Source organism: Chryseobacterium sp. SC28, from assembly GCF_003932955.1.
In the GTDB taxonomy this organism is placed as follows: domain Bacteria; phylum Bacteroidota; class Bacteroidia; order Flavobacteriales; family Weeksellaceae; genus Epilithonimonas.
Genome location: NZ_QOVY01000003.1, coordinates 1 through 115,343, shown reverse-complemented (window position 1 = coordinate 115,343; position 115,343 = coordinate 1). Strand labels below are relative to the sequence as shown.

The following is a 115,343-nucleotide window of genomic DNA, read 5'->3' as shown; positions in this document are numbered from 1 at the left end:
TTAATTTTAGAGAGTATGGGATGGAGGGTTTCCTTGCCGTACTTGCATTTGTTGCCATTTTCTTTGTTGCTTTTTTCTACGTTTGGAAGAGAGGCGCATTAGATTGGGACAAGTAAGATTATTTTAAATTATAACTATTATAAATTTTGGATGGCTGATTGCAGGTTTAAAATTCAATAAGATTTTTAATCTCAAAATCAAAAATTCAAAATCAAAATCTAAAAAAAATGTCAAACAATAAACCAGAAATCATAACAGATGCAGCCGCTCCTCCGGGATTTGAAGGAGAAGGCTTCTTTGCCACACAGCTGAGCAGTGTGGTAGGCTTAGCAAGAAAATATTCACTTTGGCCCTTGCCGTTTGCAACATCCTGCTGCGGTATCGAATATATGGCCACACTGAACCCTACTTTCGACGCCTCGAGATTCGGAATGGAAAGAAACTCTTTCTCGCCACGGCAGGCCGATATGCTGATGGTCTGCGGAACGATTGCCAAGAAATTGGCTCCTGTCTTAAAAGACGTCTATACCCAAATGGCCGAGCCAAAATGGGTAGTTGCCGTTGGGGCGTGCGCTTCCAGTGGCGGTATTTTCGACACCTATTCTGTTCTTCAGGGAATCGACAAAATTATTCCCGTAGATGTATATGTTCCGGGTTGTCCTCCAAGACCGGAGCAGATCATAGAAGGCGTAATGCAGGTGCAAGCACTGGCCGAAAGCGAAAGCGTCAGAAGAAGAGATATGCCGGAATATCAGCATTTGTTGGATTCTTACAATATCAATAATTAAGAGGAGATGACGAACGAATTTGTATTAGAAGCCATCACGAGAGAATTTCCCGATTCCGTAATTTCCAGTTCAGAACCCTACGGAATGCTGACGATAGAAGTCAAAAAAGAAGACATCAAGAAAATCATTCACTATCTTAAGGATTCGACATTAGAAATCAATTTTTTGACCGACATCTGTGGCATTCATTATCCTGAAACACCTGCAAAAGAATTAGGCGTCATCTATCACCTTCATAATATGATGACCAATTTCAGACTTCGTCTTAAAGTTTTTATGACCAGAGAAGACATCGAAGTCGATTCTCTTACAGACTTATATTCCGGTGCCAACTGGATGGAAAGAGAAACTTACGATTTTTACGGAATCAAATTCAGAGGGCATCCCGACCTGAGGGTCATCCTTAATATGGAAGACCTGGGCTACCACCCAATGCTGAAAGAATATCGTCTCGAGGACGGAACACGAACAGATAAGGACGACAGCATGTTTGGAAGATAGATTACAAATCAATGATAAATGATGACAAGTAAATGATTATCAATCATCGGCGATCAATTATCAATTTTAAAAATTATGAAAGATAACTCATTATCCAATATACTCAGCCAACACGAAAGCAAAGAACAGATCGATGGGCAACTATACACCCTCAATCTGGGACCTACACATCCTGCTACGCACGGCATTTTCCAAAATGTCCTAACGATGGACGGCGAAAGAATTTTGCACGCTGAGCAAACGGTGGGCTATATCCACAGAGCCTTTGAAAAAATCTCCGAAAGAAGAAATTTTGCTCAGATCACGACACTTACCGACAGAATGAATTACTGTTCTTCGCCTATCAACAATCTTGGTTGGCATATGACCGTTGAAAAATTGATCGGAGTCAAAGTTCCAAAACGTGTCGATTACATGCGGGTGATTATGATGGAACTGGCAAGAATAGCGGACCACCTGATTTGCAACGGGGTCACCGGAATGGATACCGGCGCCATTACGGGATTGACTTATATGTTCATAGAAAGAGAACGCATCTATAATTTGTATGAGGAAATATGCGGGGCGAGGATGACGACCAATATGGGAAGAATCGGCGGATTTGAAAGAGACTTCAGTCCTAAGTTCCACGAATTGATTCAGGATTTCCTCAAAACTTTCCCCGATAGGTTTGCAGAATTCGGTCAATTATTAGAACGAAACCGAATCTTTATGGACAGAACCATCGGTGCTGGCGCAATCTCCGCAGAACGTGCCTTGAATTACAGCTTCACGGGTCCCAACCTTCGCGCCACAGGCGTAGATTACGATGTGCGGGTCGCGCAGCCTTATTCTTCTTATGACGATTTCGATTTCAACATTCCCGTAGGAACAGCCGGCGACACCTACGATCGTTTTATGGTGCGTCAGCACGAGGTTTGGGAATCGGTCAAAATCATCAAACAAGCTTATGAAAATCTGCCGGAAGGACCATTCCATGCCGATGTACCGGATTTCTATCTTCCGGAAAAAGCCGATGTTTATCAAAAAATGGAAGCCTTGATCTACCATTTCAAAATCGTTATGGGTGAAACGGATGTTCCGAAAGGCGAAGTCTATCACGCTGTCGAAGGCGGGAACGGAGAATTAGGGTTTTACTTGGTAAGCGATGGCGGAAGAACGCCGTACAGACTTCACTTCAGGAGACCGTGCTTTATTTACTACCAAGCTTATCCGGAGATGATCACTGGATCCGTCATATCGGATGCCATCGTGACGATGTCTAGTATCAACATTATTGCCGGCGAATTAGATGCATAATTTTTACGGCGTACAAAGTGAAATGGATGAAGATTAAAAATAGAAGTACACTGTACACTGTACATTTTACAACAAAATAAAGATGAACGAAACAATTGCTTTTAAACCTGAAAGCTTAGCACAGGTTCATAAAATAATCGCAAGATATCCGGAAGGAAGGCAAAAATCTGCTTTGATTCCTGTCCTGCATCTTGCCCAGAAAGAATTTGGCGGTTGGCTGGACGTGCCGGTCATGGATTATGTTGCAGAGCTACTCGGCATCGTGCCGATTGAGGTATACGAAGTCGCAACATTCTACACGATGTTCAATATGAAGCCGGTGGGAAAATACGTTTTGGAAGTATGCAGAACCGGACCCTGCACGCTGAACGGAAGTGACAAAATTCTCGATCATATCAGAACAAAACTGAACATCAAAGATGGCGAAACTTCCGAAGATGGATTGTTCACGCTGAAGCCAGCAGAGTGTCTTGGCGCTTGCGGCTATGCACCAATGATGCAGTTGGGTAAATTCTTCCACGAACATCTGACCATCGAAAAAGTAGATGAAATCCTTGATCTTTGCAGACAAGGCGCGATTGATTTGGATTAAGATTAATTGAAAAAAAATAATTAAGCAAAAGCTGTCACACCGAGACCGTCGAAGTGTGCAAGCCCATTGCTATAAGCTTAAAAAAATGAGTAAAAAACTTTTACTTAAAAACGCACACATCGAAGGCATCCGCTACTTCGAAACCTATCGCCAAAACGGCGGCTACCAAGTAGCAGAAAAAGCTTTTAAAATGAAGCCGGAAGAAATCTTGGAAGAAGTAAAAGCATCCGGACTAAGAGGAAGAGGCGGCGCAGGTTTCCCGACGGGCTTGAAATGGAGCTTCCTCGCAAAACCAGAAGGCGTGCCAAGACATTTAGTCGTCAATGCCGACGAATCCGAACCGGGAACCTTCAAAGACCGATATCTGATGGAGTTTCTTCCTCACCTTCTGATTGAGGGGATGCTGATTTCTTCGTACGCGCTGGGTTCCAATGTTTCCTACATCTACATCCGCGGAGAATACGCATGGATTCCCGATATTTTGGAACAAGCCATCGAAGAAGCCAAAGCTGCCGGATTTCTGGGAAAAAACATTTTAGGATCTGGTTTCGATTGCGAAATCTACGTTCACAGAGGTGCCGGAGCCTACATCTGTGGCGAAGAAACGGCTCTACTGGAATCTTTGGAAGGAAAAAGAGGAAACCCGAGACTGAAACCGCCTTTTCCGGCCGTAAAAGGGCTTTGGGAACGGCCAACCGTGGTAAACAACGTAGAGTCCATCGCTGCTATCGTCCCGATTATTGATATTTCGGGCGCAGAATATGCTAAGATAGGCGTCGGCAAATCGACGGGTACCAAATTAATTTCTGCCTGTGGCAACATCAACAAACCCGGCGTTTACGAAATTGATATGACCATCACCGTAGAAGAATTTATATATTCCGACGAATATTGTGGCGGCATCCCCAACGGGAAAAGGCTGAAAGCATGTATTCCCGGAGGCAGCTCTGTCCCGATTGTCCCGGCCAATTTATTATTGAAAACCATCAATGGCGAACCACGATATATGAACTACGAGTCGCTTGCCGACGGCGGCTTCTCGACCGGAACGATGATGGGTTCCGGTGGTTTCATCGTCTTGGACGAAGATCAATGCATCGTCAATCATACGATGACCATCGCAAGATTCTACAACCACGAAAGTTGCGGACAATGCACGCCTTGCCGAGAAGGCACCGGCTGGATGTACAAAATATTGAAAAAAATAGATAACGGCGAAGGCAAAATGGAAGACATCGATTTGCTTTGGGACATCCAAAGAAAAATCGAAGGCAATACGATTTGTCCTTTGGGAGATGCTGCGGCGTGGCCGGTTGCCGCCGCTATCAGACATTTCAGAGATGAGTTTGAGTGGCACATTAACAATCCGGAACTTTGTAAAATTCAAAATTATGGTTTAGGAAATTATGCCGACCCAATCCCGGCAGCAGCCAATTAGCATCATGAGTGAAGGTAAAAGCAGAAGAAAGAAAAATATAATGAAGAAAATCTTATTGTTATTATTAGCAATCACAAGTGTAGAAGGTATGAGAGCGCAAAGCGAAGCATTCAAAAAAGGATCAGTAATGATTTTTTGGGGTTGGAACAGAGCTTGGTATTCAAATTCGGACATCCATTTTTATGGGAAGGATTATAATTTCACTTTGCATAATGTATCGGCGCACGACCGACCGACGCCTGTCAGCGAGTTTGACCATTATATCGATCCTACCAAAATGTCTATCCCCCAAGTTAATTATAACGTCACTTATTTTATTAATGATAACTTGGGAATTACTTTTGGAATAGATCATATGAAATATGTGATGGATCAGGATCAAACTGTGAAGATAACAGGCTACATTGCTGATCCGCATTATGCCGCGATGATTCAAAATGGACAAGTGGATCTTACCAATGGAGAATTTCTGCAGTACGAGCATACCAATGGTTTGAATTATCTTAATCTGGGAATTCAGAAATTTAGGCAACTATTGAACAAAAAGAATTTTGATATCTTTTGGGGTGCCGGCTTTGGAGCCGGTGTGCTAGTTCCAAAAACTGATGTAATCCTCATGGAAAAAGAGGAAAGTGATCATTTTCACTTAGCAGGATTTGGACTGGATGCCAGAACCAGCGTAAACTTGGTCTTATGGAATCATTTTGTTGCCAAAGCAGAATTCAAATATGCCTATATCAATTTGCCAAGCGTAAGAACTACACAGGAAAATGTAAAAGTAGATAAAGCCATACAGGATTTCAATACTTATGAACTGGTATTCGGTATTGGATATACTTTTAATACAGGAAAGAAACATAATTACAATTAAGACTATTGCTGACGCATATAGCCAAAAGCATACAATATGAGCGAAGAAGTCAAAAAATTTAAAGTTACCATAGACGGACAGACAACGGAAGTCTTGCCAGGCACTTCTATTTTGGAAGCGGCAAGACAGATCGGAGGCAAATCTGTACCACCGGCAATGTGCTATTACAGCAAGTTGGAAAGCAGCGGAGGAAGATGCAGAACGTGTCTTGTGGAAGTATCCAAAGGTTCCGAAGCAGACCCAAGACCGATGCCCAAATTAGTCGCGAGTTGCAGAACAAGCGTGATGGACGGCATGGAAGTCAAAAACTTAACATCCGAAAAAGCACAGGAAGGCAGAAAAGCCGTTACCGAATTTCTTCTGATCAATCACCCTCTGGACTGCCCTATTTGCGATCAGGCGGGGGAATGTCACCTTCAGGATCTGGGTTATGAGCATGGAAATCCGGAAACCCGATATGAGTTCGATAGACGCACTTTCGATGCAGATGACATCGGACCTTATATCAAATTGAATATGAACCGCTGCATCCTGTGTGCAAGGTGCGTCTTGCTAGCCAATCAGCTGACCGAAAAAAGAGAACACGGCATCTTGTACAGAGGAGATCACGCCGAAATCTCTACGATGCTGAACAAAGCCTTGGACAACGATTTCATCGGAAACGTTATCGATGTTTGCCCGGTTGGCGCTCTTACAGACAGAACCGCCCGATTTGCCAGCCGTGTGTGGTTCACCAAACCGTACAATGCCACTTGTTCTTGTACCAAATGCAGCGGAAAAGCCGTCCTCTGGATGAAAGGCGACGAAGTAATTAGAGTTACAGCAAGAAAAAATCAATACGACGAGGTCGAAGACTGGATCTGTAACGAATGCCGGTTCGAGAAAAAAAACCCGGCACTATGGAATATCGAAGGACCAAGACATATCGATAGACATTCGGTCATTTCTCTCAACCATTACGAGAAAAATACCGACAGCTATAATGTGCTGGATAACCCCGACGCCAAAGAGATTGGCGTGGCAGACGAACAACAAATCAAAAAATTAGACAATGAAATCATTTGATATTGTGGAATGCTTCAACATCAAATCCAATAAATCGATATGGAATTACTGACTTTTAAAATCATACTGGTAGTTGCTTTGTTTCTTTTGTCCCTTACCATCGCTGCCTATTCTACGTGGGCAGAGAGAAAAGTAGCAGCTGTGATGCAAGACAGAATCGGCCCCAATAGATCCGGACCTTTTGGATTGCTGCAACCTTTGGCAGATGGCGGCAAATTTTTCTTCAAAGAAGATTTTACTCCGGCCAACGCAGAGAAATTTCTTTTTATCGTGGGACCCTCCTTGGTAATGTTTATTTCCCTGATTACCGGAGCCGTTATTCCGTGGGGTAAATCACTGAATATTGGGGGCGTTTCCTACGATCTGCAGGTGGCCAATATTGATGTTGGCGTTTTGTTCATCATCGGAATGGCCTCCATCGGCGTGTACGGGATTATGATCGGCGGCTGGGCCTCCAACAATAAATATTCCTTAATAGGCGCAATCCGAGCTTCTTCGCAGATGATTTCCTATGAATTGGCAATGGGATTGGCGCTGCTTTCCATCATTATGATGTCGGGAAGTCTTGATCTCAAAGTTATTTCCGAAGCACAAACCCACGGGAAGATCTGGGGATTCATTCCTGCTATTTCCGGAATCAACTGGAATATCCTTTACCAGCCCTTGGCCTTTTTAATATTTTTTATTGCAGCTTTGGCAGAGACCAATCGCAGCCCATTCGACCTGCCGGAATGCGAATCAGAACTGGTCACCGGCTATTCTACCGAATATTCTTCTATGAAATTGGGAATGTATATGTTTGGAGAATATGTCAATGTCTTCATTTCCAATGCCTTTATGGTCGTGCTGTTCTTCGGAGGATACAACTATCCGGGAATCGACTGGGTCACTCAAAACTGGGGAGAAAACGCTGCCGGAATATTAAGCATTCTCGCATTTTTATTAAAAACAATCATCGGAATCTTGATCTTTATGTGGATCCGGTGGACGCTTCCGAGATTCAGATATGACCAATTGATGCACTTGGGATGGAAGACTCTGATTCCGCTGGCACTCATCAATTTAGTTGTGACAGGTGTCGTCATCTTAGCATCAGGAAATTAAAATTGAATAATAAAAAGATATAAGACAAGAATGGTCTGAGATCTAATGTCTAACATCTAACATCTTTAATTAAATGAAACTCACTAACAGATCAAAAGTTGTTTCGAACAAAGAAATGACCTTGGCAGAAAAGATCTACCTTCCTGCGATTTTCAAAGGGATGGGAATCACTTTCAAGCACGCTGTACGAACGGTGATGAAAGGTGCGCCTGCGGTATATTCCTATCCCGAGGTTCAAAAACCGAGAGCTAAAGTATGGCGCGGCTTGCACGTTCTGAAACTTGACGAAGAAGGCCGAGAACGATGTACGGCTTGCGGCCTTTGTGCCGTGGCCTGCCCTGCAGAAGCCATCACAATGACGGCAGGGGAACGCACCAAAGAAGAAACACATCTTTACCGAGAAGAAAAATATGCAATAACCTACGAGATCAATATGCTGAGATGCATCTTCTGCGGAATGTGTGAGGAAGCCTGTCCCAAGTCGGCGATTTATCTTACAGATCGGCTCGTAGATGTGGAACAGAACAGAAATTCCTTCATCTACGGCAAAGACAAATTGGTAGAGAAAATCGATGCACGGATCGATATCACCGAAAGGCAGTCCGAGAAACAAAAAAAAGCTGTAAAATAATGGATCAGATTTTATTTTTTATCGTTGCGTTTTTGGCCATTGCAAGTGCAGTTTACTTCGTTTTTGCCAGGAATCCTCTGCATGCAATCCTTTCCCTCATCGTCACGATGTTCTCCATTGCGGGAATGTACATTCTGCTCAACGCACAATTTCTAGGAATCGTTCAGATTATCGTTTATACCGGTGCCATTATGGTTTTGTTCCTTTACATTTTGATGATGCTCAACCTCAACAAAGAAGACGAAAGCAAAAAGGAGAATCTGCCGAAGTTTATCGGGATTTTCTCAGTTTGTATACTTTTTGTCGGAATGTTGGGCGCCTACAAAGGTCTTAGCGGCAAAACAATGGCAGCGGACAACATCGATTATTCTATCGGTCTGACGAAAAATCTCGGACGCTTATTATTTAACGAATACGTGCTGCCCTTTGAATTGGCTTCAATCCTTATCTTAGCAGGAATCGTGGGCGCTGTTTTGATTGGTAAAAAAGATTTATAAAATTATGGAAGACGTTAATACATTTATACAGCAAGTACCTTTGGAATATTTCATCATTCTCAGCACCGTTTTGTTCTGCCTCGGCGTATTGGGCGTTTTGCTTCGCAAAAATGCCATTGTGATATTGGGTTGTGTAGAATTGATGCTCAATTCCGTCAATCTTCTTTTGGCGGCATTTTCTGCTTACAGTGGCGATGGCAACGGCCAGCTTTTGGTGTTCTTCATTATGGTGGTTGCAGCAGCCGAAGTAGCGGTGGGACTGGCAATTATCGCAATGATGTACAGAAACAGCAAATCGGTGGACGTCAGTATTTTTAATAAATTAAGAGGATAATAAAAGGAATGGAAAATTTAGTTTACGCAATCGTACTTTTACCTTTAGCCGGATTTCTGATCAACGGTCTTTTTGGGAAAAGACTTCCTAAGATGCTTGTGGGCAGTTTGGCAACATTGGTAGTTTTCGCATCGTTTGTTATCACGACCACGATATTTTTAAATTTTAATGAAGACAGTGCGCCTGTTATCATCAAAGCTTTTGAATGGTTCACAGTGAATGGCATTCAGGTTAATTTCGGCTTTCAGATCGATCACTTGTCCTTAATGATGGTGATGATCGTCACCGGCGTTGGGTCGCTCATTCATCTCTACTCTATCGGCTATATGAGCCACGACAAAGGATTTTACAAATTCTTCTCCTACCTCAATCTCTTCATTTTTTCGATGTTGATTTTGGTTTTAGGAAGCAATTATCTCATTTTGTTTATCGGTTGGGAAGGCGTCGGACTTTGTTCTTATCTGTTAATCGGATTTTGGTACACCAATGAAGAATACGGAAAAGCCGCAAGAAAAGCCTTCATAATGAACCGTATCGGCGACCTCGGATTGCTAATCGGAATTTTCGCCATTGCAGCACAGATCAACGCAGTAGATTACCTTTCCGTCGCACAAAACGCTTCAATTTTCGAATTGGACGGAACGCCTATCATATTTATCACAGCCAGTTTGTTGATCGGAGCAACGGGTAAATCTGCCCAGTTTCCGCTCTACACTTGGTTACCGGATGCGATGGCAGGCCCCACGCCGGTCTCTGCATTGATCCACGCCGCTACGATGGTTACTGCCGGTGTCTATCTCGTGGTACGATCCAATTTCTTATTCGTTCTGGCGCCAACGGTGCAAGATGGCATTCTCTTTATTGGATTTTTAACCGCGGCATTGGCGGGCTTCTATGCGCTTCGTCAAAACGATATCAAAAAAGTGCTGGCCTACTCCACAGTTTCTCAACTTGGATTTATGTTCATTGCTTTAGGCTTAGGCGCTTATTCAACAGCGATGTTTCATGTGATGACGCACGCTTTCTTCAAAGCTTTGCTTTTCTTAGGCGCCGGTTCGGTGATCCATGCGATGAGCAACGAGCAGGATATGCGTTTTATGGGCGGTCTGAAAAAATACATCCCGATTACCCACATCACTTTCCTGATAGGGACCTTGGCCATCTCAGGATTTCCATTGTTTTCCGGGATGATTTCCAAAGACGAAATTCTAGTCGCGGCTTATGCCAAAAGTCCCATTTATTGGGTGATGCTTTTCGTTTTGGCAGCCATCACGGCAACATATATGTTCCGGCTCTACTATCTGACTTTCCACGGCGAGTTCCGGGGGAGCGAAGATCAGAAACAGCATCTGCACGAGAGCCCTGCAAATATGACTTTCCCACTAATTGTTTTGGCTATCCTTTCTGTAGTCGGAGGTTTTATTAATCTTCCGCATTATGTCGGCGAAGGTCAGTACGCCAAACTAATGCAATGGCTAAAACCGGTGCTGACGGAAGAAAGTTTCAAACAGATGGAAAATACGCTTTCCGGCGTCAGTTTCAATACAGAAATGATGCTTGCCGGCGCCACCGTTTTGATGTTCTTCGCCGTCTGGATTTTTGTCCGAAATACCTATGTGAAAAAGCAGAAAAGAGCACTTCCCGAAGAGCAATATAGGGGCTGGGAAAAACTATCGGCTAGAAAATTATTCGTAGATGAAATCTATAACGCATGCATCGTGAAGCCTTTCGAGGAAGCCGGCAAGGCTGCGTTGATGTTCGATAAGGCCGTTCTCGATCCTATTGTTAATTTCATCGGATTGGGCGCCCAAGATTCTGGCAGAGCAGCAAAACGACTGCAAAACGGGAATGTGGAAAACTATGTGCTGATTATGTCATTGGCTGTAGGTATTGTACTGATTGTTAACTTTTTTTTGAAATAAAATAAATAATGTCTTATTTACTTTTAACATTATTACTCTTACCGCTCGTAGGTTCGGTTTTGCTCTTTTTCTGGAACAATGCTTCCGGCAAACATGTCGCTTTGGTTTTTGCAATCGCGGAGATGATCTTAGCCTTGTATATGCTTGGGAATTTCGATTTTAATCCAACCGTTGATGCGCCTTTGCAGTACGAAATCACCTATCCCTGGTCCAGCTACATCAAGAGCAACTTCAATTTTGGGATCGATGGGATGAGCATGCTAATGGTGCTGCTGACCAATATTTTGGTTCCCCTGATTGTTTTGTCATCTTACAACGAAACCAAAGGCTATCCCGCTTCTTTCTACGCCCTTATTTTGTTGATGCAGTTCGGATTGTTGGGGGTTTTCACGTCTTTAGACGGCTTGTTGTTTTACATCTTCTGGGAAGTTTCTTTGATCCCAATCTGGTTGATCGCCGGGATCTGGGGTCAAGAAGACAAGCGCATCAAAGTCACGACCAAGTTCTTCGTTTACACTTTCGTGGGATCGCTGTTTATGCTCATCGGACTCATTTATGTTTACAACCAATCGGCCTCTTTTGCTTTGACAGATCTCTATAACGCCGACCTCAATATCAATCAGCAGACGGTAATTTTCTGGTTCATCTTCTTTGCATTTGCCGTCAAATTACCAATTTTCCCGTTCCACACTTGGCAGCCCGATACTTATACTTACGCGCCTACACAAGGCTCGATGCTACTGTCCGGTATTATGTTGAAGATGGCCGTTTATGGCGTATTAAGATATTTGTTACCAATCACACCATTAGCAATTGGCGGAATTTCCGGCGAGATTGTCATTATCCTTGCCGTCATTGGCGTTATTTATGGCGCATTGATCGCTATGATTTCCACAGACAGCAAGCGGCTGATAGCCTTCTCATCGCTTTCCCACGTGGGACTGATTGTCGCTGGGATTTTTTCCAGTGCGGTTGTCACGATGCGAACAGGATTGACTTTCGAAGGCGGACAAGGTGCGATGATTCAGAGTTTTGCTCACGGTATCAACGTCGTAGGATTGTTCTACTGCGCCGATATTCTTTATAAAAAATTCAAAACAAGAGACATCAGAAAAATGGGCGGTTTGGCAAAAGTGGCACCTAAATTTGCCGTTTTGTTTATGATTATTCTGCTGGGCGCCACCGCAGTGCCATTGACAAATGGCTTCATTGGAGAATTCATCTTGCTAAAGTCGGTTTATGATTATAATTTGATAATGTCTGTAATGGCTGGTTTGACGATCATCCTCGGCGCTGCCTATATGCTTCGATTTTACGGAAAAACAATGTTCGGGCAGGGCGACGATGCAGTTCTGGCAACCACAAAAGACATCAGCAGTGTCGAGTTTACGGTATTGGCCAGTTTATCCGTTTTTGTAATTGTTTTGGGCATTTATCCACAACCTGTTATAGAAATGGTGACGAGCTCAGTGAGCTTCATTTATTCATCAATGATCAATTAATCGACGGGCTTTTAAATAAATTAAGAAAATCTAAATTATAGGCTTCAGACTTCCCACCTCGGGCTTCTGATTTATAAGAAACAAATAAAGAAATGGGTGTTTTAATAGTTTTATTCCTTACGGCAGTTCTTGCATTATTTTCAGGCGTTTTCGAAAAGGGAAAGTACGCCAGATATATTGGCATCGCAGGATTGATTATCGGTTTATATGTCAGTTTTCTTCCCGAATGCGAATTTTTTGCACAATACAGATCGATGTATGAGTATGGAAGCAATGCGGCGCTCTTCACCAAGATCTCGGTGCTGGTGACTTTGCTTTTGTTCTTTTTGGGCGGCTTCGCATTCAGCAACCATAGGAGCCACCAGTCGGAACTCTACGCCTTGATGCTGTTCGCGCTATGCGGAGGAATCGTCTTATTTGGCTTCCAAAATCTTGTGACCTTGTTCTTGGGAATAGAAATTCTCTCCATTCCACTGTACGTAATGGCCGGAGCCAATAAAACCGATCTTCGTTCTACGGAAGCCTCTATGAAATACTTTTTGATGGGTGCCTTTGCCACAGGCTTCCTTTTGTTTGGGGTCGCGTTGGTTTATGGCAGCTCAGGCAGTTTTGATCTTTACACAATTCACGATTTTGCCATCAATAATTCCAAAAATTTGATGTTGATAATGGGCGCTATTTTGATGCTTTGTGCTTTGGCGTTTAAAGTTTCTTTAGCACCTTTTCATATGTGGAGCCCCGATGTTTACCAAGGTTCACCCTCTTTGATTACTGCTTTTATGGCGTCGGTGGTCAAGGTTTCTGGTTTCTTTGCACTATTCAAATTGATGACCATCGCTTTCGGCGGACTTGCCGGCGACTGGCTCAATATCTTGGGAGTCTTCATTATCATCACCTTGCTCTTGGCCAACGTGATGGGGCTGGTTCAGACCAATGCGAAAAGAATGCTCGCGTATTCGTCCGTTTCGCACGCGGGCTATATTGCTTTGATATTTTTCGGAATCAATAACTTGTCAACTTACATTTTAGGATATTATCTGTTTGCCTATTCGTTAGCCACAGTGGGCGTTTTCATCAGTTTGCTATGGGTAGAGAAGGTGAAAAAAGAGACCTCTTTTGCGGCATTTAACGGGCTTGGAAAGAGAGAACCATTTTTGGCCGTCGTTTCCACAGTTTCTATGTTATCGATGGCTGGTATTCCTTTGACGGCCGGTTTCATCGGGAAATTAGGCATCTTCAATCAGGCTATTGGCGGCCATTACGAGTTTTTGGTGTTGATTGCCATCTTGGGTTCAGCGCTCAGCATTGCATACTATTTGAGATTGATTATCGCGATGTTTTTCTACAAAGAAGACAACTTCCAAAATACCGAAAGAGCCACTGCCACGTACAATATAATTTCTGTCCTCATCGTCTTGGCATTGGTTTCGATGGGCATTGTACCGGATCTTTTTGCGAAGCTTTTCGGACTTTAAGGAATTGATATTACAAAAAATATCAAGCTCCGGGTTTTTGACTCGGAGCTTTTTTTGATGACAATTTTTCTGCAGATTATGACGTAATGCCAATTTTTCTATATTTTATAGTCAAATAAATTAACTTAAAATTCAACTTCTAACCAACACATAAATTTTTCCCCTTTCAATTCCATCAAAAATCCCTATTTTTATTGCCAAATATTTTACCAATGAAGCGATTATTATTATTTTTCTGTTTGATTACCGTAACTTTCGGGGTTTCGCAGACCAATGCCGTTCAAGATAACTACACCAAAAAAGAGGTCTATATCCCAATGCGAGACGGCACCAAACTGTTTACCATCATCTATACTCCAAAGGATATTTCGAAAACCAATAAATATCCCATCATCCTGAACAGAACCTGCTACAGCATTGCACCGTACGGCGAAACGAATTTCAAAAAAAGACTGAACCCCAACAAATTCATTGAAAAAGAAAAATATATCTTCGTCTTCCAAGACGTGCGCGGCAGATATATGAGCGAAGGCACTTTCACGAATATGACACCGCAAGTGGATCACAAAACCAAAAAAGATGTCGATGAAAGTACAGATACGTACGACACCGTGGATTGGCTGGTGAAAAATATAACATTCAACAACGGAAAAGTAGGGCAATACGGAACTTCATATCCCGGATTTTACACCGCAGTCGGCACTTTGTCCACTCATCCTGCTTTGGTGGCTTCATCGCCGCAAGCCCCAATTTCTGACTTTTGGTATGATGATTTCCACCACAATGGCGCTTTTTTGATGAGCTATTTCAAAACTTTTCCGGTCTTTGGCGTTGCTAAAACTAAGCCCGAAAAAAACGCTTGGTTTGCCGACAAAATGATAAAACCCGCTTCAGAAGATGGCTATCTTTTTTATAAAAATATGGGAACTTTGAAAGACGGGGTCGATCAATATTACAAAGACAATTTCTTTATGCAGGAAGTAGTAAATCACCCCAATTACGACGACTACTGGCAAAAAAGAAACCTCATTCCGCATCTTAAAAACATCAATCAAGCCGTGATGACGGTTGGCGGTTGGTTTGATGCTGAGGATCTGAGAGGTCCTTTGGAAATCTATAAAACCATCGAAAAGACTAGTCCGAAAGCGAAAAACACGATTGTAATGGGGCCATTTTCTCACGGCGGCTGGAACTACGACTCCGGAAAGCATTATCACAACGATATCTACTTCGGAGACAGCATTGCCACATTTTATCAGAAAAATATAGAGCAACCGTTCTTTCATCATTATTTGAAAGAAGATTCCAAAATCGCTGCTAAACTGCCGGAAGCCTATATGTTCGATACCGGAAAAAAAGAATGGGCAACTTTCGAAAATTGGCCTCCAAAACAAGCTCAAAAACAAACTTTCTATCTCAACAGTTCGGGAACGCTTGCTGCAACGCGGGAAAACCCAAAAACTTTTTCGTTTTATATTTCCGATCCTGCAAAGCCTGTTCTTAGCAGCGAAAATTACCGAGATATGAACGGCTTTACACCGAGAAATTATATGAGTGAAGATCAGCGTTTTGCAAGCTACAGACCCGATGTTGCCACCTTCACCACCGAGGTTTTGGAAAATGATTTGACTTTGGCTGGAGAGATTTTAACCAAATTGATGGTCACTTCTTCCTCCACCGATGCAGATTTCATCGTGAAATTAATCGATGTCTATCCCGCCGATGAAAAATCAAATCCCGACAAACCGAACGTGGTCTTTGCCAATTATCACCAAATGGTACGGAGCGAAATAATGCCCGCGAGATTCCGCAATAGTTTTGAAAAACCAGAACCTCTCATTCCCAACAAAAACACTGCGGTGAACGTGAAATTGCAAGACGTTTTCCACACTTTTAAAAAGGGACACAAAATCCAAATTCAGGTGCAGAGCACTTGGTTTCCACTGATGGCGCTCAATCCGCAGAAGTTTTTAGAAAATCCTTATTTAGCGACCAAAGCTGATTACGAAAAAGCCGAAATCCGAATTTTCAGCGCAAGCACCATAGAATTTGATGTTTTGAAATAAAGATAATTGAAATAAAAACAGAAAGCACAAACCTACAATTTGTGCTTTTGTCTTATAAGGATTTGATGATGTCTGCCGTGATTTCGTATGATTTTTGTTTGGCATCGAAATCATAAATATTTCCGGAAACTATGATTTCATCGGGTTTGTAATCTTTTGCAAACCTTGTCAATTTTTCCGTCAAAGTTTCTCGGTCTCCTACGAAAGTTTTGGCCGCCATTCTGTTGAGATGAAGTGCCACCTCATCGGAAATATGTTCCAAATCTGTTTCTTCCGGAGGCAAAAGCGGTTGACGCTGATCGGTCAAAATACTTACAAACGCCTGAAAATGAGAGGTTGACAGATACTGTGCTTCCTCTACCGAATCGCCAGCAATAATATTAACACAAACCAACACATAAGGCTCGTCCAAAAACTCGGAAGGCTGGAAGCGCGATCTGTAAATCTCCAAAGCTACGTCCAACTGCGATGGTGCAAAATGTGCGGCAAATGCATAAGGCAGACCCAATTTAGCTGCCAAAAAAGCCGAATCTGTGGAACTTCCCAAGATAAAAAGTGGCACATCTGCCCCTTCTCCGGGAATGGCTCTCACTTTGGAATCTGCATTCTTCGCCGACATATATTTTTGCAGTTCTTTGATGTGAAATTCAAAATTATAGTTGGGTGTGAAATTGTTACCTCGCAAGGCACTCGCCGTGAGCATATCGGTTCCGGGTGCTCTTCCTAATCCGAGATCTATTCTGCCGGGAAATAGTGCGTCCAGTGTCCCAAATTGTTCTGCAACAGACAGCGTAGAATGATTCGGAAGCATAATGCCGCCCGAACCTACTCGTATAGTTTCTGTTTTGCCGGCAACGTGCGCAATCAAAATGGCGGTTGCGGCGCTGGCAACGTTCGGAAAATTGTGATGTTCGGAAAACCAATATCTTGTAAACCCCAGTTTTTCTGCATTTTGCGCAGATTTTACGGATTTCTGAAAGGTGGTGTGGATGTCGTCACCTTTAATGATGGTCGCTAAATCCAGAATTGAATATTTGATTGCCATAATGAATCGTCTTTGTACAACTCTTTGATTCAAAAAGCAAACCATCAACGAAAAGAATTAAATATCAGAAATTTTGTCAGTGTTTCCGCGATTTAATTTTACTTTCAAAAGGCTTTTTGAAGATGAATTCTTCGTGTTTTCCTTTAAGTTCAAATTTTTTGATGAGGAGATTTCGAGCCATATTCCGAATAAAATAATCTTTGTCGCACAGCTTCCAGTAAGAATCCTCGTGAATTTTTTTCGGATGACGGATTTTGTAGAAAGTAGTTTCCCAATAATCCTCGTTGTGATAAAACTCGATGATGCCACAATGCTCCGGAATCGTCTGATGATCTATCATCCCCATCGGCAGGAGAAAGCTGAAGGCATTGCAGAGATAATCGCCGCAAGCAATCTTGTCGTGCTTCAGAAACTTCTCGCCGGTTTTCTGATTGGTATATTGTTTTTTAAAATCATTTTTGAAATCGGCTTTTGATAATTTAATTTCTATTTCGTGACTGAAACCTTCGCCGTTGATGGTGAGAATATCCGCTTCCCAATCGGAATGGAAAAAATTGGTCAAAACGATTTCTTTGTCAAAATCGCATTGGGTATTGACAAAACTGTGGACGAGTTCTTCTATTTTGAGCATCATCATTTCAATTAATATCGGCGAACGGTCACGTGATAGCAACTTTGCTGTTTTTCCTTGATGTAAAAAATGCGACCCATATTTTTGTATTCTTCCAGCAATTTTTCCAACTTATTTTCCAGCTTGGGATCGACTTTTAAAAGATGATTAAACCGAACATACGAAATATCGAAAGCGGCGCCGTAGTTATGCGAACTAATTCCCAACGATGCATTGCTATTGACTTTTCGCAGGTTGCATTGGTCTTCCATAGTTCTGGTGACCGATGATACCACGAAAAAGCTCTTGGTTTCTGTTGCAAATTTATTAGCCATATTTTCCAGAGTGGCTCTTGCTTTTTTCACCAAATAAGGCCGGCTGTACTCTAAAGTCTGCAAGCGATAACCACGCGATTTCTTTTTCACTTTCACAAATTTTCCTTTGGCAATATAACGATCCACAGATTTGGAATCTTCGAGAATCTTGATGCCAAAATTTTGAGCAGCCAATAAATGAGGCTTGTAAAGATTGGTAGGTTGTACTTTCAGAACTTCTTTGAGGTCATAGCATTTTTGAGATTTGAAAAAACTGAAACTCAAAAGAAAAATTAAAAGTAAAGATCTCATTAACAACTAATTAATATAAAAAATTCACGAAACCAAAAGACTGCAACCGCGGATATCCGAATGATCTATCCTTCCCAAAACCTGAAAACTCCCATTTTCTTGACGGCCCAAATCCTGCGTTGCGATGAACGAGCAAGAATGCCGGTTGGCCAAATCTATGATATTGATGGCGCCTGTTTTCCCATCTTCAACGTAAGAGAAAGGATCTTCGGTATTTCTGATGAGAATGCGCATCCAGTCGGGATTTCTGTACCAATTTCCTCCCAAAGAATAAGCCTGCGAGAGCAATTCGGTCATCGAATATTCGGAAAAAATCCTCTCGGTCTGGAAGCCGTTTTTAAAAATGTTTAGAAGCTCATCTTTGGTCATTTCCTCTTTTCTACCCTTCATTCCACCGGTTTCGATTATGGTTAGCATATCCGTGTTGTTTAGCTTCAAAGAATTGGCGTTGCAAAAATCCAAAAAATCCAGCAACGCAAAAGAAACGCCGAAAAGAATGACTTTTTTGTCTTTCAAAGTTTTAATTAAATCGAACAATTGCTGATGGTTGTAGAGGAAATAGCCATTTTCGGATTTTCCTGATTTTTTCATCAGAAAATCAATCATATAAATCAAAGAAGAGTGCGGATTTTCTGAATAATTAGGAAGCAAACCGAGGAAAATATAGTCTTCAGGCTTCCCAATAAATGCTGCGAAACTTTTATAAATGCTTGCTTCGTAAAGCGAAAAATCGGCAATATAATGTTTGGAACGGTTCATCTGAGTGGTTCCCGAGCTTTCAAAATAATGTTCTGCCGTGCAATTTTTGTCCAAAACCAAGTGGTTTTTGAACATTTCGATGGGCAAAAACGGAATATCGAGGACTTGCTTTATTTGGCTGGAATCTATCTTTAGATAATCAACAAACTTTTGATAGACTGCTACATTTTCATATTGATAACGGAAAGTTTCGAGACAAGCCTCCTGAAAATCGGATTCTGTTTTTATGTCGAAAATAGACTGCTTCATTATGTTCCAATCAAATTTTGAATATTGTCATTCGAATGTTTTCAATTCAAAAGATACTCCGTCGAAAACGCCGTAGGTAAAATAGACGATCCAATCGCCAAGATTGATATATTTTGCGCCTTTTTCCAAGTCAACAACCAGCGGCAAATGGCGATGTCCAAAGACGAAAAAATCGATATTCTCGGTTTTGAGTTTCTCTTTGGAATACTGGATCAGAAATTCTTTGTCTTCGCCCAGAAAAGCCTTGTCTTCCTCTCCCGAGATCAGTTTATTTTTCTGAGACATATAGTTGGCAATCCTCATCGCGATATCGGGATGAAGCCATCGGAAAAGCCATTGCGCAACGGGATTGGTGAAAATTCTCTTCATCCTTTTGTAGCCTTTGTCGCCGGGTCCGAGGCCGTCGCCGTGAGCCAGCAAAAAGTTTTTGCCACAAATCTCATAGTATCTTTTGTCGAAATAAACAGGAATACCCAATTCTTCTTCAAAGTAATTTTTCATCCACAAATCGTGATTTCCCACGAAAAAAAAGATCGCGATCCCGGAATCTTTTAACTCGGCAATCTTGCCCAAAACGCGGATGTAGCCTTTGGGTACCACATATTTCCACTCGTGCCAAAAATCGAAAAGATCGCCCATCAAAAAGAGAACCTGAGCATCGTTCTTGATGCTATCCAGCCAACGGATAAACTTCTCCTCCCTAATTTTGCTCTCTTTCGCATTGGGGACGCCGAAATGCTGATCGGAAGCGAAGTATATCTTTTTTTTGGGGTCGAGATCAATCGTCATATCTGAAAATAAGAGAAAAATTAATCAAAATTATTTCGGTCGTCTTCCCGATCTCTTCTGCTGTAAATCCACAATCCTATTCCAAGGCCAACTACTGCGGCGAAACCTGTGAGCAACGCTCTTGATAATCTGTCCCGAGCATCGTTCCCGATGTAATTCATCAGAAAAACAAGGACAAAAGTGAGGAGGAGAATCAGTGCATATTTTGAAAGATTCTTGTTCATACTTTATAGTTTATAGGATATCATAACACCTGCTTTGAAAGGAATGATCTCGCCGCTTTTGTCCCAGTGTTCCACATCGTCATATCGGTTTTCCGGGGTTTCGGGCAAGCCTTCTACATAACCTTTGTAAAAGCCCTGCTGATTGCCCACGCCCAGGAATATGTCCATATTCCATCGGTCGGCAAGCCGGAACTGATAGCCGCCCGTGACACCCATCATATAAGAAAAACCCTTCTGATAAAGTTGATTTTTTCGGTAGGGTGTCAGATTTCCTTCTTTATCCGTGTAAAGTTCATTGCCCCAATAATTCCATTTTTGAACATTGAAAACGCCAAAACCGATGCTGGCGCCAACATACCAATGTTTGAAGGCCTCATCGAAATAATATCTACCTTCCACAGTTCCAATCGCAAACAGAGCCCGACGCCCATCAAAGGATTTCCAAGGCGAAACGAAGATGTCGGCCTGGCCGGTAAAATGCTCTGAAAAGCGGCGTTCTACACCCACATTCAGCATCCCGATCGTCAGAAACAATGCATTTCCTTTGACATAGGTTTCGTTTTTTTGAGAAAAGCCAAGCGTTGAAACAGCGATTAAAATAAGGGTTACCGGTTTTTTCATCGTCATTTTTTATTCAGGATTTCGTTCATTTTGGTGGCCTCTCTGTTTTCTTCTTTAGCGAAGTTAGCTGCCATTCCCGCGAACATTTTGGCTTCGTCTTTTTTTCCCAATTTATCATACAAAATCGCGAGCACACTTACCGAATCATAATTTTCCTGAGTCATCACCACTTTCTCCGCCCATCTTGCAGCGCTTTGGAGCGATTGCGGATTGGAAACATGTTCCGCAAATACGCTTGCAGCAGCCAATAATTCTGAGTTGTTGAAATCGTCCGGATTTTTGTAATATTCCAAAGCGGTTTTTTCGTAAGCAGGATAATTCTCGTGCGCGATGTAATAATTGAGTTTGTAAATATTCAGGCTTTTGACAAGATCGTCTTTTGGGAGCAGGCCTTCGCCTTCTTTCAGAACTTTGGCATCGTCGATGGTTTTCGTTTTATCGTCTGTGGCAGCGGTTACGAGTTTCATCAACTTGAGATAATTATCGAACTGGGTATAATTTTTCTCGGTCAATAACTCTACGATTGCGGCCTTATTGTCCACAAAAACTTTGTAATTGGCATCATCCACAGATTGAGTAAAATTCAGGAGCGCATTGATTTCTTCTCCGGAAAAAGATTTGTCCTTCTTGTTCGCAAAATATTTTTCGGAGGCTTGCTTTGCCAAAAAGGGGTCTTTGCCCGCATAAAGATTGATAAAGCTAAGCAAAGTCTTCTGATCCAAATGCCCTTTCAGAAAGGCTTCTTTCAAATTGGTATTCACGAGGTTCGGGTTGTTATTCTTCTTCCCCAAAGCCAAAAAATCTTCGGCATTCAAATAGCCCAATTCTTTGCCAACCACTTCGCCTTCTGCATTTAGGAATAATAAAGTTGGATAACTTCTGATGCCATATTTCGCGGCAAGATTTGGACCCTCGCCTTTTTCCATATCAAAATGGGCATTGATGAAATTTTTGTTGTAATAATCTGCTACATTTGCATCGGTGAAAACGTTGCGTTCCATCAGCTTACAAGGGCCACACCACGCAGCATAAGCATCGAGGAAAATAAGTTTTTTTTCGCTTTTGGCTTTGGCAAGAATCGCGTTGAAATCGGTATCTTCGAACTTGATATTCGTCTGCGCAAAACCAAGCTGAATGGCGAATATTAAAAAGAAAAGTGATAATCTTAGCATCGGAAATTAAATCAAATTATCTTGCGAAGATAACCAATTCTGCAAGAATTGACCGCGTTTGGAAACCTAAAGTTTTAATTTTTTAACTTTGCAAAGCATATCCGGTGCGGGCAGACTCATCAAAATCTCTGAGTGAAGAATTCAAAACGGAAGACGAAAAAGCGGTGCAAAAAATTAATTTTATTGATATTAAGATATGAGGAAATTGTCCTTACTTTTTACGAAAGATGGCTTGCAATGGCAGATTTCTAAGTCCAGAAAGGTTTTGGAAGAAAAAATCTGGTTGCAGGATGAGGAAACGCCGGCGAATCTGGTGGCGGAAAAACTGCACGAGGTTTTGGCTTCCGAAAAGTTTGCCGAAATTGCCGTCATCTCGGCTATAAACCATTTTTCTTTGGTAGAAGAAGGTTTTGACCGGCACGATTTGGGTTACGATCTGATTGCCTACAATGCCGATGTGAACAAAGATTCGGAGGAGTTGATGCTGGCTGTCAATAAGAAATTTGGAGTTCAGTTCTACTACAGTTTTCCGAAAGATTATTATCAGAAAATCAAGGCGTTGGATGTTCCGGTTCTTTTTAATTTTTCCGGTGAGAAATTTCTAAATTCTATAAACGTCAAAAACAGAAAGGAAATCCACGTCAATCTCTATCATCAGCAAGCGGAATTTTTTGCAATTGAAGACAAAAAAGTCATTCTTTATAACAATCTCGATGCGACTTCGGAGGTTGATTTCCTTTATTTCATTATGTTTAGCTTGAGCAAAATCGATTTTGGACTCTCCGAAACTTACTTTTACATTTATGGTGAAACTTCGGAAAACGAAACCTTCATCTCGGAAATGCAGAAATTTGTCCCCAATCTGAAAATCGTTTTCGACAACTTGCACAAGAAGAATTTTGTGCTTGCTTAATTTTTTTAAACTACAAAAGTCACAAAAGAAGATTTAAAAATCAAAAACCGGAAAGTTCAAAAAAGGAATAATTTAAACCACGCTTTTTTGGACTTTAGAAAAACCTAAAATCCCGAAAAACTTTTGTGCCTTTTGTGGTTAAGCACATCATTTTGAATTATCAATCATCAACTATCAATTATCAACTATCAATCATCAACTAGTCAATTATGTACAGAATAATCTCCGGAAAATGGAAGGCCAAGAAAATTGCAGCCCCAAAAAACTCCGACGTGCGCCCAACGACAGACTTTGCAAAGGAAGCGCTGTTCAGCATTATCGAGCATCGGTTCGACTTGGAATTCTGCTCGGTTTTGGATCTTTTTGCAGGCATCGGTTCCATCACTTTAGAATTTGCTTCCCGAGATTGCCAAGACATCACGGCTGTCGAATTGAATCCCAAACACGCCGGTTTCATCAATGCGACGGCTCAGGAATTGGGAATGGGATTGCAGGTGAACACGCAGCGTTTTGATGTTTTCGATTGGCTGAAAAGAAAGAAAAATCATGAGAAAAAATACGATATTATCTTTGCTGATGCACCTTTCGAAACCGACGAAAATAAATATAACGAGCTGATTGATTTGGTTTTATCTAATGATTTACTGAAACCAAACGGACTGTTTATTTTGGAGCATCAAAGCCGGCAAAAATATGCACATCCGAACTTGAAAGACAGCAGAAAGTATGGCAACATTAATTTTTCGTTTTTCGAAGCCAAAGCCATTTATGAATAGGAATTTACAGCACTTTTAGCTCCAAATCGATCGCTTTTCCGAAGAATTTTTTCGAAGTTTTTTCGAAGTTTTTGGTAATGTCCGAAAGATAAAAATGATAAGTTGGCTGGTGCGGTTCTTCGTTCAGCAAATGATGCTTGTCCAAAATCATTTTCAATTGATGGGCAACGATATTTGGAGAATCGATCACGCGCACGCGATTTCCGTAATATTGCTTGATCTCATCTATCAAAAGCGGATAATGGGTGCAACCGAGAATCAAGGTTTCGATATTTTTTAATTTATTGTTGCTCAGATAATTATAAATTATAGAATGCGTAATCGGATGGTTTTTGAAACCTTCTTCGATGGCCGGAACCAGCAGCGGTGTTGCCAGCTCATCCACTTTGATGAATTTGTTATGCTTTCGGATGGACTTTTTGTAAAGTCCCGAATTGACCGTTGCTTTGGTCGCAATTACACCCACATTGTTGTGGATTTCGTAAGCCACTTTTTCGGCAACCGGATTGATGACATCGATCACGGGAACGCGTTCTGCAACCAAATCCTGAACTTCGTGCAACGCGTTGGCTGTTGCAGAATTGCAAGCTACGACGATCGCTTTACAGTTTTTGTCCAGCAAAAATTGCGTGATTTTAGTCGAATAACCCACGATGGCTTCTCTGGATTTTTCGCCATAAGGCAAGTGTTTGGTGTCGCCAAAATAAATGAGATCTTCGTTTGGCAAAAGTCTTTTGATTTCTTTGGCCACCGTCAAACCACCAACTCCGGAGTCAAAAATCCCGATGGGCTGGCTGGCGGAAAGATGAGAATAGTCGGCTTTTTTCTTTTTCAAGATTTATTATTTATGAAATTTTGAACGCAAATTTCGCAAAGTTTTTTATCTTATTGACGATATTTTACTTTCGCAAAGGCGTAAAACTCAGCAAAGATTTGTCTTCACAAAAATAGAAATTTTATTAGAAGTTTTGCCATTGACTTTGTGGAATACTACATTTCGAAGAATCTCGGCGTTTATCCTCTTCAGCAATGACAAAATTGTTTTTACTTGAAAGTAAAAATTTCAAACCATAAATAAGTCACTTGCAATTCCGTCTGCCAAAAACCAATGTTTTTCGGGAATTAAAAGACGATTATTTTCAATTTTCAAAATTCCGGACTCAATCTTATTTTTTATTTCTTTATTAAGATAGTCGATGATTTCCGAAGAGAAATTTTGCCTGATTTTATCCAGATCAACGCCCCAACTGGTTCGGAGTCCGATCATCAACATTTCGTTGAAACGGTCTTTTTCCGAGAGGATTTCGGTTTCTTTCGGAAGAATATTTTGATTGATATTTTGGATGTAAATTGAATTATTGGTGACATTCCAGCTTCTCTCGGAGTTCCCGTCGTAAGAATGCGCAGACGGACCGATTCCCAAATACGCTTCGGATTTCCAATAGGCCGAATTATGTTTGGAGTGAAAACCAGGCTTCCCGAAATTTGAAATCTCATAGTGATCGTAGCCGTTATCTTTCAGAAAATCAGACATATAATAAAATTCCCGATTTTGCTCGGCTTCTGCGGGAGCAGTTACTTTTCCGTTCTCAATCCAATTTTTCAGAGCCGTTTTTGGTTCGACCGTCAAAGCGTAAGACGAAACGTGAGGCACTTGTAACTCAATTGTTTTGTTAAGATTTTCTTTCCAGATTTCGAAGTTGGAAGTGGGCGAGCCGTAAATCAAATCGATGCTGATATTTTCCAATCCAAAATCCTGAGCTCGCTTGATGGAACTTTCTGCTTCGGAAGCGTTGTGCGCGCGATTCATTAATTTCAGATCTTCATCAAAAAAACTTTGGGTTCCGATGGATAATCGGTTGACGTCGGTTTGGGATAATTCTTTGAGGAAATTTTTGCTTAAATCGTCCGGATTGGATTCTAATGTGATTTCAATAGCCTCATCAAAACTAAAATATTTTTGAATTTCGTCCATTACCGACTTTATTTCATCAACAGTGAGAATCGAAGGCGTTCCTCCGCCGAAATAAAGCGATCGGATGGTTTTATGATTAAGTTCATTTTTCCGCAACTTAATTTCGTTTTTAATCGCCAACATCATCTCATCCTTCAGACTAAAAGAAGTTGAAAAATGAAAATTGCAATAGCTGCATTTCTGTTTGCAAAAGGGGATGTGGATGTAGATCAATTTTTTTTAATGATTAATTGTTAATTGTTAAATGTTAAATCGCGCCAAGAATCATTAACAATTAAACATTGATAATTGTAAATTATCGATATCGGAAACCTCTTGAGTTGATAAAATTGTCTATATTAAATCCAAGCGACAGCATAAAACTGTTCCCAAAATTATCCGTCAGCTCCGAAACGCCAAAGTTGTAAACTGCACCAAATGTGATGCCTCCTACCCGACCTTTGATGATGGGCGACATTCCCAAATTCTGGCTTCCCACGGCAGTCTTGGCACTTCGGAAACTGATGCCCGCCGAAATATCGTTTTTCTCTCCAAAGACGGTGGCCATCAAATTATAATCAAAAATTCTTGCAGAATTGGTATTGAGATTCATCATCAAAGAAGGCGTGACGAAAACACCGTCGGTAAAATGCCAGTCGTAGCCGGCGTTCAGATAAAATTTGGTAGGCGAAGGCTCTATTCCGTTTACGATCGGGACATCATTGCTCACCGGAATATCAACCACCGAAGCACCTGCGAAAAAATGGTGATACTTGACGGCAGCGCCCAAATTGACATAAGCCAAAAAAATATCATTGGTATTTTCTCCCAAAAGCTGATCTCCCGATTGCTCGGGGAAGACTTTGGAATAGTCGATATTCATATTGTACAAATTTGTCCCAATCCCAAATGAGAACTGATCTTGGCGGTCTTCCTCGTCACTGAGAGGCACAAAATAAGAAGCTCCGATCATCAAACCATTGGAAGAGATAGGACCATTCTCGTCTCGGAAAAATGAAACCCCTGCACCCACACGGTCGAAGACATTGGCGTGAAGACCGATAGACTGCACATTTGGAGATTCACTCAGTTGCGAAAATTGCTTTTGATAATTGAGATTCAGCACCACGTCGTCCGTCTTACCCAGTAATGCCGGATTGAACAGAAAGTCGCCGTCAACCAAATACTGCTGGTAGAATGGCAAGGTTTCCTGAGCTTTTGATTCGCTAAAAAAAACCGCGACAAAGAGGACAAAAAACTTATAGAAAATACAATTTCTCTTCACGCTGCAAATATATAAAACACTAATTACTATCGAGATATTTCCTCCACCTGTCTGCAGCTTCCTGCATATCTTTTGGCATCGGGCTTTCGAAATACATTTCTTTTTTCGTTGTTGGGTGGATAAAACCCAATGTGTGTGCGTGCAAAGCGTGTCGGGGCAAAATTTCAAACACATTTTGAACAAATTTCCGGTACTTTGGCAATTCCACACCTCTCATGACGATATTTCCTTCATAACGGGCATCGTTGAACAAGGTGTGACCAATATGCTTGAGGTGAGCGCGGATCTGGTGCGTGCGTCCCGTTTCTAATTTGCATTCGATCCAGGTCATGTAGCGGAAGCGTTCCAAAACCTTGTAATGCGTCACGGCGTGTTTGCCGTGGCTTCCGTCTTCGTAGGTGTACATCTGCATTCTGTTTTTCGGATGTCTGCCGATGTGTCCGGTCACCGTGCCTTCATCATCTTTGACATTACCCCAGACGAATGCCCAGTAGAGCCGCTTGGTGGTCCGTTCAAAAAATTGTTTTGCCAGATAGCTCAATGCGTATTCATTCTTGGCGATCACGAGCAATCCCGAAGTATCTTTATCGATTCGGTGTACCAATCCTACTCTATCCAGATCTGAATTGTAATTTGGATCTTTTGCGAAATGGTAAGCAAGCGCATTGACCAAGGTGCCGTCCCAGTTTCCGAAACCGGGATGAACCACCATCCCCGGATCCTTATCTACGACCACAAGATCATCATCTTCGTAAACGATATTGATAGGAATATCTTGTGGGACAATGACATTTTCTCTGGGCGGATGGGCTAGGAGAACGCTAATCTCATCGCCGGGTTTTACTCTGTAATTCTGTTTCACGGGTTTCCCGTTTACGATCACGTTGCCCGCTTTGCAGGTTTGAGCAATTTTGTTCCGCGACGAATTCTGACGAAAAATCAATAAAAATTTGTCTATCCGGAGTGGTTCCTGTTTTTTATCGACGGTGATACTGACGTGCTCGTACAAGCCGCTGTTTTCTTCATCCGCAGCATGATCCTCATTGATAAGTTCATCTTCTAAGAAATCCTCCGTCTCGTCTAGCATAATTATAATTCTAAGAAGGGCTTCAACAGATGTGGAAGCCTCGATTTGGTAATTTATTCGACCACTACCTTCTTCGCCTTTGGCTTATCCATTGGTTTTGCAGATGGTGCCGCTGTGGTTTTGGGTTTTGCAGTGCTATTGCCCGCAGTAGTCGCTGGTGCGGATGTTTTGGCTTTAGCGGCAGAAGGCTGTGTGGCCGTTGCGCCGGCCGGGTTAGCAAGCGTAGGCTTGGGCGTTTCGGGGATTTGATCTACCGGTGGTAATGGTACTTCATTATACTGTATTGGCGCCAAGGTCGTGTCAATTTTTGGGCGATATATCTCATCCAGTTCTTGAATTTTATTTTGCATTTCTGCAGGCGTTTTTTTGCTGGCCCAGAGATCGATCTGCATGCCTTGATCTCTTAATGCGCCCGCTTCCGGATCTTGATAATAAACAATATCAGAATCATCTCTACCGCCATCTTCATAATCTACGATTCCGACTTCAAATAAGGCTTGAGCGACAATTTGTTTTGCCTCCTGCACGGTTCTTCCCACCAGATTGGGAACAGAAACGTTCCTTAAAGGTCCTGACCCGATTACCAAATCGACGCTGGAAAATTTGGGCAACAAAGTACCCGGCTTGATGCTGGATCCGTTGTACAAAATCCGGAGAACGGCATCCCGCTGAATGCTCGGCTCGTACAAGGTGTCGCCCACCTTGAGACCCACCAAATTTAATTGATTAAAAGCCAAGCCTTTGTATCGGTCTATGATGTCGGGTACAGCCACTTTGGCCCAAGTTCTCGGATTCACTTTCAGAACAATAGATCTTCCGCTTTTCACGCTGGATCCGGGCGCCGGAAAAACTGCCAAAACCTGAAAAGGTCGAAACTTGGGATCGTATTTGAAGCTGTCTACTTCGTATTCCAGCCCGGAATCATCCAGAATTTTGATGGCATCGTGTACTTTCATGTTCATGACATTCGGAACCGGAATTTCATCGCCGTGATGCGTATGGAACTCCAGCCAACGGAAAGTGAGCCACACCAAACCGACGAATACCGCCATCGCCAAAACGAGATTAAGTAGTACTTTCCAATGGAAAAGCGATTTGAGCATAATAATTTATTTCAAAAAGGTAACGCAAATATAGATAATTAAATTGTATTCCAATTGGCGGCCTATGCTAAAAACCTGTAAAAAAGAAAATGGGACATTGGTTTAAAAAACCTTAATTTTGCACTTTGAAAACATTTTTATGGAAAGCATCAAAGTCCACGACAAAACCTTTGTCCCCTACCTGAAACACGAAGAGATTTTGGAAATAACCCGGCGGGTTGCACTGGAAGTTTATGACGAATATAAGGACGAAGTTCCTGTTTTCATAGGTGTTCTCAGCGGCGTTATCATGTTTTTTTCGGATTTCCTGAAGGCCTATCCCGGCACCTGCGAAATCGGCTTCATCAAAATGAGTTCTTATGTGGGGACACAATCTACAGGAATCGTTTATAAAGAAATGGAACTGACGAAGGACATCAAGGATCGCCACATTGTTCTTTTGGAAGACATTGTGGATACAGGAAATACGATCGAAAATCTCTGCACATTTTTCAAGGAAACGCAAGGTCCAAAATCTCTGAAAATAGCCTCGCTTCTTCTGAAACCGGATGTTTACAAAAAAGAATTTGAGATCAACTTCGTCGGTAAAGAGATTCCGAATAAATTTGTTTTGGGTTATGGATTGGATTATGATGAATTGGGCAGAAACCTCAAAGATCTGTACCAACTGCAAGAAGGATCCATCAACGAGTAAAATTTTTATATAATTTAGACTTTCATCCGTTTTAAAAAATCTAATAAAAAATGATCAATATTGTCTTATTTGGCCCTCCGGGAAGTGGAAAAGGAACGCAAGCTCAGCATCTGAGCGAGAAATTTAATCTAAAACAGATTTCCACAGGAGATCTTTTTCGGTACAACATCAAAAATGAAACAGAATTGGGAAAACTGGCGAAATCGTTTATCGACAAAGGAGAATTGGTTCCCGACCAAGTAACCATCGATATGCTGACCGACGAGCTGAGAAAACCAAGCAATACCAACGGATTTATCTTCGACGGATTCCCCCGAACAGTCGCTCAAACCGAGGCTTTGGAAAAAATCGTGCGGCAAGAATTAAATTCTGAAATCAGCATTTGTCTTTCATTAGTCGTAGACGACGAGATACTGGTACAGAGACTAATAAAAAGAGGCGAAACCAGCGGCCGGACAGACGATTCTGATGTAGAAATCATCCGAAACAGAATCAAAGAATATTATGCAAAAACCGCAGAAGTGGCAGAATTGTACAAAAAACAGGGTAAATATGTAGAAGTAAACGGCGTTGGCGACATCTCCGAAATCTCAGAAAAACTATTTGCTGAAGTAGAAAAAATTAAATAGAAGCAGGATGCCACAAGAGCGATGCGCTACGTCAATTTTAACATCTATCCTCCAGCATCCAGCATCCAACAAAAACTTATGTCGAACTTTGTAGATTACGTCAAAATCCATTGCAAAAGCGGTCACGGCGGTGCCGGCTCTGCCCATCTTCGGCGGGAAAAATATATCCCAAAAGGAGGCCCGGATGGTGGCGACGGCGGTCGCGGTGGTCACGTCATTATGCGCGGCAATGCGCACGAATGGACACTTTTGCCCTTGAGATACACGCGCCACATCAAAGCGGAGCGGGGTCACAACGGTCAAAAAAACCAGTTGACGGGCGCCTTTGGCGAGGATGCTTATATCGACGTACCGCTCGGAACCATTGCCAGAAATGAAGCAGGAGAAATCATCGGAGAAATTTTAGAAGACGGGCAAGAAATCATCTTGATGGAGGGCGGAAAAGGCGGAAAAGGGAATGAACATTTCAAATCCTCTACCAACCAGACCCCGAGATTTGCGCAACCCGGAATGGAGGGACAGGAAGGTTACATCACTTTTGAACTCAAACTTCTGGCGGATGTAGGCTTGGTAGGATTTCCGAATGCCGGCAAATCGACGCTGTTGTCGTCCGTCTCAGCCGCAAGACCAAAGATTGCGGACTATGCTTTCACGACTTTGCAACCCAATCTCGGCATCGTAGAATGGCGGAATTACAAATCCTTTGTGATGGCCGATATTCCGGGCATCATCGAAGGTGCAGCGGAAGGCAAAGGTCTGGGACACAGATTCTTACGACATATCGAAAGAAACTCGATCTTGCTATTCTTGATTCCTGCAGATTCGGAAGACCATTATCAGGAATTCAAAATTCTGGAAAATGAACTTAGAGAATATAATCCGGAGCTTCTGGACAAAGATTTCCTCTTATCCATTTCAAAATCAGACCTTTTGGATGATGAACTGAGAAAAGAAATCGCTTTAGAATTCCCGGAAAACAGGCAACCTTTATTCTTCTCGGGCGTTACCGGCGAAGGACTCGTTGAACTGAAAGATGCCATCTGGAAGAAGCTCCACGGATAATTTTTTAAAACTACTATAACCATGAAAAAAATCTGTCAATTATTATTCAGCGTTGCTTCTATTCTATCTTTTGCACAAACTCATTTCGGGGTAAGAACAGGATATAGTCTTTCCAATATGACTTTCGATTGGCAACAATATGGAAAGGAAAAACTTGATGCTAAGTCCTATTTTTACGTTGGCGCATTTGTAGAGCATAACATCTCGGAAAAATTTGCTTTACAAGGCGAACTGAACTATACCGAGTTGGGCGGGAAAACCTACGTTGAAATGACAGATATCGTTGGAAATCAAATCGTTACGCAGGGAATGAACGAAGTTAATTTTCACTATCCCCAACTTCAGATTCCTCTTTCCGCAAAATATTATCCTATTAAAAAGTTAGCTTTTTTAGGAGGCCTTAATTTCGGAATTAACCTTGATCCTAATGTGAAATTCAAATACTATGATTTTTTCAATCCGGCTGATGTCGATCAGAACAACATAAAAACCGTCAATATTTTCCCTTTTTTAGGAACAGAATTTCATTTTACAAAAAAATTCTTTGTTGATGCTCGATATAATTTCAATTTCTTTGATATTAATCAAGAAGGTCTTTCTACAAAAATTGGAATTTTCCAGATTGGTTTAGGTTATCGTATTAAATAATTTATGTTGCGAAGTACTTATTGACCGCTTAAAACTAAAAATTATGATGAAGTATTTATTCAGCCTTATGGCTGTTTTAGGATTAATATCCTGCACCACTTCACAAGTTTCAAAATATTCCAAAATTGAATACGAAGTGGGTCCTTGCTTCGGATTTTGTCCAACTTATAAAATTACTATTGATTCTCAACGAAATGCCATTCTGGAAGCGGAACATTTTAATTTCACCAATGGCGGATCAAAAGATGATATGAGCAAACCGAGAGAAGGCACTTTCAAAGCGACAGTAAGTGTAGAAGATTACAAGCAACTCGTTGCAATCACCGACGCTGCAGCAATAAAAGAGCTGAATGACAGCTATATAGACAAAAGAATAATGGATGCCTCCAAAACGACGCTCCGCATCACATTCCCCGACGGCAGCAAAAAAGAAATCAAAATGTCGGCTGGCGAAAAACCCACACCACTTGCCGAACTCACCAATTACATCGATGAAGTGAAGCAGAAAATACAGTGGGAAAAAGTAAAATAAACTTAATACCAACTTTATTTTAAATAGATTACCTTTGCACCATATAAATTCCTTCTGATGTACGGAGGAATTTTTAGTTTTTTAAATTAAAAAAATATTTCATTTGAATTTTGACGACTTAGGCTTAATCAAGCCCATATTAGATGCCCTGAAAGCACAAGGCTACGAACAACCGACACCAATACAAGACAAAGCCATCCCATCTATCCTGCAAGGCAGAGATCTTTTGGGAAGTGCACAGACAGGAACAGGAAAAACAGCGGCATTTGCCATCCCTATTTTACAAAATCTATCGACGGCCAAAGAACCACACCGGAATCAAATCAAAGCCTTGATCCTGACGCCCACGCGCGAACTGGCTATCCAAATCGAAGAGAATTTCCAAGATTACGGAAAGAATCTCAAACTGAAATCCTTGGTGGTTTTCGGTGGCGTAAAACAGCACGCGCAGGAGCAACAACTCAGGCGAGGCGTGGATATTTTGATCGCGACACCGGGAAGATTATTGGATTTCATTTCCCAAGGCATTATAAAACTGCATCATCTCGAAATCTTCGTGCTGGATGAAGCCGATAGAATGTTGGATATGGGATTCGTCCACGATGTGAAAAAAATCGTGAAACTAATTCCTGTCAAAAGGCAAAACCTCTTCTTCTCTGCCACGATGCCCAAAGAAATTGCAAATCTGGCATCGGAAATATTGGTAAATCCAGTAAAAGTAGAAGTGGCGCCCGTTTCTTCCACCGCAGAGACCATCCAACAAAGCATCTTTTTTGTGGAGAACAACAACAAGACCGACCTTTTGATTCATCTTTTGAAAGATCCCAAATTGGATCAGGTTTTGGTGTTCTCGAGAACCAAACACGGTGCCGACAAAATCGTAAAAAAACTGCACCAGTCGCACATTTCTGCCGAGGCCATCCACGGCAACAAATCTCAGAACGCAAGGCAGAATGCACTTTCCAACTTCAAATCAAAAAGAACAAGAATCCTGGTGGCGACCGATATCGCTGCGCGAGGAATTGATATTGACGAATTGAAATACGTTGTGAATTACGAACTTTCCGACGTTTCCGAAACCTACGTTCACAGAATCGGAAGAACTGGAAGAGCAGGATCAGAAGGCACTTCTTTCTCATTCGTAGATGCGTTGGATCTTGCGAATCTTAGAAATACAGAAAAATTGATCGGGAAGAAAATCCCGGTTGTGACGGATCATCCATTTCACACGGATAACTTGGTGGAACAAAAAAGAGACAGCAACAACAAGCCTTTCAATCCAAGGCCAAGAACCGGAGGAACTGACCAACGCACAGAAAAACCCAAGAATAAAGGTAATTTTTTTAGAAAAAAATAAATCTGCAGTATGAATATTGCGAAAAAAAAGCCCCTTCAGAGTTTTGAACTTTGAAGGGGTTTGTTTTTATTGGCTTTTTTTAGATTTTAAAGATCTTCAAAGCATTTTCAGTCGTAGTTCTATCAATTTCAGAAAAGTCTTTTCCGTAAATATCCACCAACTTTCCGGCAATCAATTCTAAATAGGAACTTTCATTTCGTTTTCCTCTATAAGGAACCGGAGCGAGATAAGGAGAATCTGTTTCCAAAACGATTTTGTCAAGCGGAATTTGATTCAAAAGCTGATCAATTTTTCCATTTTTGAACGTCACGATACCGCCGATTCCCAACATAAAATTAAGATCAATCGCGTGCTGCGCCTGTTCCAGATTTCCTGAGAAACAATGGAAAATTCCGCGCAATTTCGGATGCTTTTTTCTTTCCAAAACTTCAAAAGTTTCGTCAAAACTCTCTCTGGAATGAATGACAATGGGCCAATCTTTTTCAATCGCCCAATCGATCTGCTGTTCAAAAGCTTTAATTTGAATATCTAAAGTTGATTTGTCCCAATATAAATCAATCCCGATTTCGCCAATCGCTACAAAATCTCTCTGATTTAGATAATTCTGAACGAGATTCAACTCGTTTTCCCAACTTTCCGGCTGCACAGAGCAAGGATGCAATCCCATCATTGAGAATATTTTCCCGGGATATTCGGTTTCCAAAAGGAGCATTTTCTGATGCGTTTCGGAATCGATGGCGGGCAGGAAGAATTTCTCCACGCCTTTTTCCAAAGCCCGTTGGATCATCTCTGTACGGTCTTCATCGAATTGATCGGAATATAAATGGGTATGTGTGTCTATCATATTAATGACGAATGATTCGTTACAAATGAAAAATTAAATGTGCAAAAATTTATAATTCATCATTCATAATTGCTAAATTATTAAAATATTTTGTGCTTCACTTTCTTTTGCTGCTCCCGAATTTTTTGATTGATTTTTTCCAAAAACTCCTGATATTTTGGATTTTTGGCATCATTGGGTCTATGGCTCAGCGCCGATAGGATTTTATTATTTTCATTAATAAAAATCTTGGTTTCGTCGGCAAAATAAGCGTTGCCAAACTTTTCCCAAATGTACTGAATCGCTTGGGAATTCGGGTGAATCATATCTTCTTTGTAAAATCTGTAATCCCGAAGATCGTCCATCATCAATTCGTAAATCGGAAGATAATGGCAGTTTTCTTTTCCGGAAATCGCCTCGTGGAGGGCATTAATCAATTTAGATTTGCTCAATTGGTTTTGAACCATTCCGTCTTTGGTGTGGCGAACGGGCGAGACGGTGAACAGAATTTGAACATCGGTTTTGCAGATGTCTTTCAGAATTTCTATGCTTTTATCGATAGATTCGGTTAATTCCTGATGGGATAAAAATCTTTTTTTGAAGAACTTCTGCGGGATCTTGTGACAGTTGGCCACCAATTTTTTCTTTGGCAAAAATTCGTAAACGTAAGATGTTCCGAATGTGATAATTACAAAACTTGTGTTCTGCAAAAACTGATTGGCGTCTTCTATATTTTGATTGATTTTTTCCAAAGATTGATGCGCAAATCTGGAATCGAAAGCCGAATGATGATCCAAACTGATGTAGTTTTCATTGACCAAAATCAAGTCGCGTTCGTGATATTCCTTCGCGTCATAAATTTGTTGAATGGCATTATAAATGGAATATGGATTGAAAATTGTCCCAAAAGGATTGTTGAGAGATTGCAGTTGACCTTGCGAAAATTTGTCGTGCATTTCCGTCGCAAAGCAAGATCCGATGGTAAAGATGCAGTCTTGCAGTCCAATTTTTCTCTCGCTCGCATTAAGATCTACTTCTGTCCTGAATTTCATTTTTGCGCTTATGTTTTAATTATGGGTAATGAAAAAGCATTGTTCTTATCGACTACCCCGTCAAAATTTTCCGAGGAAAATTTTGCCACCCCTTCAGAGAAGGGGGATTTTAACTTGTTTCTTTTGTACTTGACTCTTTTTTTCTTAGCTCTCTCTTCTCAAAAGATAGTTGGCCAGTTCTCGGAAAGGCAGTTTTTTCTCATCCGGAAGGTTGATTTTGTCGAGATAAGATTGTCCTATTTCATTATGTTTTTGGATCAGTCGCAGAACTTTGTCGTCCACTTTGGTTTTGCGAAATATTTTTTCAACGCTATAAACTTTATCGATATTATCCGTCTTTTTGGAATACCAATAATTGAGTTCATAGACTTCTTCCGGATTGGCGTATTGCAAGGCCAAAAGATAAAGAATGGTTTTTTTGTTTTCGTAGATATCGCCGGCGTGTTTTTTTCCGAATTGTTCCTGATTTCCAAAAACATCCAAGTAGTCATCCATAATCTGGAAGGCGATCCCGATGTGCTTTCCGAAGTTGTACATCGCTTCGGCATCTTCTTCGGAAGCGCCTGCGATCAAGGCTCCGATTTGGAAAGACGATGCGCTCAGCGAACCGGTTTTGAAGGTAATCATCTGGATATAATCGTCGTAACTCACGTTTGTCATATTCTCGAAATTAATGTCCCATTGCTGACCTTCGCAAAGGAGGGCTCCCGTTTCTGAGAATATGTGGATACATTTCTTAAACAAGACGGGTTCCAGATCTTCGAAGAATTGATAAGCTTTGATCAAAAGCGCATCGCCGGAAAGAATCCCCACGTTGATGCCGTGCAGCGTGTGAATCGTGGGTTTATTTCTCCTAATTGGTGCTTCGTCCATTATATCGTCGTGGATCAGAGTAAAATTGTGGAAGAATTCTATTGCCAAAGCGGGTTTTAATGCTTTATCCAAATCCCCGTTGAAAAGATCACACGCCATCAGCACCATAATTGGGCGGAGCCTCTTGCCGCCGTGAGAGATTATGTAATTCATCGGTTGGTACAGCTCGTCGGGCTTATTGGTAAACGTATATTTTTCGATAGCGTCTGCGACAATTTTTTGATACTGATCTAAGAATTCCATTTAAAATTTGTTTGAGGCAAAATTACGATTTTTAAAAATGTTTTTCAAAGATTTCGGGTCTTGTTTTTGGTTGCGGTGGCAGATTTGTAAAGTAAAAAAGCTTCCCTAAACCGGAAAGCTGTCATTTATTTCTTGAATTAAATTTTAGAAAATCAAAGCGACAAGCAGATAAGTTATTCCTGCAACGATGGCGCTGATGGGGATCGTAAGAATCCAAGCCCAGAGCAGGCTGACGGTAATGCCCCACCGCACGGCTGATACTCTTTTCGTAAGCCCCACGCCGATGATGGATCCTGTGATGGTATGCGTTGTGGAAACCGGAATTCTCAATTGCTCGGTAATGAAAAGCGTGATTGCCCCCGCCGTTTCTGCCGCTACTCCTTCGAGTGGCGTCACTTTGGTGATTTTGGTTCCCATTGTTTTGATAATCTTCCAGCCGCCACTCATCGTTCCCAATGCGATGGCTAAGAACGAAATCAGCGGCACCCACAGGTAATGCTCGGCAAAAAAGTTGAACCGTCCTGCCTCAGGAATATTTAAGTATAATGGATCTTGCATCATATTGACGTGAAAATAGATCATTGCAGCGCCAATAATCCCCATCACTTTCTGCGCGTCATTGGTTCCGTGGCCGAGGCTGAACAAGGCAGAAGAAACCAACTGCAATCTTTTGAAAACACGTTCTGCCTTATGCGGTTTTGATTTTTTGCAAATATTGACGATGATCAGCGTAATAATAACGGAAATGAACATCCCAATCAATGGAGCCATAAAAATAAACAGGAAAATAGGAATGACGACTTTATATTTCACCACATTCTGCGTGAAAAGCTGTTTAAACGCCAAATAAACATTTTCGAAAAAAGAATATTCCGGATGTGCAACGGCTAGCAAATGATAGTCTCCCAACAAAGCGTGCATCAATGCTGCGCCGATAAAGCCACCGATCAAAGTGTGGGACGATGAGGACGGAATACCGAACCACCAAGTCAAAAGATTCCAAGCGATGGCGGCGATAAGTCCGGAAAAGATGACTTCTAAGGTAATGAAATTTTCGTCTACCGTTTTGGCAATCGTATTTCCGATTTTGAATTCGCCAACGATATATGCGGCGATGAAAAACGCGGCAAAATTCCAAAATGCTGCCCAAAGAACAGCTTGGAAAGGCGTGAGTACTTTTGTAGAAACGATGGTTGCGATGGAGTTGGCCGCATCGTGAAAACCATTGATATAATCGAATATGAGCGCGAGAGCGATGATGACAATTAGTAGAATCGGAAAGTCCATTCGTTTATTTTTAGATGCAGCCTTTTAAGCGTATTTGATCACTATGCTCTCCATTGTGTTGGCAACATCTTCCGCTTTATCGGTAACGATTTCCAAATAGTCCAGAATAGATTTTTGCTTAATGATCAAGACGGCATCATTGGTTTCAAACAATTTTTCGATAGCTTGGCTGAGGACGTCATCCGCAATATTCTCATAAGAATTAATCTTGATGCAAGATTCTCTTACTTCGCCGGGATTTTTGAAGTCTTTCAGATTTTCCAAAGCCTTTTTGATTTCGAAGCAACATTTATGAATCAAAAGAGAAAACTCCGAGTAATATTTGTTTTCGGGGCTTTTGTAAAGGTAAATATATTTTGCGGAGGCGTAGATATAATCTGCAATATCGTCTAATCCGGAGGCCAGATAATTGATGTCTTCTCTGTCAAATGGGGTGATGAAGTTTTCTCCCAATTGTACAAATATCTCGTGGGTGAGATCATCCAGCTTGTGTTCGTAATCGCTCATTTGATTCAGCAAGGTTTCATCATTGATGTCAAACTCCAGCAAGCCATCGTGAAATGTTTTGGACATCTCTACCAAGTTGTCTGCCACCTGAAGAAACAGATCGAAAAAGATTTTATCTTTTGGCTGAAATGCTCGGAAAATATTGCCTATCCCCATTATTTGCTTAATTTGTGCAAATATGATACAAAAAAAACGGATGCAAAAACTTTAATGTTAATTTTTCATTAATATTGAAAAGCATAAAAACCTGCTGATTGGCAGGTTTTTACATATAATATTGTAGTCTATTTTCGCAATTTTGTGATTAATTGGCCACTTCTGCTCTCATTTCTTTCCCCCGAAATTTCATAGTGGTCAAGCCATCTATCACTTCATTTTTGTAAGACTTTTCGATTTCGAAAAAACTAAATTTGTCGAGGATTTCTATCTCGCCAATATCTGCTCTTTTCTTGGATTTGGAAGTTGCTTTGTTGATAATTTCCAACATATCGACTTTTTTCAGCTGGTCTCTTTTCCCAAGATTGAAGAAGAACCGTACCATATCCTCGTTGCTTCGTTTTGGCTTTCGGTCTCTGCCGCCATTTCTCTCGCCGCCGCGGTCTCCTCTGCTATCTCTGTCTCGGAAAGAGCCGCCATCTCGCGATCCTCTGCTATCTCGGTCTCTGCCGTCCCGCTCTCTTCTTCCAAATTTGTCATCTCGGCTCGCACCAAATTTCTGATCTACAAGATCATCGCTATTTTGGTAATAAGTAGCCATTTCTTTTAATTGGAATTGCAACAGCTGGCTTACCAATTGCTCTTTGGTGAAGGCAGAAAGATCGGGAATTAGGCTTTCGTCAAAATCGAATACATCCACGTGTTCTGTCAATAATTTTTCGAAAACACCGGCCACCTGAGCTTTGATAATTTCCTTTCCTGTTGGGATTTTTTTCTCGACGATTTCGATTTTGGTTTCTGCCTTTATCTGCTTCATTTTCCTGCTTTCTTCCGGTTTTGCCAGCGTCATCGAGATTCCGTTTTTGCCGGCGCGCCCCGTTCTTCCGCTTCGGTGAACAAAAACTTCCGGATCATCGGGCAAAGAGAAATGGATCACGTGCGTGAGAGAATCTACATCCAATCCTCGGGCGGCCACGTCTGTTGCTACCAGAATGTCGATATTTTTCAGTCTGAATTTCTTCATCACTGTGTCTCTTTGAGCCTGCGAAAGATCGCCGTGCAGCGCATCTGCGGCATAGCCATTTTGCATCAAGAAGTCTGCAACCTCCTGAGTTTCCATTCTTGTTCTGCAGAAAATGATAGAATACTGGTTTGGGTTGGCATCTATCAGTCGTCTTAGGGCTTCTTTTTTTTGTCTGTATCCTACGACATAAAATTCGTGCAAGATGTTTTTCTTCACCTCGTTTACAGAACCGATCGTGATCCTGTGAGGCGTGGTGAGATAATTTTTCGAGATGCGTTCTACTTCTTTGCTCATTGTGGCAGAGAATAGAAAGGTCTGTTTTGTATCGGGCGTTTCTCTCAATATGGTTTCCAAATCATCTTTGAAACCCATAGAAAGCATTTCGTCCGCCTCGTCTAATACCAACCATTGTACTTCGGAAAAGTCTAAGGCTTTCCGGTTGATCATATCGATCACGCGCCCCGGCGTTCCCACGATGATTTGTGGTTTTTCTCGGAGAGATTTGATCTGGTCCGTAATACTGCTACCACCATAAACGGCTACCGTTTTGATGTTTTTCAGGTATTTAGAATAGTTTTTGATGTCTTTGGTAATCTGGAGGCAAAGTTCTCTAGTGGGGCAAAGGACCAAAAATTGGATTTTACGACTATTGTCGTCTATCATATCCAAAATCGGAAGCGAAAATGCTGCTGTTTTGCCTGTTCCTGTTGCCGCAAGTGCGATAAGATCGCGAGTATCTGTAGAGATAAAAGGAATAGTCTGTTTTTGGATATCTGTCGGCTCTACGAAGCCGAGGTCGCCAACCGCCTGAAGAACTTCAGCGCTAAGATTGGATTCCGTGAATAAATTCATTTAAAGATCGTCTAATAATTTGTGCAAAGATACGATTTTATTTTTGATAACAAACAGACTGTATTTTTAAGGAATTAATTATTAAGGATAATTTAATATTGGCCGTTAAATGCCGTAGACCAAAAGGATAAGAACTTAACATTCCGCCACATTTACGGCAATAGCCAGCCCGCCTTCGGAGGTTTCTTTGTATTTGGAATTCATATCCAGTGCCGTTTCCCACATCGATTTAATAACACTGTCCAATGACACTTTTGCTTTCGCAGGATCGCCATCCAAAGCCAAAGAAGAAGCGGTTATCGCCTTCATCGCACCCATAGAATTGCGCTCGATGCACGGGATCTGGACAAGGCCGCCAATCGGGTCGCAAGTCAAACCGAGGTGATGTTCCATCGCAATTTCTGCGGCCATCAAAACCTGAGCAGGCGTTCCCCCGGAAATCTCGGTAAGTCCCGCAGCGGCCATTGCAGAGGAGACACCCACTTCTGCCTGGCAACCGCCCATTGCGGCTGAGATAGTTGCATTTTTTTTGAACAATGTTCCTATTTCGCCAGCAACGAGCAGGAATCTGACAATATCTTCTTCTGAATTAAATTCTGTGAAAACCTGGGCGTACATCAATACTGCCGGGATCACGCCGCTTGCGCCATTGGTGGGAGCGGTAATGATTCTCCCAAAGGATGCATTTTCTTCATTGACGGCCAAAGCGAAGCAGGAAACCCATTTGGTAACAGAGCTGAAGGTTTTCGGATCATTTTTTACCATCTCGAACCACTCGTTTTTATTTTTGTAAATCTGCGTTCCGAGCAGTTTTTCGTTCATTTCCGAAGCGCGTCTTGTTACGTGGAGTCCGCCGGGCAGAACGCCTTTTTTGTTGATACTTTTGTACACGCAATCTTTGATGTTGTCCCAAATCTCCAGCGCTTTTCTGCGGGTTTCCTCCTCCGTTCGCCAAGATTCTTCGTTGAGGTAAACCAGGTCCGAGATTCTGTCGAGATGAAGTTGCTCGCAATATTTGAGGATGTCGCTGCCGTGGTGGCAAGGATACAAGGTTCTCACACAGCGGTCTTCCATCGAGTTGTCTTCTCGGGTGGCAACAAAACCGCCACCCACCGAGTAATAATCTTGACTAAATTCTTCTCCATTCTTGAAAACCATTCTGAAAATCATCCCGTTCGGATGAAAGTCGAGGGATTTTTCCTTGTTCAGAATCAAATGATGACCGTAAATAAACGGCACCCAGATCTCTCCGCCTAAATGAATCTTTTGTTCCGATTTTATTTTATCGATTTTTTCTTCAATCTTATTCGTATCAATAGTCCGGAAGTTTTCTCCGCTCAGTCCAAGCATGGCTGCGATATCGGTTCCGTGGCCGATGCCTGTTTTTGCGAGCGAGCCGAAGAATTCTACAAAAACTTCCGCCACATCTTGCAAAGAATGCGTTCGCTTTACCAAATCCAGAAACATTTGAGCGGCATTCCAAGGTCCCATCGTATGCGAAGAGGAGGGGCCGATGCCGATCTTGATAATGTCGAAAACGCTGATCGATTCCATTTTGAAAAATTGATGATGGTAAATGTAATGGATTTATAGATTCCTTTCAAATACTAAGTTCAATTTTAATTGCAAAAACGCCAAAATGTTGATTTGAAAATGCCAAAATTTTTGTTTAAAAAAAGGTTGCATATTTTGAAGCTCGTTAATAGAGTTTCGGCTGCACAATTTATCGAATGCAAACTTCTCAAAGAAAAATATCGATCCAAAAGATGGGTTACGTTGAATATTTTTCTGACAAGAAAAATTTAAAGTCAAAAAGCTGCCGAAATAATATGATATATTAAGTTATGAACGTTTTTTAGAGAGCAGATAAATGCTATTTTTATTTCTCTAAAATTTTTGAATTTCCATAGACCTTTTGATTTGCAAATAAAAAATTAATTTATATATTGCGCCACAATTAGAATTTCAATATGACGAAAACGAAAGTCCAGTACGAATACAATATGCATTGTCTTTCCGAGATTTTGTATGAGTATTTGGCAACTGCAGAAGGGTTATCAGAGTGGTTTGCAGACGATGTGGTAGAGCGGGGCGATGATTTTTTCTTCAGTTGGGGAGGCGGTCCCGCCGAGAAGGCGACGTTGATCCGTTACAAGCCGGAGAGTTTCGTCCGTTTCCGTTGGGAAGAAGACGAAGGCACCAAATATTACTTCGAACTTTCTATTGTGATAGACGAGATTACTGAAGACCTTTCGCTCAACATTACCGATTTTTGCGAACCTGGCGATGAAGAAGAAAATAAGCTCTATTGGGACAATCTGATAGAAAATCTTCAATTAAAATTAGGCGCTTCTTAAAAATAATGGATGGATGATTTATCGTTCGTTATTTTTTTTCAAATCCTACAATGCAGAAGATAATTTATACCTTGGATCACTTGCAGTTACTCAATCGTTCCTTTCTTTATGGAGATGCGGTGTGGGTTTCTTTTTTTATCAGAAATGGCCAGATCATAATGGGAGAAGAATCTTATTTCTTCCTGATGGCCTCGATGCGGAAAATGAGGCTCACAATCCCTTTGACTTACACATTAGAATTTTTTCAGGCACTTTTTCAGAACGAAGTTTTATCCAAGGGAATCCAAAACGCCATCATTCAGCTGATGGTTTATAGAAAACAAGACGGCAAGCCCTTGCCCAGATCAGAAACCTCCTTTTTCTTTGAAGTGGATGAAAAGCAAGATATTTTGAAGATCCAAGGAAATATAGAACTGGATTTGATTAAGGAAATCAATGTCAATGCTAATCTGCTAAGCAATATCCGGGTGCATTCTCCGGAAAACATCTTCGCCCAGATCTATGCGGAGGAAAATGATTTGGACGATGTGATTCTCCTCAATCCAAATAAAAAAATCGCCCGAAGCATCTTTGGAAATCTCTTGTTTTTGCAGGGCAACGTCGTCAAAATTCCGAAGCAAACGGACGGCGCATACATCTCGCCACTGATGGAAAACTTCGTCACTTTCGTTCACAAAAACAAACTGGCAGAGATAGAAGAAGCCGAAATCATCGCTTTCGAATCTCAAAAAGCTGATGAAATCCTACGAATATCCGACGAAAAAGGCATCCATTCGGTTTCTAAAATCCGAAACAAGACCTTTGAAAATACCGGTTTTTCCGAGATGCTGGTGCGGTGGCGCCAAGCTTTTGATCTTCCCGTATAAATCAAGAACGAGCAGACATTTCTGCTCGTTCTCTTCTGAAAAGATCTATTAACTAACTACTAACTAATTTTTTGTTTTGAAAAGCCTTCGGCGTCTCTCCTTGGATATGTTTGAACACACGAATGAAATAATTCGTATCGGAAAAGCCCGTATTATAAGCCACTTCGCTCACCGAGCTGTGCTGATTCAGTAATTCCTTCGCTTTCTTGATGCGCTCGCGGATAATAAATTCGTTGGGCGAAATTCCCAATTCCTCTTTGAACATTTTGAAGAAATTCGACTTGCTTACACAAGCCATTTTTGCCATCGCATCGATGGATAATTTCTGATGCAGATTTTTCTTGATATAATCTGCAACAAAACCAATCCTCGATTGATTTTTCAACGTATTTTTTTCGATGAGATTTCTGGCTTGCGTCTGCATCAGCCTTATCAATAATTCTTTCACAGCAAAATCTGCCATCACATCTTTATACGAGTTTTCTTCCAACGCAATTCTCATAATATTATTGGTTGCAGAGGCCAAAGATGTGCTGTTGAGCATATAGAATTCGTCCAAAGAAATATTCCATTGCGAAGAATCATCTACTTTGGCGGCACTGAGGTTGAGATCATCCAGAGATTCCTGCACGAACTCGGGCTTCAAACTCAGAGAAATACATTGAGCGGGCTGCTCATCTGCCTCCGGAAAATCGATGACCATCGTCTCGCCCGGTGCCACCAAAACGCTTTCTCCGGGCAGATATTCGAAGTAGTTGCTCTTGTCCTCCAGCTTCATCCATTTTTTTCCACGCAACATTCCCGTAAATGTCAAATATTCAAAATGCAATTTCACATTATAAGCCGCCTGATGCGTTTCGTAGATACTTAGTTCACAATTATTTAAACTGAACTTGGTCTGATTTTCCACCAAGGTGTCCAGTCTGTTTTCTTGTGTCAGTCGCGGTTTATGGAGTTGAAAGTGGTTGATATTCATAGCTTCAAGATTGATAACATCCTGTTTATCAAATATAATAATTTCGGATTAACGAACATCATAATTTTTGTTAATGAATGATAAAAAATGCTAAAAATAGAATTTTACTATTTTTTTAGACGATTGTGCTATGATTATAACTGAATCCTTACTACCTTAGAACAAACGAAATATTAATTTAATTTAAATAAAAAAACAACATCTTATTATGAGCACAACAGCAGAACCAAAACAAAACTCCACGACTGTGGCTTGGCCGGAATTCAAATCAAAATATGACAACTACATCGGAGGAAAGTTCGTTCCTTCAGCCGGAGGACAGTATTTTGATGTTATTTCACCGATAAATGGGCAAGTATTCACGCAAGCGGCCCATTCCAACAAACAAGATTTGGAAAACGCCGTAAATGCGGCAGAAGAAGCATTCAAAACCTGGAAAGACACTTCCGCCACAGAGCGAAGCATCATCCTCAACAAGATTGCTGACAGAATGGAACAGAACTTGGAATACATCGCAACCGTCGAAACCATCGACAATGGTAAAGCCATCAGAGAAACCTTGGCCGCAGATATTCCTTTGGCGATCGACCATTTCCGATATTTTGCGGCAGTCATCCGCGCAGAAGAAGGCTCTCACAATGAGCTGGACAAAGACACTGTTTCCCTCATCGTACACGAGCCACTTGGCGTGATTGCGCAGATTATTCCTTGGAATTTCCCAATTCTAATGGCTGTTTGGAAACTCGCTCCGGCTTTGGCAGCAGGCAACTGCGTCGTTCTGAAACCGGCAGAAAGCACACCTGTTTCCATTATGGTTTTGATGGAATTGATTGGCGACTTGATTCCGGCCGGCGTTGTCAACATCGTCAATGGTTTCGGAGCGGAACTGGGTAGAGCCCTCGTGACCAACCCGAAAGTGAAAAAAGCAGCATTCACCGGTTCTACCGTTACCGGACGGCTGGTAATGCAATATGCAACAGAAAACATCATCCCCGTAACTTTGGAATTGGGAGGCAAATCACCAAACATTTTCTTTAATTCTGTGATGGACGCCGATGACGAATTTCTGGACAAAGCGGTGGAAGGTGCCGTGATGTTTGCCCTCAACCAAGGCGAGGTTTGCACTTGCCCGTCAAGATTGCTGGTTCAGGAAGATATCGCGGATGCTTTTATGGAGAGAGTGATCGCTAGAACAGAAGCTATCAAAGTGGGAAATCCATTGGACAAAACAGTTATGATGGGAGCGCAAGCTTCGAAAATCCAGCAAGATAAGATTTTAGGATACTTGAAACTGGGTAAAGAAGAAGGCGCTGAAGTGCTTACAGGAGGCGAAGCCAATAGCATCGAAGGATTGGAAGGTGGCTACTACATCAAACCAACCATCTTCAAAGGAAACAACAGAATGAGAATCTTCCAAGAAGAAATCTTCGGTCCTGTCTTGTCTTTTACTACTTTCAAAGACGAAGCAGAAGCATTGGCCATTGCAAATGATACCATCTATGGTCTGGGCGCAGGCGTCTGGACACGCGATGCACATCAGCTGTACACCATTCCGAGACATATAGAAGCGGGCAGAGTCTGGGTCAACCAATACCACGCTTATCCTGCAGGAGCACCTTTCGGAGGCTACAAACAATCGGGAGTCGGTCGCGAGAACCACAAAATGATGTTGGATCACTACCGTCAAACCAAGAATATGCTGATCTCTTACAACAAAAACAGACTGGGATTCTTCTAATCTTTTTATTAAAAATAGAGAACCATAAATATTCAGAACCCGGCAGAAGTTTTCGCCGGGTTTTGTTTAACTTTAAAATAAAAAATCAGATGGAAACAAAAGATAAAATCTCGAGACTCTCCGTGACCGATGCCGCGATGGATGTCATCTGGGAACTCGAGAAGAAACACGGCGACTTGATGTTCTACCAAGCGGGTGGCTGTTGCGAAGGCACGCAGCCGCAGTGTTTCGAAAAAGGCGGATATTTTCCGAGAATGAACGACGCTATGATTGGCACCATCAACGGTTTCGAATTCTGGATCGACCGCGACCTGTTTGAATACTGGAAATATTCGCACTTTACATTAGACGTTCTGGACGGTTGGGGACCAGGCGGCTTTTCTCTGGAAACGCCATTAGGAAAAACCTTCAAAGTTCATTACAGACTTTTCACACCAGAAGAACTGGAAAATCTGGAACCTGTGAAGCGGAGTGAATAGAATGCAGAATTGCAAAATAGCCCCCCCGATTTTCGGGTTTAGATTCCAGAACTTCATTGACGTTTAAGAAGGATTTGGGGAATTTGTTTCCGGAAATTTTTGGTCTTGTCTTTTGACGAAAATCCGGGCGTCGAAATAGTTTGATCGATGATCAGGATTTCATATTCCAAGATTTGGGGTCGCTTCGAAATTGCTGATTTTGATTGAGAATTTGATTGTCATATTGACCACCCCGTCTTCCAAATTTTAAATTTGGAATCCACCCCTCCAAAGGAGGGGAATTTTGCATTTTTTTTAAATGTTAAATTATCTAAAAACGTGATTGGGATGACCAAACCCATAGCCCCGATAGTAGTGGAAATCCTTTTTTGCGTGGACTTACCGATCTTTTTGATGACAAAACGGGATGCAAAAAAGATTGCAACGGATAGCGGGATTAAGCTCCTAAAAAATTAGGCGTTTTCTATTTTTACAAATTTGGAAACCACCATACTGGCGAGGATGTTCCCGACGGAATTGAGAACCGTGGCCAAAGGATCCACCAAAGTTCCAATGATAATGACCGCCGGAACCACATCGGGCGGGATTTTGTAAATCGAAATCATCAGCATTTCGCCGATGTAACCGCCATTTGGGATTCCGCCGGCTACTGCGCTTACGAAAATCGTGATTCCCAGTGCCATTATGAGATTCAGAGGCTCGAAGAAATCCCAGCCAAGTAGCTGGAATGCAACATAGATTTTGATGATGGAGGATATGGATGAGCCGTTTTTGTGAATGGTGGTACCAATGGGAATGACGAGGTTGGCGATAGAGGCCGGCACGCCCATTTTCTTGGCAGCCTCGATGGCAACGGGCATTGTCGCCAAGCTGCTGCAAGTACTTATTGCAGTTGCAGTCGGCAAAAGACTGTATTTCCAGAATACTTTTACGCCTTTTCTGCCTTTCCAGACGAAGGCGTATAAACTGAAAAATAGGATAAAATAAATGATTCCGGCAAAGTAATAAAGTCCCAATGGCTTGGCATAAAACCCGAAAAGTTGCGGACCGATGGTGCCAACTTGATACGCAAAATAAGCGCCCAACCCGATTGGCGCCGCTTTCATGATTAGTAATAAAAGTTGCTTCATAACCTCGTTGCCGGCCAGCACAAAATTTTGAAATGCAGCTCCCTTTTCGCCGGATTTTCTGATGGAAATTCCCATTAAAAAAGAAAAGAGCAAAAGGGCGAGCATATTTTGCCGAGAAAACAGATGGTAAAATTCGCTGACGGTGAAGAATCCAACGATTTGATCATTGAGATTGCTGTCCGAATGCAAATGTTCCGAAATGGCTTGGTGGATGTTGGCGGGCGGTTCCGTTGGGAAAATGTAGACCATTGCGATGGAGAATGTGGCCGAAATCAGGATAAAACTTAAGAAAGTCAAGCCCATAATTCCGATCATCTTTCCCAGTTGGTTCTGCTGCTCGATGCCGGAAATGGCCGAAACTATGGCAAAAAAAACGAGCGGAATGACCGTCACGAAAAGCAAATTGAGAAAAATATCGCCAATGGGTTTCAAATAGATCACAAAATCCGGTGCAAAAATCCCAACGATACTTCCCGCGAAAATCCCCGCGAGAAGCAAAATAATGTTGTGGTAATTCTTCCAAAAAGACGGATTCATTGCTCAATTTTGGTCAAAGATAAATAATTCTTAACCATAAAAACCTTATGATTTTTAAATTTAGAAGATAATTATTCCCGAAATTTGTCTTATGAAAACAGCTGTTCTGATTACCATCGGCGACGAGATTCTCTCTGGAAATACCGTGGATACCAATTCCAATTTCATTGCCACGCAGTTTAAAGAAATTGGCATCAAAGTTCTGAGGATTTTTACAATTCCTGATGAAGAAAAAGCCATTGTTGCGACTTTGACAAAAGCTTTCGAAATGGCAGATGTCGTCGTCACGACGGGCGGACTAGGTCCCACGAAAGATGATATTACCAAAAAAGCTTATGCTAAATTTTTTGGGGATGAATTGGTTTTGTCAGAAAAAGTGTACGATCATCTTCGGACTTATCTCGAAAAACAAAAACGCCTTTGGCTCTTGGAACATAACCGAGATCAGGCTCTGGTCTTATCCAAATCTGAGGTTTTTCTGAATTATTTTGGGACGGCACCTTGCATGGTGTTGGAAAAAAATAGCACATTTTGTTTCAGCCTCCCGGGCGTGCCTTACGAGGTGAAGCCCTTGGTGAAAGACCAAATTATCCCGTTCTTGCAGGAAAAACTGTCTCTGTCTCACATCGTGACGAGAATTGTGTCTGTGGTGGACGTTCCGGAGAGCGTTCTGTCTGAAACCATCGAAGATTGGGAGTTGGCATTGCCAAAGCACATCAGGCTTTCCTACCTGCCAATCGGCAACAGGGTAAAATTGAGATTGACCGCTTCGGGAAGTTCTCGGGAAATTTTAGAGCAGGAATTGGAAACGGAAATCCAAAAATTAATTCCAATCATTAGCGAAAATATCATTGCAACGCACGAAGACCGAATCGAAAAAATATTGGCAGAATTATTAATGGAAAGAAAATTGACGCTCTCTGTGGCTGAAAGTTGTACAGGTGGCGAATTGGCACATCTGATCACGTCGGTGGCCGGCAGTTCACATTATTTTTTGGGCGGCATCGTAACGTATGCTTCCGAAAAAAAAGTAGAAATCTTGAACGTCGATTCCGAGACCATCGAAACATTCACGGTGGTAAGCGAGCAAGTGGCCTCCGAGATGGCGAAAGGCTGTCAGGAATTATTTAAAACTGATATTTCCGTTGCTACCACGGGCGTAGCCGGACCCGAAAAAGGAGAAGATGGCAAAGACGTTGGAACGGTTTTTTATACGATCAGGATTGGAAATGAAGAAACGACTTCCAAACTTTTTCTTCCGCATCTGGAAAGGATAGATTTTATGAATTTCGTTTCTCAGAAGGTCTTGCAAGACATCGTTTCGCTGATGGTCAAAAAATAAATGAGACGGTGTGAATAATCAGTTAAACGGCTGAAAATTAAAAAAGTTGATCCAGTTTTTACAAAAAAATAGATTTTAATTAAAATAAGTTTTATACATTTGCTAAACCAAAATATGAAAATGACCACACAATTTATGCATCATCATCACCATTTCCTCGCGCAGACGGGAAGGTCGTGATAGGTCATAACTTCTAAAAATATAAACCGTCTGAGTAATCAGTCGGTTTTTTTTATTCCAAAAATTCTCCTGTCGTTTACTCAGACTAATTTAAAATATAAAATGAGTAAACTAAAATTAGCCCTACAAAAAAGCGGACGACTGAGCGAAAAGTCGCTGCAACTCTTGGAAGAATCGGGCATCAAAATTTCCAACGGCACCAGAAAACTGAAAGCCGTTTCCTCCAATTTTCCGCTGGAAATCCTTTTTCTTCGCGACGATGATATTCCGCAATACGTGGAGCAAGGCGTTGCCGATATTGGAATCCTCGGTCTAAACGAAGTGCTGGAGCAGAAAAAACAAATCGACACCATTCAGAAATTAGGATTTGCGCAATGCCGATTGTCTTTGGCTATCCCGAAGGAAGAAAGTTACCGCGGAGTTCACTACTTCGAAGGTAAAAAGATTGCGACGTCTTATCCCGAAATTCTTTCAAATTATTTTAAAGAAAAGAACATCAATGCCCAAATCGAAAAAATCGGTGGAAGCGTAGAGATTGCACCTGGAATTGGGCTTTCGGATGCGATTTTCGATATCATCAGTACAGGTTCTACCCTGCTTACCAACGGGTTGAAAGAAGTAGAAACAGTTTTGGACAGCGAAGCCGTTTTGGTTTCAAACAATGACTTGCCACCTGAAAAAAGGGACATTCTCGAAAAATTACTCTTCCGGATCAACGCTGTAAAAGAAGCTTCCGAAAGCAAATATATTCTCCTGAACGCGCCTAATGAAAACTTAGAAAAAATCATCAACATTCTACCCGGAATGAAATCTCCAACCGTGATTCCACTTGCAGAAAGTGGCTGGTCGTCAATTCATTCGGTTATCAAAGAAGATCAGTTTTGGGAAGTAATAGAAAAATTGAAGAATGAAGGTGCGCAGGGAATTTTAGTCTTAGAAATCGAAAAAATGATATTATGATGAAGCAGTATAAATATCCAAATTTTGCAGAATGGAAAGCACTTTCCGAGAGGCCTTTGCAAAATCAAGAAAACCTTTCGGAGCAAGTGAAATTGGTTTTCGGTGAAGTTAAAAAGAACGGAGACAGAGCTTTGAAAATCTTTACAGAAAAGTTTGATGGGGTAGCTCTAAATTACTTTAAAGTTTCTGAAAATGAAATCGATGAAGCAAAAAATTTGGTTTCTGAAAAATTAAAATCAGCCATAAAAACAGCCTTGGAAAATATTAGAAAATTCCACAGTTCTCAAAAAGAAGACAGAAAAATCATTGAAACCTCCGATGGTGTTTTTTGTTGGAGAGAAAGTCGGGCGATTGAAAATATTGGAATCTACATTCCTGGAGGTACAGCGCCTTTGTTTTCCACAGTTTTGATGCTGGGAATTCCGGCAAACATTGCTGGTTGCAAGAACATTGCGCTTTGTTCGCCGCCCGACCATAACGGAAAAATAAATCCTGCAATTTTGTTTACTGCAGATTTGGTTGGCATCAAAAATATTTTCAAAGTAGGTGGTAGCCAAGCCATTGCGGCTTTAACTTTTGGAACAGAAACCATTCCGAAAGTGGATAAAATCTTCGGACCCGGCAATCAATATGTGACCTTTGCGAAACAGTGGGCGCTTAATTTTAACGTCGCCATCGATATTCCGGCGGGTCCAAGTGAAGTTTTGGTGATTGCAGATGAAACCTCGATTCCTGCATTCGTAGCGTCGGATCTATTGTCGCAAGCGGAACACGGAACGGATTCTCAAGTGATTTTATTAACTGATTCTCAAATAGTTATCAATGAAATTATAACCGAAATCGAAAAGCAAATGGAGGAATTACCACGAAAAGAAATTGCAAAAATCGCACTCCGAAACAGCAAATCAATTTTGTTCGATTCGATAAATGAAGCGATCGACTTTTCCAATTTTTATGCGCCCGAACACTTGATTTTGGCCACAGAAAACGCTGAGAATTTCGCTGATAAAATCACCAATGCAGGCTCGGTTTTCTTAGGAAATTACAGCCCCGAAAGTGCCGGCGATTATGCTTCGGGAACCAATCACACTTTGCCAACCAACGGTTTTGCGAAAAATTACAGCGGCGTTTCTTTGGATAGTTTTGTGAAGAAAATCACTTTTCAAAATGTCACGAAGAATGGTATTAAAAATATCGGAAAATCCATCGAATTGATGGCGGAAGCCGAAGAATTGATGGCTCATAAAAATGCGGTTTCCGTCAGATTAAAATATTTGGAAAATGAAAATTAACATTCAAAATTTGGTCAGAAAAAACATTTTAAATCTCAAGCCGTATTCTTCCGCAAGAGACGAGTTTGAAGGTGGGAACGGCATTTTTTTGGACGCCAACGAAAATCCTTTTGGAGAATTGAATCGCTATCCAGACCCTCATCAAAAAAAAATTAAGGAAAAATTGAGCATCATTAATCGGATTTCTACAGAAAATATTTTCCTCGGAAACGGCAGCGATGAAGTGATTGATTTGGCTTTCCGAATCTTTTGCGAGCCGGGAATAGATAAGGTTTTGACATTCTCACCAACTTACGGAATGTATGAAGTTTCGGCTAATATCAACAATATAGAACTTATCAATTTGGATTTGAATGCAGATTTTCAAATCGATTTGAAGACTTTAAAACCATATTTAAACGACGAAAATCTGAAAATCATTTTCATTTGCTCGCCAAACAACCCGACTGGAAATTCAATTAAAAATATAGAATACATTCTTGAAAATTTCCGCGGAATTGTCTTTATTGATGAAGCTTATATCGATTTTAGTCCGGAAGAAAGTTACAGAAATCAAATTAAAAAATATCCGAATCTTATCGTGAGCCAGACTTTCAGTAAAGCTTGGGGAATGGCTTGCGTGAGAGTCGGGATAGCGTATGCATCGGAAGAAATCATCAATTTTTACAACAAAGTAAAACCGCCTTACAACATCAGTCAGCTTAATCAAAATGCAGTTCTCGAAGTTTTGAATGATGAAAATATCAAGATAGTTTCCGAAAACATTAAACTGATTTTAAAAGAAAAAAAACTTCTGATTCAAAATTTAAAACAACTGAAATTGGTTCAGAAAATTTATCCTACTGATGCCAATTTTATTTTAATCGAAGTTGAAAACGCAGATGAAATCTACCAAAAATTAGTCGAGGAAAATGTGATTGTAAGAAACCGAAATAATGTCATCAAAAATTGCTTGAGAATAACGGTTGGTTCTCCGGAAGAAAATTTGAAATTAATAAAAACCTTAAAATCAATTAGTTAAAATGAAAAAAATACTATTCATAGACCGCGACGGCACTTTGGTTCTGGAGCCCGACGATTATCAGGTCGATTCTTTTCAAAAACTGAAATTCTATCCGCAGGTTTTCATTTACCTTTCAAAAATCGCAAAAGAACTGGATTACGGTCTGGTAATGGTGACTAATCAAGATGGCTTGGGGACAAAGTCTCATCCCGAAGAAAATTTTTGGCCCATTCAAAATTTCATCATTGAAACATTTGAAAGTCAAGGTATTAGATTCCAAGATATTTTCATTGACAAAACCTTCGCCAAAGACAATGCACCAACGAGGAAACCGAACACCGGACTTTTGACAAAATATTTTAATAAAGATATTTACGATTTAGAAAATTCCTTCGTGATCGGCGACCGAATGACCGATGTCAAATTGGCAAAAAATCTTAATTCAAAAGCAATTTTCATTAATACTGATGAAAATCTTGGCGCAAATGAAATCTTAGAAAATGAAGATTTTGAAAACGTGATGGCTCTCAAAACCACTTCCTGGCAAGAAATCTACGAATTCCTCAGACTCGAAAACCGAACCGCAAAAATCATCAGAAACACCAACGAGACTAAAATAAAAATCCTCCTGAACCTAGACGGAACCGGAAAATCCAACATAGAAACCGGAATTCCGTTTTTCAATCATATGCTCGATCAGATTGCAAAACACGGCCAAATGGATTTGGAAATCAAAGTCGATGGTGACCTGGAAGTGGACGAGCATCACACGATTGAAGACACAGCGATTGCCCTCGGAGAAGCGTTTTACAAAGCTTTGGGAAACAAATTAGGAATCGAGCGTTACGCTTTCGTATTGCCGATGGACGATTGTCTGGCGCAGGTTGCGCTGGATTTTGGCGGAAGAAATTGGATTGTTTGGGAAGCCGATTTCAATCGGGAAATGATTGGAAAAATGCCCACCGAAATGTTCTTCCATTTCTTCAAATCTTTTTCTGACTCGGCCAAAGCAAATCTCAACATCAAAGCAGCAGGCGACAACGAACACCACAAAATAGAATCCATTTTCAAAGCCTTCGCCAAATGTCTCAAATCTGCCGCAAAGCGGGATCCAGACAAAATGATTCTCCCATCTACAAAAGGAATGTTGTAGTAGAAATAGAGAAAAGACGAATAGATTATAAACTTTACATCTTGCATCTGTAAAAATTAAAAATAATGCAAACAGTTATCATAGATTACAAAGCCGGAAACGTCCAAAGTCTGCTATTTGCGATTGAAAGGCTGGGCTTTTCGGCGAAGATTACAAGCAATGCAGACGAGATTTCCAACGCAGACAAAGTCATTTTCCCGGGCGTTGGCGAAGCGGCTTTTGCGATGAACTCCTTGTGCGAAACCCAGCTGGATTCGCTGATTCCCGAGCTCAAACAACCTCTTTTGGGGATTTGTCTCGGGATGCAATTGCTTTGCAAAAACTCGGAGGAAGGCGACACAAAAGCCTTAGGTATCTTCGATGTTTCGGTCAAAAAATTTCCAGATTCGGTTCTGGTTCCGCAGATCGGCTGGAATCAGATTTATGATTTGAAGTCGGATTTATTCAAAGGAATTCCGGAGCAGACATACACGTATCTCGTTCACAGTTATTACGTTGCAAAGAATGAAAACACGATTGCAACCACCGATTATTCCGAAGCTTACAGCACGGCTTTGCAAAAAAACAACTTTTTCGGCGTGCAATTTCATCCGGAGAAAAGCGGCATTCTGGGAAGCAGAATATTAGAGAACTTTTTAAAATTATAATAATTTCAACCACAAAAGACACAAGAGGAAAGATTGAGAATAGAGATTTTCAAAAGAAAACAAAATTTTACATAAACCCTTTTTGGAACTTTTGAGTAACTAAAACGTAAAATCTTTTGTGACTTTTGTGGTTAGAGTATCATTAAAAATCAAAACAGAAAATGAGAATTATCCCGGCAATAGACATCATCAACGGTGAATGCGTGCGGCTTTCAAAAGGCGACTACAGTCAGAAAACGATTTACAATTCCAATGTTATAGACGTTGCCAAAAACTTCGAGGCCAACGGAATCCGCTTTCTGCATCTGGTAGATTTGGACGGCGCAAAACAGAACCAAATCATCAATTATAAAATATTAGAACAGATTTGTAAACAAACCAATTTAATCATCGATTTTGGCGGCGGTTTGAAATCGGAAAAAGATATTGAAATCGCTTTTGAAAGTGGCGCCAATCAAGTGACAATGGGAAGTGTGGCGATCAAAAACCCGGAATTATTTCAAATAAGTTTGGAAAAATATGGTTCCGAAAAAATCATTTTGGGTGCTGATGCACGGCAAGAAAAAATCGCAGTTTCCGGCTGGCTTGAGGAAAGTGAAAAGAATATTTATGATTTCATCAAAGAAAAAACAGAATCGGGAATCGAGTACGTTATCTCAACAGACATCGACAAAGACGGAATGTTGGAAGGCCCTTCTTTTGAGTTATACAAAAATATAATTTCGCAAAATCCGGATATAAAACTCATCGCGTCGGGCGGAATTACTTCCGTTGAAGATTTAGAAAAGTTAATATCCATCGGTTGTGAAGGCGCAATCATCGGGAAAGCTTTGTATGAAAACAGAATCACGTTCAACGATTTAAAACCATTTCTCTAATGCTCGCAAAAAGAATTATTCCTTGTCTCGACATCAAAAATGGCGAAACCGTAAAAGGTATCAATTTTTTGGATTTGAAAGAAGTCGGAAATCCGGTAGAAATGGCAATTAAATACTCAGAACAAGGCGCTGATGAATTGGTTTTCCTCGATATTTCTGCAACCGAAGAACGGCGGAAAACTTTGATTCCATTAGTCAAAGAAATCGCGAAAAATATCAATATTCCGTTCACGGTTGGTGGTGGAATCAATGCTTTGGAAAATGTAGAAGAACTTTTGAAAAACGGGGCCGACAAAATCACGATTAATTCAGCGGCTTTATCGAATCCAAATTTAATTACCCAAGTTGCCAAACGATTTGGTTCGCAATGTATGGTTTTGGCGATCGACACCAAATTCGTTGGAAATCAACACAAAGTTTTCAGCAATGGCGGAAAGATCGAAACTGACAAAGAACTGTTTTCTTGGGCAAAAGAAGTCGAGAATCTGGGTGCGGGCGAAATACTCTTAACCTCGATGAATACGGACGGAACCAAAGCCGGATTCGCGATCGACATTACCAAAAAACTTTCGGAATTGGTCAATATTCCGGTAATCGCTTCCGGAGGTGCAGGTACGATGCAACATTTTGAAGAGGTTTTCAGGGAAACCAAAGCAACAGGAGCGTTGGCGGCGAGCATCTTTCACTTCAACGAAATCGGAATTCCGGAACTTAAAAATTATTTAAAATCTAAAAACTTACCCATACGATGACTATAAAATTTGACAACAATACAGGCTTGGTTCCAGCAATTATTCAGGATTATCTTAATATGAAAGTTCTGATGCTGGGTTATATGAATCAGGAAGCATTTGACCAGACTTTGCAAGAAAAGAAAGTCACTTTTTTCTCCCGTTCCAAAGATCGACTTTGGACCAAAGGTGAAACCTCAGGAAATTTTCTGGAATTAATAGATTGGAAAATCGATTGCGACCAAGACACGATACTCATTAAAGCAAAACCGTTGGGACCAACTTGTCATAGCGGATCGACGACTTGTTTTGCAGAGGAAAACGATAAAGGATTTTTGTACGAATTGCAACAAACGATTTCTGATAAAATTGATAATGATGACGACTTGAAATCCTACACCAACGAACTATACAAAAAAGGCATCAACAAAATCGCTCAAAAAGTGGGTGAAGAAGCTGTGGAACTCGTCATTGAAGCGAAAGATAATAATGACGAATTATTTCTGAATGAAGCTGCAGATTTGATGTACCATTATTTGATTTTGCTGAAAGCCAAAGGTTTTACAATGGAAAATGTCGAGACGGTTTTAAAATCGAGAAGCAAATAATTACGGCGCCAATCTTGAGATTTTCCAATCGATGTTATCTTCCAAAGAGTAAAGAATTCTGTCGTGGAGGCGGTTCGGTCGGCCTTGCCAGAATTCTATTTCATAGGGTTTTGCGATGTAGCCGCCCCAATTTTCCGGTCTTGGAACTTCTTGGTTTTCAAATTCTTTTTCGAGGTGTTTCAGTTTATTTTCGAGGAAATCTCGGTCGGGGATTTCTTGACTTTGAGGCGATACAACCGCGCCCAACTGGCTGCCCTTCGGCCTCGAATGGAAATAGCCATCGCTGAGATTCTCGGCGACTCTTTCGACATTGGCTTTGATGATGATTTGCCTTTCGAGGCTTGGCCAGAAGAAATGAAGACAGGCTTTGTGCGTATTTTCGATTGATCTTCCTTTTCGGCTGTCGTAATTGGTGTAAAAAGTAAAGCCATCGGCGCTGTATGCCTTCAGCAAAACCATCCGGGTGCGTGGGCAGCCGTCATCTTCTACGGTGGAGATGGCCATTGCGTTGGCTTCGGCGACTTCCGGCGCATTTTCTGCGTCCAGAAACCAGTCTCGGAACTGCTCGATGGGATTTTGCTTGATCTCGGATTCGATCAATTGGGATTTTTCGTAGGTTTTTCTTTTATCGTACAGGTTCTGTGAGTCGTTCATTTTGATTGAGATATAGACAATTTGGAAATTTATTCCAACGCAAAGTTCGCAAAGATTTTTTAGATAGCAACAGCTTTCCTGGCTGAAAGGCGTAAAATGCAGCGATGAAAACTAAAGATGAAAAACGGATATCTCAAAAGAGAAATCTACAACTTTGCGAAGCTGCAGCCCGACTTGAGCGGAGCTCTTTTTCTTTTTTTGGAAAAAAAAGAAAAAAGCGGGAGCGGAAGGCGGATAAAGCTGCCCAAAACAGTTTAAATCCTTGTAAAATTTAACGTAAATTTCAATTGAAATTCTTTCCAAAAAAAATATTTTTTTATAGATTTGAAATATGAATTACTCTTATAAAGGTAAAATTTTAATATCTACGCCGGACATTTCGGGCGATATATTTTCCCGTTCGGTTGTTTTGATAATCAATCACAACGAGAATGGGGCGTTTGGCCTGATCCTAAATAAGAAGAATCAGAACAAGAGTTCGCAGCTGCTGAATATTCTTGGCTTCCCTGTGGATCTATATGAAGGCGGCCCTGTGGAGCAAGAAAGGATTTACTTCATCATAAAAGGGGAAAAAAAGATTACGGCAGAATATGTTGAAATCAACAAGCAGTTTTATCTCACAGAAGATATTGACGCGGTGATTTCTGCGATCATCAACGGGGAGATTAGTACGAGCGAAATGAAGGTTTTCTCGGGATATTCCGGCTGGGCGAGTATGCAGCTGGAGGGCGAATTGCAACGAAAAATGTGGACAGTGGTGGATGTTTACAATTTGGATTACACCTCGCCTAATGATCAGGGGCTTTGGAAAAATATTATGCAGAACTTGGGTGGCGAGTTTTTGCTTTGGGCCAATGCGCCGGAAGATGTTTCGATGAATTAGATGGATGAGAACATCATAAAAATAGCAAATTCTACAAAACGTAAAAAGGTTCAGTAATTTCGAACCTTTTTGTTTTTTTAAGGATTACTAACAAAAAAGTTTCCGAAAGCGGGCTTTTCTATTTTTCTTGACGGATGCTTTGCTGATCTGTTATCAATTGTTAAGAAACAATCAAACCGGCGTTTTAAAATCTTTTCTGAAATTTTAAATCATTAATTTTGCATCGCTTTTCTAAAACCGAAGCCATAGAATGAAAGCGTTAAAATCACTTAATCCGTATTTCTGGAAACACCGCGTCTTGCTACTTTGGGGATTTTTATTCATTATTTTGAGTAATTTCTTCGCGATATACAAGATTCAATACATCGGGCAAACGGTGAATATCATTGCGGAAAATTATTCCACGCTCCACTTATCCGATTCAGCCGGACTAATAGCCAATGTCCAAAATAATTGGAGCTATTTCCGGATCATCTTTATCAACTCGGGTATTCTGATTGTCTGTTCTCTGCTATCGGGATTTTTCACTTTTATGATGCGGCAAACCATCATCGTGGCTTCCAGAAGAATAGAGTATGAACTGAAAAATAAAATCTATGCCCATTATCAAGAATTATCGGTTACGGATTACAAAAAGACGACCATCGGGGATCTGATGAACCGGCTGAGCGAGGACGTGGTCGCTATTAGGATGTATCTGGGTCCCGGCGTGATGTACCTCTTCAATCTTGTAATTCTGCTGATTATCACGAGCACTTATATGTTTATGACCGATGTTCGGATGACACTTTGGACCTTGTTGCCTCTGCCAATTCTTTCTTTTGTAATCTACAAAGTCAGTGATATTATCAATAGAAAATCGAAGGTAATGCAGAAAAGCCAGTCCGGGATATCGACCTTTGTTCAGGATAGTTTTTCGGGAATCAGAGTGGTCAAATTCTTCAGTAAAGAAAAATATATTGAAAAGAACTACGGCATAAAAATTAGAGATTATCAAGACAAAGCCTTGGATCTGGCGAAAACCGAAGCATATTTTTTCACGATTATCCTCTTCGTGGTCGGGCTTCTGAATGTAGCGGTTCTGTACATCGGCGGTCAAAAATATATAGCCGGCGAAACGAGTGTGGGAACGATTGCAGATTTCTTTATGTACATCAATATGCTCATCTTCCCATTCTCGATGCTGGGTTGGGTAACGTCTATCAACCAAAGAGCGGAGGCCAGTATGCAGCGCGTGAATGAGTTTCTGGATATGCAATCGGAGATCGTCAATACAAATAATGAAACCTACCCGATCTTCGGAGAAATAGAATTCCGAAACGTGAGCTACACCTATCCGAATACGGGCATCAAAGCGGTGGATAATCTCAGCTTCAAAATAAATCCCGGAAAATCCTTAGCAATAATGGGAAAGACTGGAAGCGGAAAATCTACCATTGCACAATTGCTGTGCCGATTAATCGATCCGGATGAAGGCGAGATACTCATCGACGGGAAAAATCTCAAAAACCACAATCTAAAACTTTACCGTGACCAGCTGGGCTACACGCCGCAGGAAAGTTATCTTTTTTCCGACACGATCGAGAATAATATCGGATTTGCGATAGACCATCCAAATCACGACTTGGTGGTGGAAATGGCGAAAAAAGCTGATGTCCACAAAAACATCGAAGAGTTCAAAGAAAAATACGATACTATGGTGGGCGAGCGCGGCGTAATGCTCTCTGGTGGTCAGAAACAGCGGATTTGCATAGCCCGGGCGATGATAAAATATCCGAATATCTTGATCTTCGACGACTGCCTCTCTGCCTTGGATACGGAGACGGAGGAACATATATTGCACAACATCGAAAATGATTTGAAGACAACGACCTCTATCATCATAACTCACAGAGAATCAAGCGCTAAAATGGCGGACGAGATATTATATTTGAATTAAATGCTCAATAAACTGTTAATAATCTTGCCAAATTTTTAAGAAATTTAACCAATTTCAGGATTTTTTTAACAAAAAATTTTGAATTTCCAAGAATTCTGTTATATTTGTTTAAACAGATTTTAAAAATATATAACGATGAGTGAATTTAAGGAACGACATGAGAATGAGATTTTCACCAAGGTGCTGAAAGCGGGCAGAAGAACGTACTTTTTTGATGTGCGGGAAACCAAAGCGGGTGACTATTATCTCACCATTACCGAAAGCAAAAAGAATTTTGGGGACAATGGCGAAGCTACTTTTGAAAAACACAAGATTTATCTTTATAAAGAGGATTTTAAAAGTTTCCAAGAATTATTTAACGAAGCCACAGACTTCATCATCCAACAGAAGGGCGAAGACGTGATCTCGGAACGGCACGAAAAAGATTTCAAATCAAAATCGTTTACGATAGAATCGGACGACGAAGTTTAATGAATAAAGGCGACACTCTTACGCGGTGTCGCTTTTCTTTGATAGAAAATGCGCAAGGATTTCCATTAAAAGAAATGAAACCAAAACGAGTTGGTACCATTCGAAGTCTAATTTGAACCGCATATTGGCGGCGTGACCAATCATATACGGTAAAGAAAAGTTGGAGAAAAACAGCACTGAAAACCAAAAAACCATTTTGGATTTTTTGTATAAAAAAAAGAGCGAAATCAATGTCAGCAAATCCAAAATCACCACATAGATTTTGCGACCTGCGATTACCGGCCAACTTTGATCATCGACATATTTGGGCGGCATATACCAAAGACAAAGCAGATTGCTGAGTGCTTTTTTGATGAAATATTGGGGTTTGCCTTGTGTTGCTTTTAGCGTTTCTTCTTTATAAATCTTTTCCATCGCCAGCTCATCATTTTCATCGCTCATTTGGTACAAGTTATGATCCCGCTCCGCTGTAATCAATTGGAGATCTTTCCGCAGCTGGCCCTTCGGCGTAAACCCAAAATATATATTCTGCCAAACGGGCGTTTTGGAAGGAATAATCTTATCGAAAACGTAATAATTTCGGATCACCCAAGGCGAATAAAACAGGATTGCTGTACAAGCCATAAGCGCAAAATTTTTGAAACTTACTCTTTCGTAGATTAATAAAGCGAGAATCATCAAGCAAGCCAACGGAACTATAACAACCTGCGTAAGGAACAAAATTGCCGTCACAAAACCAAAGATAATGAAGGAAATCATCCGCTTTTCTTTGGAGCACCAAATTTTAAAATAGAAATACAACCAGAGCAAAAGCAGCGGCACAAAAACGTTGGTTGCCTCGATGATACCGCTGTAAAGGAAATAGGCCGGCGACAAGATATACAAAAAACCGGCGAGCACACCTACTTTTTCCAATCCAAATAATCTTAAAATCCTGAAAAGTAGCAGTGGAATGAAGAAACTTATTAGTGCCTGCACTATGGCGACGCCTAAAAGTGCATTATTGCCCAAAGACCAGATGAAAAAACTTAGAAAAAGAGGATAAACAGGAAGTTTGAAAGCAGTCCCACCAAGATTGATAAACTGCGAATATTGATGATAGGCCACTATATTTTGAGCGATTGCAAAATCCTCTAAACCTACAAATTCTTTCTGAATCAGTACGATATAGAATATTTTCAGGATTACAATTATCCCAGTTGCTATCAATAGATTACCATAAGATAAAAAGGAATTCAGTTTTGCGAGCATCGGCAACATTTGAAAATGTAATTTAAAAATATTTTTGGGATAATGAAAAAAGCGCATCCTCGAAAAAGAATGCGCCTGAGTCTTTGGGTGAATGAGGGGTCTCGAACCCCCGACCTCCGGAACCACAATCCGGCGCTCTAACCAACTGAGCTACAATCACCGTTTTTCGCGTGTGCAAATATAACTTTTTATCGTTTAATCACAAACAATTCCGTCGAAATTTTTGAAAGCAAGGAGCTTTTCGGTGGTAAAACCTTCGGCAAATTCTACGCCCGATAGTCTCCCTAAATCCTGCGCCCTGTACGTCAAGCTTTCTAAAAAATCTTTTGTAGCGATGGGGGTGATTGGCTCCGTAGAGTTCGGATCGTAAAATTGCGTTTTGTAGGCCAAGCAAGCTTCAATCTTTTGATTTAAAAATCCAGTGATGTCGATCACGAAATGTGGCACTACATTTCGCCACTGGATATAATGGAAGATGTGCTTCGGCCGCCAGATTTCTTGCAAACCCTCACTATCAAAGGTTTCTATTTTTTTTAGTCCCGATAAAAAACAAGCATCGGAAACCAACTTTGCTGCTTTGGCGTGGTCGGGATGGCGATCGTCGATTGCATTTGCCAACACAATATCGGGTCGATATTTTCTGATCATTTCCACGATTTTTAGTTGATATTCTTCCGAATTAATAATAAAACCATCTTTCATTTTTAGATTTTCCCTGGCGGAGATTCCTAATATTTTTGCAGCTTCTTTAGCTTCCGCCGCTCGGGTCTCGGCGGTTCCGCGCGTACCCAACTCCCCTTCGGTCAAATCTACAATGCTGATTGATTTGCCTTCGGCTATCAACTTCAAAATGGTGCCTCCGCAGCCTAATTCTACATCGTCAGGATGGGCGCCAATTGCCAAGATATCACATTTCATTCTCAAAAATATTATTTACAAATGTATTAAAATCAAAACTTCCCAATCGCCAGGAATGGGAAGTTTTAGTAATTGATTATGTAGAGTTTACTGATTAAGGTTTTTCTGCAAATTAAGAGCATCTGCATATGTTGGGTTGAGTGCCAACGATTTCGCCACCATTTCTTTCGCTTTTTCTTTATCGGTGTCTTTTACAATGAAAGCAATCGCGAAGTAAGCGTAAGAGAGTGTCTCTTTGTTGGCTTCCTGATCTGCGGCGGGTTTCGAAGTCAAAACATCAATATACTTTTGATAAGCCGCAGCGGCAAGATCTTGTTTACCGGCCTGTTGGTAGGCATACCCTTGGCTGTAATACGCCGGCTCCCAATCCGGAAGCAATGTAATCATTTTTTGCCAAGTCATGATCGCACCATCCCAGTTCTTGACATCCTGGTAAGCCTGAGCTAATTTATAAATAGCGTCGGTATCTTGCGGATTTGCAGCAACTTTGGCTTTAAGGGCTTCAATCTGCGGTGATGTAGCACCGGCGTCTGGAGAAAGTCCCACCAAGCCACCTTTTATTTTTGCCAATTCAGCATCCCAATTCATGGTCTCGTCTTTTGCGTTTTTTGCAATGCTTAATTTTTGTTGAGACAATGCTTCGAGTTGTGCTTTCTTGGCTGCATCTTTTTCGTCTTTGGCTAATCCTGCTGCGATAAGACCTTGCAGACCTTCATCGGAAGTCTGGACTCTTGAAGAATCTGCCTGAGACAAGAAAGTATTCATATTTTGCTGAGCTTCAGCATATTTACCTTCGCCATATAAGATGTATGCACGCAATTTATATTTGATTGGGTCGGTCACCTTATCAAAAACAGCATCTAAAGTCGCCTTGGCGTTTGTATAATCTTCATTAGTAAAATAAAGTTTTGCGATTTCCAATTGTGTATATGGATCTTCATCGGCATATTTTGCATAATTTATCAAATTCTGTGTTGCTTCGGCATTTTTCTGATATCTGATATTATAGCCCGCCAATGCCTTGTAAGCCGGCGCATAGGTGGGATCTACCGCGAGTGCTTTATCAATATTGGCTTTGGCCTGTTGCCATTGTTTGGCTGCAATCCACAGTGTTGCTTTTCTGGTATATACGGAAGCTTTGTTCTTTGCCACGGCTTCTGCTTTGTCGTAGGCGGTCATTGCATTTCCGGGATCTTTTTTGATTCTGTAGGCATCGCCTAAAGAATAATAGTAATTAGCAGGCACTCCTGTTTTCTGCGCTTTTTCGATGGCTTTATTCAGGTAGGTGATTGCAAGATCGGGCGAACTGTACTTTTCGAATAAGGTAAGCGCTTCGCCTGCTCTGAAAAGCACTTCCGGATCTTTTTCTCTGGAGTCTTTTACAATTTGCTGAATTTCTGTGATGGCAGATTTGTCACCCTTTCCTAGCTTGACGGCGGCGAGACCCAACTTGTTCAAAAGACTTTTGGGATCTACGGACAGACCTTTGTTAAAACTTTCCTTGGCCAATTCAAAATTGGGATCAAATTGTGTAAGATATATATTTCCCAAATAGAAGTAGTAACTCGCTTCATTAGGATTCTGATTGATAAGTTCTTGGAAATTTTGCTTCGCTTTCGCATATTTTTGGCTGTCTACCAAGTTGATTCCGTCTTGCACCGACTGTGCAAAACTTAGGCTGGTAAATAAACCGACTGCTGCTGTTACAATAATTTTTTTTGATAAATTCATTATATTCTCTGTTTTCATTATTCCTTTTAAACTATAAATTTGTTTTTCTGACAATATTCAGACCAAAATAGATAATAAAATTTAATTAGCGTGTTAAAAAAATATTAAAATTAAGCTATCTCATTTGCACTTCCCTCGGGAAAATATTATAAGGTTGCAATCCCTCTTTCTCTACGATAATCTGACCAAGCTGCTGGCAGGAAAATCTTATAAAACCATTTCCCAAGCCATAATAAGATTCATTAGTAAGGAAATATAGAATTCTGGTAAAAGGATAGGTCATATTCTTGAGATTGTCGATAGAGACGTCGTAGATTTTATGATCTTGAATAATTTTTAAAATTTTCAATTCTTTTCTAAGGTTTTCCGCTTCTTTGCCATAGGGTCTGCTGATGGTGTTGTAGCTGATCACACCGATTTTGTCTGGATAGTTTTTCAGCTGCTGGGCTACATTTTTGTTTCCAGGGATGACGGAAAATTTTAAGTCGCCCGGATTTTTTTTGAATTTCTGAGCAACAAAATTGAGATTACTCGAGTTTACCCCATCGAATATCATTCTTTTTTCATCAGAATTTAATTCCTTATAAATATCTTCCATGGAGATAGCTTCCAAAGGCGAATCTTTTGGAACCACAAAGAGCACTGCATCGGCTGCAAATTTAGCCGGTAGCCAAGGCATATCTATTTTTTTATCATAAGCTTCTTTTTCCTTTTGGGATAGCTCTCTCGACATCACGACGACCCTCACTTTTTTATCCAAAAGATCCAGTAATCCCAGATCTTCTTTTTTAATAACAAGGTTGATCTTGGTCTGGGGATTAAGAGCGGTATATCTTTCTACCAAGGCTTCCAAAACGCTCCTGAAGGACTCGTCTGCTTCTACGGTGATTTCGCCTTTATTTGGATTATCAATATCGATATCTTTGGAGCAAGAATAGAAAAAAAACAAACTTATCCAGCTCAGAAGAAGTATTTTTTTCATTTTTCAATTATCATTTTTGAGGGCTATAATAGCGCGTACAAATCTAAAGATTCCATATCCAACTAATAAAGCGCCTAGGGGATAGGCAATATTAGATTCAATGATTCTTGAGAATCTGTAAACTATCATTAAAACCCCGAATGCGATGTAGAGAAATCCTACCAATAAAGAAAGCCATTTATACATGTCGCAAATTTAATAAAAAAAGAGAAGTTGTGAAAACTTCTCTTTTGCATAGCTATTAGGTCGACTGATCTATTGGAAATTCATTGTAACAGGGAATCTAAATCTAGATCGCACCGGTTGACCGTTGACTTTTCCAGGCGTCCATTTTGTTTTTATCGACCGCACTGTTTCTTCAGCTGCCCTGTTGAAAGCTGCATTGGGTCCTGTGGCTTTTATTTGAGTAAGAGAGCCGTCTTTTTCTACAACGAAGGTGATTTCGGTTTTGATAGTACCTTCTCCTTCCAGATCGGTTCCATCAAAGTTGTCCACGAATTTCCTTCTGAATGCGGTATTGACACCTCCCGGGAAATCAGCCGCTTGATCTACAGACTCGTACACCTCATTGGTTACGGGTTTCACCTCAACTGTCACTGCCTTGCCCGTGCCGGGAGGCGGTGGTGGAGGGGTATAGACGGGTGTTCTCACTCCTTCCTGATTAGTTAGCCCTGTGGTAGTTTTGAGCTGTTCTGTAATGGGCGGTGGCGGCGTCTCAATCTTCGGCGCTCTTTTAGGTTCTGGCACCACGTTTTGTATTACTTCTTGTTGTTGCTCCACTTTTGGAGGAGGCGGTGGAGGTGGTTCTTCCTCTTTTGGCACTTCTACAATTGGCTCTTCTTCTAATATATCTACCAATTTCGCGTCCACTTCTACAGATTCTTTCGCATTCATTTCTTGAATCTTCAGATATATAAGAGGAGAAACTGCGAGGATAATAAAAAGAACCGTCCCTATGATGAAGGATCTTGTGAGCAACTTGGGATACGATTTCCTAAGGTCATACGCTCCGTACGCTTTATTTCTATGTTCAAATACAATCTCATCAAGTGTTTGATTGTAATTCAAATTTTCGTCTGCCATTTTTGATATTTTAAATATGATAATTGTAGCGAGAACTTGCTATTCCCCGACTTTTCTTTTGTAGATAGCCAACTCCCAGGGTTTGATATCGGTGACACCATATCTTTCGTTTTTGGTAATGGCCATCTCGTCTAGAATATCTACAAAATTCTTATATACTGCATCATCCGTTGGCTTTATAATTACTGTAAATTTGTCTTTATCAGCTGCGGCGGCTTTTGCCTTCTCGATTACTTGTCTGATTCCTTCTCTGTCAAAACTGGTTTCAATAAAATTTTCATCATTAAGACCTTCCTGATCTTGCTGGTGATAAAAAACTCTGTTGTCTTTACCTATGATGATAGAAATTGAATTGCTCAATTTGATTTCTGTATCCGGTGGTTTTTGTTTTTCATCTTTCGGTTTTGCCGGAAGACCGAGATCCATCACATTGGGTTTGCTGAATGTTGTGGTGAACATAAAGAACATCAACATCAGGAAATTCAAATCAACCATCGGTGTCATATCTACACGGGGATTGTGCTTCTTCGAGCGAACTTTGCCGCCTTTGCCACTATCCTCTTTTACTTCTACTTCTGCCATTTCTCGTTGGATTAATTTGTTTTAGTTTCTTGTGATGTAATCAACCAAAATTTAAGAAAATCTATATCTCTCAAACCTTCAAACAACGTTTTGACTTTCGGATACTTAGTGGTTACATCGCCTTTGATTGCCAACTTGTAATTTGGATTTACGGCAAGGCTCTGCTGTACCCAATCAATTAACTGTTTGTTTGTACTGTCCATCGGAACTCCTTCTTTCGATTTATATGCTTTCCGCTGTTGCTCGGGCAGATTCAAAAAACTTTTCAACTGTCCCATTGGCACTACAACAGCTTCTATTTTTGCAAAGGCAACTTTTTCAGGATTGGTAAAGCTCATTTTATACTTTGCTCCCATTTTGTCCAAGAGTTGCATTCTTTCTGATCCGTTTTCTACCGGCTGGAAATAAAACACGCCGTCGCTCGTAACACTTACGGTCATTAGACTGGCATCAGGAAGTAATTTTTCTGATATAGAAGAAGGCGGTTTTATCTGTGCCACATCGGGCTTTTTGAACTGGGTAGTTGTAATGAAGAATGTAAGAAGTAAGAATGTTACATCGCACATTGCTGTCATATCCAGCGCTACCCCGTGTCTTTTTGGTTTAATTCTCGCCATTGTTTTGTCTATTTAACTATTTGATGAATTTAAAATGTAAAATACATTTTATAAAAGCTCGATTTCTTAGTGAAATTCAGCAAAAGACTGTTGGATACTCATAGAAATCTCGTCGATCTTATAAGTAAGGTTATCGATTTTGGAAGTAAAATAGTTATATAGGATGATCGCGACTGCAGAGGTGCTAATACCCAGAGCCGTATTCATCAACGCCTCGGAGATACCGATAGATAGTGCAGCAGCATCCGGTGTTCCGCCCGCTTGTCCCAAGGCTTGGAATGAACGGATCATCCCCAATACTGTTCCAAGCAAGGCAACCAATGTAGCAACGGTTCCCAAGGTGGAAAGGATGTTCATGTTTTTTTCCAACATTGGCATTTCCAGAGTAGTGGCTTCTTCGATGGCTTTGTTGAGACCAGCCATTTTTTGCTCTTTGTCCAAAGTGGTATCTACTGCCAAAGCTTTGTAAGTCGTAAGGCCTTCTTTCACCACGTTGCCAATGGAACCTTGTTGTTTGTCGCACTCTTCGAGAACTTCATCAATTTTGTTGTTATTGAGCAATTTTCTTGCTTTTAGAACAAAGTTGTCTACGTTTCCTGTTCCTTGAGCTTTGTTTAATACAATTGCTCTCTCAATTGCAAATACGATAACGATAATCATAAAAGTGATCAAAACAGGAACAAGAACTCCTCCCATATAAATAACGCCTAATCCGTGAGGATGCAACTCCGTCGTTTTGATATCATTTGCAAATGCTACCGAGGATTTGCCGGCAAGCCGCGCATCTTCCTGAAAATTGGACGGATTACCCAATACAAATAAATAAATGGCAATACCAATCACTAATAAAATTGGGATGATTATTGCAGGATTAAGACCTCCTTTTTTTCTAGCAACTACTTGCTCGTCTGTGTTTGAAACATTCATTTCCATATTAAAACTAAATTATAATTGTTAAATTTTATTTTTGTAAAATAAAGCCAAATTATTTAAAAATGCAAACTAAATAACGTGACTTTGTATTTTTTTTATGTTAAGATTTATCGCACCTGAAAGTGATCCTAACATCTAAACTTTTTTTTTATCATTTTATTATATCAATCGGGGAACATGATTAAAATAATCACTACCAATCGTCTCTATTTAATACGTCCGCAATTAACTGAAAAGTTCTATGCTATGTAAGAATTTTTTGTTAACATTTTTACAATTATCATTTAAATTGCAGAATTACGCGACAATATTAATGATTTTTTTTGGAACGAAGATGAAATTTTTAACTGTTTTTCCGTCTAAGTATCTTTTTATTTCTTCATTTTCCAAGATAATTTTCTCTACCTCATCTTTTCCCAGATCTGCAGCCAATTTAAGCTTGAATTTCATCTTTCCGTTAAAACTTATCGGATAATCTATCTCGTCTTCCGCAAGATAATTTTCATCGAGAATCGGAAACTTTTCGAACTCGATAGAACTCTGATGTCCCATCAAAGACCATAACTCTTCGCAGATGTGCGGCGCATACGGCGAAATAAGGATTGCCAGCGGCTCCAATATTTTTCTTTTATTACATTTCAGTTTCTGTAACTCGTTGACAGCTATCATAAAAGACGAAACCGAAGTATTGAAAGAAAAATTCTCGATATCAAAGAGTACTTTTTTGATTAAGGTATGGAGAATCTTGAATTCCGCTTTAGTTGGCTCTTCATCAGAAACTTCAAAAGTATCACCGTTGAAATACAAGTTCCAGAATTTCTTCAAAAACCCGTAAACACCACTAAGACCTTGCGTGTTCCAAGGTTTGGATTGCTCCAATGGACCGAGGAACATCTCGTACAAGCGCAAGGCATCGGCGCCATACTCGCTGCAAATATCATCCGGGTTGACGACATTGTATTTGGATTTGGACATTTTTTCTACTTCGCGGCCACAGATATATTTTGCCTCACCCCAACCCTCTCCGAGGGAGAGGGAGCTGATTCCGTTTTCGAATATGAACTCCGCTTCCGCAAACTCGGGTCTCCATTGTTTGAATTTTTCAATATCTAATTCGTCGGTTGTACCTTTTAACAAAGAAATATCAACGTGAACTGGCATTAAAAACCATTTTAGAGCTTCAAAGTCAACTTGTATTTCTTCAATGTTTGGATATTTTAATCTAAATTTATCTGCGATTACATTTTTTATTTTGTTTACTTGATTTAAAATTTCCAAATCAGTTTCTAAATTGTAATTTTCATCAAGTTTAAATTTATCAATATGTTTTTTAGAAATAAAAATTGGAGTTCCATTTATAACTTCTTGATAATATTGTTTAAATTCAATTGAAGAGAACTTCTCTTTGTTAGAATCAAAAACTGTAACAGTCAAGAAGTTTCTATAAACAAACGCACTCATCCCCAAAATCATCCCCTGGTTAATCAATTTTTGGAAAGGTTCATTTTGCTCAATGTAACCTCTGTCTTTCAAAAACATATTCCAAAACCGGGAATACAACAAATGTCCGGTGGCGTGCTCGCTTCCTCCGATGTACAAGTCCACTTGTCCCCAATAATCGGTCAATTCTTTTTTAGCAAAAACCTCATCATCATTCGGATCCATATATCTTAGAAAATACCAAGAACTTCCAGCCCAGCCCGGCATCGTCGATAATTCCAGTGGGAAAACGGTTTCATCATTAATCAAATCTGTGGCAACCACTTTCTGATTTGCTTCGTCCCAGGCAAACGTTTTCGCATTTCCTAATGGCGGATCGCCGTTTTCTGTCGGTAGATATTTTTCAACTTCCGGAAGTTCCAAAGGCAAAGCGGAATTTGGCAACGTGTACGGCATTCCGTCCTTATAATAGATAGGAACCGGCTCGCCCCAATATCTTTGTCTGGAGAAAATCGCATCCCGCTGTCTGTAATTCGTTGTTCCGTGACCGATGCCTCGGTTTTCGATTTCGGCAATTATTTTTGCTTTAGCCTCTTTATAATTAAGTCCGTTCAAAAAATCAGAATTGATGCAAAACGAATCTTTAGAATCGTATGCTTCTTCCTGAACATCTACATCAGATTCTACAACTTTGATAATTTCTAACCCGAACTTCTTTGCAAATCTATGGTCGCGCTCATCGTGCGCAGGAACCGCCATCACGGCGCCCGTTCCGTAACCCATCAAGACGTAATCCGAAATGTAAACCGGCATTTCTTTTCCGGTAAAAGGATTGATGGCGTAGCTTCCCGTGAAGGCTCCAGAAACATTTTTCACGTCGGCCATCCTATCACGCTCTGTTTTTTTGGAAGTTTCTTCGATGTAATTTTGGACTTCGGATTTCTGCTCCGGAGTTGTTAAATTTTGGACCAGCGGATGTTCAGGCGCCAAAACCATAAAAGTTGCTCCGAAAATTGTGTCGGGACGTGTGGTGAATACTGAGATCCTCACCCCCAACCCCTCTCCTTTTGAGAGAGCTGGGGTGAAAACCTCAAACTCCACCTCCGCACCCTGAGATTTCCCAATCCAATATTCCTGAGCATCTTTCAAAGGCTGAGGCCAGTCCAAAGTTTTCAAACCTTGCAGCAATCTTTCCGAATATGCAGAAATACGCATACTCCACTGCATCATTTTCTTTTGAAAAACGGGATAACCGCCTCTTTCGGATTTCCCATCTTTGACTTCATCATTGGCCAAAACAGTTCCCAGAGCCGGGCACCAATTCACCGTCGTTTCTGCTCTGTAAGCCAGCCGATAGTTTAGCAATATTTCTTCTTTCTTAATATCAGAAGCATTTTTCCATTCATCAGAAGTAAAATTTAATTCCTCATTTTGATTGGCATTCAATCCTTCTGTTCCTTTTTCTTCAAAATGCTGGATTAAGGTTTCGATAGATTCTGCCTTGTCCGAATCTTTGTTGTACCAGGAATGAAACAACTGGATGAAAATCCATTGCGTCCATTTATAATAAGAAGGATCCGAAGTTCTCACTTCTCTGCTCCAGTCAAACGAAAAACCAATTTTCCTTAATTGCTCTTCGTATCGCCTGATATTTTGTTCGGTGGTGATTGCCGGATGCGTTCCGGTCTGTATCGCATATTGCTCGGCAGGAAGTCCAAAACTATCGTAACCAATCGGATGGAGAACGTTGAAACCCTGATGCCTTTTGAATCTCGCATAGATGTCCGACGCGATGTATCCCAGCGGATGACCCACGTGAAGCCCGGCTCCGGAAGGATACGGAAACATATCGAGGACGTAGAATTTCGGTTTGTCGGTTGAGTCGGAAGTCTTGTAAGTTTGGTTGTCTTCCCAATATTTCTGCCACTTTTTTTCTATCTGCTGATGGTCGTAAAACATTCTATGAACTAAGAATTAATAATGAATAATTTTTTAGAGTCACAAAGTTAAGATTTTGAAAGAAATGGACAATTTTTAATTTTTCGCATTCACTTTTCAACAATAACAATTATTTGGGCGCCTTTATCCGTCCTCCGTTCCCGCTTTTTTATTTTTCCAAAGAAAAAATAAAAAGAGCTCCACTCAGGCCGGGGCGCATATTCCGAGCTTCAAATCAATATTTGCCATCTACCACAACATTTGAAATCGTAAAATAGCAGTCCGTATTAGACTTGTAACACGGAGCGGAGTCGAAGTGCCTTCATCATCACAAAGTCTTTTATCTTTCATCTATTATCTTAAAGTCTATATTTTTATCTTTGTAAAAAATCCCCATTGCCGGAAGTCTCAATCATCACGCCAAGCTACAATTCTTCAAAATATTTGAAAGAAACGATTGCTTCTGTCCTCAAACAAACTTTTGAGGACTGGGAATGGCTGATTACCGATGATTGCTCAACCGACAATTCCATAGAAATTCTGAGACAGCAAAACGACCCAAGAATCAAGGTATTTAAAACTAAAAAAAATGGCGGCGCAGGACACGCCAGGAACATTTCTCTCGAAAATGCAACCGGAAGATTCATCACTTTTCTGGACGCCGACGATTTTTGGGAACCCAATTTCCTCGAAGAAATGATCGCTTTTATGAAATCTGAAAATGCCGAGTTGGCCTACTCCACCTATTCCCGCTGCGATGAAAATCTGAATCCGATTTTAGGAGATTTCGAAGCAGATACGGTTGTGGATTTTAATAATCTTCTGAAAACCTGCAGATTATCACTCTTAGCCTCGATGTATGACTCCAAAAGAGTTGGAAAATTCTACTTCCCCGAAGGCACCAAACGCGAAGACCACGTGATGTGGCTGGAACTTTTGAAGAAAATCCCGCAAGGAAAACCCTTGAAAAAAACTTTGTCCAGATACAGAATGCTGCCCAACAGCGTCTCCCGAAAAAAATCAGACGTGATGAAAGACCAATATTTGGTTTACAAAAATTATATGAAATTTTCTACCCTCAAATCTCTGTATTACACGGCGAATTGGGCATTGAACGGTTTTATCAAATATTCAAAAATCTTTAATTAATGGAATATTCAAAAGAATTCAAGCGGGCTCTGAGCGAGTTTTCTCCCGCGGAAAAAGATAAATTGATCTTCCGATTGCTGAAAAAAGACAGATTGCTCTCTAAGAAACTTTATTTCGAACTCATCGATCCGGAAACCGTCGACGAAAAACGAAATGCAATGGAAGAAAACATCATTAAAAATGTCGCCTATGCTTGCAAATATATTGCCAATCAAAAATATTTTCTAATGCTCATAAGGAGCAGCAGCGGCGAAATAACAGAGCACGTGAAGGTTACAACCGATAAATTTGGTGACGTTTATTTGAACTTATTTTTGATCAACAAAATTTTGGAGCATAACTATCAATTATCATTTGAAAGATTCGACAACGTTTACAAACTCTACATCTATCTCATCAATAAAATCTTCAAAGCCTTGATTTCTATCAAAAAACTGGACGAAGATTATTGGATGGAATTTGACGAACTTTTGGCTGATATCGATTTCCAAATCCACGAAAATCTATATCTTGAAAAAATCTGCATCAATAACGGATTGGATTTCAACTGGTTGAAATGCGAAAACATTCCCGATCATCTGGAACTCATCGTGAAAAAAATTAAAAGCCAAGGTTTTTTACGATAAGATTTTCTTCAAAATAATTTCTGTGGCATTCGGCTGAGAACGCACGAATTCGCCGGCATTGTTCGCCATTTCTTTCAGATAAGAAACTTCGCCATCTTGCGTGGCCAGATCTTGCTTCATCATTTCCTCGATGAAGGTTGCCGCCGTCACAAAATCGTCGAAACATTTGCCGCCCTTTGCCGCAATCAAATTTTCGGCTTCGGGATTTTGCTTGTAATGACTTCCGAAAATGACCGGAACCGAGTAAACGGCCGCTTCCAAAATATTGTGCAAACCCGCCGAATGAAAACCGCCGCCGACAACCGCCAAATCTGCGTAAGAATATAATTTGGAAAGCTTTCCGATGCTGTCGATGATTAAAATTTGACAATTGGAAGTTTGAAGTGCTTCAGAATTGGAAAGCGAACTGTACAAAATGGCGTTTGGAAATAATTTCTGTAGATGCGCAACGCGGTGCAAATCGTGCGGCGCGATGGCAAATTTGGTTTCGGGAAGTTTTTTGACCAAAAGTTGGGCAATATCTTCCTCGCTTTGCCAAGAACTTCCGAAAACGATTAGTTTCTGATCGCCTTTAAACTCTTCTATAAAATCGAGGTGATTGTCTCTTTGTAGAAACTGTTTCACGCGGTCAAATCTCGTGTCGCCGGAAACGGAGGAGTTTATCAATCCAATATTTTTTGCCAAAGCAGAAGATTTGATGGTCTGATGAAAAAACCAATCGACGTTATTTTTCAGTTGCTTCACAAACCATTTGCCGTAGCTCTCAAAGAAAATCTGATGCTCATAAAACAAGGCAGAAATCACATAAATCTTTGTTCCTCGATTTTTTAGTTCGCTCAGAAGATTGTACCAGTAATCATATTTTACCGTGAAGAAAATCTCGCAGTCGAAGCTAAAAACAAATTCCTGAATATCTTTCTTTTTATCGAAAGGCAGATAACAAATCGCATCGGCGACATGCTTTTTCTTCTTCACATTTTCATAACCTGATGGCGAGAAAAATGTGATTAGAACCTTATAATCTTGGAATTGTTCTTTTAATTTTTCGAGAACTGGTAAACCTTGCTCGTACTCGCCCAGGCTGGAAGCGTGCATCCACAGGACTTTATCTTCTGGTGAAAAAGCGTTTTTCACAATGTCCAGAGATAGCTTTCTGCCTCGGATTCCTTTTTTGGTTTTGGCATCGAAGATTGAATAGACCTTCATTCCGAAAATCATCAGGCGGACGAAAAGATTGTACAGAGATTTCATCGGGAATCCTTGCGGGTTTGAGAATTAGAAATTGAGACGGAATAAATCATCATTCCAATGATAAAAATCAAAAGTGAGCCTCCCAAATAACCAATTGCCGAAATTGATTCTTTTGATTTGCCTAATGCGATCGCAATACTTTCGTAGTTGATATCTGCAAACATCAGCATCAAAATAAAATTCAAAATATTGACAACCAATCTTCCGATTTTGGGATTTTCCTTTAGGTTCGTAGGGATATTGAGTAATGGAGAACTCGGATTTTTGGAAAGATACAGCATCAATGCAAAACAGGCCGTTGCAACCGCAAGCAAAAACCAAAGTGAATTTTTGCTTCCAAAACCATCGGGTTTGCCACTGAAGTTAAAATGAGTTGGAATGATTTCCGGCAACTTTTGAAAATTTATAATTGTAAAAATCCAGATGAAAATCAAGATTAAGCCGGAAATTGTATTTGAAAAAGTGGAAATGCTTTTCATTAGTTTAGCTTCATTTTTCTGACACAAATCTAAGGATAATGATAGACTTTAAGAAAATAGGGAAAATATTTATTTTAATCGATCCGCTAAATTATTTTAGAGATGATAACTGAAAATTGTTATAAAAAAGTTGTAGCACAAAATAAAAGCTGTATATTTGCAATCTGAAAATTTAACAGTAATTACGAACTAAATATACCGGCGATGAGCAAAAGAACGTTCCAACCATCTGAGAGAAAAAGAAGAAACAAACACGGTTTCCGCGAAAGAATGTCCACCCCAAACGGCAGACGAGTGTTGGCCGCTAGAAGAGCTAAAGGCAGAAAGAGTTTAACTGTTAGCGCACAGCGCGCTAAGAGATAATTTCGAAAAATTATCATATAAAAAGAATGTCTGGACGTGTGTTCAGACATTTTTTTGTTGTTAAAATTTCCCAAAAATTGATGCCCTACAAGATGTTTTTATTATTTTTGGATGGATTAAACGCTGTATGACGATTATGCCACGAAGTCGACAAGCAATCTTATCACTGATCAATTATCACTATCAATTATCATCATTATGCCACACAGAAATGAGCCGGGAGTTAGCATTATAGATCTAAACGACGCAAAAATTGTTCAGAAAAACTTCACCGTCCTTAATGACGTGGATCTTCATATCAAAAAAGGAAAATTCTGCTACCTCATCGGGAAAACGGGCTCCGGAAAGAGCTCTCTTCTGAAAGTTCTCTACGGACAACTCCCTTTGCAAGGCGGTAGCGGCCAGGTTGCCGGCTTCGATTTGACAAAATTAAAACAATCTGATGTTCCCAACCTGAGACGAAAATTGGGAATCGTTTTCCAAGACTTTCAACTGCTGCCCGACCGCAATATAGAAAAAAATCTGCTTTTCGTTTTGGAAGCCACCGGCTGGACAGACAAACAGAAAATGGAAGAACGGATAGACGAAGTTCTCTCGAGCGTGGGGATGAAAACCAAAAAACACAAAATGCCGCACCAGCTGTCCGGCGGCGAGCAGCAGCGTGCTGCGATTGCAAGAGCGCTTTTGAATCATCCGGAATTAATCCTTGCGGATGAGCCGACGGGAAATCTGGATCCGGAGACCTCAAACGATATTATGACGCTTCTAAAAAATCTTTCGGAAGAAAACCATTGCGCCGTAGTGATGGCAACCCACGATTATCATATGATTCAAAACTTTCCCGGCGAAGCCATCCGTTGCGAAAATGGCAAGGTCTCGGTTTTGGATACGGCGGAACTTTTTGAATAATCTTTAGAAATTGGATGTTTGATATCAATTTTGATGTTTTTTTAGCAATAGAATCTTTCGGAAAATTTCATAGCGGTTTTTTGTGGAAAAGATGAAAATCTTTTGTCAATTCCAAATATTCATCAGAATACACTCTGGGTGATTTCTCTATCACAAAGTTCTCGATTTTTGGTTCCGATTTCACCAATGCATATTCCAAAACAACACGTTTCGGCTCCGCGGTTTTGATGCCTTTGATGCTGACTTTTCTTTGAAGAAATAGCTTCAGCTCAAAGCAATTTTCGGTGAATTCTTTTTCAGAATCCAGGGGAATGATGACTGTGAAAAGTCCTTTTTCCGAAAGTAATTGACTTGCCTTGTTAATTAAACCAGAAAAATTTAATTCCAATCTCTGTCTTGCAAGAATATCTTTCCCGGAAGCATTAATTTCGAAATAAGGCGGATTGGAAATGATAAGATCAAACTTTTGTTCTGTTTCGAACGTTTTGAAATCTTGTAATTCAGCTTTCATTCTTCGCGAGAATGGCGCATTGGAGAAATTGATTTCAGAAAGATCCACAGCATGCGAATTGATGTCTATCGCCAAGATCGTCGCATTTGGATTTCTTTGGGCTAACATCAAAGAAATAATGCCCGTGCCGGATCCGACTTCCAAAATATGCTGAGCTCCGGAAACGCTTGCCAAAGCGCCCAGCAGAACAGCATCTGTTCCCACTCGGAAGACCGATGGCGCTTGTTTGACAGCGAATTTTTTGAAGTTGAAATCTTTCATTATTGTGAAACCCCGATCGACCGCCTCATCAAAAAATTTAAAGGTTGCACGGCATCGAAATCGTAAAAGTAGCGCCTTTATCGAGCTCAGAAACCACCGTAATCGTACCGTTATAATCTTCTACCATTCTTTTTACCATTGTCAGGCCGATGCCCATACCGCTGTTTTTGGAGGTGAAATTGGGATCGAATATTTTGTCCAGCTTATCGGCGGGGATCCCTACTCCATTGTCTTGAACCGTTATTTTGATCCGCTTTTCGATTTTTTCCAGATCTACATTGATGAGAGATTTTCTTTCGCCGGATTTTGCTTGGCTGGCATTGTTTACGAGGTTGGTAATGATTCTCGTGAGATAATCCTTGTCGATCCTCATCCGGATATCTTCCTGGTTGGCGTGGACAAAGATATTCTCGTCGCTGAAGATTAATAGTGCATTTCTTACTTCGGTGTTCAGACAGATTTCGACATCATTTTTTTGCGGCAGCTGCGCAAATTCGGAAAAGGCATTCGCCACCCTATTGATCACATCGATTTGACCGATGATGATCTCGCTGAGATTTTTAACTTTATTGCTAATGTGGGGATCGTTGGGGTCAAATTTCCGCTCAAAATTCTGCATCATCAGTTTCATCGGCGTCAGCGGGTTTTTGACTTCGTGTGCCACCTGCTTCGCCATTTCTTGCCACGCAGATTGCTTCTCGATGTAGCTCAATCGTTCGCGCTGGTCGGCGATCTCGGCGATCATCTTGTTATAAGCTTTCACCAGCGCATTGAGTTCATCGTTTTTATAATATTTGATAGGTTTTAGATTTTTATCAAACAGATTGATGCTGCTGATCATCGATGTAAATCGGGTAATGGCGTCTGTCAGGTTGTTGGAAATAATCCAGCTGAGCCAAATACTAAAAAGAATAATCAAAACGTTGACGCCGATAATGTAGCCAAAATAATTCCGGAAGACGCTCATATAAGCACTCTCATTATGATAGTACGGAAAGTAGATGTACGCAATATCTTCCAACATATTATTTTTCAGAACCATATACGACGAGATGATGCTGGCGCCCAATTTTTCGTCGTAGGATTTTTCATCGTACTTTTTTCCGTTTTTCCGGATTTCTTTCAGAACCTTGGCAGGCATCTTTTTTTGCTCCACAAGATTGGGGTCTTTGTTGGATAGCAGATAGTTACCTTTCAGGTCATAAATAATAATGTCGTGCTTGTTGATGTCCGCAATTTCATAAATTTTATTTCCCAACACCTTGGGAATATCATACGTCTGAACCTGAGAATGGCTAAGTGCATAATCCAGCGAAGCCATCAGCGCCTCGGTTTTATTCTGCATATCGGTTTTGCTCTGCTTCTTGGCATTGTCTCGCAGAATCACAAAAGACAGAGCCGCCGAAGTCACCACACTCAAGATACAAATCGTAAGAAAACCCGCAAAAACCCGGTTCCTCAGTTGGTAACCTTTATAATCACTTAATGACATTCTGTTTTTTTAATAATTTGGCAACATACTTCCCGATAATGTCAAATTCCAGATTCACCACATCGCCTTTCTCAAGATTTCTCATATTCGTAAACGCCCAAGTATAAGGAATAATGGCCACAGAAAACTGCCCTGCACCGCTCTCCGCCACCGTCAGGCTGATTCCGTTCACCGTAATAGAGCCTTGCGGAACCGTCGTATATTCCGCCGATTCATCATACTTAATGGTAATGAAATAACTCCCGTTCCTATTTTCGATGCTATCCACCACGCCCGTTTTGTCCACGTGGCCTTGCACGATATGCCCGTCCAATCGCCCTTCGAAGCGCAAACATCGCTCCAGATTCACTTCCGTCCCAACATCCCAACAACCAAGATTCGTCTTTGCCAGCGTCTCGTGGATCGCCGTCACTTTGTAAAAAGGGTTCACCACCTCCACCACCGTAAGGCAACAGCCATTGTGAGCCACGCTCTGGTCGATTTCCAATTCGCCAGCAAAAGGCGCACTCAGCCAAAAATCTATATTACTTTCCCGTCTTTCAATTTTCTCGACTTTCCCGGTCGCTTCAATGATTCCTGTAAACATTCTCTGATAATATTTTAAAATTTTTAGAAGCTTGATCCCGCTTTCCGTTGCAATCTTTTTCTTTTTTTTCCGAAAAAAAAGAAAAAGGATTTCCACTGCAATCGGGGCTATGGGCTTGGTCATCCGCAGAAACCATCCCCATTTAATAACGAAAGAAAAACTATCCCAAAAATTTGTAAATTTGTAAACCTATAAACAATGTCAAAGATAAACAAATGCGCACCAAACACCACAAAATCCGAGTAGGAATTTCCATCGGCGATTTCAACGGCATCGGTCCCGAGATCATCCTCAAATCTTTGAAAGATAAAACCATCACCGACTTTTTTACACCCGTCATCTTTGGTTCCGGAAAACTTTTTACCTATCAGAAAAATGTTTTTAAACTTCAGACCAATTTCCATTACATCAACGATGCCAAAGAAGCCCAAGGTGGGAAAATCAATATGGTAAACCTCACGAAGGAAAACAGCAATATAGAATTTGGCATCCCCACAGAAGAATCTACCAAAATGGCCATCGACTCGCTAAACGCCGCGACAGAAGCCTTGCTCAATAAAGATATCGATGTGATCGTCACGGCGCCCATCAACAAAGACGAAATGATGAAATGTGGTTTTGCCCACACCGGCCACACGGGATATTTCGAAGAAAAAGCCGGCAAAAAAGCCCTTATGTTTATGGTAAGCGAAACTTTGAAAGTCGCCGTTTCCACGCACCACATCCCCGTTGCCGATGTTGCCAGCCACATTACGGGAGACAATATCAAACAGCAAATCAAGCAACTGGTGACCACCCTCCGAGAAGATTTCTGCGTAGAAAAACCAAAAATCGCCGTTTTGGGACTCAATCCGCACGCCGGCGACGGCGGCGTGATTGGCCGCGAAGAAATAGAAATCATTGAACCCGTGATTCAGGATTTGTTCCGCGATGGCATCATGGCTTTCGGGCCTTATCCGGCCGATAGTTTTTTCCAGCCGGAGAAATATTGTGCTTTCGACGCCGTCTTGGCAATGTATCACGATCAAGGGCTCACGCCCTTCAAAACAATCGCTTACGAATGCGGCGTCAACTTTACTGCGGGCTTGCCTTTCGTGAGAACTTCGCCCGATCACGGCGTTGCTTACGATATTGCGGGGAAAAATATCGCGGACGAAACTTCATTTTCAGAAGCCATTTTCACCGCCATCGAGATTTTTAAAAACAGAGAAGAATATCAGGAATTGCGCGCAAACCGCCTTCGTCCCAAAGCCATGCACGCCGGTCAAGACGGCATAGACGAAGACTTGCCGGAGGAAAATTGACAAGCTTCAACAATATTGAAGCCTGAAAATGAAGGCAAGACCGAGTTCTTTCCAATGGAAGTATTACTAAAAATATTTTGCGATTCAAAAAAATTAAACTATTTTTGCAAACCCTTTTTATGGACAGATTTAGAAACTACGACATTGCTTTTGTAGGCCTAAAACCGGGAAAGCACGATTTCAATTATGAAATCAATCAGCAGTTCTTTGATTTATTTGAGACTGAACATGAGTTTTTCAACCCCAATATCAACGTGAATGTTCTGCTGGACAAGCACACGACATTTTTGGAATTTTATATCGACATCGCAGGTACGGTTCAATTAATCTGCGACATTAGCAATGATGCATTTTCTGAAAACGTACAAAACGATTTGAAAATTCTTGTAAAATTTGGCGAAGAATATGACGACAGCAACGAAGATGTCATCACGATCAACAGAAAAGACAGCGATTTCAATATCGCCCATCTGATCTACGAAACGGTAGTTTTATCTATCCCGATGAAAAAGGTATCGCCTGCTGTACAAGAAAATGAGGAATATCAAAATCTTTTAGACAAATACAGTCCCAAAATCAAGGAAGAAGAGAAACCAATCGATCCCAGATGGGAAGCTTTGAAAAAATTAAAAGACAACAATTAAGAAATAACAAAATAATTCGGTTAAAAAATATCAGAAATGGCACATCCTAAAAGAAGACAATCGTCTACAAGAAGAGATAAAAGAAGAACGCACTACAAAGCTGTAGTTCCTCAATTGGCAAAAGACGCAACATCCGGCGAAATGCACTTGTACCACAGAGCGCACTGGCACGAAGGAAAACTATACTACAGAGGAAAAGTAGTGGTAGAAAAAACCGTAGAAACCACAGAAGAAAATTAGAATTATTTCTGATAATTTTTTAAAAACCACTCACATTTTATTAATTTGGGTGGTTTTTTATTATATTTGGCGTTCAAAACATTTAAAATTTTATGGATTTAAAAGACATTCAGAATCTTGTTAGATTTGTAGCAAAAGCAGGAGTTTCCGAAGTAAAATATAAGAACAAAGACTTCGAAATCTACATCAAAACCCCGCTGGGCGGAGAGCCCGTAAGCTATGTTACCCCTCAAGTTTCTTATCAGACGCCCGTTTCTGCGCCCGCGGCAGCCCCGGTTTCCGCACCGCCCGAAAATTCGGAAACGGCCTCTTCTGCAGACGAAAGCAAATATGTGACGATAAAATCGCCGATGATCGGTACATTTTACCGAAAACCATCTCCGGACAAAGAGGTATTTGTCAACGTAGGCGATACTGTCACAGTTGGGAAGGTGGTTTGCGTGATCGAAGCCATGAAACTTTTCAACCAAATCGAATCGGAGGTGAACGGAAAAATCGTAAAAATATTAGTGGAGGATGCTTCGCCGGTAGAATATGATCAGCCATTGTTTTTAGTCGATCCTTCTTAAAGGAATTTTAGATGAAAGATGCTAAAGATTTTAGATGAATCACAATTCGTTTAGAATTAATTTAAAATTCAAGATTTAAAATTTAAAATTTCTAAAAAGATGTTCAAAAAAATACTGATCGCAAACCGTGGCGAGATCGCGATGCGAATTTTGCGTACAGCTAAGGAAATGGGAATCAAAACTGTAGCTGTCTATTCAACTGCCGACAAAGACAGCCTGCACGTGCGTTTTGCAGACGAAGCAGTCTGCATCGGTCCGCCGATGAGCAAAGATTCTTATCTGAAAATCCCCAATATCATTGCAGCGGCAGAAATTACCAATGCAGATGCCATCCATCCCGGATACGGCTTCCTTTCGGAGAATGCCAATTTCTCCAGAATCTGTGCCAAAAACAATATCAAATTTATCGGCGCCACACCGGAACAAATCGAAAAAATGGGCGATAAAGCAACAGCTAAGGCCACGATGAAAGCGGCGGGCATCCCTTGTGTTCCGGGATCCGACGGCCTGATCGATTCGTACGAAGACGCCAAAAAAATAGCAAAAGAAACGGGATATCCGGTAATGATAAAAGCAACCGCCGGGGGTGGCGGCAAGGGAATGAGAGCCGTGTGGAATGAAGAAGACCTCAAGCACCATTGGGACTCCGCGATCCAAGAAGCCCTTGCAGCCTTTGGAAACGGCGGAATGTATATGGAAAAACTCATCGAGGAACCGAGACATATTGAGATCCAAGTGGCAGGAGATCAATTGGGCAAAGCCTGTCACCTCTCGGAAAGAGACTGCTCTATCCAGAGAAGAAACCAGAAACTGATCGAAGAAACTCCATCGCCTTTCATGACCGATGATCTCCGCGAAAGAATGGGCAATGCAGCGGTGAAAGCTGCAGAATTTATTTCGTACGAAGGCGTTGGCACTATAGAATTTTTGGTCGATAAGCACCGGAATTTCTATTTTATGGAAATGAATACCAGAATCCAGGTGGAACATCCGATAACGGAGCAAGTGGTGGATTTCGACTTGATTCGGGAGCAGATTTTCTTGGCTGCGGGAGAACCACTGAGCGGGAAAAATTACTATCCACAAAGGCATTCGATCGAGTGCAGAATCAATGCGGAAGATCCTTATGCCGACTTCCGACCATCTCCCGGGAAAATTACGGAACTTAATATCCCCGGAGGAAATGGCGTGCGCGTGGACACGCACGTCTACTCCGGCTACACCATTCCCTCCAACTACGATTCTATGATTGCAAAGCTAATAGTCACGGCTCACACAAGAGACGAAGCGATTGCGAAAATGAAACGTGCCTTGGAAGAGTTTTACATAGAAGGAGTAAAAACGACAATTCCTTTCCACAGACAATTATTGGAAAATGAGGATTTCCTTGCAGGAAACTACACCACCAAGTTTATGGAAGACTTCGTAATGGACAAAAGTTATGACAATCATATCTAAAAACATCCCTTAATATCAGCATAAATGCCTGACTACTGCAGTTAGGCATTTCTGTTTAGCCCTTATTGCTTCCAAATTTATTATTTTTGCTTAAAATAAATCATTATGTCAACAGCAGTTCAGAAAAAGAATTCTCAATATTACATCGATCTCGAAAATCAATATGGTGCGCATAACTATCATCCGCTTCCCGTGGTTCTTGAGCGCGGCGAAGGCGTATTCGTGTGGGACGTTGAAGGAAAGAGATACTACGATTTTCTCTCTGCCTATTCTGCTGTCAATCAAGGGCATTCCCATCCAAAAATAGTGGAAGCGCTAATAAATCAAGCCAAGAAATTGGCTTTAACTTCAAGGGCTTTCTACAATGCAAATCTTGGAGAATATGAGAAAAAAATCACGACGCTTTTCGGTTTTGATAAAGTGCTACCGATGAATTCCGGCGCTGAAGCCGTAGAAACTGCTGTGAAATTAGCCCGAAAATGGGGCTACGAGGTAAAACAAATTGCTGAAAACACTGCGAAAATAATCGTTTGCGAAAATAATTTCCACGGCAGAACCACGACCATTGTTTCTTTCTCCAATGATCCCGAGGCCAATCAGAATTACGGCCCTTTCACACCGGGATTTGTGAAAATTCCTTATAACGATTTGACGGCGCTGGAAGAAACGTTGAAAGATGACGCTCAAAATATTGCAGCCTTTTTGGTAGAACCCATCCAAGGCGAAGCCGGCGTAGACGTTCCTGATGAGAATTATTTGAAAAACGCTTGGGAACTGTGCAAAAAATACAATGTTCTTTTCATTGCAGACGAGGTTCAAACCGGCATTGCAAGAACGGGAAAACTCATCGCGTGCCATCACGAAAATGTTCAGCCCGATGTTTTGATTTTGGGCAAAGCGCTTTCAGGAGGGATGTATCCTGTGTCTGCGGTTTTGGCCAATGATGAGATTATGAATGTCATCAAACCGGGGCAGCACGGCTCCACTTTTGGCGGAAATCCGATTGCCTGCGCCGTTGCTATGGCCGCTTTGGACGTGGTTGCCGAGGAACATTTATCAGAAAAATCTGAAAAGCTGGGGCAACTTTTCCGTTCCGAAATAGGAAAAGTGATCGAAAAAACAGACCTAATTACCAAAGTTCGCGGCAAAGGACTGCTGAATGCCATTCTTATCAATGATTCTCCGGACAGCAGCACGGCGTGGAACATCTGCATAAAACTAATGGAAAACGGGCTTCTTGCCAAACCCACGCATGGCAATATCATCCGGCTGGCTCCGCCTTTGGTCATCACCGAAGCACAACTGTTGGACTGTGTCAAAATTATCGAAAAAACTGTTTTGGAATTTCGGAAGTCTTAGATTATTCTAAAAATCCTGAGGGCGGCAGCTTTTTCCCTGCGGATTTTCACTTTATAAAAACCCATTTGTTCTGCTGTCAATATTTCTGACTTCTGAAAAAATGAAGAGCATCCGTTGCTACTGCGGTCTATCGCAAAAGCTCATGGAAATGCCCGCTGCCGAATTGGAAAGATTTTTGCATTTGAACGAACTTGTCGATGATTTTAATGCCAATTAATGGAATGTAAAATATATTAAATTGCAAATTAAAAGTCTCTGAACAGCGCCGAATTTCAATAGTAAGGCGCAAGTTCTACAGATTTTACGGATGAAGTATGAAAGTATTTTATTGATTGATATTAATGTCAAAAAACTCGGATGTGCGGTTTTTGCAAGAACGCCGGGAAAGATTTCTGAAAAGAAATGACAGAAAAACCAAAACTTTTCGTTTATAAAAGAGTGACAGATAAGCGGCTGAAACAAGAATGATAGAAAGCACCAAATTTATAGTAATGATCACCTTTGACAATTGGGGATACAACCAATATATTGCGGATGCTCTGGAGGCAAAGTCGCACAAGGTAAAGCATATAAATTTTTATCAATATCGGTACAGATATCCAAGCATCTGGCACAAAATCTTTAATTTTTTTACGAAAAATTTGGGCATTGCCAATTTGAAACATCTTCATTATCATAGAGCGATCCTGAAAGAGTTGGAAAATATCAATCACATCGACACGGCTATTTACATCAAAGCAGATTTTTTGTCGCCCAAGACCATCAAAGAAATTAATAAAAAATGCGAGAAATCGGTATTGCTCATCAGCGATTCTATCAAAAGATATCCTGAAACCAAACATATTTTGTCGCTCTTCGACAAGGTTTTTTCTTTTGAAAAAAAAGATTGTCAGGAATACAACTTGCTCTTTAAACCCAATTTTATCTACAACTATTCGGCGGAGACGACTTCGCAGTTCAAATACAAAATATTCAATATCAGTTCTTATGACCAGAGATATCCTATTTTTAGAAAAATAGGAAAATGCCTCTCGGAGATGAATATAAAATACAAAATCATCATTTTCACTTGCAGAGAAGTGGCCGATCCCTATTTAGAATTTTCAAAAAAACCGCTGTCTATCCCCGAAATTAATGAGATGATGCGGGAATCCGAAATCTTGCTCGATCTTCATCGAAATGAACAGCAGGGACTGAGCTTCAGAGTGTTTGAAAGTTTGGGATTGCAGAAAAAATTAATTACGACAAACAAGGATATCATCAATTACGACTTTTACAACCGCCAAAATATTTTTGTAATAGAAGACATCGACAACTTCTCGATCCCGGAATCCTTTTTCCAAAGCGCTTATTGCCCCGTACCCGGCCACATTCTCGATAAATATTTGATAGAAAACTGGGTGAATGAGCTTATTGTTTAATCTGTCGGTTTGGAATTGAGCATTAATAAGCCCATTTTTGTATTTTCATAAAGTACTTTTCGTTCGCAATCAATGATTAACTCCCAAGATTATAAAAAAATCGTCATCTTCTGTCCACCAAAAAAAGTGACGGGCGGGCCGGAGGCCTTGCACCAGTTGTCTCATAAGTTGCGGGCAATCGGGCTAGAAAATGTTTTCATGCATTATCTCCCGAAACGCGCGCACCCCAAAGCCAAAAACTATTCCATCTATGAGTCTGTGCAGACCGGCGCGGTAGAAGATCATCCGCATACTTTGCTCATCATCCCGGAATCGATGACGAATCTGATAAAAAAATATCCCAAATGCCGGAAAATAATTTGGTGGCTGAGTGTGGACTTTTACCAAATCTTGGTCGACAACAGGATTAGAAAGCAAAATATATTTCAAAAATTATTCTATAAGCAGGCAGACAGGGAGTATCATCTGGAGCCGCTTCCGGATGTTTTTCACTGGGCGCAATCGTACAGATCCGGTGTTTATCTTAAAAATCATCATATTCCCGAAGACCAAATCGATTATGTCTGCGATTATATCAATCCGGTTTTCTTGGAAAGCACCGGCATCAAAAAAAATCTGCACAGCAGAAGAATACTTTATAATCCTAAAAAAGGGAAAAAAGAAATGCACTCATTGATGCTGAACTCGCCGGAGCTGGAGTGGGTGCCAATCAAAAACATGAACGCCAGAGAGATACGCGACTTGATGGCGGCATCGCTACTGTATGTAGATTTCGGGGAAAATCCGGGGCGGGACAAGATGCTGAGGGAATCTGTCTCGCAAGATTGCTGCATCATCTCCGGCAGGAAGGGCTCGTCTCAATATCAGCAAGACTTGATGATCCCGGAAGAATATAAATTTGATTTTCGTGAGGAGAGCATCCCCGAAATTATCGATAAGATAAAAACTGTTTTGGAAAATTACAAAGATCACATTCCGAATTTCCTGCCCTATAAAAATGAAGTTTTGAACGAAGAAGCGGTTTTTGAAAATAAGTTGAAAGAAATTTTTGGAAAATGACGCCGAAGAGAATTACTTTGATTTATCCTTTTGCATACGGCTACATTGATTTTGTAGTTCGGGAATTGAGATCTCATCCGGATGTGGTGGTAACCGAAATCAAAACCGACAAGATCAAATACAAGTATCCCAACTTGCGGGCAAAAGTCTGGAATGGCGTCAGAAAATTGTTCGGAAAAAATTTTAAAAAAGAATATTTTCAAAATCAAATCTTGCAGCAGATTGATGAAAAACAAGATATTATTTTCATTATCAGACCCGATCTCTTGGCGCTTTCTTTATTGAAAAAATTAAAAGATAAATCCGAAAAACTGGTTGCTTACTATTACGACAGTTGCAAAAAATATCCTAAACAGCTGGAAATTGCTCATTTTTTTGATGAAATCTACTCTTATGAAAAAGAAGATATAGAAAAATATGGTTTTCTCGAGACTTCCAATTTTATTTATGATGAAACGATAGAGCCTGACGAGATGATATATGACATTTTCAATATTTCATCGTACGATTCGAGAATTGATGAGATCCTGTATTTGTCGAAAATATTATCTGAGGGCGGGCTGAAGATTCATTTTGTTTTATTTAATTTCAAAAAATTGACATTTCCGCATCTCATCTCGGTGACGAAATATCTTGATCTGAAGGAAACCAAAAAACTGATTGCACAGTCCAAAGCGATGATCGATATTCAAAGGGCTGACCAGCAGGGACTTTCTTTTCGGACTTTTGAGAGTTTGGGTTATCGAAAAAAATTGATAACTACTAATAAATCTGTGAAAAATTATGATTTCTATAATCCCAATAATATCCTGGTAATCGACAGCAAAACAATTGACATCGATGAAATTAAAACATTTTTGAAAATTCCTTATGTGGAGATCTCAAGAGAAATAATCGATCGATATTCGGTAAAACAGTTTACCAACAGAATATTTAAATTAAATGCAAATGGGAATTAAAAGAAAAATAAAGAATTATATCCACATCAAGAAGTTTTATCCCTTGTCGGAAAAAATAATTATTCCTGATGAGAATAAGAAAACCATTTTAATTGTTGACAGTCAAATTCCCACATTTGATAAGGATTCTGCATCGAATAGACTCACAGAAATTGCCAAATTTTTGGCGAAATATTACAATGTGTATCTTGTAGATTGGCGAAAAGAAATTCCGAATGCAAAATCAAAAAAATATATCCAAAATCTGAACGATCACAACGTGACGGTTTACACACCATTTATAAATAAATATGGCCTATTGAGAGGGAAAAAATATTTTATTAAGAATCTGCTCCCAAAGATTGATTTTGTATGGTGTCACAGACCGGAACTTTTTGAATATTATTTGGATTTTTTCCGAGCAAAAGCACCACGGGCCAAAATAATTTATGATATGGTGGACATCCATTACCTAAGAATGGAACGAGGTCTCGAGATAAAATATGATAAAACCAGAGCCAAGGAAGTCGTTCGCTATAAATATATTGAAACGGAGCTGAGTAAAAAAGCAGACAAAATAGTGGTGATAAGTGACCAAGAAAAAGAATTCATGAAGTCTTTTGTAGATGAATCGAAACTTTTCACGGTGAGCAATGTTCATAATCTGAAAGTAAACCCCACCGAGATGCCTTCTTTCGAAGAGAGAGCAGGGATTTTCTTTATTGGTACTTTTCTTCACGATCCGAATGTGGATGCGGTGGAGATTCTCTATCATCAAATTATGCCTTTGGTATGGAAAGTCCAGCCGGATCTAAAGGTCACGATCATTGGTTCCGAAGTCCCGGAATCTATCTTAAAAATGAATTCTCAAAACTTTGAAGTTGCCGGATATGTGGAAAACATCATTCCTTATTACGAAAAATGTTTCGCATCGGTGTCTCCGTTAAGGTTTGGAGCAGGCGTGAAGGGGAAAATCGGACAAGCCTTGGAATATGCACTTCCTGTTTTAACTACAGAAATAGGAGCAGAAGGAATGTTTCTGGAAAACGGCGTTACGGCGCTCATTGCAGGGAATGAAGATTATCAGAAATTTGCCGATAACATTATTGAAATTTGCACCAACAGAAAAACCTGGGAAACACTTCATAACAATTCTGCAAAAGCGATTTTTCCATTTACTATCGAGGCTCAGAAAGAAAATATTTTTCGGCTGTTGCAATAATTAAGAATTACTAATTTTTTCATAAATCGCAACAAGTTCATTGGCACTTTTTTCCCAAGAAAATAGTTTGGAACGCTCCAATCCTTTTTTAGCATAGTGTTTTCTAAAAGATTCATCCAGATAAAGATCCAGCATAGTTTTGGACAATCCTTTTTCGTCTTGTGGATCCAGCATAATTCCCGCATCACCAATAACTTCCGGCAACGAGGAAGTATTGGAAGTAACTGTGGCTACTCCACATTGCATCGCTTCTAAGGGTGGCAAGCCAAAACCTTCGTAAAGCGACATATAATAAAAAGAATGGGCATGGCTGTACAGACTTGCAAGATCCTCGTCCGGAACTCTTCCCGTAATGATGATCTTATCTTTTAGTTCCTGCGCATTCTGATATTCCTCAAAAATCTTATCATAACCCCAGCCCTTTCCGCCTACCAAAACCAACCCTAAGTCGCTGATCCTGTTTTCTTTTATAATTTTCAAAAAAGTCCGAATCACAAAATCTACATTTTTACGAGGTTCCAAGGTGCTGACACTTAAGAAGTATTTTTCCGGAAGATTGTATTTCTTTTTTACCGAGCTAAATTTTTCCTCATTTCTGCAAACATAAAACAGCGATTTGGAAGCAGCCAACAAATTAACAAACACATGGTCTGGATTAATTTTCGGAGCATAATTAAGCAAATCTCTTTTGGTATTTTCCGAAACACAGATGGCGTAGCCGTCGTCCCCAATGCTATTTATAACTTCTTGGATTAATTCTGAATTAAAATGAAGGTCGGGAAATAAAATTGGAATCAAATCGTGAACGGTTATTACTTTTTTCAGATTCGGATAATGATTTACGACATTATTGATGGGATAATATGTGGAATGATAGACCTTTGCCGATTTCCAAATATTTTTAAACAGAATATTTTGATAATTATAAACTCCTATTTTGCGGTACAAATACTTGAATAATTTTTCTTTCCGGAATGGCAAAAATTTTCTTCTTATCCTACGATTAGCTTCGACGACTGTGATGGAATTTTCTCGAAAGAACGAATTCAACTCTTTTGTAGTGGTGGGCCGATCAAAAAAACTCAAATGAGAATAGAAAAGTTCGATCTCATTTTTTTTGCTTAATATTTTAAATAATTCCAAGGAAACTCTGAAAATCCCCGTTCTATTATCCTTATAAGAATCTGCGATGACATCTCCATCGATGATTATTTTGATTTTCATTTTATTAACCCTTAAAATACTGAATCACAAGTTCTTATAAAGTATTTCTTTAATTTTTAAGTAATCTCTATCTTGATAAGATTCTCTCTTTATATTGAATTTTTTAATTTTCTTCTTTTTCAATCCAAAAAACACCTTTTTTACTTCTTGATCCTTCAACGCATAATCAATCTGCTCGGTTGTAAATGTCTTGGTAGTATAGATATGAATATTGTTTTTCCGATAATAGTTTTTATTAAATTTTTTAGCAATCAGTTCCAAGGATTTTTCCGAATAAAAAGCAATGTGTTGACCCGTTTCATGGGCGATATAAACCCAATTTTCTATAGCATAAGTTTGATCTGGGACGATTTCTGTAGAAAAAATTAAGTGATCCGAATACTTTAAAATGGTTTCAATCTCTTCAAGAGGTCTGGAAAGATGTTCGAAAACCTCAAAGGCCGTTACGACATCAAATTTGGAAAAATTGGTATCTGTTATATCAAAATACTGTGCAAATATATTATCGCAATATATGTCCTGACGATAAAAATCAAATCCTAAATCTCTCATCGATCTTGTAAAAAGACCATAACCTCCCGCATAATCCAAAAAAACATTCGCCTCTGAAAAACAGGTATTAATTATTTTAGGAATATTCTTCAAGAGCAGCGAATTTCTTACAAGAATACCAATATCCAAAGATGTAATCGCACTTTGATATGCCTCGTCCAGCCAAAAAGCTTCGTCAGTTTGTACGAAACCGCAATTGCTGCATTGGTGATAATCAACATCGTACTTCAGCAAAACTTTCTTTGAGAAAATTTTTTCTAAGCTTGCCCCACAAATTTTGCAGTTCATAATCTGATAATCAAAATCTTACTGTCTCTCGTATTCATCCTCCAACCGCACGATATCATCTTCTCCAAAATACGTTCCCGTCTGTACTTCTATGAAAACTACGGGTTTATCGGTAAGATTCATAATTCTGTGTTTCGCGCCCAGCGGAATAAAAATACTCTGCCCGTAAGATAAAGGAATTTCTTCTCCATCCAAGATAATCGTAGCATCACCTTCGATGATGGTCCATTGCTCCTGTCTTTTGTAATGAAACTGATAAGACAATTTCTGACCCGGATTCACCTCTATCCTTTTCAATTTGTAGTTGGGCTCATCCGCCAAAACAAAATATCTACCCCAAGGTCTTTCGCCAATTTCTAACATGGTTTTTATTTTTTTTATGAAACAAAAATACTGTTTCGGCAAAGATTAACCAAATTCCAAAGCCAAAACGCTCAGAATTTCTTAATTTTGCACCAGCATTTTTTAGTCATACCGATGACTTGCAGAATAATAATCTTAATATGAAAAAAGTACGCGTGCGATTTGCACCCAGCCCCACCGGCGCTTTACATCTTGGAGGCGTGCGAACGGCACTGTACGACTATCTCTTTGCCAAACACCACGGCGGAGAATTCGTTCTCAGAATAGAAGATACCGATACCGCCAGATATGTAGAAGGAGCCGAAGATTATATCATGAATTCTCTGGAATGGTGCGGCATCATACCAGACGAGAGCCCCAGAGTGGGCGGTCCCTACGCACCCTACCGGCAATCCGAACGAAGAGATATCTACGACCGGTACAAAAATCAAATCCTGAAAACAGAGCACGCTTATCTGGCCTTCGATACGCCCGAAGAACTAGATGCCGTCCGAAAAGAATTCGAGGCTAAAGGTGAAGTTTTCTCATACAATTATAAGACGAGACAACACCTGAAAAACAGCATTTCCCTTTCGGAACAAGAAGTTCAAAAATTGCTGAATGCCGATACCCCTTATGTCGTGCGTTTCAAAATGCCGGTGGACAGAACGCTGCACCTGCAAGATATTATCAGAGGCCATTTTTCCGTGAATACCAATACATTGGACGACAAAGTCCTAATCAAAAACGACGGAATGCCCACCTATCATTTCGCCAACGTGGTAGACGATTTTGAGATGAAAATCTCCCACGTCATCCGCGGCGAAGAGTGGCTTCCCTCGATGCCCCTGCATATTCTGCTTTATGAAGCAATGAATTGGGAAGCGCCGGAATTCGCACATTTATCGTTGATTTTAAAGCCGGAAGGCAAAGGGAAACTGAGTAAAAGAGACGGTGCCAAATTCGGTTTTCCCGTTTTCCCAATGAATTTCAAGGATCCGGAAACCGGCGAAATCTGGAAAGGCTACAAAGAAGCGGGCTATTTTCCGGAAGCCTTTGTCAATATGACAGCGCTACTGGGTTGGACGCCGGCCAACGACAAAGAAATCGTTTCTATGGAAGAAATGATCGCAGAATTCGACCTTCACAAAGTGCATAAAGCCGGCGCCAGATTCGACCCCCAAAAAGCAAAATGGTTCAATCAGGAATATCTTAAGATGAAATCTGACCAAGAGATATTGAATCTGCTAAAAAATGAAGATCCATTAAAAAACATCCGTATAGCCGACGACAAACTCTTGAAGATCGTTTCTTTGATGAAGGAGAGAGCCAGCTTTGTGATCGATATTTATAATGAGGGCAAATTCTTTTTCGAAAAACCCACATCCTATGACGAAAAAGCCGTCAAGAAAGCGTGGACAGAAAGCACTTCTAAGGTTCTTGGAGATTTATCCGCAAAATTGGAAGCATCAAAATTTGATTCCGAATCTTTAAGAGAAGTCATTCACCGTTTTGCAGAAGAACATGCTTTGGGATTGGGAAAAGTGATGATGCCGCTTCGCCTCGCTTTAGTTGGCGAGCTGAAGGGACCGGACGTTCCGGACATAATGAACATCATCGGAAAAGAAGAAACGCTGGAGAGAATCGCCAATGCAATCCGTTCAAACTAATGTAAATTATCCACAACGATGGATGTGGACAATCAAAAAAATTAAATACGAATTTGTAAAAAAAACATTACTTTTGAAGCGTTTAACACACCCGAAACATGGAATATTTAGAATTTGAACAACCTATAAAAGAATTGACAGATCAATACGAAAAGTGCGTACAACTGGGCACCGAAAGCGGAATTGATGTAGAAGAATCCTGCAAAAAAATCAGAACCAAAATAGACGAAACCAAGAAAAAAATCTACGGCAATCTGACGCCTTGGCAGAAAGTGCAATTATCCAGACATCCCGACAGACCCTACACGCTCGATTATATCAAAGGGCTGGTAGATGCGGGAAGTTTTGTAGAACTCCACGGCGACAGGAACTTTGGAGATGATCCCGCGATGATCGGCGGACTTGCCAGCATCAGCGGAAACAGCGTTATGCTGATCGGAACCCAAAAAGGAAGAACCACCAAGGAACGCCAATACCGCCGTTTCGGAATGTCGAACCCTGAAGGTTACAGAAAAGCCCTGCGACTGATGAAGCTGGCAGAGAAGTTTAATATTCCGGTCGTCACTTTGATTGACACTCCGGGAGCCTACCCCGGTCTCGAAGCAGAAGAAAGAGGACAAGGCGAAGCCATCGCAAGAAATATATATGAGATGTGCTCTCTCAAAGTACCTATCATCACCGTCATCATCGGAGAAGGCGCAAGTGGCGGCGCGCTGGGGATCGGGGTCGGAAACCGCGTTTATATGCTGGAGAATACTTGGTACTCCGTAATCTCGCCCGAAAACTGCTCAGCCATCCTTTGGAGAAGTTGGGAATACAAAGAGACCGCCGCTACCACAATGAAACTAACGGCCGACGATATGCTGAAACAGAAGTTGATAGACGGTATTATTGCCGAGCCATTAGGTGGAGCGCATTATGACGCCGAAACCGCCATTGCAAATGTGAAAAAAGCAGTTCTAAAGGACATTAAAATATTGTCTAAGCAAGCACCCGAGAAACTCGTGCATGATCGTCAGGAAAAATATATCGCAATGGGCGAATTCAAAGGATAAATCGATTGCGGAAGTTTAAAATAATCCTTTTGCGGTTTTGAAAAATTCCAAAATAATTTTCTTTTAGAGGGTCGCGCTATCGAGCTAAATCTTTTCAAAACGAAAATTCTCGCCAAGATAAGCCTGCCTTACTTCCGGATCATTTGCCAAATCTTCCGGAACGCCTTCTTTCAGGATTTTGCCCTCAAACATAATATAAGTTTTGTTGGTGATGGCCAAAGTCTGCTGCACGTTGTGATCGGTAATCAAAATTCCGATGTTTTTCTCTACCAAAGATCTCACTATCTTCTGAATATCTTCTACCGCAATAGGATCCACTCCGGCAAAAGGCTCATCTAAAAGAATGAAATTGGGGCTGGTAGCAAGACAACGGGCAATCTCTGTACGGCGCCTTTCGCCACCTGAAAGCAGGTCGCCGCGGTTCTTGCGGACGTGCTCCAGATGGAATTCCTCGATCAGTTCGTCGCATTTTATTTTCTGTTCCTTTTTGGAAAGTTTGGTCAGCTGCAAAACACCGAGGATATTATCTTCGACAGACAATTTTCGGAAAACGGATGCCTCCTGCGCCAAATATCCGATGCCTTTTTGCGCGCGCTTGTACATCGCATCCTGCGTAATATTTTGATTATCAAGATAAACGTTGCCCGAAGTTGGCTTTACCAATCCGACGATCATATAAAAAGACGTGGTTTTTCCGGCGCCATTTGGTCCCAAAAGTCCAACGATTTCGCCTTGCTGAACTTCCAGTGATACGCCTTTTACAACTTTCTTCGGTCCGTATTCTTTGACTAAATTTTCTCCTCGTAAAATCATAAAACAAAGATATATATTTTTTGCCGGAAGTTGGAAGACGGAAATTCAACTCAACCCGATTTTAATATCTTTGTGAAAAATTCAACGATGCTTATTGAAAGCCTTCAAAACGAAAAAATAAAAAGACTCACCAGACTTCTTAGCAAAAATCAGGAACGGAAAAAAGCCGGTGTTTTCATTGTAGAAGGATTGCAGGAAAACCGGCGTGCCTTGGAATTTGGCAATCAAGCCGAAGAATTCTATATTTGCGAGTCTATTTTCGCAGGGAAATTGCCGGAAGCTAAAATATATTTTGTATCGGAAAAACTCTACGAAAAGATGGCTTACCGTGGCACGACCGAAGGCATCATCGGCATCTACAAACTCGAACAAAAAAATTTAAAAGATTTTAATCCCGAAAAAGACGCGGCTGTGATTATCTTGGAAAGCGTCGAAAAGCCCGGAAATCTGGGCGCTATCCTGAGGAGTTGCGAAGCTTTTGGCATCAATGCACTCATTGTGACCGATCCGAAAACCGATTTCTATAATCCCAACGTGATCCGGTCTAGCGTGGGCTGCCTCTTCGGAATGAATATTTTTCAGGCTTCTAACACCGAAACTTTGGAATTTCTACAAAGAAAAAACTTTAATATTTTTACCACTTTTATGAGTGAGAATGCACAAAATATTCAGAAATTAAATTTGAAGGGCAGATCGGCAATCCTATTTGGAACTGAGCATTCGGGACTGAGTGATTTTTGGAAAGACAAAGGACAAAATATGGTAATTCCAATGGCAGGAACTATCGACTCGCTCAATCTCAGTAATGCAGCAGCGATCGCTTGTTACGAAATATTGAGACAGAGATTGGAAACATAAAAAGCCACCTTGCAAAAAACAAGACGGCTTTATTCTTAATTTCCGAATGCTAATTACTTAGTTGTAGCAGAATCAACTTTTGCAGCAGCAGAATCAACAGTTGCAGCAGCAGAATCTACAGTTGCAGCAGCAGAATCAACAGTTGCAGCAGCAGAATCAACAGCAGCAGAATCAGCTGAAGTAGTTTCTACGTTTTCGGTTTTTTTACAAGCTACAAGAGCAAAAGCAGCGATTGCGGCTACGAACAATGATTTTTTCATAATAAATATTTTAATTGTTAGTTAATAATTCTGTTCTCCTTTGAACGTGACAAATGTACAGCCACAAATAAATTTTGTATTTGAATATTTATTGTAATATATTTGTAAAACGGGATTTACAAATTAATATATATGTAAATCAACAATTTAAGCTATAAAAACTTTGACCGACATAGACCTTTTATATTTCCAAAACTTAAAAAAGGCTGTTCAGGAGAAATATCTTGAGTCGCATTCGCCGTCGTACGATGATATTTCCAAATGGAGAGGCATTGATATTATTTATTTTCAAGAAGATCTGCGGCAAAAAGCGAAAGGGAATATCAGCGAAAAAACCTTTTATACCTACTTCAAAAATAATTCTCAGGGGAAAATCCCGAGAATCGATATGCTGAATATCCTTTCCGTCTATGTCGGATTCAGTTCGTGGTCCGAATTCCGAATGAAAAACCCGATCGCAGTAGATCAAAAAATATTGGATGCTCCGGCAGCTTCTCCTAAAGAAGAAGCAGTCCAAAAAGAAGATAAAGAACCTGCTGAAACTCAAAGAAATGATCTCTCCGTCGATAACCAAGCCTTTGATGAAATCAATTATAATATCAATTTAGAAAATAGCAAGCAGAATTTTTTAAAAAAATATTTGTGGCTTGGTATTTCCATATTTTTGTTTGCCGTCGTTCTCATTTTAATTTTTTACGATAATATTTTTTATAAGAAATATACCTATACCTTTATTGATGCAGATAGAAACTCATCTATCAAAGGAGAATTGGACGTCAAGATTATACGGGAAAACGAATCGCCGATTCTTTTCAAGGTAAAGCCAAACTCGCCTTTCGTTTACGAAACTAAAAGTAAAAATTTAAAAATGGTGATTTCCTCTCCTTTTTACAAAACAGATACTGTCACCAGAGATCTTACCAATGCTCCCGTCTCCGAAAACATAGAACTGAAGCCCAATGATTATGCCATTCAATTGTATTATTATTCAAAATCGATTAAAGATTTCAAGAAAAAAACAGAGCAACTAAACCGGCTGATCAGTGATGATGCTCTGATCTACCAAGTCGTCGAAAGCGACATCTACGGAATCGAAACGATGGATAAACAAAAATACATCTCGCTGGTTACACTCCCAACGACCTCTTTGGAAAACTTGGAAGTGATTGATTCACAAATGGAAAACGGAAAAATCGTCATGATAAAATTTAGAATTAGAGACAATGAAGAAACAAAATAAATGGTCTTTGCACATAATGCTGCTTACTATAACCTTGATAGGATTATGGGCGTGCAACAAAAAATATGAGGGAGAAGATAACTCGTTGGAAACCATCCGAAAGGCAAACAACAAGGTGACATACTCCAAGACAAAATTGGACAGTTTACAGGCGATCAACGTCATTACAACCCAAAAAGTTCAGGAACTACTCGATCTTTCCACGCTTTACACATCCGGAAACAAGGACACCGAAATAGATTCGGTTATCTATACTCAGATGCAGGCTTATTTTCTAAATAAGGATTCGAACAATCTGAAACCACTTTTAAAAGAAATGGACAGTTTGAAAGTAAGATATGCCAAAGTCAATAATCTTAAAACCTCAAAATCCACAGTTGAAAAAGACACTTTGGACTTTGCGGCATTTGATGTTGAATATTATGATAAAAAAAGAAGTTATATTACGACCGTTAACAGAAAAGCGCAATACCTACTGAAAGCGGCTCCCGTGAAATTCCAAAAAGAATTCAAATTTTACTTCGTCAGCTTCTATACAGATAGTTCTGCCGACAGTACAAAAATAGAAAAACCCGCTCATTAGCGGGTTTTTCTGCTTAATTAGATTCGAATCTAATTATTTTTTAATCGCTTCTTTAGTGGCTTTCTCGTCCTCTTTTACTGCAGTTTTTGCAGAGTCGGCAGTAGCTTTTACTGAATCTACGGTTGCATCTTTTGTAGAATCGATAGCAGCAACTGTGGAATCCGCTACAGCATCTACAGAATCGACAGCGTTTGATTCTGCCTTATCTGTTTTTTTGCAACCTACAAGAGCGATAGCAGCGATAGCCGCTACAAATAATGACTTTTTCATGTTTCTAAAATTTTAGTATTAATATGTTTATTGATCGTTTTCAAATTATATCTTTTAGTTTCAATAATTACTTTAACAAAAGTAGCACCGTCTGACAAAAATCATCAAAAAAAAACTTGTAATCAACTTGTAAAAGAGATTTACAAAAAATAATACCTGTTTATCAACACTTTATCGAAATGCAAAAACTTTATTAGGTGTAATTAAAGCATCCATGGGAATATCATTTTCATATACATCTGTAATATTTTGCTCAGGAAGAAAAAAATTGAGCCCGATTTTTATCTCGATTTTTCCATATTCTTTTAAAAATTGATCATAAAAACCTTTCCCATATCCTACCCTATTTCCGAAACTGTCACAATATAAACATGGAACCAAAACGTAGTCTAGCGCTACATTTGCCCGCAATCCAGAAGAAGGTTCCAAGATTCCCAACCGGCTAATTTCAAATTTTGAGTCCGGAAAAATCTCAACGGAAATCATTTTTCCATTCTGAATCTTTGGCACAAAAACCCTTATGTTGCTTCTAAAGAAATAATCGATGAATATCTGGGTGTGGACTTCATTCCACTTTTCTATTGACAAAAAGATATTAACCGTCTGATTTTCAACAGGTCTAAATTGTAAAATAAAATTTTGGAGTATTTTTTCGGACAAAATAATGACCTCATCCTTAGACAAGGCCATCCTTTTTTCTCTATAGATTGTTCTAAGTTCTTGCTTTGTGAGACTCGCAGCCATTTTTCTTAATCTTCCAAAATTTTGTAGAGCTTGTCTGACAGTCTGATGCGGAAAGGAATTTTGAAAGTAATTTGATCACCTTCTTTCGCCGTTTCCGCCGGATGCCCATTGACGAAAAGCTGCGTGATCGTGAATTCTTGCTTGCCGGTTGTGGGGCCGGAAATCAAAACTTTTTCGCCCAGAGCGAGATCTCCTTTTTCAATCAAAAACTGTCCGATTTGGGATTTAGAATAGTAATGTTCGCCTTTTCCAATGCAGACTTTTTTTACCTTTATCTTCTGCCGAATATCTTTTGTGGCGGCTTTTGCTTTGGCTAAGATTTGGGTAGAACTATTGCCGGAATGTTTAAATTTTAACGCAGGCGATTTACCTTTTCTGAAAATTTTATTGCCAACCTGCAAGCCTTTTCTCAATTCCACCTGTTGTTCCAAAGGCAGATGAATGATTTCCAAGCATTCTGCTGAACAGCAATTTTCCATCGCAGCCTTGCATTCGTCGCACTGGATGAAAAGCAAATGGCAAGCGTCATTAGCGCAATTTGTATGATTGTCGCACGGCTTGCCACATTGGTGGCATTGCGCAATGATATCATCCGTGATTCTTTCGCCCAAGCGGTGATCGAATACAAAGTTTTTTCCCAGGAATTTACTTTCAATTCCCTCCTCTTTTACCTGCCGTGCATACTCGATGATTCCGCCCTCCAGCTGATAAACATTTTTAAAACCTTGATGTTTAAAGTAGGCACTCGCCTTCTCGCAGCGGATTCCGCCCGTGCAGTACATCAAGAGATTTTTATCTTCTTTATAATCTTGCAATTGCTCATTAATAATTGGCAAGCTTTCTCGGAAACTTTCTACATCCGGCGTGATGGCGCCTTCAAAATGCCCTACTTCACTCTCGTAATGATTCCTGAAATCGACCACAATCGTATTTGGATCTGCCAGTAAGTTATTGAATTCCTTCGCTTTAAGATGAATTCCTTTATTAGTCACATCAAATGTATCGTCATTGAGACCGTCGGCCACAATCTTGTTCCGAACTTTAATCGTCAGCTTCAAAAAAGAGTGATTATCTTGTTCCACAGCCACGTTGAGACGGATACCCTTCATAAAATCGTAAGCTTCCAATGTCTCGCGGAAAGCTTCGAAATTGTCTGCCGGAACGCTCATCTGAGCGTTGATGCCTTCGTGCGCCACATAGATCCGGCCGAGCGCATCCAGGGCGTTCCAAGCTATAAATAAATCGTCGCGAAATTTTTTGGGATTTTCAATTTTGGCATACGCATAGAAAGACAAGGTAAGGCGTTCCTTACCGACTTCATCAATAAGTTGAGCTCTTTCTTCTGCGCTTAAAGTGTTGTACAGTTGCATGCTATAAACGTTTTTAAGTGAGAAAAATAATGGCGCAAAGATAAGAAATTTGGTTGATAGTTTCGGTTGACAGTTGATAGAAGAATTGATTCCTGATAAAAATTTGTTTTCAAATGTCAAAAAAATCCGACTATTATCGAGCATCAAAAATTTGGGCGTGCCCCTCGTCCACACCAAGGCAGCCGCTCGGGTCGGGCTATCCGTTGCAATCTTTTTCCCTCACCTTTTCATCCGCAAAAAAGGATTTCCACTACTATCCCTCACGCATTTAGCAATTCTCCGTTTCAATAATTACATTCAAAACAATATATCTTTATTATATTTACGTCATTAAAATCTTAAAAAATGAAGAAACTATTCGTTACTGTTGTTTTGATCGCGTCTGTTTTTGTGCAAAGTATTAATGCTCAGGAAATTACATTAGACAAAATCTATTCCGGGTATTACCGCGGAAAAGGCATCGCAGGAATTGCCTCCTTAAATGATGGCGAAAACTACGCAACCATCGAGAAAGACGGCATCGCAAAGTACAATTATAAAACGTCTCAAAAAGCCGGAAACATCGTGGATGGCAGTTTCGAAGCTTATATTTTTTCACCCGACGAATCCAAAATTCTCCTTCAGAAAGAAAGCGAACCCATCTACAGACATTCTTTTTTGGGCAAATTTGATGTGAAAGATTTGAAATCAAACAAAGTGGCAACGCTCAATAACGGAAACTGGATTCAGGAGCCCAAGTTCTCGCCCGATGGGAGCAAAGTCGCTTTTATTGTAGATAATAATTTGTTTTATCAGGATCTGACATCAAATAAAATTGTCCAGATAACCTCCGACGGAAAGAAAAATTCCATTATCAACGGATTGGGAGATTGGGTTTACGAAGAGGAATTTTCTCACGCCGATTATTACCAATGGAACAAATCGGGCGACGCCATCGTTTTCGTAAAATTTGACGAGTCGAAAGTTCCGGAAATCTTCATCCCGATATACGGCAAAGCACTTTACCCGACCGAAATGCGATACAAATATCCAAAAGCCGGCGAAACCAACTCAACCGTTTCTGCCAATCTTTACCAATTAAAGTCTGCGAAGACAACGGCATTAAATATTTCCGATTTTGAGAATCATTACATCCCGCAAATCTGGCAAACCAATGCTGACAACGAAATCGTAATCGCCACCAGCAACCGCCATCACAGCAAAGTGGATTTAATTAAAGTGGATACAAAATCCGGAAACTTGACCAAACTATTCTCCGAAACAGACAACGCTTGGATAGAAACCGACAATCTCACGATGGAGTTTTTGGACGACAATTCCTTTCTTTGGGCTTCGGAACGCGATGGCTACCGACAACTCTATTGGTACGATAAATCCGGAAAACTCAAAAAACAAGTGGCGAAAGGCAATTGGGAAATCACCGATTACTACGGCTACAACCCGAAAACCAAAGAAGCCTACATCCAAACTACGGAAAAAGGAAGTCTGAATAAAGTGGTTTCCAAACTGGATATCAATTCCGGAAAAACCACGCTAATTTCTTACCCGGAAGGCAACAATTCGGCGGCATTTAGCAAAACTTTCAATTACTTCATCAACACAGTTTCAACGGCCGCTTCTCCTTACCGATTTGTTTTGAAGGACGCTTCTGGGAAGGAAATTAAGGAGCTTCAGAATAACGATGAAGTGCTTTCCAAACTTCAAAAAGATGGCTTCGTCACCAAAGAATTCTTGACCATTCCCAATTCGGTTGGCGACCAGCTGAATGCTTGGATCATCAAACCCAAAAACTTTGATCCCACGAAAAAATATCCATTATTTATGTTCCAATATTCCGGGCCGGGCTCTCAGCAAGTTTCCAATTCTTGGGACGGCGGCAACGGAATTTGGTTCGAAATGCTGGCGCAGAAAGGCTATGTGGTAGCTTGTGTAGACGGTCGCGGAACAGGTTTCAAAGGTTCCAAATTCAAAAAAGTGATTTACAAACAACTCGGAAAATATGAAATCGAAGACCAAATTACCGCCGCAAAATGGTTTGGAAATCAGTCTTATATCGATAAAACCAGAATCGGGATTTTCGGATGGAGTTTTGGCGGTTATATGAGTTCGCTCGCGATGACGAAAGGGGCCGATATCTTCAAACTCGGCATTGCGGTGGCGCCCGTCACCAACTGGAGATATTACGACACCGTTTACACCGAAAAATTCCTGCAAACGCCTCAAGAAAACCCGGAAGGATACGACCAAAACTCGCCCACGACCTTTGCAAAATTACTCAAAGGAAAATTCCTCTTGATCCACGGAACAGCTGATGACAACGTGCATTTCCAGAACTCGATGGCGTTTTCGGAAGCCTTGATTCAGAGTAAAAAGCAGTTTGAGTTTATGGCTTATCCGGACAAGAATCACGGCATTTTTGGTGGCAACACACGGCCTCAGCTTTACGAGAAAATGACGAATTTTATTTTGGAGAATTTGTAGAAATGTTGAAAGCTGGAAGATAAAAAAATCCGCAGAAGAAATATCTTTTGCGGTTTTTTATAATCTACTATTTCGACAACTTTTTATCAAGGTTGTTAAAATTTTTTAATTCATTTTAAATTTCTATTTTTACGATTCAAGAAAATAAAAACTAATACTTATTCAAATTAATCATGAAAAAAATAACAATCATATTCTTTGCACTGCTCTATTCTTTTTCCTCCTCACAAACAAAAGCTTTGACAGAAGACGGGAAAGAAGTTGTTCTTTTTGATAATAAAACTTGGCGTTTCGTGAATGAAAGTGACGAAAAAACGATGGACGAAATAATAACCAACAACACCATTTTCAATAAATCTGCGGATGCCACTTTTCTTTTAAAAAGCCAAAAATTAGATTCTGGAATTTACTTTAATCCAAAACAGTGGAAAACTGTAAAAGCTGACATTTCACCAATAGCTGAATATACTTTTCAAGATATAACCAGTCAATCTTATGGTGTTTTTGTTTCTGAAAAAGCTCCAATTCAAACTTTGAAAAATTTGAAAAACTTGATAATTTCTAATCTTCAAAAAAGAGCCAGCTTTTTCAGATTGATTTCTTCAGAGTACCGAACTCTCAATGGAATCAACGTTTTATTCTTAGAATATATTGCAAATATTCAAGGTATGGATTTTCATTATATGGCTAACTATTACTTAACTGAAGGAGGTTATACCGGCGTTTTTTCCTATACATTTGAAAACTTGTTTGTGAGTTCTAAAACGAAGATTGAAAGTTTAATAAATGGCTTAGTGAAAGCGGAGAGATCAAAAGTCAAAGAAGTTATAGAATATACTTCACCAGCACCGGTTTCAAATTAGAAATAACATCAGGTCTCAATTTTTGAGTGGCTTTTAATTCATTTTAAATTTCTATTTTTACGATTCAAGACAAAAACAGTGATGAAAAAACATCCCAAAGGCCTGCCTTATCTTTTTTTCACAGAAATGTGGGAACGCTTTGGTTACTATTTGATTCTCGGCATTTTCGTGCTCTACCTCATAGAACCAAGCGGCGACAAAGGCGGACTGGGATTGCCGGATAAAATGGCAGATGATGTTTTCGGAACTTATATTGCACTCACTTATCTCACGCCGTTTCTCGGCGGTTTTCTTGCAGAAAGACTTTTTGGTTATATCAAATCCATTTATCTGGGTGGGATTTTGATGGCTGCCGGATACATCGGTCTCGGATTTTTCAAAGAATTGCCTTTGTTTTATGGTTCATTGGGCCTAATAATCATCGGGAACGGATTCTTCAAACCGACGATTTCTACCATTCTTGGGAATCTTTATTCCGAGGAACCATACAAAAAGAACAAAGACACCGGCTACAATATTTTCTATATGGGAATCAACATTGGTGCGTTTATCTGCAACATTATTGCAGCTTATATGCGCAACCGGTTTGGCTGGGGCGAGGCTTTCATCGCCGCCGGCGTGGGAATTCTCATTGGCTTGGTGATTTTCAGTTTTGGATTGAAGCATATCCGTCACGCCTGCAAAATGAAGCCGGCCAAAGAAGGCGACAGCAAGATTTCTGATGTGCTCCTGAAAGTCTTTGTACCCGCATTAATTGTTGGATTTATCGGATGGATCATTCCCGGCAATATCTTTGGAAGCGACAGCACGGATGCCTTTATTTTTGCCTGCGTTCCGGTAGTTTATTTTTACATTTCAATTTACGTCAAGGCGCATCACGACGAGAAAAGGTCCATCGGCGCTTTGCTGATGATCTTCTTGGTCTGTATGTTTTTTTGGGCGATTTTCAAACAAAACGGAACAGCATTGACACGTTGGGCCAACTATTACACCGATCGCAGCATTCCCGAGAAATTAGTGGAACCAATGCGAAGCATTTATATGCTGGATGGGAAAAACGGAACCGTCGGGAAATCATTTGAAGACAAAGAAGTGGCCGTTTACGACGATCAATTCCGCTCGCAGAAAAATGAAGCCGGCGAAACCATAAAAGTCATTGGCAAAGATGTTTATTTTAAAAATATCGACCCCAAGCAACTTGCTGCATTAGCCAAAGATCCAAAACAGGAAGTGTATCTCTTCAATACCGAACTTTTCCAATCTGTAAATCCGTTTTGGGTGATTGTTCTCACGCCTTTGATTGTCGGATTCTGGGCAATTCTGCGAAAACGCGGGAAAGAACCGACGACGCCTACAAAAATTATGATTGGACTTTTCATCACCGCTTTGTCCTGCCTCGTGATGGTAGGCGCCGTATTTGCCGGCGATAATGGCGCCGTGAAAGTCTCTCCGCTCTGGTTGGTTGCGAGTTACGGCGTGGTGACGATTGGGGAACTTTGCCTTTCTCCGATGGGTTTATCGGTGGTTTCAAAACTGTCGCCAGTGAGATTGACCGCTTTGATGATGGGTGGATTTTTCCTTGCCAACTCTATTGGGAACAAGCTTTCCGGAATCTTGGCCAGCACTTGGTACAGTTACGAACATAAGGAATATTACTTCCTTGTAAATTTTGCCTTGTTGATTTTTGCTTTTGTACTCGGCCTGTTTATGCTGAAATTTTTGAATCAAGTGATGAAGGAGAAAGGGGTTGATTAAAGAGGGTTGTTGGTTGTTGGTTGATGGTTGTTCGTTTTAAAAATTATTAAATCTATTAACCAAAAACCATCAACTATTGACCAATTGATAGGCCAATCTCGGCGTTCCATCGGCCACGTAGATGATGCCGCATTTTTGGTAACCGAGTTTTTCCAACACTTTTTGCATTGCGATATTGGTTTCGTGCGTATCGATTCTGATGTTTGGGAATTGGGAAAAACACCATTCGAAGCAGAATTTCGCGACGCCTTTTGCCTTCCCGTTGGACGCCAATCGGTGGATGACGCCGTATGGATCGTCATTCAGCCAAGCTCCATTTTCAATTACTGAATAATTGGGATCATTGCCGATAATAAAATCAAAAGTGGCCACAACTTCCCCATTTTTCAAAATCAAAAAATTAAAACCATTTTCGATACTTTCCAACATCAATTCTTTGGAAGGATAACCATTGATCCATTGCACAGAATTTCCGCTGGCGCGCATCAGCTTTCTGGCGAAGTCGATGCAGTTCATTATTTCGTTGATGTCTTCGGAATTCGACTTTCTAATTTCCATTATTGTTTAATAAATCGGTTGGATTTTGTTAATCGCTTGCAATTTAGCTTTCCCATTTATGAAAAAAAACTATATTTGTTACCTTTAAGAAAATTTAACAATCAGAAATATGGATACAGCAGTACAGGCTAAGCAAAAGCATCCAAAGGGTCTTTGGGTATTATTCGGCACCGAAATGTGGGAGCGGTTTAACTTTTACGGAATGAGGGCATTGCTGACGCTCTTTCTCGTAAATGCTCTCCTAATCAAAGAAGCAGATGCGGCCATTATTTACGGCGGCTTTTTGGCGCTCTGTTATTTGACGCCGCTCTTGGGCGGTTTCATAGCAGACAAATATATTGGAAACAGAAATGCCATCTTAACGGGTGGCACTTTGATGGCCATTGGGCAATTATTCCTGTTCTTCAGTGCTTCTACATTTTCTACAAATCTGGGTGGTGCCAAAACGTTGATGTGGCTGGGACTGTTTGTTATTATTTTCGGAAATGGATTCTTCAAACCCAATATTTCTTCGATGGTGGGAAGTCTTTATCCAAAACAGGAAAAGTCTAAACTGGATTCTGCATTTACCATTTTCTATATGGGTATCAACATTGGTGCATTCTTAGGTCAGTTTATCTGCCCCTATTTAGGAGATGTCAAAGATGCTTCCGGTGTTCGCGATGTTTTTGCTTTCAAATGGGGATTTTTGGCCGCTTCTATTGCAATGTTGATAGGAACAACCACGTTTCTTATTCTTAAAAACAAATACGTGGTAACGCCCGAAGGCAGGCCTATCGGTGGATTGCCAAAAAATAATACGAGCGAAGATTTCGAAGAAGGCGAAACACAAACGGCTAAATTTTCGGGTAAGAATATGGGAATCGCGAGCGTGCTATTCGTAGCCTTGTTCTTCGTGTTCCGTTATATTTTGGTGAGCGAATTTGGTTTTAGCTCTGTTGAAATGGGTCAACTGATCAAAGGAATTATCTATCCATTCATCTACGCCGCCGGCATTTCATTGGCATTTTTGATTATGAGCTCTGCCGAGACCAAAGTGGAAAGAGACAGAATCTGGGTCATCTATATCGTTTCATTCTTTATCATTTTCTTTTGGGCAGCTTTTGAGCAGGCTGGTTCCTCATTAACATTTATTGCTGATAATCAAACCGATAGAAATATTTTTGGATGGAATATGCCGCCGTCGATGGTTCAGATTTTCAATGGATTGTTCGTGGTACTGCTGGCTTTGCCTTTCAGTTTGCTCTGGGATAAATTGCGCGCCAAAGGCAAGGAACCTGTTTCTCCGATGAAACAAGCAATCGGTTTGGGTCTGATTGCCCTAAGCTACTTGATTATTGCGTACAACGTCAAAGACTTGGGAAATACCGGATTATTGGCCATCAAATGGCTGATGTTACTATACCTCATCCAAACAATGGGCGAACTTTGCCTGTCGCCAATTGGCTTATCTTTGGTAGGAAAACTGGCTCCCAAAAGATTTGCATCCCTGTTATATGGTGTATTCTTTATTTCTAATGCTGCGGGTTACGCTTTAGCAGGCTCGTTGGGATCCATCATTCCTGCAACGGGCGACAAATTTGTAAAAGCCGAAAAACTGGGTGTCAATCTTCAAGATGTTTTGGACAAAAAAGTGACATTGACTCCCGAGCAAGTGGCATTATTTGAAAAAGAACAATTACCTGTGGCCAACACCACATTTGCGGGGGTTGAGATTAATAACTTATTCGAATTCTTTATGGTATTTGTGGTGCTTTGTGGCGTTGCTGCAATAATTTTGGCAATTTTATCACCGAGACTGAAAAAAATGATGCACGGATTGAACTAACTGCTCACAAATATAACAACGCAGAACCACCGAATATCCGGTGGTTTTTTGTTAAATTCGTATGTCAAAAAAATCATAGAATGAACCTTACCCTCGAAGAAATACAAAATTTCAAAGGCAGATATCCCAAACAAATCTGGTCCCTTTTCTTTTCAGAAATGTGGGAACGCTTCTGCTTCTACGGCATGCGCGGTATGCTGGTTTTTTTTATGATTTCTCAGTTAAAATTCGGAGACGAACAAGCAAATTTGCAATATGGCGCAACACAAGCTTTCGTTTACACCTTCACCTTTGTAGGAGGATTATTTGCAGACAAAATTTTAGGATTCCGAAAATCGCTTTTTTGGGGAGGCTTCCTGATGATTATCGGCAGTGCGATTTTGGCTGCCAATCCGCACGATTTTTTCTTTATCGGAATTGCTTTCACGGTTGTAGGAACGGGTTTTTTCAAACCCAACATTTCTACGATGGTCGGAAAACTTTATAAACCCAATGACAGCAGAACCGATGCCGGATTTTCTCTTTTCTACGCCGGTATCAATCTGGGAGCACTTTTGGGCGGCTACCTGTGCATCGCCATCGGAAAGGGCGAAATGCTATCACGCTTAATTCCCGAACATAAAAGATGGAATGTTGCTTTCGGCTTGGCTGCCATCGTGATGGTAATCAGTTTGATCAATTTTATCTTTACACAAAGACACTTAGGACCCATTGGACTTCCACCTCAAAAATCGAATGCAGATGGCACGTTTTCGCCGTTTCCAAAATGGAAAGAATACGGAGTTTATGTCTTATCCATCGTCTTTGTGCCTTTGGTTATAATTATGGTTTCAGTTCCGCAATATACCGACTATTTTATGTGGACTGTTGGACCGCTGACCTTGCTTTATCTCTTCTACGAAATGTCAAAAGTAAGCGCAGCCGAAAGAAACAAACTTTGGGCAGCTTTGGTTTTCATCTTATTTTCAGTCCTATTTTGGGGAATTTATGAGCAAAGCGGTGGTTCATTAAGCATCTTCGCAGCAAACAATTTGAACCAAGATCTTTTGGGTCTGGATCCCAACGGTGTCAACAATTCGGCAGGCGCGTTTTTTATTTTACTGGTCGCCGTTCCAATCGGTCTTTTCTGGATATGGCTCAATAAAAAGAAAATGGAGCCCAACACGATTATTAAATTTGGCTTGGGCTTCATCTTCTTGGGACTTGGATATTACGTCATCTTTGCAACACGGTTTTTCGCGACTCAGCAAGGCGTCACCTCGCTGAGTGTTTTCACGCTGGCACTCTTCGTCATCACGTTGGGCGAGATGTGTCTCTCGCCGATCGGATTATCTATAATGACCAAACTCTCCACCGAAAAACTCCAAGGAATGATGATGGGAATGTGGTTCCTGGCCTCTGCTTACGGGCAATATGTTGCAGGGCAGATTGGGGCAGGAATGGCGAAAGTAAAAGCCGGCGCCACCAATTACGATGCGCTCATCACTTACACCAATGGATACAAACAATTGGGCTTATATGCATTAATAGCGGGCGTTGTACTAATTTTGATCTCGCCATTCGTCAAAAAATTAATGCAAGAAGTAAGATAATGATTTCACAAATTACTGATTATCAACCTCACGAAATTGGAACTCTGAATTTTTTATTTAGTCATCTAAGTTTCAAGCCTTTGAGAATCTTAAAAACAGTCAGTAGTTAAAAAAACTTTGCGAACTTTGCGTTAAAATTTTAACTAAAACCCTTTTGCACCATCATAAGTAAAGATGAAAAAAATATTATCAGTTACAGTGCTCATTCTCATTTCCATTTCCAGCTCTGCCCAAGTTCATTGGATGAGTCTGGCGCAGGCACTGGAAGCCCAAAAAAAAGAACCCCGCAAAATCCTCATCGATTTCTACACAGATGCTTGCGTGCCGTGCAAAGAAATGGAAAAACAAACATACAACCATCCCGAAATTGCCCGTATCATCAACGAAAGATTCTACGCCGTCAAATTTGAAAGCGATGGCAATGCTCCCGTTTCTTACGCAGGTCACACTTTTACCAATCCTAATTACAAAGTTTCTAAAAGCAAAAACAATCTGCATCAGTTCACTAAATATATGAATATCAATATCATCCCGACGATGGTTTTTCTTGATGAAAATACAGATCCTATTACCAGTCTGTCCGGATTTCTTAAAGCTCAAGAAGTGGAACCCTACTTCACGATGATTGCTACCAACGCATACAAAAAAATCAAATCCCGACGGGAATGGGAAGGCTATCAGAAGAAATTCCGGTCGAAGATTAAGGAATAACTTTATAGAAGCGGGATATTAGAATTTAGATGTCAGATTAATACTTTAAGTTTAATCATGCTTTCTAATAAATTCATAAAATTTCCCGAAATTCGTCGGAACAAATTCTCTTTCTTTTGACATTAGAAACTTCCATAGAATTTCTCAAAGGCATCGCCACCGAACGCGCAAAACTCATCAAAAATGTGTTGGGGATCTCGACGGTGGAAGATTTACTCACCTTTTACCCAATCCGATACATCGATAAAAGCAAAATCCATAAAATTGGAAGCCTTAGCAGAGATTCCGAAACCGACATCCAACTGAAAGGGAAAATAACTGACATTCAAGAAGTGTCGTATGACAGGGGAAAACGCCTGACAGCAAAATTCCGGGACGAGACCGGAACGATGGATCTGGTTTGGTTCAGATATACAAAATGGCTGCAGGAGGCAATCCCGCTGAATCAGGAAATTTTCATCTTCGGAAAGGTCAATTTCTTTAACGGGAATTTCTCAATGCCTCATCCGGAAATTGAAACTGATGAGAAAAAAGCCTTGTCCGGAACGCTTCTGCCGGTTTATCCCGGAAGCGAAAAGCTGACGAAACGCGGCATTACCAATAAATTTTTCCAGACCGTCATCTTCAATCTTCTGAAAGACTTACCCAATTTGATTCAAGAAAATCTGCCTGATTATTTGATGAAATCGATGAAGTTGATTGGGCGGCTTAATGCCTACTATTTCATCCATTTCCCGAAAGATTTAAAACAACTTGAGGAAGCCAACAGGCGATTGAAGTTTGAAGAATCTTTCTTTTTCCAACTTGGTTATGGCCTGAAAAAACTTCATCATAAAACAAAATCATTCGGCAATCCTTTCCCGATCGTAGGCGACTATTTCAGTGATTTTTATGAAAATAATCTCCCGTTTGAATTAACGAATGCGCAAAAACGGGTTCTGAAAGAAATCCGACTGGATATGAAACGACCAATCCAAATGAACCGATTGCTTCAAGGTGATGTTGGTTCCGGGAAAACGATGGTGGCGTTATTAACGATGCTGATTGCGATGGACAACGGTTTTCAATCTTGCTTGATGGCTCCGACGGAAATCCTGGCTCAGCAACATTTTAATTCCATCAAAGAAATGCTGCAAAATACGAATATCAATGTGCGATTGCTGACGGGATCTTCCAAAATTTCCGAAAGAAAAATCATTCACGAAGAGCTGGAAAACGGGCAACTTTCTATCCTGATAGGAACGCACGCCTTGTTGGAAGACAAAGTGAAATTTCAGAATCTGGGCTTGGCGATAATTGATGAACAACATCGCTTCGGAGTAGCGCAACGGGCTAAACTTTGGGCAAAGAATAACATTCCGCCGCACATCTTGGTAATGACCGCAACACCTATTCCGCGGACTTTGGCGATGAGTTTTTATTCCGATCTGGATGTTTCGGTGATAGATGAAATGCCCGTTGGTCGGAAACCAATTATTACAGCGCATCGGCGCGAAAGAGATCGCGTTTCGGTCTATAATTTCTGCCGAGAAGAGATCGAAAAAGGCCGACAAATCTATTTCGTTTATCCATTGATTGAAGAATCGGAAACCTTGGATTTGAAAAATCTAATGGAAGGTTTGGATCACGTGATGAATTACTTCAAGAACTACAACGTAACGATGGTTCACGGCAGAATGAAACCTGCGGAAAAAGACCTCAATATGCAATATTTCGCTTCCGGACAAGCCCAAATTATGGTTGCGACCACGGTGATAGAAGTGGGCGTGAACGTTCCGAACGCCTCTGTAATGGTGATCGAAAGCGCGGAAAGATTTGGGCTGTCTCAGCTTCACCAATTGCGAGGACGCGTTGGCAGAGGCGCAGAACAGAGCTACTGCATCCTGATGACGGGCGACAAACTGAGCAATGACAGCCGCACGAGAATCAAAACGATGGTGGAGACCAATGATGGATTCAAGATCTCGGAGGTGGATATGCAACTGCGCGGACCAGGCGACATTCTCGGTACGCAGCAAAGTGGTGTTGTTGATTTCAAAAAATTGAGTTTGATAGAAGATTCTGCCATCATCAAAGCCTCGAAACTGGCGGTTGAAAAAATCTTGGAGCAAGATGCGCTTCTTGCACATCCGGAAAATCAGCTGATGAAGCAATATTACATCAAACAATATAAGGGGAAGAATAAGTGGGGGAAGATAAGTTAGGAATTTTAGAAGCCCCTGAAAATTATGTGATTAAAAACTCCATCAGAAAATCGTCCATCACATAACCATTTCCGATATCAAAAAGGGCTTCGTCATAAACCCTGAAACCTTGCGATTCGTAGAAATTTCTGGCCTTGTTGTTTTTATTGACCGTCAAGATCAATCTTTTGTCGCCCGCTTTTTGAGTTTCGCTTTTTACAAATTCCAGTGCGTTTTTTCCGAGACCTTTTCCTTGCGCTTCTTTTAGAAGATAAATGCGGTGTAACTTGGTCGTTTGCGGTTTATTATGAAATTCGAAGCCAACAAATCCAAGATAAACCTCATCTTCTTTAATCATATAATATTGATAATTTGGATTGTCGAAATGGGTTTTCAAGACCGATTCAGAATACATCAGATCCAACATATACTCGATTTGCAGTGGCTCCAAAATCTGAGCATAAGCCGATTGCCAGGAGCTTTTCGCCAGATTTTGAATGGCGGGGATGTCTTTTTCTGTAGCTTTGAGGATCATAAGACCTATTTTTTTATTCAGTTTGAATCAAATTTAGCACATTATTTTGAATGAAGCTAAGTTGTATTTATTAGTTAAATTTAAGAAATCCATTCCGCCAACCTTCTAATAATATTTTTGCCATAAATTAATCTACTTTAGTTTTTCTTCAACAACATTTTCTCCAAAACAAATAATTTTGACTTTTGAATCTTTGAAGATTATTTTTTCAAAATAATCAGGTAATTCGATTGTTTGTCTAATTTTATAAGTGAATTTATCTAATATCAATACTTCCAATGTAATCTCACCCACTTTAGTAACACTCAAAAGTAGAGTTTTTTGTTAATAATTTATTGTTGTTGTTGTAAAAATTTTGTTGGAATGTGGGAAACTCGTTGGCTTTGGCTTG

General features: G+C 40.5%; 115 protein-coding genes and 1 tRNA gene (1 of these 116 running past the window's edge). 67 read left to right on the top strand and 49 right to left on the bottom strand.

Features of this window, described 5'->3' with window-relative positions; all coding sequences use genetic code 11:
- From DTW91_RS03185 to DTW91_RS03110, 16 genes are all read left to right on the top strand, one after another.
- On the top strand, positions 1-116 hold the final stretch of the coding sequence (locus DTW91_RS03185) for an NADH-quinone oxidoreductase subunit A (protein WP_125201971.1). The gene continues 256 nt to the left of window position 1, outside the view; 116 of the gene's 372 nt are visible here — the last part of the coding sequence; the start codon falls outside the window, past its left edge; its stop codon occupies positions 114-116.
- Positions 117-227: 111 nt separating this feature from the next.
- A complete protein-coding gene (locus DTW91_RS03180) occupies positions 228-788 on the top strand; it encodes an NADH-quinone oxidoreductase subunit B (RefSeq protein ID WP_125201970.1) in 561 nt (186 codons plus the stop codon).
- A gap of 6 nt (positions 789-794) precedes the next feature.
- Positions 795-1,289 (top strand): NADH-quinone oxidoreductase subunit C, encoded by a 495-nt coding sequence (locus tag DTW91_RS03175; RefSeq protein ID WP_125201969.1) that lies wholly within the window; start codon positions 795-797, stop codon positions 1,287-1,289.
- 75 nt (positions 1,290-1,364) lie between these two features.
- Positions 1,365-2,588 (top strand): NADH dehydrogenase (quinone) subunit D, encoded by a 1,224-nt coding sequence (gene nuoD / locus DTW91_RS03170; RefSeq protein WP_125201968.1) that lies wholly within the window; start codon positions 1,365-1,367, stop codon positions 2,586-2,588.
- A gap of 82 nt (positions 2,589-2,670) precedes the next feature.
- Positions 2,671-3,180: a complex I 24 kDa subunit family protein gene (gene nuoE, locus DTW91_RS03165; protein ID WP_125201967.1), complete on the top strand. Its 510-nt coding sequence runs from the start codon at positions 2,671-2,673 to the stop codon at positions 3,178-3,180.
- Positions 3,181-3,265: 85 nt separating this feature from the next.
- A complete protein-coding gene (gene nuoF / locus DTW91_RS03160; protein WP_125201966.1) occupies positions 3,266-4,618 on the top strand; it encodes an NADH-quinone oxidoreductase subunit NuoF in 1,353 nt (450 codons plus the stop codon).
- A 40-nt stretch (positions 4,619-4,658) separates the two neighbouring features.
- The gene (locus DTW91_RS03155) at positions 4,659-5,489 is read left to right on the top strand and encodes a hypothetical protein (RefSeq protein WP_125201965.1); all 831 of its coding nucleotides are present in this window, start codon (positions 4,659-4,661) and stop codon (positions 5,487-5,489) included.
- A gap of 36 nt (positions 5,490-5,525) precedes the next feature.
- On the top strand, positions 5,526-6,554 hold the full coding sequence (locus tag DTW91_RS03150) for a 2Fe-2S iron-sulfur cluster-binding protein (protein ID WP_125201964.1): 1,029 nt from the start codon (positions 5,526-5,528) through the stop codon (positions 6,552-6,554).
- 39 nt (positions 6,555-6,593) lie between these two features.
- Positions 6,594-7,658 carry an NADH-quinone oxidoreductase subunit NuoH gene (gene nuoH, locus DTW91_RS03145; RefSeq protein ID WP_125201963.1) on the top strand — a complete coding sequence of 355 codons (1,065 nt, stop codon included), beginning with the start codon at positions 6,594-6,596 and terminating at the stop codon, positions 7,656-7,658.
- A 73-nt stretch (positions 7,659-7,731) separates the two neighbouring features.
- Positions 7,732-8,289: a NuoI/complex I 23 kDa subunit family protein gene (locus DTW91_RS03140; RefSeq protein WP_125201962.1), complete on the top strand. Its 558-nt coding sequence runs from the start codon at positions 7,732-7,734 to the stop codon at positions 8,287-8,289.
- Positions 8,289-8,786, top strand: a complete 498-nt coding sequence (locus DTW91_RS03135) for an NADH-quinone oxidoreductase subunit J (RefSeq protein WP_125201961.1) — start codon at positions 8,289-8,291, stop codon at positions 8,784-8,786. The genes DTW91_RS03140 and DTW91_RS03135 overlap by 1 nt, the downstream gene beginning before the upstream one ends.
- Positions 8,787-8,790: 4 nt before the next feature.
- The gene (gene nuoK, locus DTW91_RS03130; protein ID WP_125201960.1) at positions 8,791-9,120 is read left to right on the top strand and encodes an NADH-quinone oxidoreductase subunit NuoK; all 330 of its coding nucleotides are present in this window, start codon (positions 8,791-8,793) and stop codon (positions 9,118-9,120) included.
- A gap of 8 nt (positions 9,121-9,128) precedes the next feature.
- On the top strand, positions 9,129-11,042 hold the full coding sequence (gene nuoL / locus DTW91_RS03125; RefSeq protein ID WP_125201959.1) for an NADH-quinone oxidoreductase subunit L: 1,914 nt from the start codon (positions 9,129-9,131) through the stop codon (positions 11,040-11,042).
- An 8-nt stretch (positions 11,043-11,050) separates the two neighbouring features.
- Entirely contained in the window at positions 11,051-12,544 is a 1,494-nt protein-coding gene (locus DTW91_RS03120; protein WP_125201958.1) for a NuoM family protein, read from the top strand.
- Between the two features lie 92 nt (positions 12,545-12,636).
- Positions 12,637-14,019, top strand: a complete 1,383-nt coding sequence (locus DTW91_RS03115) for an NADH-quinone oxidoreductase subunit N (protein WP_125201957.1) — start codon at positions 12,637-12,639, stop codon at positions 14,017-14,019.
- A gap of 212 nt (positions 14,020-14,231) precedes the next feature.
- Entirely contained in the window at positions 14,232-16,085 is a 1,854-nt protein-coding gene (locus DTW91_RS03110) for a CocE/NonD family hydrolase (protein WP_125201956.1), read from the top strand.
- A gap of 52 nt (positions 16,086-16,137) precedes the next feature.
- On the opposite strand, the gene DTW91_RS03105 is transcribed toward DTW91_RS03110, so the two are convergent.
- From DTW91_RS03105 to DTW91_RS03070, 8 genes are all read right to left on the bottom strand, one after another.
- Positions 16,138-17,130, bottom strand: a complete 993-nt coding sequence (locus tag DTW91_RS03105) for an LLM class flavin-dependent oxidoreductase (protein WP_125201955.1) — start codon at positions 17,128-17,130, stop codon at positions 16,138-16,140.
- A 76-nt stretch (positions 17,131-17,206) separates the two neighbouring features.
- Complete coding sequence (locus tag DTW91_RS03100; protein WP_228412630.1) at positions 17,207-17,803, bottom strand: hypothetical protein; 597 nt, start codon at positions 17,801-17,803, stop codon at positions 17,207-17,209.
- Entirely contained in the window at positions 17,773-18,366 is a 594-nt protein-coding gene (locus tag DTW91_RS03095) for a DUF5715 family protein (protein ID WP_125201954.1), read from the bottom strand. The genes DTW91_RS03100 and DTW91_RS03095 overlap by 31 nt, the downstream gene beginning before the upstream one ends.
- Before the next feature lie 24 nt (positions 18,367-18,390).
- The gene (locus DTW91_RS03090; RefSeq protein ID WP_125201953.1) at positions 18,391-19,374 is read right to left on the bottom strand and encodes an acyl transferase; all 984 of its coding nucleotides are present in this window, start codon (positions 19,372-19,374) and stop codon (positions 18,391-18,393) included.
- A gap of 27 nt (positions 19,375-19,401) precedes the next feature.
- On the bottom strand, positions 19,402-20,163 hold the full coding sequence (locus DTW91_RS03085) for a UDP-2,3-diacylglucosamine diphosphatase (RefSeq protein ID WP_125201952.1): 762 nt from the start codon (positions 20,161-20,163) through the stop codon (positions 19,402-19,404).
- Positions 20,164-20,183: 20 nt separating this feature from the next.
- A complete protein-coding gene (locus DTW91_RS03080; protein WP_125201951.1) occupies positions 20,184-20,387 on the bottom strand; it encodes a hypothetical protein in 204 nt (67 codons plus the stop codon).
- A 3-nt stretch (positions 20,388-20,390) separates the two neighbouring features.
- Entirely contained in the window at positions 20,391-21,008 is a 618-nt protein-coding gene (locus tag DTW91_RS03075) for a DUF3575 domain-containing protein (RefSeq protein ID WP_125201950.1), read from the bottom strand.
- A 2-nt stretch (positions 21,009-21,010) separates the two neighbouring features.
- Complete coding sequence (locus DTW91_RS03070) at positions 21,011-22,180, bottom strand: thioredoxin family protein (RefSeq protein WP_125201949.1); 1,170 nt, start codon at positions 22,178-22,180, stop codon at positions 21,011-21,013.
- Positions 22,181-22,376: 196 nt separating this feature from the next.
- Between DTW91_RS03070 and DTW91_RS03065 the strand changes: the two genes are divergently transcribed.
- On the top strand, positions 22,377-23,093 hold the full coding sequence (locus tag DTW91_RS03065) for a DUF3822 family protein (protein WP_125201948.1): 717 nt from the start codon (positions 22,377-22,379) through the stop codon (positions 23,091-23,093).
- A gap of 209 nt (positions 23,094-23,302) precedes the next feature.
- Positions 23,303-23,869: an RsmD family RNA methyltransferase gene (locus tag DTW91_RS03060; RefSeq protein ID WP_125201947.1), complete on the top strand. Its 567-nt coding sequence runs from the start codon at positions 23,303-23,305 to the stop codon at positions 23,867-23,869.
- A gap of 4 nt (positions 23,870-23,873) precedes the next feature.
- On the opposite strand, the gene murI is transcribed toward DTW91_RS03060, so the two are convergent.
- The 5 genes from murI to DTW91_RS03035 all read right to left on the bottom strand — a co-directional run bounded on the left by murI (position 23,874) and on the right by DTW91_RS03035 (position 29,298).
- Positions 23,874-24,704 (bottom strand): glutamate racemase, encoded by an 831-nt coding sequence (gene murI, locus DTW91_RS03055; RefSeq protein WP_125201946.1) that lies wholly within the window; start codon positions 24,702-24,704, stop codon positions 23,874-23,876.
- Between the two features lie 228 nt (positions 24,705-24,932).
- Positions 24,933-26,057 (bottom strand): radical SAM family heme chaperone HemW, encoded by a 1,125-nt coding sequence (gene hemW / locus DTW91_RS03050; RefSeq protein WP_125201945.1) that lies wholly within the window; start codon positions 26,055-26,057, stop codon positions 24,933-24,935.
- 82 nt (positions 26,058-26,139) lie between these two features.
- On the bottom strand, positions 26,140-27,108 hold the full coding sequence (locus tag DTW91_RS03045; RefSeq protein WP_228412629.1) for a PorP/SprF family type IX secretion system membrane protein: 969 nt from the start codon (positions 27,106-27,108) through the stop codon (positions 26,140-26,142).
- 19 nt (positions 27,109-27,127) lie between these two features.
- Positions 27,128-28,195, bottom strand: coding sequence for an RluA family pseudouridine synthase (locus tag DTW91_RS03040; RefSeq protein WP_125201944.1), 1,068 nt, complete (start codon positions 28,193-28,195; stop codon positions 27,128-27,130).
- A 53-nt stretch (positions 28,196-28,248) separates the two neighbouring features.
- Positions 28,249-29,298 carry a PASTA domain-containing protein gene (locus DTW91_RS03035; RefSeq protein ID WP_125201943.1) on the bottom strand — a complete coding sequence of 350 codons (1,050 nt, stop codon included), beginning with the start codon at positions 29,296-29,298 and terminating at the stop codon, positions 28,249-28,251.
- 139 nt (positions 29,299-29,437) lie between these two features.
- Between DTW91_RS03035 and DTW91_RS03030 the strand changes: the two genes are divergently transcribed.
- The 6 genes from DTW91_RS03030 to DTW91_RS03005 all read left to right on the top strand — a co-directional run bounded on the left by DTW91_RS03030 (position 29,438) and on the right by DTW91_RS03005 (position 34,220).
- Positions 29,438-29,992 carry a phosphoribosyltransferase gene (locus tag DTW91_RS03030; RefSeq protein WP_125201942.1) on the top strand — a complete coding sequence of 185 codons (555 nt, stop codon included), beginning with the start codon at positions 29,438-29,440 and terminating at the stop codon, positions 29,990-29,992.
- Positions 29,993-30,042: 50 nt separating this feature from the next.
- Complete coding sequence (locus tag DTW91_RS03025) at positions 30,043-30,621, top strand: adenylate kinase (RefSeq protein WP_125201941.1); 579 nt, start codon at positions 30,043-30,045, stop codon at positions 30,619-30,621.
- Positions 30,622-30,699: 78 nt separating this feature from the next.
- Complete coding sequence (gene obgE / locus DTW91_RS03020) at positions 30,700-31,683, top strand: GTPase ObgE (RefSeq protein WP_125201940.1); 984 nt, start codon at positions 30,700-30,702, stop codon at positions 31,681-31,683.
- A 21-nt stretch (positions 31,684-31,704) separates the two neighbouring features.
- On the top strand, positions 31,705-32,331 hold the full coding sequence (locus DTW91_RS03015; protein WP_125201939.1) for a porin family protein: 627 nt from the start codon (positions 31,705-31,707) through the stop codon (positions 32,329-32,331).
- 43 nt (positions 32,332-32,374) lie between these two features.
- Positions 32,375-32,863: a DUF6438 domain-containing protein gene (locus tag DTW91_RS03010; protein ID WP_228412627.1), complete on the top strand. Its 489-nt coding sequence runs from the start codon at positions 32,375-32,377 to the stop codon at positions 32,861-32,863.
- A 103-nt stretch (positions 32,864-32,966) separates the two neighbouring features.
- Positions 32,967-34,220 carry a DEAD/DEAH box helicase gene (locus DTW91_RS03005; protein ID WP_125201938.1) on the top strand — a complete coding sequence of 418 codons (1,254 nt, stop codon included), beginning with the start codon at positions 32,967-32,969 and terminating at the stop codon, positions 34,218-34,220.
- A gap of 79 nt (positions 34,221-34,299) precedes the next feature.
- Here DTW91_RS03005 and DTW91_RS03000 read toward each other — a convergent pair whose 3' ends face one another.
- The 7 genes from DTW91_RS03000 to DTW91_RS02970 form a co-directional block, all read right to left on the bottom strand.
- Positions 34,300-35,064 (bottom strand): TatD family hydrolase, encoded by a 765-nt coding sequence (locus tag DTW91_RS03000; RefSeq protein WP_125201937.1) that lies wholly within the window; start codon positions 35,062-35,064, stop codon positions 34,300-34,302.
- A gap of 80 nt (positions 35,065-35,144) precedes the next feature.
- Positions 35,145-36,095 (bottom strand): GSCFA domain-containing protein, encoded by a 951-nt coding sequence (locus tag DTW91_RS02995; protein ID WP_125201936.1) that lies wholly within the window; start codon positions 36,093-36,095, stop codon positions 35,145-35,147.
- Between the two features lie 144 nt (positions 36,096-36,239).
- On the bottom strand, positions 36,240-37,211 hold the full coding sequence (locus DTW91_RS02990; RefSeq protein WP_125201935.1) for a polyprenyl synthetase family protein: 972 nt from the start codon (positions 37,209-37,211) through the stop codon (positions 36,240-36,242).
- Between the two features lie 144 nt (positions 37,212-37,355).
- Positions 37,356-38,498 carry an inorganic phosphate transporter gene (locus tag DTW91_RS02985; protein WP_125201934.1) on the bottom strand — a complete coding sequence of 381 codons (1,143 nt, stop codon included), beginning with the start codon at positions 38,496-38,498 and terminating at the stop codon, positions 37,356-37,358.
- 24 nt (positions 38,499-38,522) lie between these two features.
- On the bottom strand, positions 38,523-39,161 hold the full coding sequence (locus DTW91_RS02980) for a DUF47 domain-containing protein (protein ID WP_125201933.1): 639 nt from the start codon (positions 39,159-39,161) through the stop codon (positions 38,523-38,525).
- Positions 39,162-39,309: 148 nt separating this feature from the next.
- Positions 39,310-41,037, bottom strand: coding sequence for a DEAD/DEAH box helicase (locus tag DTW91_RS02975; protein WP_125201932.1), 1,728 nt, complete (start codon positions 41,035-41,037; stop codon positions 39,310-39,312).
- Between the two features lie 135 nt (positions 41,038-41,172).
- Entirely contained in the window at positions 41,173-42,591 is a 1,419-nt protein-coding gene (locus tag DTW91_RS02970; RefSeq protein ID WP_125201931.1) for an L-serine ammonia-lyase, read from the bottom strand.
- Positions 42,592-43,007: 416 nt separating this feature from the next.
- On the opposite strand from DTW91_RS02970, the gene DTW91_RS02965 reads away from it, so the two are divergent.
- Both DTW91_RS02965 and DTW91_RS02960 read left to right on the top strand, forming a co-directional pair.
- On the top strand, positions 43,008-43,394 hold the full coding sequence (locus tag DTW91_RS02965) for an START-like domain-containing protein (protein WP_125201930.1): 387 nt from the start codon (positions 43,008-43,010) through the stop codon (positions 43,392-43,394).
- 50 nt (positions 43,395-43,444) lie between these two features.
- A complete protein-coding gene (locus tag DTW91_RS02960) occupies positions 43,445-44,260 on the top strand; it encodes an aminotransferase class IV (protein WP_125201929.1) in 816 nt (271 codons plus the stop codon).
- Between the two features lie 52 nt (positions 44,261-44,312).
- Here the strand turns inward: DTW91_RS02960 and DTW91_RS02955 are convergent, their stop codons facing one another.
- Entirely contained in the window at positions 44,313-45,236 is a 924-nt protein-coding gene (locus DTW91_RS02955) for an AraC family transcriptional regulator (protein WP_125201928.1), read from the bottom strand.
- A 208-nt stretch (positions 45,237-45,444) separates the two neighbouring features.
- Here DTW91_RS02955 and DTW91_RS02950 point away from each other — a divergent pair, with 208 nt between their 5' ends.
- Both DTW91_RS02950 and DTW91_RS02945 read left to right on the top strand, forming a co-directional pair.
- Positions 45,445-46,974 carry an aldehyde dehydrogenase family protein gene (locus DTW91_RS02950; protein WP_125201927.1) on the top strand — a complete coding sequence of 510 codons (1,530 nt, stop codon included), beginning with the start codon at positions 45,445-45,447 and terminating at the stop codon, positions 46,972-46,974.
- 89 nt (positions 46,975-47,063) lie between these two features.
- The gene (locus tag DTW91_RS02945; RefSeq protein WP_125201926.1) at positions 47,064-47,453 is read left to right on the top strand and encodes a DUF779 domain-containing protein; all 390 of its coding nucleotides are present in this window, start codon (positions 47,064-47,066) and stop codon (positions 47,451-47,453) included.
- Between the two features lie 452 nt (positions 47,454-47,905).
- Here the strand turns inward: DTW91_RS02945 and DTW91_RS02940 are convergent, their stop codons facing one another.
- Entirely contained in the window at positions 47,906-49,120 is a 1,215-nt protein-coding gene (locus DTW91_RS02940) for a dicarboxylate/amino acid:cation symporter (RefSeq protein WP_125201925.1), read from the bottom strand.
- A 91-nt stretch (positions 49,121-49,211) separates the two neighbouring features.
- Here DTW91_RS02940 and DTW91_RS02935 point away from each other — a divergent pair, with 91 nt between their 5' ends.
- The 9 genes from DTW91_RS02935 to hisIE all read left to right on the top strand — a co-directional run bounded on the left by DTW91_RS02935 (position 49,212) and on the right by hisIE (position 57,914).
- Positions 49,212-50,462 (top strand): CinA family nicotinamide mononucleotide deamidase-related protein, encoded by a 1,251-nt coding sequence (locus DTW91_RS02935; RefSeq protein ID WP_125201924.1) that lies wholly within the window; start codon positions 49,212-49,214, stop codon positions 50,460-50,462.
- A gap of 282 nt (positions 50,463-50,744) precedes the next feature.
- Complete coding sequence (hisG, locus tag DTW91_RS02930; RefSeq protein ID WP_125201923.1) at positions 50,745-51,602, top strand: ATP phosphoribosyltransferase; 858 nt, start codon at positions 50,745-50,747, stop codon at positions 51,600-51,602.
- Positions 51,602-52,894, top strand: a complete 1,293-nt coding sequence (hisD, locus tag DTW91_RS02925; RefSeq protein ID WP_125202021.1) for a histidinol dehydrogenase — start codon at positions 51,602-51,604, stop codon at positions 52,892-52,894. Before hisG ends, hisD begins: the two co-directional genes overlap by 1 nt.
- Positions 52,884-53,915 carry a histidinol-phosphate transaminase gene (gene hisC / locus DTW91_RS02920; RefSeq protein WP_125201922.1) on the top strand — a complete coding sequence of 344 codons (1,032 nt, stop codon included), beginning with the start codon at positions 52,884-52,886 and terminating at the stop codon, positions 53,913-53,915. Before hisD ends, hisC begins: the two co-directional genes overlap by 11 nt.
- A 1-nt stretch (position 53,916) precedes the next feature.
- Positions 53,917-55,050 carry a bifunctional histidinol-phosphatase/imidazoleglycerol-phosphate dehydratase HisB gene (hisB, locus tag DTW91_RS02915; RefSeq protein ID WP_125201921.1) on the top strand — a complete coding sequence of 378 codons (1,134 nt, stop codon included), beginning with the start codon at positions 53,917-53,919 and terminating at the stop codon, positions 55,048-55,050.
- Between the two features lie 65 nt (positions 55,051-55,115).
- Positions 55,116-55,697 (top strand): imidazole glycerol phosphate synthase subunit HisH, encoded by a 582-nt coding sequence (gene hisH / locus DTW91_RS02910; protein WP_125201920.1) that lies wholly within the window; start codon positions 55,116-55,118, stop codon positions 55,695-55,697.
- 161 nt (positions 55,698-55,858) lie between these two features.
- Complete coding sequence (gene hisA, locus DTW91_RS02905) at positions 55,859-56,575, top strand: 1-(5-phosphoribosyl)-5-[(5-phosphoribosylamino)methylideneamino]imidazole-4-carboxamide isomerase (RefSeq protein ID WP_125201919.1); 717 nt, start codon at positions 55,859-55,861, stop codon at positions 56,573-56,575.
- On the top strand, positions 56,575-57,327 hold the full coding sequence (hisF, locus tag DTW91_RS02900; RefSeq protein ID WP_125201918.1) for an imidazole glycerol phosphate synthase subunit HisF: 753 nt from the start codon (positions 56,575-56,577) through the stop codon (positions 57,325-57,327). The genes hisA and hisF overlap by 1 nt, the downstream gene beginning before the upstream one ends.
- Positions 57,324-57,914: a bifunctional phosphoribosyl-AMP cyclohydrolase/phosphoribosyl-ATP diphosphatase HisIE gene (gene hisIE, locus DTW91_RS02895; protein WP_125201917.1), complete on the top strand. Its 591-nt coding sequence runs from the start codon at positions 57,324-57,326 to the stop codon at positions 57,912-57,914. Before hisF ends, hisIE begins: the two co-directional genes overlap by 4 nt.
- Here hisIE and pdxH read toward each other — a convergent pair whose 3' ends face one another.
- Positions 57,915-58,568, bottom strand: a complete 654-nt coding sequence (gene pdxH, locus DTW91_RS02890; protein ID WP_125201916.1) for a pyridoxamine 5'-phosphate oxidase — start codon at positions 58,566-58,568, stop codon at positions 57,915-57,917. It lies immediately after the preceding gene.
- 104 nt (positions 58,569-58,672) lie between these two features.
- Between pdxH and DTW91_RS12650 the strand changes: the two genes are divergently transcribed.
- From DTW91_RS12650 to DTW91_RS02875, 4 genes are all read left to right on the top strand, one after another.
- The gene (locus DTW91_RS12650; protein ID WP_185144728.1) at positions 58,673-58,843 is read left to right on the top strand and encodes a hypothetical protein; all 171 of its coding nucleotides are present in this window, start codon (positions 58,673-58,675) and stop codon (positions 58,841-58,843) included.
- A 56-nt stretch (positions 58,844-58,899) separates the two neighbouring features.
- On the top strand, positions 58,900-59,451 hold the full coding sequence (locus DTW91_RS02885; RefSeq protein WP_125201915.1) for a YqgE/AlgH family protein: 552 nt from the start codon (positions 58,900-58,902) through the stop codon (positions 59,449-59,451).
- 250 nt (positions 59,452-59,701) lie between these two features.
- Positions 59,702-61,390 carry an ABC transporter ATP-binding protein gene (locus DTW91_RS02880; RefSeq protein WP_125201914.1) on the top strand — a complete coding sequence of 563 codons (1,689 nt, stop codon included), beginning with the start codon at positions 59,702-59,704 and terminating at the stop codon, positions 61,388-61,390.
- 135 nt (positions 61,391-61,525) lie between these two features.
- Positions 61,526-61,861 carry a DUF3276 family protein gene (locus DTW91_RS02875; RefSeq protein ID WP_125201913.1) on the top strand — a complete coding sequence of 112 codons (336 nt, stop codon included), beginning with the start codon at positions 61,526-61,528 and terminating at the stop codon, positions 61,859-61,861.
- Between the two features lie 18 nt (positions 61,862-61,879).
- Here the strand turns inward: DTW91_RS02875 and DTW91_RS02870 are convergent, their stop codons facing one another.
- The 10 genes from DTW91_RS02870 to DTW91_RS02820 all read right to left on the bottom strand — a co-directional run bounded on the left by DTW91_RS02870 (position 61,880) and on the right by DTW91_RS02820 (position 73,357).
- Positions 61,880-63,121: a glycosyltransferase family 39 protein gene (locus DTW91_RS02870; RefSeq protein ID WP_185144727.1), complete on the bottom strand. Its 1,242-nt coding sequence runs from the start codon at positions 63,119-63,121 to the stop codon at positions 61,880-61,882.
- 76 nt (positions 63,122-63,197) lie between these two features.
- Positions 63,198-63,273 (bottom strand) — tRNA-His (locus tag DTW91_RS02865).
- A gap of 34 nt (positions 63,274-63,307) precedes the next feature.
- Positions 63,308-64,030 carry a bacillithiol biosynthesis deacetylase BshB1 gene (gene bshB1, locus DTW91_RS02860; protein WP_125201911.1) on the bottom strand — a complete coding sequence of 241 codons (723 nt, stop codon included), beginning with the start codon at positions 64,028-64,030 and terminating at the stop codon, positions 63,308-63,310.
- A gap of 87 nt (positions 64,031-64,117) precedes the next feature.
- Positions 64,118-65,761, bottom strand: a complete 1,644-nt coding sequence (locus tag DTW91_RS02855; protein ID WP_228412625.1) for a tetratricopeptide repeat protein — start codon at positions 65,759-65,761, stop codon at positions 64,118-64,120.
- 115 nt (positions 65,762-65,876) lie between these two features.
- A complete protein-coding gene (locus tag DTW91_RS02850) occupies positions 65,877-66,743 on the bottom strand; it encodes a PstS family phosphate ABC transporter substrate-binding protein (RefSeq protein ID WP_125201909.1) in 867 nt (288 codons plus the stop codon).
- A gap of 255 nt (positions 66,744-66,998) precedes the next feature.
- Positions 66,999-67,826, bottom strand: a complete 828-nt coding sequence (locus DTW91_RS02840; protein WP_125201907.1) for an energy transducer TonB — start codon at positions 67,824-67,826, stop codon at positions 66,999-67,001.
- Positions 67,827-67,865: 39 nt separating this feature from the next.
- Positions 67,866-68,408 (bottom strand): ExbD/TolR family protein, encoded by a 543-nt coding sequence (locus DTW91_RS02835; RefSeq protein WP_125201906.1) that lies wholly within the window; start codon positions 68,406-68,408, stop codon positions 67,866-67,868.
- A gap of 11 nt (positions 68,409-68,419) precedes the next feature.
- On the bottom strand, positions 68,420-69,025 hold the full coding sequence (locus DTW91_RS02830; protein WP_125201905.1) for an ExbD/TolR family protein: 606 nt from the start codon (positions 69,023-69,025) through the stop codon (positions 68,420-68,422).
- A gap of 66 nt (positions 69,026-69,091) precedes the next feature.
- Positions 69,092-69,958 (bottom strand): MotA/TolQ/ExbB proton channel family protein, encoded by an 867-nt coding sequence (locus tag DTW91_RS02825; RefSeq protein ID WP_125201904.1) that lies wholly within the window; start codon positions 69,956-69,958, stop codon positions 69,092-69,094.
- A gap of 297 nt (positions 69,959-70,255) precedes the next feature.
- Positions 70,256-73,357 carry a leucine--tRNA ligase gene (locus DTW91_RS02820; protein ID WP_125201903.1) on the bottom strand — a complete coding sequence of 1,034 codons (3,102 nt, stop codon included), beginning with the start codon at positions 73,355-73,357 and terminating at the stop codon, positions 70,256-70,258.
- A 375-nt stretch (positions 73,358-73,732) separates the two neighbouring features.
- On the opposite strand from DTW91_RS02820, the gene DTW91_RS02815 reads away from it, so the two are divergent.
- Positions 73,733-74,485 (top strand): glycosyltransferase family 2 protein, encoded by a 753-nt coding sequence (locus tag DTW91_RS02815; RefSeq protein WP_125201902.1) that lies wholly within the window; start codon positions 73,733-73,735, stop codon positions 74,483-74,485.
- Complete coding sequence (locus tag DTW91_RS02810) at positions 74,485-75,111, top strand: deoxyuridine 5'-triphosphate nucleotidohydrolase (RefSeq protein ID WP_125201901.1); 627 nt, start codon at positions 74,485-74,487, stop codon at positions 75,109-75,111. Before DTW91_RS02815 ends, DTW91_RS02810 begins: the two co-directional genes overlap by 1 nt.
- Here the strand turns inward: DTW91_RS02810 and DTW91_RS02805 are convergent.
- Positions 75,103-76,362 (bottom strand): 3-deoxy-D-manno-octulosonic acid transferase, encoded by a 1,260-nt coding sequence (locus DTW91_RS02805; protein ID WP_125201900.1) that lies wholly within the window; start codon positions 76,360-76,362, stop codon positions 75,103-75,105. The two genes, DTW91_RS02810 and DTW91_RS02805, sit on opposite strands and share 9 nt — an antisense overlap.
- Positions 76,359-76,841, bottom strand: coding sequence for a DUF1648 domain-containing protein (locus DTW91_RS02800; RefSeq protein ID WP_125201899.1), 483 nt, complete (start codon positions 76,839-76,841; stop codon positions 76,359-76,361). The genes DTW91_RS02805 and DTW91_RS02800 overlap by 4 nt, the downstream gene beginning before the upstream one ends.
- Before the next feature lie 204 nt (positions 76,842-77,045).
- Here DTW91_RS02800 and rpmH point away from each other — a divergent pair, with 204 nt between their 5' ends.
- The gene (rpmH, locus tag DTW91_RS02795) at positions 77,046-77,204 is read left to right on the top strand and encodes a 50S ribosomal protein L34 (protein WP_125201898.1); all 159 of its coding nucleotides are present in this window, start codon (positions 77,046-77,048) and stop codon (positions 77,202-77,204) included.
- Between the two features lie 198 nt (positions 77,205-77,402).
- Positions 77,403-78,113 (top strand): cell division ATP-binding protein FtsE, encoded by a 711-nt coding sequence (locus tag DTW91_RS02790; protein ID WP_125201897.1) that lies wholly within the window; start codon positions 77,403-77,405, stop codon positions 78,111-78,113.
- A 67-nt stretch (positions 78,114-78,180) separates the two neighbouring features.
- On the opposite strand, the gene DTW91_RS02785 is transcribed toward DTW91_RS02790, so the two are convergent.
- The 3 genes from DTW91_RS02785 to DTW91_RS02775 are packed head-to-tail and all read right to left on the bottom strand — an operon-like array spanning position 78,181 to position 80,963.
- Positions 78,181-78,885: a tRNA1(Val) (adenine(37)-N6)-methyltransferase gene (locus DTW91_RS02785; RefSeq protein WP_125201896.1), complete on the bottom strand. Its 705-nt coding sequence runs from the start codon at positions 78,883-78,885 to the stop codon at positions 78,181-78,183.
- A gap of 37 nt (positions 78,886-78,922) precedes the next feature.
- Positions 78,923-80,377 carry a sensor histidine kinase gene (locus tag DTW91_RS02780; RefSeq protein ID WP_125201895.1) on the bottom strand — a complete coding sequence of 485 codons (1,455 nt, stop codon included), beginning with the start codon at positions 80,375-80,377 and terminating at the stop codon, positions 78,923-78,925.
- The gene (locus tag DTW91_RS02775; RefSeq protein WP_125201894.1) at positions 80,364-80,963 is read right to left on the bottom strand and encodes a riboflavin synthase; all 600 of its coding nucleotides are present in this window, start codon (positions 80,961-80,963) and stop codon (positions 80,364-80,366) included. Before DTW91_RS02775 ends, DTW91_RS02780 begins: the two co-directional genes overlap by 14 nt.
- 215 nt (positions 80,964-81,178) lie before the next feature.
- Here DTW91_RS02775 and pdxA point away from each other — a divergent pair, with 215 nt between their 5' ends.
- The 10 genes from pdxA to DTW91_RS02725 all read left to right on the top strand — a co-directional run bounded on the left by pdxA (position 81,179) and on the right by DTW91_RS02725 (position 91,177).
- Positions 81,179-82,267 (top strand): 4-hydroxythreonine-4-phosphate dehydrogenase PdxA, encoded by a 1,089-nt coding sequence (gene pdxA / locus DTW91_RS02770; RefSeq protein ID WP_125201893.1) that lies wholly within the window; start codon positions 81,179-81,181, stop codon positions 82,265-82,267.
- Between the two features lie 119 nt (positions 82,268-82,386).
- Positions 82,387-82,911, top strand: a complete 525-nt coding sequence (locus tag DTW91_RS02765; protein ID WP_125201892.1) for a YceD family protein — start codon at positions 82,387-82,389, stop codon at positions 82,909-82,911.
- A 36-nt stretch (positions 82,912-82,947) separates the two neighbouring features.
- Entirely contained in the window at positions 82,948-83,151 is a 204-nt protein-coding gene (rpmF, locus tag DTW91_RS02760; protein WP_116033017.1) for a 50S ribosomal protein L32, read from the top strand.
- A gap of 92 nt (positions 83,152-83,243) precedes the next feature.
- On the top strand, positions 83,244-83,720 hold the full coding sequence (gene accB, locus DTW91_RS02755; RefSeq protein WP_125201891.1) for an acetyl-CoA carboxylase biotin carboxyl carrier protein: 477 nt from the start codon (positions 83,244-83,246) through the stop codon (positions 83,718-83,720).
- Positions 83,721-83,819: 99 nt separating this feature from the next.
- Positions 83,820-85,178: an acetyl-CoA carboxylase biotin carboxylase subunit gene (gene accC, locus DTW91_RS02750; protein ID WP_125201890.1), complete on the top strand. Its 1,359-nt coding sequence runs from the start codon at positions 83,820-83,822 to the stop codon at positions 85,176-85,178.
- Positions 85,179-85,283: 105 nt separating this feature from the next.
- Complete coding sequence (gene rocD / locus DTW91_RS02745) at positions 85,284-86,537, top strand: ornithine--oxo-acid transaminase (RefSeq protein ID WP_125201889.1); 1,254 nt, start codon at positions 85,284-85,286, stop codon at positions 86,535-86,537.
- Positions 86,538-87,001: 464 nt separating this feature from the next.
- Entirely contained in the window at positions 87,002-87,958 is a 957-nt protein-coding gene (locus tag DTW91_RS02740; RefSeq protein WP_125201888.1) for a hypothetical protein, read from the top strand.
- 72 nt (positions 87,959-88,030) lie between these two features.
- The gene (locus tag DTW91_RS02735) at positions 88,031-89,017 is read left to right on the top strand and encodes a hypothetical protein (RefSeq protein ID WP_125201887.1); all 987 of its coding nucleotides are present in this window, start codon (positions 88,031-88,033) and stop codon (positions 89,015-89,017) included.
- Positions 89,014-89,976: a hypothetical protein gene (locus tag DTW91_RS02730; protein ID WP_125201886.1), complete on the top strand. Its 963-nt coding sequence runs from the start codon at positions 89,014-89,016 to the stop codon at positions 89,974-89,976. The genes DTW91_RS02735 and DTW91_RS02730 overlap by 4 nt, the downstream gene beginning before the upstream one ends.
- Positions 89,966-91,177 carry a glycosyltransferase gene (locus DTW91_RS02725; protein WP_125201885.1) on the top strand — a complete coding sequence of 404 codons (1,212 nt, stop codon included), beginning with the start codon at positions 89,966-89,968 and terminating at the stop codon, positions 91,175-91,177. Before DTW91_RS02730 ends, DTW91_RS02725 begins: the two co-directional genes overlap by 11 nt.
- Here DTW91_RS02725 and DTW91_RS02720 read toward each other — a convergent pair whose 3' ends face one another.
- The 3 genes from DTW91_RS02720 to DTW91_RS02710 all read right to left on the bottom strand — a co-directional run bounded on the left by DTW91_RS02720 (position 91,178) and on the right by DTW91_RS02710 (position 93,604).
- The gene (locus DTW91_RS02720; RefSeq protein ID WP_125201884.1) at positions 91,178-92,401 is read right to left on the bottom strand and encodes a glycosyltransferase family 4 protein; all 1,224 of its coding nucleotides are present in this window, start codon (positions 92,399-92,401) and stop codon (positions 91,178-91,180) included.
- Positions 92,402-92,425: 24 nt separating this feature from the next.
- A complete protein-coding gene (locus DTW91_RS02715) occupies positions 92,426-93,046 on the bottom strand; it encodes a class I SAM-dependent methyltransferase (protein ID WP_185144725.1) in 621 nt (206 codons plus the stop codon).
- Positions 93,047-93,259: 213 nt separating this feature from the next.
- A complete protein-coding gene (locus DTW91_RS02710) occupies positions 93,260-93,604 on the bottom strand; it encodes a phosphomannose isomerase type II C-terminal cupin domain (protein ID WP_125201882.1) in 345 nt (114 codons plus the stop codon).
- A gap of 140 nt (positions 93,605-93,744) precedes the next feature.
- Between DTW91_RS02710 and gltX the strand changes: the two genes are divergently transcribed.
- Positions 93,745-95,253: a glutamate--tRNA ligase gene (gltX, locus tag DTW91_RS02705; protein WP_125201881.1), complete on the top strand. Its 1,509-nt coding sequence runs from the start codon at positions 93,745-93,747 to the stop codon at positions 95,251-95,253.
- 98 nt (positions 95,254-95,351) lie between these two features.
- On the top strand, positions 95,352-96,308 hold the full coding sequence (locus tag DTW91_RS02700) for an acetyl-CoA carboxylase carboxyltransferase subunit alpha (protein ID WP_125201880.1): 957 nt from the start codon (positions 95,352-95,354) through the stop codon (positions 96,306-96,308).
- 84 nt (positions 96,309-96,392) lie between these two features.
- Here DTW91_RS02700 and lptB read toward each other — a convergent pair whose 3' ends face one another.
- Positions 96,393-97,121 (bottom strand): LPS export ABC transporter ATP-binding protein, encoded by a 729-nt coding sequence (gene lptB / locus DTW91_RS02695; protein WP_125201879.1) that lies wholly within the window; start codon positions 97,119-97,121, stop codon positions 96,393-96,395.
- 87 nt (positions 97,122-97,208) lie between these two features.
- On the opposite strand from lptB, the gene DTW91_RS02690 reads away from it, so the two are divergent.
- Positions 97,209-97,979, top strand: a complete 771-nt coding sequence (locus DTW91_RS02690) for a TrmH family RNA methyltransferase (protein ID WP_125201878.1) — start codon at positions 97,209-97,211, stop codon at positions 97,977-97,979.
- Positions 97,980-98,032: 53 nt separating this feature from the next.
- Here DTW91_RS02690 and DTW91_RS02685 read toward each other — a convergent pair whose 3' ends face one another.
- A complete protein-coding gene (locus DTW91_RS02685; RefSeq protein WP_125201877.1) occupies positions 98,033-98,239 on the bottom strand; it encodes a hypothetical protein in 207 nt (68 codons plus the stop codon).
- 163 nt (positions 98,240-98,402) lie between these two features.
- Between DTW91_RS02685 and DTW91_RS02680 the strand changes: the two genes are divergently transcribed.
- Both DTW91_RS02680 and DTW91_RS02675 read left to right on the top strand, forming a co-directional pair.
- Positions 98,403-99,479 carry a hypothetical protein gene (locus tag DTW91_RS02680; RefSeq protein ID WP_125201876.1) on the top strand — a complete coding sequence of 359 codons (1,077 nt, stop codon included), beginning with the start codon at positions 98,403-98,405 and terminating at the stop codon, positions 99,477-99,479.
- Positions 99,463-100,062, top strand: coding sequence for a hypothetical protein (locus DTW91_RS02675; protein ID WP_185144724.1), 600 nt, complete (start codon positions 99,463-99,465; stop codon positions 100,060-100,062). The genes DTW91_RS02680 and DTW91_RS02675 overlap by 17 nt, the downstream gene beginning before the upstream one ends.
- 33 nt (positions 100,063-100,095) lie before the next feature.
- On the opposite strand, the gene DTW91_RS02670 is transcribed toward DTW91_RS02675, so the two are convergent.
- From DTW91_RS02670 to DTW91_RS02660, 3 genes are all read right to left on the bottom strand, one after another.
- Complete coding sequence (locus DTW91_RS02670; protein ID WP_125201875.1) at positions 100,096-100,332, bottom strand: hypothetical protein; 237 nt, start codon at positions 100,330-100,332, stop codon at positions 100,096-100,098.
- A gap of 171 nt (positions 100,333-100,503) precedes the next feature.
- Positions 100,504-101,076 (bottom strand): 5-formyltetrahydrofolate cyclo-ligase, encoded by a 573-nt coding sequence (locus tag DTW91_RS02665; RefSeq protein WP_125201874.1) that lies wholly within the window; start codon positions 101,074-101,076, stop codon positions 100,504-100,506.
- A 5-nt stretch (positions 101,077-101,081) separates the two neighbouring features.
- Entirely contained in the window at positions 101,082-102,446 is a 1,365-nt protein-coding gene (locus tag DTW91_RS02660; RefSeq protein ID WP_125201873.1) for a rhodanese-related sulfurtransferase, read from the bottom strand.
- Positions 102,447-102,791: 345 nt separating this feature from the next.
- Here DTW91_RS02660 and DTW91_RS02655 point away from each other — a divergent pair, with 345 nt between their 5' ends.
- The 3 genes from DTW91_RS02655 to DTW91_RS02645 all read left to right on the top strand — a co-directional run bounded on the left by DTW91_RS02655 (position 102,792) and on the right by DTW91_RS02645 (position 107,545).
- Positions 102,792-104,927, top strand: coding sequence for a S9 family peptidase (locus DTW91_RS02655; protein WP_125201872.1), 2,136 nt, complete (start codon positions 102,792-102,794; stop codon positions 104,925-104,927).
- 173 nt (positions 104,928-105,100) lie between these two features.
- The gene (locus DTW91_RS02650) at positions 105,101-105,790 is read left to right on the top strand and encodes a hypothetical protein (protein ID WP_125201871.1); all 690 of its coding nucleotides are present in this window, start codon (positions 105,101-105,103) and stop codon (positions 105,788-105,790) included.
- A 78-nt stretch (positions 105,791-105,868) separates the two neighbouring features.
- The gene (locus DTW91_RS02645) at positions 105,869-107,545 is read left to right on the top strand and encodes a peptide MFS transporter (RefSeq protein WP_125201870.1); all 1,677 of its coding nucleotides are present in this window, start codon (positions 105,869-105,871) and stop codon (positions 107,543-107,545) included.
- Between the two features lie 69 nt (positions 107,546-107,614).
- Here the strand turns inward: DTW91_RS02645 and DTW91_RS02640 are convergent, their stop codons facing one another.
- Positions 107,615-108,103 carry a GNAT family N-acetyltransferase gene (locus DTW91_RS02640; protein ID WP_125201869.1) on the bottom strand — a complete coding sequence of 163 codons (489 nt, stop codon included), beginning with the start codon at positions 108,101-108,103 and terminating at the stop codon, positions 107,615-107,617.
- Between the two features lie 109 nt (positions 108,104-108,212).
- On the opposite strand from DTW91_RS02640, the gene DTW91_RS02635 reads away from it, so the two are divergent.
- The 4 genes from DTW91_RS02635 to recG all read left to right on the top strand — a co-directional run bounded on the left by DTW91_RS02635 (position 108,213) and on the right by recG (position 114,438).
- Positions 108,213-109,931 carry a peptide MFS transporter gene (locus DTW91_RS02635; RefSeq protein WP_125201868.1) on the top strand — a complete coding sequence of 573 codons (1,719 nt, stop codon included), beginning with the start codon at positions 108,213-108,215 and terminating at the stop codon, positions 109,929-109,931.
- 80 nt (positions 109,932-110,011) lie between these two features.
- Positions 110,012-111,523, top strand: a complete 1,512-nt coding sequence (locus DTW91_RS02630) for a peptide MFS transporter (RefSeq protein WP_125201867.1) — start codon at positions 110,012-110,014, stop codon at positions 111,521-111,523.
- Positions 111,524-111,697: 174 nt separating this feature from the next.
- Positions 111,698-112,234 carry a thioredoxin family protein gene (locus DTW91_RS02625; RefSeq protein ID WP_125201866.1) on the top strand — a complete coding sequence of 179 codons (537 nt, stop codon included), beginning with the start codon at positions 111,698-111,700 and terminating at the stop codon, positions 112,232-112,234.
- A gap of 104 nt (positions 112,235-112,338) precedes the next feature.
- Positions 112,339-114,438 (top strand): ATP-dependent DNA helicase RecG, encoded by a 2,100-nt coding sequence (gene recG, locus DTW91_RS02620; RefSeq protein WP_262696660.1) that lies wholly within the window; start codon positions 112,339-112,341, stop codon positions 114,436-114,438.
- Positions 114,439-114,460: 22 nt separating this feature from the next.
- Here the strand turns inward: recG and DTW91_RS02615 are convergent, their stop codons facing one another.
- Complete coding sequence (locus DTW91_RS02615) at positions 114,461-114,952, bottom strand: GNAT family N-acetyltransferase (protein ID WP_125201864.1); 492 nt, start codon at positions 114,950-114,952, stop codon at positions 114,461-114,463.
- Positions 114,953-115,084: 132 nt separating this feature from the next.
- Positions 115,085-115,261 carry a hypothetical protein gene (locus DTW91_RS12645; protein WP_185144723.1) on the bottom strand — a complete coding sequence of 59 codons (177 nt, stop codon included), beginning with the start codon at positions 115,259-115,261 and terminating at the stop codon, positions 115,085-115,087.
- Positions 115,262-115,343 lie beyond the last annotated feature (82 nt).

Bases quoted from the DNA above. Each gene is read 5' to 3' on its own strand.
- DTW91_RS03180 (WP_125201970.1), top strand. From the start codon at position 228: ATGTCAAACAATAAACCAGAAATCATAACAGATGCAGCCGCTCCTCCG.
- DTW91_RS03175 (WP_125201969.1), top strand. From the start codon at position 795: ATGACGAACGAATTTGTATTAGAAGCCATCACGAGAGAATTTCCCGAT.
- nuoD (WP_125201968.1), top strand. From the start codon at position 1,365: ATGAAAGATAACTCATTATCCAATATACTCAGCCAACACGAAAGCAAA.
- nuoE (WP_125201967.1), top strand. From the start codon at position 2,671: ATGAACGAAACAATTGCTTTTAAACCTGAAAGCTTAGCACAGGTTCAT.
- nuoF (WP_125201966.1), top strand. From the start codon at position 3,266: ATGAGTAAAAAACTTTTACTTAAAAACGCACACATCGAAGGCATCCGC.
- DTW91_RS03155 (WP_125201965.1), top strand. From the start codon at position 4,659: ATGAAGAAAATCTTATTGTTATTATTAGCAATCACAAGTGTAGAAGGT.
- DTW91_RS03150 (WP_125201964.1), top strand. From the start codon at position 5,526: ATGAGCGAAGAAGTCAAAAAATTTAAAGTTACCATAGACGGACAGACA.
- nuoH (WP_125201963.1), top strand. From the start codon at position 6,594: ATGGAATTACTGACTTTTAAAATCATACTGGTAGTTGCTTTGTTTCTT.
- DTW91_RS03140 (WP_125201962.1), top strand. From the start codon at position 7,732: ATGAAACTCACTAACAGATCAAAAGTTGTTTCGAACAAAGAAATGACC.
- DTW91_RS03135 (WP_125201961.1), top strand. From the start codon at position 8,289: ATGGATCAGATTTTATTTTTTATCGTTGCGTTTTTGGCCATTGCAAGT.
- nuoK (WP_125201960.1), top strand. From the start codon at position 8,791: ATGGAAGACGTTAATACATTTATACAGCAAGTACCTTTGGAATATTTC.
- nuoL (WP_125201959.1), top strand. From the start codon at position 9,129: ATGGAAAATTTAGTTTACGCAATCGTACTTTTACCTTTAGCCGGATTT.
- DTW91_RS03120 (WP_125201958.1), top strand. From the start codon at position 11,051: ATGTCTTATTTACTTTTAACATTATTACTCTTACCGCTCGTAGGTTCG.
- DTW91_RS03115 (WP_125201957.1), top strand. From the start codon at position 12,637: ATGGGTGTTTTAATAGTTTTATTCCTTACGGCAGTTCTTGCATTATTT.
- DTW91_RS03110 (WP_125201956.1), top strand. From the start codon at position 14,232: ATGAAGCGATTATTATTATTTTTCTGTTTGATTACCGTAACTTTCGGG.
- DTW91_RS03105 (WP_125201955.1), bottom strand. From the start codon at position 17,130: ATGGCAATCAAATATTCAATTCTGGATTTAGCGACCATCATTAAAGGT.
- DTW91_RS03095 (WP_125201954.1), bottom strand. From the start codon at position 18,366: ATGAGATCTTTACTTTTAATTTTTCTTTTGAGTTTCAGTTTTTTCAAA.
- DTW91_RS03090 (WP_125201953.1), bottom strand. From the start codon at position 19,374: ATGAAGCAGTCTATTTTCGACATAAAAACAGAATCCGATTTTCAGGAG.
- DTW91_RS03085 (WP_125201952.1), bottom strand. From the start codon at position 20,163: ATGACGATTGATCTCGACCCCAAAAAAAAGATATACTTCGCTTCCGAT.
- DTW91_RS03080 (WP_125201951.1), bottom strand. From the start codon at position 20,387: ATGAACAAGAATCTTTCAAAATATGCACTGATTCTCCTCCTCACTTTT.
- DTW91_RS03075 (WP_125201950.1), bottom strand. From the start codon at position 21,008: ATGAAAAAACCGGTAACCCTTATTTTAATCGCTGTTTCAACGCTTGGC.
- DTW91_RS03070 (WP_125201949.1), bottom strand. From the start codon at position 22,180: ATGCTAAGATTATCACTTTTCTTTTTAATATTCGCCATTCAGCTTGGT.
- DTW91_RS03065 (WP_125201948.1), top strand. From the start codon at position 22,377: ATGAGGAAATTGTCCTTACTTTTTACGAAAGATGGCTTGCAATGGCAG.
- DTW91_RS03060 (WP_125201947.1), top strand. From the start codon at position 23,303: ATGTACAGAATAATCTCCGGAAAATGGAAGGCCAAGAAAATTGCAGCC.
- DTW91_RS03040 (WP_125201944.1), bottom strand. From the start codon at position 28,195: ATGCTAGACGAGACGGAGGATTTCTTAGAAGATGAACTTATCAATGAG.
- DTW91_RS03035 (WP_125201943.1), bottom strand. From the start codon at position 29,298: ATGCTCAAATCGCTTTTCCATTGGAAAGTACTACTTAATCTCGTTTTG.
- DTW91_RS03030 (WP_125201942.1), top strand. From the start codon at position 29,438: ATGGAAAGCATCAAAGTCCACGACAAAACCTTTGTCCCCTACCTGAAA.
- DTW91_RS03025 (WP_125201941.1), top strand. From the start codon at position 30,043: ATGATCAATATTGTCTTATTTGGCCCTCCGGGAAGTGGAAAAGGAACG.
- obgE (WP_125201940.1), top strand. From the start codon at position 30,700: ATGTCGAACTTTGTAGATTACGTCAAAATCCATTGCAAAAGCGGTCAC.
- DTW91_RS03015 (WP_125201939.1), top strand. From the start codon at position 31,705: ATGAAAAAAATCTGTCAATTATTATTCAGCGTTGCTTCTATTCTATCT.
- DTW91_RS03010 (WP_228412627.1), top strand. From the start codon at position 32,375: ATGATGAAGTATTTATTCAGCCTTATGGCTGTTTTAGGATTAATATCC.
- DTW91_RS03000 (WP_125201937.1), bottom strand. From the start codon at position 35,064: ATGATAGACACACATACCCATTTATATTCCGATCAATTCGATGAAGAC.
- DTW91_RS02995 (WP_125201936.1), bottom strand. From the start codon at position 36,095: ATGAAATTCAGGACAGAAGTAGATCTTAATGCGAGCGAGAGAAAAATT.
- DTW91_RS02990 (WP_125201935.1), bottom strand. From the start codon at position 37,211: ATGGAATTCTTAGATCAGTATCAAAAAATTGTCGCAGACGCTATCGAA.
- DTW91_RS02985 (WP_125201934.1), bottom strand. From the start codon at position 38,498: ATGGACTTTCCGATTCTACTAATTGTCATCATCGCTCTCGCGCTCATA.
- DTW91_RS02980 (WP_125201933.1), bottom strand. From the start codon at position 39,161: ATGGGGATAGGCAATATTTTCCGAGCATTTCAGCCAAAAGATAAAATC.
- DTW91_RS02975 (WP_125201932.1), bottom strand. From the start codon at position 41,037: ATGAATTTATTCACGGAATCCAATCTTAGCGCTGAAGTTCTTCAGGCG.
- DTW91_RS02970 (WP_125201931.1), bottom strand. From the start codon at position 42,591: ATGGAATCGATCAGCGTTTTCGACATTATCAAGATCGGCATCGGCCCC.
- DTW91_RS02965 (WP_125201930.1), top strand. From the start codon at position 43,008: ATGACGAAAACGAAAGTCCAGTACGAATACAATATGCATTGTCTTTCC.
- DTW91_RS02960 (WP_125201929.1), top strand. From the start codon at position 43,445: ATGCAGAAGATAATTTATACCTTGGATCACTTGCAGTTACTCAATCGT.
- DTW91_RS02955 (WP_125201928.1), bottom strand. From the start codon at position 45,236: ATGAATATCAACCACTTTCAACTCCATAAACCGCGACTGACACAAGAA.
- DTW91_RS02950 (WP_125201927.1), top strand. From the start codon at position 45,445: ATGAGCACAACAGCAGAACCAAAACAAAACTCCACGACTGTGGCTTGG.
- DTW91_RS02945 (WP_125201926.1), top strand. From the start codon at position 47,064: ATGGAAACAAAAGATAAAATCTCGAGACTCTCCGTGACCGATGCCGCG.
- DTW91_RS02940 (WP_125201925.1), bottom strand. From the start codon at position 49,120: ATGAATCCGTCTTTTTGGAAGAATTACCACAACATTATTTTGCTTCTC.
- DTW91_RS02935 (WP_125201924.1), top strand. From the start codon at position 49,212: ATGAAAACAGCTGTTCTGATTACCATCGGCGACGAGATTCTCTCTGGA.
- hisG (WP_125201923.1), top strand. From the start codon at position 50,745: ATGAGTAAACTAAAATTAGCCCTACAAAAAAGCGGACGACTGAGCGAA.
- hisD (WP_125202021.1), top strand. From the start codon at position 51,602: ATGAAGCAGTATAAATATCCAAATTTTGCAGAATGGAAAGCACTTTCC.
- hisC (WP_125201922.1), top strand. From the start codon at position 52,884: ATGAAAATTAACATTCAAAATTTGGTCAGAAAAAACATTTTAAATCTC.
- hisB (WP_125201921.1), top strand. From the start codon at position 53,917: ATGAAAAAAATACTATTCATAGACCGCGACGGCACTTTGGTTCTGGAG.
- hisH (WP_125201920.1), top strand. From the start codon at position 55,116: ATGCAAACAGTTATCATAGATTACAAAGCCGGAAACGTCCAAAGTCTG.
- hisA (WP_125201919.1), top strand. From the start codon at position 55,859: ATGAGAATTATCCCGGCAATAGACATCATCAACGGTGAATGCGTGCGG.
- hisF (WP_125201918.1), top strand. From the start codon at position 56,575: ATGCTCGCAAAAAGAATTATTCCTTGTCTCGACATCAAAAATGGCGAA.
- hisIE (WP_125201917.1), top strand. From the start codon at position 57,324: ATGACTATAAAATTTGACAACAATACAGGCTTGGTTCCAGCAATTATT.
- pdxH (WP_125201916.1), bottom strand. From the start codon at position 58,568: ATGAACGACTCACAGAACCTGTACGATAAAAGAAAAACCTACGAAAAA.
- DTW91_RS12650 (WP_185144728.1), top strand. From the start codon at position 58,673: ATGAAAACTAAAGATGAAAAACGGATATCTCAAAAGAGAAATCTACAA.
- DTW91_RS02885 (WP_125201915.1), top strand. From the start codon at position 58,900: ATGAATTACTCTTATAAAGGTAAAATTTTAATATCTACGCCGGACATT.
- DTW91_RS02880 (WP_125201914.1), top strand. From the start codon at position 59,702: ATGAAAGCGTTAAAATCACTTAATCCGTATTTCTGGAAACACCGCGTC.
- DTW91_RS02875 (WP_125201913.1), top strand. From the start codon at position 61,526: ATGAGTGAATTTAAGGAACGACATGAGAATGAGATTTTCACCAAGGTG.
- DTW91_RS02870 (WP_185144727.1), bottom strand. From the start codon at position 63,121: ATGTTGCCGATGCTCGCAAAACTGAATTCCTTTTTATCTTATGGTAAT.
- bshB1 (WP_125201911.1), bottom strand. From the start codon at position 64,030: ATGAAATGTGATATCTTGGCAATTGGCGCCCATCCTGACGATGTAGAA.
- DTW91_RS02855 (WP_228412625.1), bottom strand. From the start codon at position 65,761: ATGAATTTATCAAAAAAAATTATTGTAACAGCAGCAGTCGGTTTATTT.
- DTW91_RS02850 (WP_125201909.1), bottom strand. From the start codon at position 66,743: ATGAAAAAAATACTTCTTCTGAGCTGGATAAGTTTGTTTTTTTTCTAT.
- DTW91_RS02840 (WP_125201907.1), bottom strand. From the start codon at position 67,826: ATGGCAGACGAAAATTTGAATTACAATCAAACACTTGATGAGATTGTA.
- DTW91_RS02835 (WP_125201906.1), bottom strand. From the start codon at position 68,408: ATGGCAGAAGTAGAAGTAAAAGAGGATAGTGGCAAAGGCGGCAAAGTT.
- DTW91_RS02830 (WP_125201905.1), bottom strand. From the start codon at position 69,025: ATGGCGAGAATTAAACCAAAAAGACACGGGGTAGCGCTGGATATGACA.
- DTW91_RS02825 (WP_125201904.1), bottom strand. From the start codon at position 69,958: ATGGAAATGAATGTTTCAAACACAGACGAGCAAGTAGTTGCTAGAAAA.
- DTW91_RS02820 (WP_125201903.1), bottom strand. From the start codon at position 73,357: ATGTTTTACGACCATCAGCAGATAGAAAAAAAGTGGCAGAAATATTGG.
- DTW91_RS02810 (WP_125201901.1), top strand. From the start codon at position 74,485: ATGGAATATTCAAAAGAATTCAAGCGGGCTCTGAGCGAGTTTTCTCCC.
- DTW91_RS02805 (WP_125201900.1), bottom strand. From the start codon at position 76,362: ATGAAATCTCTGTACAATCTTTTCGTCCGCCTGATGATTTTCGGAATG.
- DTW91_RS02800 (WP_125201899.1), bottom strand. From the start codon at position 76,841: ATGAAAAGCATTTCCACTTTTTCAAATACAATTTCCGGCTTAATCTTG.
- rpmH (WP_125201898.1), top strand. From the start codon at position 77,046: ATGAGCAAAAGAACGTTCCAACCATCTGAGAGAAAAAGAAGAAACAAA.
- DTW91_RS02790 (WP_125201897.1), top strand. From the start codon at position 77,403: ATGCCACACAGAAATGAGCCGGGAGTTAGCATTATAGATCTAAACGAC.
- DTW91_RS02785 (WP_125201896.1), bottom strand. From the start codon at position 78,885: ATGAAAGATTTCAACTTCAAAAAATTCGCTGTCAAACAAGCGCCATCG.
- DTW91_RS02780 (WP_125201895.1), bottom strand. From the start codon at position 80,377: ATGTCATTAAGTGATTATAAAGGTTACCAACTGAGGAACCGGGTTTTT.
- DTW91_RS02775 (WP_125201894.1), bottom strand. From the start codon at position 80,963: ATGTTTACAGGAATCATTGAAGCGACCGGGAAAGTCGAGAAAATTGAA.
- pdxA (WP_125201893.1), top strand. From the start codon at position 81,179: ATGCGCACCAAACACCACAAAATCCGAGTAGGAATTTCCATCGGCGAT.
- DTW91_RS02765 (WP_125201892.1), top strand. From the start codon at position 82,387: ATGGACAGATTTAGAAACTACGACATTGCTTTTGTAGGCCTAAAACCG.
- rpmF (WP_116033017.1), top strand. From the start codon at position 82,948: ATGGCACATCCTAAAAGAAGACAATCGTCTACAAGAAGAGATAAAAGA.
- accB (WP_125201891.1), top strand. From the start codon at position 83,244: ATGGATTTAAAAGACATTCAGAATCTTGTTAGATTTGTAGCAAAAGCA.
- accC (WP_125201890.1), top strand. From the start codon at position 83,820: ATGTTCAAAAAAATACTGATCGCAAACCGTGGCGAGATCGCGATGCGA.
- rocD (WP_125201889.1), top strand. From the start codon at position 85,284: ATGTCAACAGCAGTTCAGAAAAAGAATTCTCAATATTACATCGATCTC.
- DTW91_RS02740 (WP_125201888.1), top strand. From the start codon at position 87,002: ATGATAGAAAGCACCAAATTTATAGTAATGATCACCTTTGACAATTGG.
- DTW91_RS02735 (WP_125201887.1), top strand. From the start codon at position 88,031: ATGATTAACTCCCAAGATTATAAAAAAATCGTCATCTTCTGTCCACCA.
- DTW91_RS02730 (WP_125201886.1), top strand. From the start codon at position 89,014: ATGACGCCGAAGAGAATTACTTTGATTTATCCTTTTGCATACGGCTAC.
- DTW91_RS02725 (WP_125201885.1), top strand. From the start codon at position 89,966: ATGGGAATTAAAAGAAAAATAAAGAATTATATCCACATCAAGAAGTTT.
- DTW91_RS02720 (WP_125201884.1), bottom strand. From the start codon at position 92,401: ATGAAAATCAAAATAATCATCGATGGAGATGTCATCGCAGATTCTTAT.
- DTW91_RS02710 (WP_125201882.1), bottom strand. From the start codon at position 93,604: ATGTTAGAAATTGGCGAAAGACCTTGGGGTAGATATTTTGTTTTGGCG.
- gltX (WP_125201881.1), top strand. From the start codon at position 93,745: ATGAAAAAAGTACGCGTGCGATTTGCACCCAGCCCCACCGGCGCTTTA.
- DTW91_RS02700 (WP_125201880.1), top strand. From the start codon at position 95,352: ATGGAATATTTAGAATTTGAACAACCTATAAAAGAATTGACAGATCAA.
- lptB (WP_125201879.1), bottom strand. From the start codon at position 97,121: ATGATTTTACGAGGAGAAAATTTAGTCAAAGAATACGGACCGAAGAAA.
- DTW91_RS02690 (WP_125201878.1), top strand. From the start codon at position 97,209: ATGCTTATTGAAAGCCTTCAAAACGAAAAAATAAAAAGACTCACCAGA.
- DTW91_RS02685 (WP_125201877.1), bottom strand. From the start codon at position 98,239: ATGAAAAAATCATTGTTCGTAGCCGCAATCGCTGCTTTTGCTCTTGTA.
- DTW91_RS02675 (WP_185144724.1), top strand. From the start codon at position 99,463: ATGAAGAAACAAAATAAATGGTCTTTGCACATAATGCTGCTTACTATA.
- DTW91_RS02670 (WP_125201875.1), bottom strand. From the start codon at position 100,332: ATGAAAAAGTCATTATTTGTAGCGGCTATCGCTGCTATCGCTCTTGTA.
- DTW91_RS02665 (WP_125201874.1), bottom strand. From the start codon at position 101,076: ATGGCTGCGAGTCTCACAAAGCAAGAACTTAGAACAATCTATAGAGAA.
- DTW91_RS02660 (WP_125201873.1), bottom strand. From the start codon at position 102,446: ATGCAACTGTACAACACTTTAAGCGCAGAAGAAAGAGCTCAACTTATT.
- DTW91_RS02655 (WP_125201872.1), top strand. From the start codon at position 102,792: ATGAAGAAACTATTCGTTACTGTTGTTTTGATCGCGTCTGTTTTTGTG.
- DTW91_RS02650 (WP_125201871.1), top strand. From the start codon at position 105,101: ATGAAAAAAATAACAATCATATTCTTTGCACTGCTCTATTCTTTTTCC.
- DTW91_RS02640 (WP_125201869.1), bottom strand. From the start codon at position 108,103: ATGGAAATTAGAAAGTCGAATTCCGAAGACATCAACGAAATAATGAAC.
- DTW91_RS02635 (WP_125201868.1), top strand. From the start codon at position 108,213: ATGGATACAGCAGTACAGGCTAAGCAAAAGCATCCAAAGGGTCTTTGG.
- DTW91_RS02630 (WP_125201867.1), top strand. From the start codon at position 110,012: ATGAACCTTACCCTCGAAGAAATACAAAATTTCAAAGGCAGATATCCC.
- DTW91_RS02625 (WP_125201866.1), top strand. From the start codon at position 111,698: ATGAAAAAAATATTATCAGTTACAGTGCTCATTCTCATTTCCATTTCC.
- DTW91_RS02615 (WP_125201864.1), bottom strand. From the start codon at position 114,952: ATGATCCTCAAAGCTACAGAAAAAGACATCCCCGCCATTCAAAATCTG.